Consider the following 103098-nt stretch of genomic DNA (forward strand, 5'->3'; position numbering starts at 1 on the left):
TCGTTGGTCGCCACCATCGGCACCCGCTCCGCCTCCGCCAGCCCGGCGAGCCACGCCAGCCGCCGGGAATCGTCCCCCCGGTAGCGGTGGCTGGCCGCGAGGTGCAGCCGCCGGCCCAGATCGAAGCGCCATGCCCGCAGCTCGTGGACGAAGGACTCGTCGCGCCGGTCGGGCGGGACCAGCAGGAACAGCATTCCCTCCGCATGCTCCAGCACGTCCTGGCGGCCGATGAAGCAGGCCCCCTTGGGTGCCCGCCGCTTGCCCAGCGTCAGCAGGCGCGACAGCCGCGCGTAGGCAGCCCGGTCGGTGGGGTAGGCGAGCAGGCTGGCCGCATCGGTCAGGTCCAGCCGGCAGCCGACCACCAGCCGCAGCCCGTGCTGCTTGGCCGCCTTGTGCGCCTGCACCACCCCGGCCAGCGAGTTGCGGTCGGTCACCGCGATGGCCGCATGGCCGAGCGCTGCGGCGGTCAGCGCCAACTCGTCCGGGTGGGAGGCCCCCTCCAGGAAGGTGAAGCTGGTGGAGACCTGGAGTTCAGCGTAGGGGGTCAAGGCAATGCCCCCTCATCCGAAGAACCCATGCAGGAACCACAGGGCCTTCACGCCGGGCTGATAAAGCCCCTGGCGGAAGACCCAGAAGCGGCGGCCGTCCGCGTCCTCCACGCGGTAATAGTCGCGGGACTCTCCTTCTCGGCGCCACCATTCGGCCTCGATGCGCTCCGGGCCGTCGGCGTGGCTGATGCGGTGGAGGACGCCGCGCCAGCGGAACATGGCCGGCGGGTCGTCGGGGACGGGGGCGACGGCCTCGATGGGCTCCGGCGGGGCGAGCAGCCGCACCGGGCGCGGCCGGTCGGCCGGCCACAGGCGGTCCCCCAGGCGATCCCCCAGGCGATCCCCCAGGCGATCATTGGCGGCGACGCTCGGCAAGGCCGGCGCCGGAGCCACGCTGCGCTCCGGCAGCCAACTGGCGCGCGGGACGAGCCGCAGCACGGCGCGCTCCCCCAGCCGGTTGCCGAGCCGGTCCACCAGCTCCCCCAACTCCGACTCGTCGCCCGCCGAGCCGTCCAAAGCGGCCTGCACGGCGCCCAGCGGCCCGGCCTCGGCGGCGGACAGGACCATGACCTCGATGCCGGGGCCGGGCTCGATGCGCTCCAGCTTCTGCGCGAACAGGCGCATCAGGGCGCCCGCGTCGCGCACCGGGCGGCTGGTGCCGATGGCGAGCGTCTGGGGCGGGTCCTCCAGCCGGCGGTCCACCCGGTGGGTTTCCAGCACCAGCCGGCGCGCGCCCTCCCCGGTCGCCTCCAGCCCGGCGCAGAGTGCGTCCAGCAGGTGCCGCACGGCGCGGGCGATGGCCTCGGCGGTGGAAATCGGCTCGGGCAGGGCGAGGCGGACGCTGTGCGGCGGCACGGGCAGACGCGGCGACACCGGCTCGTCCAGATGCCCCAAGGCTTGGTCGAGCCGCCGAGCGGCCTCCCGCCCGAAGCGGGTGGCGAGCGTGGCGCGGGGGATGGCGTGCAAGTCCCCGATCCGCCGCAGCCCGACCGCAGCCAGACCCTGGACGGTGGCGGTGGGCAGGCGCAGCGCGGCGATGGGGAGGGGGGCGAGGGTGGCTCCTCCTTTCTTTACCCTCTCCCCTCTGGGGAGAGGGGAGGGTGAGGGGGTTGCGCGTGGTGGTACGTCCGGCGAGAGCGCAACCCCCTCACCCCAACCCTCTCCCCAGAGGGGAGAGGGAGAAAACCGCGCCAACCCCCAGGCCGCGGCCGGCGTATCCGCCAGCGCCGCCCGCGACTCGAACCCTCCGGCCCTCAGCCGTGCCGTCAGGTCGGCCACCAGCGCCCGCTCCCCGCCGAACAGGTGGGCGCAGCCGGTGATGTCCAGCACCACGCCGTCGGCGCCGTCCGGGGCTGTCCAGGGGGTGTAGCGCGTGCACCAACCCGCGATCCGCTCCAGCAGCCGGGCGTCCGACTCGGGCTCGGCGTCGAAGACGGTCAGGGCGGGCTCGACGGCGCGGGCGTCGGCCAGGGTCATGCCCGGCAGCACCCCGGCCTCTTCCGCCGCGCGGTTCACGGCCACCACGCCCAACCGCCCGCGCTCGGCCAGAATGGCCGCCAGTGGGCGGTCCCGCAGGTCGGGGCAGCGGCGCGCGCGGGCGTCGGTGGGCAGCCGCGGCAGCCAAAGAGACAGGATTCGCCGCGCCATGCCCATGCCTTCCCTCCGATCCGAACAAATCAGGAACATAATAGCGACAAACAACAGCGGAGGGGAGTCCCAGAGGAGGTGCTTGTCCCGGTGCTTCGGGAGGACGACATTCATAGGATGAAACCGAATCCGATCAGCGTCGCCGCCGCGCTGCTGCTCACCGCCTGCGCGACGGAGTTCCGGGACGAGACGCCCGGCCAAGCCCAGTCCTTGCCGCCGGTCCGCACCCAGACCTACACGCCGGGCGGGGCGCCCCCGTCCGCGTCCGGGGCGGGGCTGAAGACGTGGCGGCAGCTTCAGGAGGAGGCCAACGCCCGGCCGTCCCCCTCGGCACAGGCCCCCTCCCAACGGATGTCGCAGCTTCAGGAGCAGGGCCAAAGGCAGCCGCCGGTGCGGCGCCGGGGCAGTTCGTCCCCGCCGCCCGCGCCTGCCGAGCAGATGGCTGTGCCGTCGCTGCCGCCTCCGCCCTCGACCCAGGCGCAGACCGACCGCTTCAAATACGATCTGATGAGCCCCGAGGTGGACCGCCTGCGCACGGAGGACGCCATGGGCCGGCTCGAACCGCTCCAGCAGCGCGAGTTGTTCCGCAAGGAGCAGGACCTGCGCCAGTACGGCACCGGCCCCCGGGGGTTCTGAAGACGCGTCCCCCGATCAAGGTCACTTGACCCCGCCCGCGCCCTCCCGCCATACCGGGGCGACGGTGCGCGAAAGGGGTACGGGGGCATGGCAGTGTTTGGGGCGGCGTTTCGGGCGGTCCTTCTGGCGGCTCTGATGGTCGGGCTATCGGCGGCGCCCGCGCTGGCGCGGATGACGGTCACCGGGCCGTTCGGCACCGGCCTGACCGAGCCGGTGTGGGTGCTCCAGCATCTTCTGGCCTTCCTCGCCATCGGAATGTGGGCCGGGCAGAACGGCGGTCCCGCCGTGTGGCAGCTTCCGGTCTCCGCCCTGACGGCGGTGCTGGCCGCCGGGCTCGCCGCGCAGCTCGACCTGCGCTTGCCCTACGCGGCCCAGGGGCTGGCGGTGTCGCTGATCGTGGTCGGCGCGCTGGTCGCCACCGCCCTGCGGGCGCCGGTGGCGCTGGCGGTGCTGGTCGTTGCGGCGGCGGCCGTCTTCCACGGCTACATCCACATGGGCGGCGCCCTGTTCTGGGGCGGATTCGCGGCGGGCGTTCTTCTGGTGACCAGCGCGGGGCTTGGCCTGTCGGCGGTGCTGGGGCAGGCGGTGTCGGCGCGCGCGGCCCAGGTGTGTGGCGGTGCGGTAGCACTCGCCGGCGTTCTTGACCTTGCGGGCGTGATTTAACCGCTTGCGCCTTGAAAACGGACAAGTGCAGGTATTCTTGTAGGGATGTTTCCCAAAAAGAAAGGTGGAGCCGCCGGTGCCGCGCGCAGGAGCCAAAGCCCGCCTTGACCACAACCCGCCCGCTTCCAGCCCGCCGGGCTTCAGCCGCCGTCGCCTGCTGGCCGGCGCGGCCGGCGCGGCGCTGCTCGGCGCTGTCCCGCAACGGTTGATTGCGCAGGAGATCCGTTATTTCCGCATCGGCACCGGCACCACGTCCGGCACCTATTTCCCGGTCGGCGGGCTGATCGCCAACGCCATCTCCAACCCGCCGGGCTCGCGCCCCTGCGACCGTGGGGGAAGCTGCGGCGTGCCGGGCCTGATCGCGGTGGCGCAGGCCACGCTCGGCTCCGTGGAGAACATCGAGCTGCTGCGCGCCAACGGGGTGGAAGCCGGGATGGCCCAGGCCGACGTCGCCTACGGCGCCTACACCGGCACCGGCCCCTTCAAGGGCAAGCCGCCCTTCGAGGCGCTGCGCTCCATCGGCATGCTGTACGCGGAGGCGGTCCAACTCGTCGTGCGCGCCGACGGCGACCTGCACACGGTGGCCGACCTGAGGGGCAAGGCGGTGTCGCTGGGCGAGGAGGGCTCCGGCGTGCTCGTCGAGGCGCGGGCGATCCTCGCCGGCTTCGACCTGAAGGAGGAGGAGTTGAAGGCCGTCTACGTCAAGCCCGGCACGGCGGCCGACCGGCTGGCGAAGGGCGAGCTGGACGCCTTCTTCATGGTCGGCGGTTTCCCGGTCTCCGCGGTCAGCGACGTGGCGGGGCGCGTGCCGATCCGACTGCTCCCGCTGGACGGCGCCATGGCCGACCGCCTGCGCGCCCAACAGCGCTTCTACATGACCGAGGTGATCCCGGCGGAGACCTACCCCGGCGTCCCGGAAACCATCACGCTGGCGGTGGGGGCGGAGATGGTGGTCCGCGCCGACCAGGACGCCGAGCTGATCCACGGCGTCACCAAGGCGCTGTGGCACGAGAACACGCGCCGCCTGCTGATCGAGGGCCACCCGAAGGGGCGCAGCTTCGACCCGACGAAGGCGGTCGCCAACGTCTCGGTCCCGCTGCACCCCGGTGCCGAGCGCTACTACCGCGAGGCCGGCCTGATCGGCGACGCCGCCAACGAACCGGCCGCCGGGCAAAATCCTTGAGAATCGCAGGTTGGGTTGCGCTCGCGCTTAACCCAACCTGCGGCTCTCAATCAGAACTCGATGGTCCAGGGCTCCGCCTTGGCGGCGGCGGTCCATTCCTTCATGGGGGCGAGGCCCAGCACCGCCTGCGCATAGGCCTGGCAGACCGGGTCCAGCTCGACGCCATAGGTCATGAGGCGCGTCACCACCGGCGCGTACATGGCGTCGGCGATGGAGAAGCGGCCGAACAGGAAGGGGCCGCCCTGGCCGAACCGCTCGCGCGTCCCGCGCCAGATCGCGGTGACGCGGGCGATGTCGGCCTCGCTGTCCGGGTTGCGGCCCTGGCCGGGGCGCATGGTCTTCAGGTCCATGGACATGTGGGTGCGCAGGCCCATGAAGCCCGAATGCATCTCCGCCGACACGGAGCGCGCGACCGCGCGGGCGTGGGCGTCCTCGGGCCAGAGCGCCGCCTCGGGGAACAGCTCCGCCAGATATTCGCAGATCGCCAGCGAGTCCCAGACCACCCGGTCGCCGTGCCGCAGGACGGGCACCCGGCCCGTCGGCGAATGCTCCAGGATGCGCGTGGCGGTGTCCGGCTGGCGGAGCGGGATCACGACCTCCTCGAACGGCAGGCCGGTGTGCTTCAGCGCGAGCCACGGGCGCAGGGACCAGGACGAATAGGCCTTGTTGCCGAGAACGAGCGTCAAGCCGGTCATGAAATTCCCCCAATGCGAGTAAGGGCGCGAGGATGCCCCCATTTCGTCCAACCGGCAACCTTGCCCTCATTCCCCCTTTTCACGCCCGCCCCGGCGCGCCATCCTCTTGATCCTGTTCCGCTGTCTGACGAAGGACGCCCGTCTTGCTCGCCACCCTGCTCGCCACGGCCGGCGCCGGCACCGTTTCCATTCTCCCGCTGACCAAGGCCGGCCTGTCCGGCTGGCTGGACGCCCAGCCCCCGGCGACCGCCGCCTGGGTGAAGGCTGTGAACTTCACGGCGGAGGCCGGCTCCACCGCCTTCCTTCCGGGGGAGGGCGGGGCCATCGCCCGCGTGCTGGCCGGCGTGTCGGCGCTGGACGACCTGTGGGGCCTCGCCGCCCTGCCGGGCAGCCTGCCGCCGGGCAGCTACCGGCTGGACGAGTCCGTGGACGCGACGCTCGACCGGCGCGCCGCGACCCGCCTCGCGCTGGGCTGGGCGCTCGGCAGCTACCGGTTCGAGCGCTACAAGAAAACCGAGAAGAGCTTCGCCGGCCTCCTCTGGCCGAAGCACGCCGACCAGGGGGAGGTGCAGCGCACCGCGCTTGCCACCACCCTCGTCCGCGACCTCGTCAACACGCCGGCCAACGACCTCGGCCCCGCGGAACTCGCCAACGCGGCGAGCCTGCTGGCGTCGGAGTTCGAGGCGGGGCTGGACGTCATCGTCGGCGACGGTCTGCTCGACCGCGACTACCCGGCCATTCACGCCGTGGGCCGGGCGAGCCCGCGCGCGCCGCGCCTGATCGACCTGCGCTGGGGCAACCCGGAGCACCCGAAGGTCACCATCGTCGGCAAGGGCGTGTGCTTCGACAGCGGCGGCCTGGACATCAAGCCGTCGTCGGGCATGCTGCTGATGAAGAAGGACATGGGCGGGGCGGCGCACGCGCTGGCGCTGGGCCGCATGGTGATGATGGCCGGCCTGCCGGTGCGGCTGCGCGTGCTGGTGCCCGCCGTGGAGAACGTCATCGCCGGCAACGCCTTCAAGCCGCTGGACGTGCTGAACACCCGCAAGGGCCTGACGGTGGAGGTCGGCAACACCGACGCGGAGGGCCGCCTGATCCTGTGCGACGCCCTGGCCGAGGCGGATTCGGAAAAGCCCGACCTGCTGATCGACTTCGCCACCCTGACCGGGGCGGCGCGCGTGGCGCTGGGGCCGGACCTGCCGGCGCTCTTCTCCAACAACGACGCTCTCGCCGACGACCTGCTGGCGGCGGGGGAGGAGCAGGGCGACCCGCTGTGGCGCCTGCCGCTGTGGGCGCCCTACCGCAAGGGACTGGACAGCAAGGTGGCCGACCTGAACAACGTCACCAGCAACGGCATGGCCGGAGCCATCACCGCCGGCCTGTTCCTGCAGGAGTTCGTGTCGAAGGACACCGCCTGGGCGCACCTGGACACCTTCGCCTGGAACAGCACCAATCGTCCCGGCCGTCCGGAAGGCGGCGAGGCGCTGGGCCTGCGCGCCGCCTACGCCGTGATCGCCAAGCGTTTCGGCTGAAGCCTCTCGCATATGGTTAAAATTGTCACCCCCGTGTCATGCGCGGGGGTGGATTGCCGATTCGGAAAGGGTTAGAACCTTTGGGTGAGTGCCGACGGCTTCGGGCGGCCGGGCTGTTGTTGCCAGGGTATTGTTGGAGGCGGAAACATGGCGCTGAAGGTTCGTGAGGATTATCGCACCCTCACCGGTCCGGAGAAGGCGGCCATCCTGATGCTGGCGCTGGGCGACGAGCATTCCTCCCGCCTCTTCGCGATGATGGACGATGAGGAGATCAAGGAGCTGTCCCAGGTGATGGCGAACCTGGGCACCGTCTCCGCCAACATCATCGAACGCCTGTTCGTCGAATTCGCGGAGCAGATGTCGGCCACCGGCTCGCTGGTCGGCTCCTTCGATTCGACCGAACGCCTGCTGCTGAAGACCCTGCCCAAGGACAAGGTCGACTCCATCATGGAGGAGATCCGTGGTCCGGCCGGCCGCACGATGTGGGACAAGCTGGCCAACGTCAACGAGTCGGTGCTGTCCAACTATCTGAAGAACGAATACCCGCAGACCGTGGCGGTGGTGCTGTCCAAAATCCGGCCGGAACACGCCGGCCGCGTGCTGACGCAGTTGCCGGAAAGCTTCGCCATGGAAGTCATCATGCGCATGCTGCGCATGGAGGCCGTGCAGAAGGAGGTTCTGGACGACGTGGAGCGCACGCTGCGCACCGAATTCATGACCAACCTCGCCCGCACCAGCCGCCGCGACAGCCACGAGATGCTGGCGGAAATCTTCAACGGCCTGGACCGCACGACCGAGCACCGCTTCATGGCCGCCCTGGAGGAACGCAACCGCGACAGCGCCGAGCGCATCAAGTCGCTGATGTTCACCTTCGAGGACCTGTCGAAGCTCGACCCGTCCGGCGTCCAGGCCCTGCTGCGCAGCGTCGACAAGCAGAAGCTCGGCACCGCCCTGAAGGGCGCGTCGGAGACGCTGAAGGACCTGTTCTTCTCCAACATGTCCGAACGCGCCGCGAAGATCCTGCGCGAAGACATGGCCGCCATGGGTCCCGTCCGCGTCCGCGAGGTGGACGAATCCCAGATGTACATGGTCCAGCTCGCCAAGGACCTGGCGGCCCGCGGCGAAATCGTCATCTCCGAAGGCGGCGGCGAGAACGAGCTTATTTACTGATGCAAACCTTTCCCCACTCCCGCTTCCAGCGGGAGTGGGAGCGTCAGGGCAAGGTCTGCCCAAGGGTCCTTGAAAGCCCCGTTCGCGGTGCATACCCTTGAGTTGAAGGTGGAAAACAGCGAGGCGTTCCCATGTCAGCAGCGGTGTCCATGACCATCCGCGTGGATGAGAAGATGGCCGAAGCCCTCACCCGCCTTTCCGAAGCGACCGAACACGATCCGGCGTGGCATCTGAAGCGAGCGGTCGAGGCTTATCTCGCCGACCAGTTCGAAGAGTACGAGGATATCCGGCAGGCTGTCGCGGAGGCTGATGCCGGCGACTTTGCCACGGACGAAGAAATGGAAGAAACCTTCGCGTCCTTCGGCAAGCCCCTGAGCGCGCAGTGAAGGTCCGTTACCTTCGTGGAGCCCGCCGGAACCTCGAAGACATTTCAGAATATATTCGCCAACACAATGAAGCCGCAGCACTGCGGGTGGGGCAGCGCATCCGCCATGTGGTGAGCCTGATCGCTGAACGGCCAAGCATCGGGAAGCCGGGCATTTTTCCCGGGACGCGCGAATTCAAAATCCCGGATCTTCCCTATCGAATCGTCTATCGGGTGGTTGCAACGAGCGAACCGGCTGTCGTTCTGGAAATCCTGCGCGTGCATCACATCCGCCGCCGGCCGTTGCCACCCGATTGGGAATGATAACCCCCGCGACGAACTGACCGATCAATCCGGGTGCGAAACGCTTGCCTGTGCGGGCCGGCTTGGGCAACATTCGGGGCCGCGCGCTTCCTGGGGGAATGGTGCGCGCGCGGCTCGCGGGGGTAGGCATGGCACGGAACCTCAAGGCGCTCGGGTTGTGGCGCACGGCTTTGGTCGAGAGCGTTCGGCAGGACGGGCCGGACCTGTCGGCGCGACAGATGGCAATCATGCTCCAGGTCTATCTGACCGATCCGCCGCACACCGTGCGCGGGCTGGCCGCCACGCTGAACATCTCCAAACCGGCGGTGACCCGTGCGCTCGACCGGCTGTCGCTGCTGGGCTTCGTCAAGCGCAAGCGCGACACGGAGGACAAGCGCAGCGTGCTCGTCCAGCGCACCGTGAAGGGCAGCGTCTTTCTGTCGGACTTCGCTGAACTGGTCATCGCCGCCGGGGCCGTGGCTCCGGAAGATATGGCGAAGATCGAGCGGGACGAAGCGATGGCCGCTGCCGCCAAGGCGCGGCTGGAGGCCGAACTGGCCTCCACCCGTACCCCCGCCCCCAGCGAAGCGGCCTGAGCCCTCCTCGATACCCCCGTCAGTAGCCCCCTTTAATAGCCCTGGGTGCGGTCCACCACGTTGGGCAGCGGCCGGCCTTCCCGGAAAGCCCGGATCGCCTCCACCACCACCTCGGCGGAACGCGAGGCGTGGGTGATGGCGGCGACGTGCGGGGTGACGTGGATCTTCGGGTGGCTCCAGAACGGGTGACCCTGCGGCAACGGTTCGTCGGCGAAGACGTCCAGGCTGGCCCCGGCGAGATGGCCGTCCTTCAGCGCGTCCAGCAGGTCGTTTTCCACCAGATGCCCGCCGCGCGCGGCGTTGACGACCACGGCCCCCTGGGGCAGGGCGGCGAACAGATCGCGGTTCAGGATGCCGCGGGTCTCCGCCGTCAGCGGCAGCAGGCAGACCAGAAGGTCGCATCGCCCCAGCATCGCCGCCAACCCGTCGCGGCCGGAAAAGCTCTCCACCCCGTCCAGCGTCTTCGGCGTCCGGCTCCAGCCCAGCACGCGGTAATCCATGCTGAGCAGCGTCTTGGCCGAGGCCATGCCCAGCTCGCCCATGCCCAAAAGGCCGACGGTGACCTCCGACGCCGGGCGGTGGCCCAACGGATTCCAGGTCGCGGCCTTTTGCAGGTCCTTGTACTCGTCCAGCTGCCGGTGCCAGCGCAGCACCTGCAGGGCGACGTAACCGGCCATGTCCACGGTCAGCCCTTCCGACACCATGCGGACCAGAGGGACATCCGGCAGGGTGGGGTCGAGCAGCAGCGATTCCACCCCGGCCCCCAGCGACACGATCAGCTTCAGGTTCGGCAGGCTGGCGAGCAGCCCGTGCGGCGGCTTCCACACCAGGGCCATGTCGATGTCGTCGGTCTTGCCCCCCATGTTTCCGTTCAGGTCCGGCCAGACGCGAACCTCCAGCTCGGGCATGCGGGAGCCCAGCTCCCGAAGCCAACTGTCGGCCCGGTCGGTGGTGGAGCAGAAAAGAAGCGCCACGGTGTGAACCCCTGTGCTGTTATGGTCGTTCGTCTCGAACCCTTTGAGCCAACCGTGCCCCGTCTGATCCTTCTGAACAAGCCCTACGGCGTGCTGCCCCAGTTCACCGATGAGTTGGGGCGCCCGACGCTGGCCGACCATGTGCCGGTGAAGGGCGTCTACGCCGCCGGGCGGCTCGACCGCGACAGCGAAGGACTGTTGGCCCTCAGCGACGACGGCGCGCTGATCGCCCGCATCGCCTCGCCCAAGCACAAGCTGCCCAAGACCTATTGGGTGCAGGTGGAGGGTGTTCCGACGGAGGAGGCCTTGCAGCGGCTGCGCAGTGGCGTGACGCTGAACGACGGCCCGACCCTGCCGGCGGCCGAGGCCCGGATGATGGAGGAGCCCGCCGGCCTCTGGCCACGCGACCCGCCGGTGCGCTACCGCGCGAGTATCCCGACCTCCTGGATCGCGCTGACCCTGCGCGAGGGGCGCAACCGTCAGGTCCGCCGCATGACCGCCGCCGTGGGCTTCCCGACGCTACGCCTGATCCGCTGGTCCATCGGCGACTGGACGCTGGACGGGCTGGCACCGGGGGAATGGCGGGAGGTGCCCCTGGAACGGCCGGCCCCGAAAGCGGCCCCGAAAGCGGCGAAGCCGCCGGTCAGCTCCGCGGGTAGGGATCGGCCGGCGTCACGTCGGCCAGCTCGCGCAGCAGGCGGGCCATCGCGCCGCTCTCGGTGACGAGGTTCGGGTCGAAGCCGGCGGGCATGAATTTGTGGATGATCGCTTCCTGGGCCTCGCCGCCGCCGATGTAGCGCATGTCCCATTCAGCAAACAGACGTTGCGACACGAAGGTGAATTCAACCAATCGGACATTGGCGTGGCGCTTGTCGGCGGCGATCTTCAGAAACAGCTCGGTCAACGGACCGCGCGCGCCTTCCAGGGCCTGGACGAACCAGCTTCCGTTGTAAAACAGGGCGCCTGATATATGCTTCAGGTAATTGTTCGCGCAAGATTTCGTCAGGATGTCGGTAACATCCGCATCGCCCAGACCGACCGGTCGGCTGTAATAGACAAGCCTCGACAGGAACATGAGGCGCCTCCTTGCTTCTCAGGGAGACTACTCCATACGAATGCGCGTTTGAATCCCGATTAAGGTTTCATGTCCGCACGGCTTCCGATTTCACGGCTTCGAGGTTCAGCGCGGCGGCGAGCAGGGCGCGGGTGTAGTCCTGCTGCGGCTCTTCGAAGATGCGGCGGGTGGGGCCTTGCTCAACCACCTTGCCGTCCTTCATGACGATGACGTGGCTCGACAGCGCCCGCACCACCCGCAGGTCGTGGCTGATGAAGAGGTAGGCAAGGTTGTAGCGCGCCTGGATGTCGCGCAGCAGGTCCACGATCTGCGCCTGCACCGACATATCGAGCGCCGAGGTCGGCTCGTCCAGCACCACGAACTTGGGCTTCAGCACCAGCGCGCGGGCGATGGCGATGCGCTGGCGCTGGCCGCCGGAGAACTCGTGCGGGTAGCGGTGGCGGCTGGCGGGGTCGAGCCCCACCTCCTCCAGCGCCTTCGCCACCATCGCGTCGCGCTCCCGGCCGGAGCCGATGCCGTGGATGGTCAGCCCCTCGCCGACGATCTGGCCGACGGACAGGCGCGGCGACAGGCTGCCGTAGGGGTCCTGGAAGACCACCTGCATCTGCCGGCGCAACGGGCGCAGCCGCTTGGCCTGCCAACCCTGAATGTCCTTCCCGTCGAAGCGGATGGCGCCCTCGCTGGCGTGCAGCCGCAGCAGCGCCAGCCCCAGCGTCGTCTTGCCGGAGCCCGACTCGCCCACCACCCCGACCGTGTGCCCCTGCCGCACGTCCACCGACACGCCGTCCACCGCGCGGACGTAATCCACGGTCCGGCGCAGCAGGCCCTTCTTGATGGGGAAATAGACCTTCAGGTTGTCGGCAGCCATCACCTCCGCCGCGTTGTCCGGCGGGGTCAGCGGGTTGCCTTTCGGCTCCGCCGCCAGGAGCTTCTGCGTGTAGGGGTGCTGCGGGCGGCTGAAGATGTCGGCGACGTTGGCCTGCTCGACGATTTCGCCCTGGTTCATGACGCAGACCCGGTCGGCCATCTTGCGCACCACCCCCAGGTCGTGGGTGATCAGCAGCAGCGCCATGCCGAAGCGGCGTTGCAGGTCCTTCAGCAGTTCCAGGATCTGCGCCTGGATGGTGACGTCCAGCGCGGTCGTGGGCTCGTCGGCGATCAGCAGGTCCGGCTCGTTGGCGAGCGCCATGGCGATCATCACGCGCTGGCGTTGGCCGCCCGACAGCTCGTGCGGGTAGGCGTTCAGGCGCTTTTCCGGATTGGGCAGCCCGACCAGCCGCAGCAGCTCCAGCGTGCGCTTGCGCGCGGCGGTCTTGCTCAGCCCCTTGTGCAGGAACAGCGTCTCGTTGATCTGCCGCTCGATGCTGTGGAGCGGGTTCAGCGAGGTCATCGGCTCCTGAAAGATCATGGCGATGCGGTTGCCGCGCACGTCGCGCAGGACCCGCTCCTCTGCCCCCAGAAGCTCCTGCTCGCGGAAGCGGATGGAGCCGGCGGGGTGGCGCGCCATGGGGTAGGGCAGCAGTTGCAGGATCGACAGCGCCGTGACCGACTTGCCCGACCCGGACTCGCCGACCAGCGCCACGGTCTCCCCCCGCGCGATGTCGAAGGACACGCCCTTGACCGCGTGCATCACCCCACCGCCGGAGCGGAACTCCACCTGAAGGCCGCGGACGTGAAGGAGGTCGGTGACGGGGTGGGGGGTGGTCATGGGATTCATCCTGCGCAGCGCTTGATTGTCCGGAAGGCTTTTATCCCGAACGAAGCCGATGAAGGACCGAACGGATATCCCCCCACCTTTCCATCGTCATCCCCGCGAAGGCGGGGATCCAGGGCCACTCGGTCACTGGTCGGAATGTCCTGGATCCCCGCCTTCGCGGGGATGACGGCAAAGGAGAGTGGCCGCACTCCGGAAATCACTCGTCGTAAAGATCGTCGCGACTCCAGCGCGCGCCGACGATCTGGACGGGTTGGGCGCTCAGGCGCACCATCTGGGGCGTTTTGGTCATTGTGTCTGGCGCGGAATCCCGTTTCACGAAGGCGATCAGGTTGGATCCCCGGTTGGCTGCGGATGCCGAGTTGTCCTTGTCCATGCCACCCGCCACAAAGGTCGTGATTCTGCCGACAGCATGGCCTCGGCGCCGTTTTTCCGTCAAGAAAGGCCGTCATTCCGCGGCCTTCTGCTTTTGCTTCTGTGCGATCGCCGCGGCTTCGTTCGCATCCGCCGCCGCCGTGGACAGCTGGCCGATGGTCTTGCGGGGGTCGAAGGCGTCGCGCACCGCTTCGCCGATGAAGATCAGCAGGCTCAGCATGATCGCCAGGACGAAGAAGGCGGTCAGGCCCAGCCAGGGGGCTTGCAGGTTCGCCTTGCCCTGGGCCAGCAGCTCGCCCAGCGAGGGGGAGCCCGGCGGCAGGCCGAAGCCCAGGAAGTCCAGCGCGGTCAGCGTGGTGATGGAGCCGTTCAGGATGAAGGGCAGGAAGGTCAGCGTCGCCACCATGGCGTTGGGCAGCACATGCCGCACCATGATCGTCGCGTCCGTCGCCCCCAGCGCGCGGGCCGAGCGCACGTAATCCAGGTTGCGCGCCCGCAGGAACTCCGCCCGCACCACATGGACCAGCGAGGTCCAGGCGAACAGCAGCAGCAGCCCCAGCAGCCACCAGAAGTTCGGCGTCACCACGCTGGACAGGATGATCAGCAGGAACAGGGTTGGCAGCCCCTGCCAGATCTCGATGAAGCGCTGGAACAGCAGGTCCGTCAGCCCGCCGAAATACCCCTGCACCGCCCCCGCCATGATGCCGACGACCGACGAGAAGGCGGTCAGCACCAGCCCGAACAGGACCGAGATGCGGAAGCCGTAGATCAGCCGCGCCACCACGTCGCGCCCCTGGTCGTCGGTGCCCAGCCAGTTGTCGGTGGACGGCGGGGCGGGGGCGGGGACCGGCAGGTTGTAGTTGATGGTGCGGTAGCTGTAGGGGATCGGCGGCCAGACGATCCAGCCCTTCTCCTCGATCAGTTGGCGCACGAAGGGGTCGCGGTAATCGGTCTCCGTCTCGAACTCGCCGCCAAAGGTGGTCTCCGGATAGGTCTGGAAGACCGGCCAGTAGAGCGTGTTGTCGTACTTGACCAGCAGCGGCTTGTCGTTGGCGATGAACTCCGCGCCCAGCGACAGGGTGAACAGCAGCAGGAAGAGCCAGAAGGACCAGAAGCCCCGCCGGTTCGCCCGGAAGTTCGTCAGCCGGCGCCGCGTGAGCGGCGTCACGCGCATGCCGAGAAAGCGATCCCCGCTCATGCGTGGACCTCCCCGCCGGTATTTTCCCTCTCCCCTCCGGGGAGAGGGGAGGGTGAGGGGGTTGCGCTTGGCGGTACGTCCGGCAAAAGCGCAACCCCCTCACCCCAACCCTCTCCCCGGAGGGGAGAGGGGGAAAATGCGGAAGCTCTGAGGTGCATCACACCCTCCGCGCTTCGAAGTCGATGCGGGGGTCGACGGCGACATAGGTGATGTCGCCGACGAGGTTCATGATCAGGCCCAGCAGCGTGAAGAAGTAGAGCGTGCCGAACATCACCGGGTAGTCGCGGTTGATCGCCGCCTCGAAGCCCAGCAGGCCCAGCCCGTCGAGCGAGAAGATCACCTCGATCAGCAAGGCGCCCGTGAACAGGATGCCGATGAAGGCGCCGGGGAAGCCGGCGATGACGATCAGCATGGCGTTGCGGAAGACGTGGCCATACAGCACCCGCCGCTCGGCAAGGCCCTTGGCGCGGGCGGTGACGACGTACTGCTTGTTGATCTCCTCCAGGAAGGAGTTCTTGGTCAGCATGGTCAGGCCGGCGAAGCCGCCGATCACCATGGACAGCACCGGCAGCACCATATGCCAGAGATAGTCCAGGATCTGCCGCCACCAGGGCAGCTCATGCCAGTTGTCGGACACCAGCCCGCGCAGCGGGAACCAGTCGAAATAGCGCCCGCCGGCGAAGACCACGATCAGCAGCACGGCGAACAGGAAGCTGGGGATGGCGTAGCCGACGATCACCACGCCGGAGGTCCAGACGTCGAAGGGCTGCCCGTCGCGCACCGCCTTGGCGATGCCCAGGGGGATTGAGACCAGATAGACGATCAGCGTCGTCCAGATGCCCAGCGAGATCGACACCGGCATCTTCTCGATCACCAGATCGACCACGCGGCGGTCGCGGAAGTAGCTCTTGCCGAAGTCGAACACGATGTAGTTCGACATCATGTGGATGAAGCGTTCGTGCAGCGGCTTGTCGAAGCCGAATTCCTTCTCAAGCTGCTTGATGAACTCCGGGTCCAGCCCCTGCGCGCCGCGGTAGCGGCTGCCGGTGTCGCCGCCCTGGGTCTGCTGCGCCTGGGCACCAGCCCCGCCGGTGTCGCCGCCGGCCGTGCCGCCGATGCGCGAGGTCGCCTCCACCGCCGTACCCTGCACGCGGGCGATCATCTGCTCGATCGGACCGCCGGGGGCGATCTGCACGATCAGGAAGTTGATGACCATGATCCCGAACAGGGTCGGGATGATCAGCAGCAGGCGGCGGATGATGTAGGCCAACATCGCGCGGGGGTGCCTTTCCTAGCGTCCGGTTTTCGGGTCCGTCCTTACGGGCCGGTGCGGCGTGCGGTCGAGGCGAGCTTCGCGTTCTTCTCCGGATCGACCCACCACGTATCGACGAAGGCGAAGCCGTACTTGGGCGCAACCGCCGGGTGGGAGAAACGGTTCCAATAGGCGACCCGCCGCACGTCGTCATGCCAGTGGGGGATGACGTACCAGCCCCACAGCAGCACGCGGTCCAGCGCCCGGGACGCGGTCACCAGGCCGTCGCGGTCGGGGGCCTGGATCAGCCGGTCGATCAGCGCGTCGACCACCGGGTCCTTGATGCCGGCCAGATTGCGGCTGCCGGGCTGGTCGGCCTTGGCGGACTGCCAGTAGTCGCGCTGCTCGTTGCCGGGCGACAGCGACTGCGGCATGCGCTGGACGATCATGTCGAAGTCGAACTGGTCCAGCCGGTTCTGGTACTGGGCCGTGTCCACCACGCGGATGCCGGCCCCGATGCCCGCGCGCTCCAGGTTGCGGACGAAGGGCTGCACGATGCGCTCCATGTCCGCCTGCACCAGCAGGACTTCGAAGCGCATGGGCTCGCCGGTCTTCGCGTTGACCAGCTTGTTGCCCTTCAGCTCCCACCCCGCCTCCTTCAGCAGGCCGAGTGCCGTGCGCAGGTTCTGGCGGATGTTGCCCGACCCGTCGGTCTTCGGCGGCTCGAAGGGCTTGGTGAAGACCTCCTCCGGCACCTTGCCCTTGAAGGGCTCCAGCAACTTCGCCTCCTCCGGGGAGGGGAGGCCCGTCGCGGCGAGTTCGGAGTTGGAGAAGAAGCTCTTGGAGCGCTGGAACAGCCCGTAGGACAGGTTCGCCCGTGTCCATTCGTAATCGAACAGGTAATTCAGCGCCTCGCGCACCCGGCGGTCGGCGAAAATCGGGCGGCGGCTGTTGAAGACGAAGCCCTGCATCCCCTGCGGGTCCTGGTGCTTGATCTCCTCCCGGACGATGTGGCCGTCGCGGACGGCGGGCACGTCGTAGCCGGTGACCCAGTTCTTCGAGGAATGCTCCTGCCGCACATCCACCGCGCCGGCCTTGAAGGCCTCGAACGCCACGTCCAGGTCGCGGTAATAGTCGAAGCGGATGCGGTCGAAGTTGTAGCGGCCCCGGTTGACCGGCAAATCCTTTCCCCACCAGTCGGTGACGCGCTGGTAGACGACGGAGCGGCCGGGCTGCACCTCCGCGACCTTGTAGGGGCCGCTGCCGACGATGGGCTCCAGCGTCGTGGAGGCGAAGTCCTTGCCGTCGAAGGCGTGTTTGGGCAGCACCGGCAACTGGCCTATGATGACCGGCAGTTCCGGGTTGTCGCCGTTGCGGAAGGTGAAGCGGACGGTGCGCTCCCCCGTCTTCTCGGCCTTGGTCACGTCGGCGTAGTAGCTGCGGTAGACCGGGTGGCCCTTGTCGCGCAGCGTCTCGAAGCTCCAGATCACGTCATCGGCGGTCACCGGCGTGCCGTCGTGGAAGCGCGCCTGCGGGCGCAGGGTGAAGGCGACCCAGCTCCGGTCGTCGGCGACCGTGATGGTCTCGGCCAGAAGGCCGTATTGGGTCAGCACCTCGTCGCTGCTGCCGACGGTCAGCGTCTCGAAGGGCAGGCTGGCCCCGCCGGCCGGGGAGCCGCGCAGGATGAAGGGGTGCAGGCTGTCGAAGCTGCCGTAGGTCGCCAGCTTCACCTCGCCCCCCTTGGGCGCGTCGGGGTTCACGTAGTCGAAATGCTTGAAATCCGGCCCGTATTTCGGCGTCCCGTGCCCCGTGACGGCGTGGCCGGCGGTGTCGGCAAAGGCGGCGGCGGGCGCCAGCAGGGAAAGGCCGAACACGGCTGCCAGCATCGTCGCCCCAAACATCGTCGCCTTAATCCGTCGCATGCGCCCTCAGTTCTCCCCGCTTCGGGGTGTTCCCGTTTCGGGTAAGGTAGGGGGCGACCTGTGGCACAATCAAGGCAGAGGCTTGACCTATACCGTACAATTCCCACGCGGGGCCTGCTCCGGCTCTACCGAATCGCCGTGTTCCGATGCGCGGGGGACGCGTGGCGGGCACCGCGCCTATGCTGGAGGATTCCAGCGGAAAAGGGAGGGGCGGATGAGAACCCTCGCAGCGATGCTCGTCGTCATGGCGCTGTCGCCGTCCGGAGCCTGGGCGGCCGATGCCGTGGCCAATAAGGGAATGGTAGACCCGGGGTTCGGGCCGGCCGTCCACGACGATGACAGCCTCGACGAACAGGTGGCCTTCGTGAACGAAAGGATTATGGACGACGACACCGCCGTCGCCGTGGCGGAGGCCGCGACCGACAACGCGGTGACCGACGCCAGCTTCAACGCGCTGCCGGCGCTCTATCAGGTCGCCGGTCTGCCGGACGAAGAATGACCAACTCAAGAGGGCGGAGTGCCTACTCCGCCCCCGCTCCCCGCCGGGCCAGGAAGCCCCGCGCCGGGTTGTAGCCGTAGATCGCGCCCCCCAGGAACACCGCCAGCGCCAGCACCGTCCAGCCCAGCGCTGGGGCGTTCAGCTTCAGGTACAGGGCGTGGCGGATCAGCTCGACCGCCTGGCTGAAGGGGTTGACCGCGCAGATGGTGTAGAGCAGCTCGCTCGCCTCCTGCATCTTCCACAGCGGGTAGAGGGCGGTGGACAGGAAGAAGGTCGGGAAGATGACGAAGTTCATCACGCCCGCGAAATTCTCCAGCTGCCGGATGGCCGAGGACAGCAGCATCCCCAAGGCACCCAGCATCAGCCCGCTGACCACCAGCGCCGGCAGCACCGTGACATAGCCCAGCGGCGGCGCCTGCACTCCGTACAGCCACGCGATGGCCAGGAACGCGTAGACCTGGAGGATCGACACCGCCGTGCCGGCCAGCAGCTTGGCCGTCAGCAGGAACCAGCGGGGCAGGGGGCTGACCAGCAGCATGCGCATGCTGCCCATCTCCCGGTCGTAGACCATGGAGAGCGAGCTTTGCATCCCGTTGAACAGCTGCACCATGCCGACAAGACCGGGGGCGATGTAGACCTCGTACGGGATGTAGGTCTCGTAGGGCGGGGTGATGGCGATGCCCAGCGCCGCGCGGAAGCCCGCCGCGAAGACGAACAGCCACAGCAGCGGCCGAACCAGCGCGGACAGGAAGCGTTCCCGCTGGTGCACGAAACGCAGCACCTCCCGCCCGACGATGCCGCCCAGCGCGCGGGCGTAGTGCAGGGCGGTGGCGTGGATGGAGGGGGTCATGCCGCCTCCTTCGCGATCAGGCGGTTGAAGCTGTCGGTCAGCGTCTCCGCCCCCGTGTCGCGGTTCACGTCGGCGACTTGGCCGGCCGCGCGGATCTGTCCCCGGTGAATCACCACCACGCGGTCGTCGGGCGCGATCTCGTCGATCAGGTGGGTGGCCCAGAGCACGGCGATGCCGCGCTCCCGGCACAGTTCGTGGACATGCTCCACGATGGCGCGGCGGGCGGGCACGTCCAGGCCGACGGTCGGCTCGTCCAGCACCAGCAGGTCCGGCTCATGCAGCAGGGCGCGGGCCAGCTCCACCCGGCGGCGGTGGCCGCCGTTCAGCTTGCGCACCGTCTCGTCGATGCGCTCCGCCATGCCGAGCTTTTCCAAGGACTCCAGCGCGCGGGCCTGGGCGGTGCGGCGGGGCAGCCCGTGCAAGGCTGCGAAGTACAGCAGGTTCTGCCGCACCGTCAGGTCGAGGTCCAGCGTCGGTTGCTGGAACACCACCCCCATGCGGGCGAGCGCCCTGGTCGGTTCCTTCTTAAGATCGATGCCGCCGATGCGGATGGTGCCGCTGGTCGATTCGAACAGGCGCGTGATCAGCGCGAACAGCGTCGTCTTGCCCGCCCCATTGGGGCCGAGCAGCGCCGTGAAGGACCCCGCCTCGACATCCAGCGACACGTCCTTCAGCGCGAACGTCCCGCGCCCATAGGCGTAGGAGAGGTTTTCGACGGAAAGGGCAGAGCGGTTCATGGCGTGCGCCCTCCATTCCCTCTCCCCTCTGGGGAGAGGGTTAGGGTGAGGGGGTTCTCGGGGGGCCGTGGAGTGCAGAAAATGCAGGCCCCCCTCACCCCGACCCTCTCCCCAGAGGGGAGAGGGAGAAGAACGCCGGCGCTCCAATCCCACATCCGCATCACCCCTTCACCGCCACGCCCCAGGGATAGCGCCCGACCTTCACGGACTTCAGCACCTTCAGGCTGTCCACATCCACCACCGACACGTCGCTGGACACGCCGTTGGTCGTGTAGAGCCGCTTTTCGTCCGGCGACAGGGCCATCTGCCAGACGCGCCGGCCAACCAGCAGGTAGTCCTTCACCTCGAAGGTCTTGGCGTCCACCACCGCGACGTGGTTGGCGGGGCCGAGCGCGATGAAGGCGTAGCGCCCGTCGTTGGTCAGGCGGATGCCCACGGGCTGGATGCGGTCCTGCGGCACGCCCTTGATCTTGAAGCGGACGGTCTGCTTCACCTGCCGGGTCGCGACGTCGATGATCGACAGCGTGCCGCCGACCTCCGACGTCACCCACAGCAGGCTGCCGTCCTTGTTGAAGCGGATGTAGCGCGGGCGGGCGTCCACCAGCGTGTTGTCCACGACCGCCTGCTTCTCGACGTCGATCCAATGGACCATGTTGGTGGTCTCGGACGTGTTGACCGCCCATTTGCCGTCGGGGCTGACGGCCATGCCCTCCGGCTCCACGCCCACGTCCACCTGGAAGGCCACCTTGCGGGTGGACACGTCCACGACGGTGACGGCGTTGTTGTCCTCGTTCGCGATGAACAGCAGCTTGCCGTCCGGCGACAGGGCGAACTGCTCCGGATCCTTGCCCGAGGGCAGGTTGTGGATGATCTGCTTGGTGGCGAGGTCCATCACCTGCACCGCGTCGTCGTCGCTGGCGCAGATGAACAGCTGCGATCCGTCGGCGCTCAGCGTCACGCCGCGCGGGCGGCGGCCGACCTTCACCGTGTCCGTCACCTCCAGCGTCGTGCCGTCGATGATGGACAGGGTGTTGTCCTTCTCGTTCGACACGTAGATCGTGTCGGCCAGCGCGGGGGCCGCGGCGCTCGCCAGCAAGGCGGCGAGAAACAGGGCGCGGGAGGTCTTCATCGGATCGGGCGTCCTTTCAAGGCAGGCGTCTCGGGGCAGGCGTCTCAGGGCATGCGGCTCAACGCAGGCGGCAGCCGGTCTCGGGCTGATCGTAGCCCAGCGTGTCGAGTTCGGTCTTCGGGTGCAGGAAGCCGTCCTGCGGCGAGACGGAGACGAGCGAGCGGTCGGCGGCCAGCAGCACCGGCTGGCGCAGCTGCCCGTCCCAGGGGCGGAAGGACAGCGGCACGCCCTTGAAACCGGCCAGCGTGAAGTCCGGCCCCTTGACGTAGGCGGCAATGGCGGCGGGGTCGGTGGAGCGGGTGCGGGTCGCCCCTTCGCCCACGGCACGGACGGCGGCCCACACGGCGTTGTCGCGCGGCAGCATGGCGCGCCCGAAGGCCGCCTTGAAGCGGGACTGGAGCTGGGCCGCTCCCCAATTCTCGTGCGTGCGGTGCCAGTTGGTGGGGACGAGGCCCTGCGTCCCGGCCACCGGGCGCGGGTCCCAGGTGCGGTACATCAGGTAATCGCCGAAGTCGCCGATCTCGTCCGCCACGATCAGCACGTCGTAGCGCTTGGCCTGCGTGAAGACCGGCACCTCGGCCTGCGCGGTGCGGCGGGCGTCGTGGTCCTCGCTCCAGGTCTTTTCCTCCACCACCTCGGCGCCGAATTTCTTGGCGGCGCGCTTGACGGCGGCGGCGTAGAGCTTGTCCTCCGGCCGGGTCCCGACGATCAGCAGCCACTTGGTCCAGCGCTTCACCACGAAATACTGCGCCAGCGCGTCCGCCAGCATGGCGCGGTTCGGCATGGTGTGCAGCAGGTTCGGCGCGCAGGCCGCGTTGCGCAAGCTGTCGTCGGTGGAGCCCGCGTTGAACAGCAACAGGTTCGCCGCCTCCGGCAAGCGGGCGAGCTTGCCCGGCGCCTCTCCGGGCAGGTCGAGCACGACGAGGCGGTGTCCCTTGGCGGCAAGGTCGCGCAGAGCCTGCGCCGGGTCGCCGTCCTCCGGCACCGTCACCGTCTCCAGCTCGAATTTTTGCTTCAGGAAGCGGCCCGTGGTGTCGTTGTCGGCGATGGCCTGCCGCGCGCCGGCGATGCCTTCGTCGGGCGGCGGGCTGTCCAGGTTCGACAGGGCGGGGGGCTGTTCGACCGCCTGCGTCAGATAGGCGATGCGGACCGTCGCCAAGTCCTGGACCATGCCTTGGGAAAAGGCGGCCGGGGTGGTGGTCAGCCACCCGGCCAGGAGGGAGGAGAACAGGAGGAAAGGACGCATCGCGGGCGCGGGACTCTCCTGGTTACGGGAGCACAGCTTAGCCCCGGCGGCGGGCGGGCCGTAATGCAACTTTGGTACGATGCGGGGCGGAAAAGCGTGGGTTTGCGGGCCTGCGACCGCCCGGACGGGGGCGGTTGCTACCAAAGTCCAATTATTGGTGCGGCGGACCGGCGATATGCTGTCGGCCATCGAACAACACTCGCTCGGTTTGGAAAGAGGACGCCCACCATGAACGCTCGGCTTCTCCGGCTCGCGGCCGCGGGTCTCATTTTCGGCGGTGTTGCGGCCGGTTCGGCGGTGGCCTTCGCCCACGGCGACGTGACGCCCCAGCCCGTGGACACCAGCGGTCTCGACAAGCTCGGCGAAACCTGGCGCGACAGCAACCCCTATCGCGGCAACCCGCGCGCCATCGAGATCGGCGCCTCCGCCTTCAACCAGAACTGCGCCCGCTGCCACGGCCTGGGCGCGGTGTCGGGCGGCATCGCGCCGGACCTGCGCTTCCTGGAGCCGGGCGACGTCGGCGACGAATGGTTCAAGGAGCGCGTCACCAACGGCTCGATCCGCAACGGCGTGACCTACATGCCGAAGTTCGGCGAGGCGCTGGGCCAGGAAGCCCTGTGGGCCATCCGCTCGTGGCTGGAGACGGTGCATCAAGAATGACGGAACTCACACGACGCGGATTTCTCGCCGTCACCACCGCAGCGCTGGCAGCCGGGGTAGCCCCCCGGCTCGCCGGCGCGCGTCCGTTGGACGACGTGATGGCCGCGGGCCGGCTGAGCGTGGCGGTCTACCGCGACAACCCGCCTTTTTCCTTCCGCAAGGACGGCAGGCTGACCGGCATGGACGTGGACCTCGCCCGCGCCATTGCCGAGCGGCTGGGCGTCGGAGTCGAGTTCATGGAACTGACCGCCGGCGAGACGGTCTCCGACGACCTGCGCAACGGCATCTGGCGTGGGCCGGTCGTCGGCGGGGGCGTCGCCGACATCATGATGCACGTCCCCTACGAGAAGGAATTCGGGCTGCGCAACCCGGAAGCCGTGCTGTTCGCCCCCTACCAGCGGGAGCGTTTCGCGCTGGCCCGCAACCCGATGCGCGTCACCCAGCCCATGCTGTCCGCCCTGCCGGACGAGCCGGTGGGGGTGGAGATCGACAGCATCCCCGACTTCTTCCTGCTGGGTGCCTTCGGTGGCCGGCTGCGCGAGCGGGTCGTGCACTTCATGACCATCCCGCAGGCCGTCGCCGCCCTGGAAAAGGGCGAGGTCTCCGCCATCGTCGCGACCCAGAGCCAGATCGAGGCCGCGCTGGGCGAGCGCGCCAAGGACTTCCCCATCACCCCCGTCAGCTTCCCCGGCATGATGGCGTCGAGCTGGGACATCGGCCTGGCCGTGAAGGAGAATTCCCGCGACCTCGCCTACGCGGTCGGCGACCTGATCACCGCCATGCTGGACGATGGCACGGTGGCGAAGGTCTTCCGGAACTATGGAGTGACGCACAACGCGGTGCCGACGGAGTAGGGCGCGGTGCCCCCTCCCTAACCCTCCCCCGCCGATGGCGGTGGAGGGGACTGCCGCCGCGCTGTCCAAGTCCCCTCTCCCGCGCAGCGGGGGAGGGTTAGGGAGGGGGCAAAGGCCGCCAATAATAAGGCCAATAAACAGGGAGGACGAACGATGCTGAGGCTGCTCGCCGTCGCGGGTGTCGCGGTGGCGCTTTCCGGACCGGCGCTCGCCGCCGGCGCGGATCCTGAGGACCCCCTGGCCTCCGTCATGTGGGACGTGCTGCGGCCCGAGCTGTTCGGGAAGGCCCCCATCGTCTTCGACGATCGCGTCACGGTCACCGCCCCCGCCAACGCCGAGGACGCCACCGCCGTGCCGGTCCTGGCCGACGCCTCGGCGCTCGGCGCGGTGGAGGAGATGGTGCTGATCTCCGACCTCAACCCCTTCCCCGTGGTCCTGCGCTTTCACCCCACCGCCGCCAAGCCGGTGGTCGGCGCGCGCATCCGGGTGCAGCAGGCGACCCCCGTCCGCGCCGCCGCGCGCACGCCGGACGGCGTCTGGCACATCGGCGGCAAACTGGTGGACGCGGCCGGCGGCGGCTGCACGGCGCCGCCCGTCACCTACGCCGCCAAGGACTGGGCCGACCATGTGGGCGAGGTGCAGGCCCGCGCCTGGCCGCCCGCCGGAGACGACAAGCTCGCCCGCGTCCGCTTCCGGGTGCGCCACCCCATGGACAACGGCCTGATCGCCGGCATCCCCGCCTACTTCATCGAAAAGCTCAGCCTCCTCGATTCGGACGGCACGGAGCTTAGCCGGCTGGACGTGCTGGAGCCGGTCAGCGAGAACCCCGTCTTCACGCTGGAGGTCAAGCCCGGCGCTGCCTCCCGCGCGCTGAAGCTGGTCGGCCGCGACACCCAGGGCGGCGAAATCAACGCCGCCATCCCGCTCCCCTGGATGCAGGGGGCCGTGCAATGAAGGCGCTGCTGTCCTTTGTGCTGGTGTTCGTGACGGCTTTTGCGGCCCAGGCCGCCGGGCCGCTGACCTACAATCTCAAGCCCGTCCAGATCGCCCGGGACACCTACGTCTTCGAGGGCACGCGCGAGCATTTCACCCGCGCCAACGGCGGCAACATCCTGAACCCCGGCTTCATCGTCACCGACGACGGCGTGATCGTGATCCAGTCCGGCCCGTCGCGCCGCTTCGGCGAGGAGATGCGGGCCGCCATCCGCAGCGTCACCGACAAGCCGCTCGCCAAGGTCTTCATCGGCAACCTGCACCCCGACTATTGGCTGGGCAACCAGGCCTTCGCCGACGTGCCCATCGCCACGCTGCCCGGCACCATCGAGGGCATCAAGGCCGAGGGCAAGGGCATGACCGAGAACATGTACCGCCTTGTCGGCGACTGGATGCGCGGCACCGAACCGGTGGTTCCGACCGAGCCGGTCTACGGCTCCACGGTGGTCTACGGATCGCACCGCCTTCGCCTGATCCCGCTGGAGGGCCACACCGCCGCCGACCTTGCCATCTACGACGAGACGACGGGCGTTCTGTTCGCAGGCGGAGTCGTCTTCTCCGACCGCGTGCCGACCACACCCCACGCCGACCTGGTGAAGTGGCTGAAGGAGCTGGACGAGTTGGACGCCCTGGAGGTGACGGTGCTGGTGCCGAATCACGGACGCATCCGCACCGACAAGGGGGCGATCGCACAGACCCGCGACTGGCTGAGCTGGCTCGACCGCACGCTGCGCGACAAGGTCGAATCCGGCGCCGACATGGCCGAGGCGCTCGACCTGCCGATCCCCGAGCGGTTCAGCGGCCTGAGCGTGCTGCGCGAGGAGTACCAGCGCTCCGTCTCGCACCTCTGGCCGAAGATCGAGCAGGCGGCCCTGCCGCGCGTGAACTGACGGCTGCGCGCCTAAAATCCCCTCGCCCGCCTCCGGCGGGAGAGGGAGGGGCGAGGGGGCTTATACTAGCGCTTATGCGCCTCCGCGGGGATGACGTAATGGGAAAGCGCCGTCCGTCGCTCAAAAGGCAAATGCGGGGAGTCTGATAATAAGCACATTCCCCCATCCTACTATTTGCCAATGGACCCTGTCCGGGCCATCGGTAGACTGCCCTACAGTCGAAAGGATATGGACATCGCAGCGCAGCATAGCGCCGCGACAGGCCCGCGACTTTGCTGAAAAAAGCCGAGGTCAGACGGACAAGATGGGCGGTAGGCCCTTGGTTCGTCTGTCGATTTCCCTGGGAGGTATCCGCACCATGAAGCGTCTCTTCCGCACCTGTCTGCTTGCCAGCGCGATGGCGGTCGGCCTTGGCCTGTCCGCGGCGCACGCCGCCGGAGGCCCGTCCAACGACGACCTTCTGAACGACGCCAAGTCGACGGGCGACGTTCTGACCTACGGCATGGGCCCGCAGGCCCAGCGCTTCAGCCCGCTGAACAAGCTGAACCCCGACACGGTCAAGGGGCTGGTGCCGGTGTGGTCCTTCTCCTTCGGCGGCGAGAAGCAGCGCGGCCAGGAAGCCCAGCCGATCGTCTATGACGGCACGATCTACGTGACCGGCTCCTACTCCCGCGTCTATGCGGTCGACGTGAAGACCGGCCAGAAGAAGTGGCAGTACGACCACCGCCTGCCCGAAGGCATCATGCCCTGCTGCGACGTGGTGAACCGCGGCGCGGCCATCTACAAGGACAAGGTCTACTTCGCCACGCTGGACGCCAAGCTGGTCGCGCTGAACAAGGACACCGGCAAGGTCGTCTGGTCGAAGAAGCTTGCCGACTACCAGGCCGGCTATTCGGCGACGGCCACGCCGCTGATCGTCGACGGCAAGATCATCACCGGCAACTCCGGTGGCGAGTTCGGCATCGTCGGCATGGTCGAGGCGCGCGACGCCGAAACGGGCGAGCTGATCTGGCAGCGTCCGACCATCGAGGGCAACATGGGCACCCTCAATGGCAAGGAATCGACCATGACCGGCAAGCTGAACGCCAGCTGGCCGGGCGACATGTACAAGACCGGCGGCGGCGCCACCTGGCTGGGCGGCACCTACGATCCGGAAACCAAGACGCTGTTCTTCGGCACCGGCAACCCGGCGCCCTGGAACTCGCACCTGCGTCCGGGCGACAATCTCTATTCCTCGTCCACGCTGGCGATCAACCCGGACAACGGCGAGATCAAGTGGCACTACCAGACCACGCCGCACGACGGCTGGGACTTCGACGGCGTGAACGAGTTCGTCTCCTTCGACCTGAAGAAGGACGGGCAGACCATCAAGGCCGGCGCCAAGGCCGACCGCAACGGCTTCTTCTACGTCATCGACCGCACCAACGGTAAGCTGATCAACGCCTCGCCGTTCGTCAGCAAGATCACCTGGGCCAAGGAAATCGACCTGAAGACCGGCCGTCCGGTCTACAACGACGACAACCGTCCGGGCGCTCCGGAAGCGGCCGAGAAGGGCAAGTCGGTCTTCGCCGCCCCGGCCTTCCTGGGTGCGAAGAACTGGATGCCGATGGCCTACAGCCCGTCGACCGACCTGTTCTACGTCCCCGCCAACGAGTGGGGCATGGACATCTGGAACGAGCCGATCACCTACAAGAAGGGTGCGGCTTATCTCGGCGCCGGCTTCACCATCAAGCCGCTCTACAACGACTACATCGGTGCCCTGCGCGCGATCGACCCGAAGACCGGCAAGATCGTGTGGGAGTACAAGAACCCGGCCCCGTTGTGGGGCGGCGTGCTGACCACCGGCGGCAACCTCGTCTTCACCGGGACGCCGGAAGGCTACCTGAAGGCCTTCGACGCCAAGTCGGGCAAGGAAGTCTGGAAGTTCAACACCGGTTCGGGCGTGGTCGGTTCCCCGATCACCTGGGAGCAGGACGGCGAGCAGTATGTGGCCGTCGTGTCCGGCTGGGGCGGTGCGGTCCCGCTGTGGGGCGGCGACGTCGCCAAGCTGGTCAAGGACATCAACCAGGGCGGCTCGCTCTGGGTCTTCAAGCTGCCCAAGGCCTGATCGCCGTGAGGCTGTGACGAAAAAGGGACGGGCGGGCCGAAGCTTTCGGCCCGCCTTTTTCTTGCAGCCGACGCGGGAACTTGTACGGAAGCGAAATTGCGTATGACTTTCTGCATGGGTCCGCTTCGTTCAGATCCTTGCGCATTCTAGAACGGTCCGGCATGATGATGCCCGGAAACGCCCTGAAACACTGAGCGTGGAAACCACGCCATGAGCAGAATTCTGATTGCGGACGATCACCCGATGGTGCGCGATGCCCTGCGCAGCGCCGTCATGTACTCCTGCCAGGCGCAGGAGATCCATGAGGCGGGCTGCCTGGACGAAACGGTCGCCATGCTGGGTGAAAAAGGGGAGCTGGACCTTGTCCTGCTCGACCTGAACATGCCGGGCATGAACGGCCTGACCGGGCTGATCTCGCTCCGCCGGCAGTTCCCCGCCATCCCCATCGCGGTCGTCTCGGCCCACGAGGACCGCAAGATCATGCTGGAGGCGGTGCGCTGCGGGGCCGCCGGTTTCATCCCGAAATCGACGCCGCGCGACGCCATCGCCGGCGCGCTTCGCCAGATCCTGGCCGGGGAGGTCTATCTGCCCCCCTCCGTCGAGGAAGGGGCGGAGGCCGAGGACGAGGAGACGGTGGAGATCGCCCGCCGCCTGTCCACCCTGACGGCGCAGCAGCTCCGCGTGCTGGAGATGCTGGGCACCGGCAAGCTGAACAAGGAAATCGCCTACGAACTGAGCATCACCGAAACCACGGTGAAGGCCCATGTGTCGGCGATCCTGCAGAAGCTGAAGGTCTACAGCCGCACCCAGGCGGTGGTCTTCGCCAACCGCCTGCAACTGGAAAAGGCCCGGTTCGGCATGTGATGCGGGCGTGAGCGTCTAACGTTCCAGCCTCATGCGGCGTGCGTCGGCGGCGGCGCGCGCCGCTTCACGTCCGGGATCGCCCCGGCCGAGCCCGAACGGCACCGTGCGGTCGAGGAACGGCACTCCGTCGATGGACAGCTCGTCCAGGTCCGGCAGATCCTTGCTGCGGCGCTTCACATGCGCCCGGCGCGCCGCGCGCCGCGCCTCCAGGCCGGGGTCGCGCCGGCCAAGCTCCTCCTCGCGCGAGGGGCGCTCGATGATGAACAGGGAATCTCCGGTCAGCGGGTCCTCGATCACCACGCTGTTCCGCACCCGCTTGCCGTGATGGTGTGTGGGGCCGCCGGAATCGAGAATGACGATCTCGCCGGCCATGGCGGATCCGGACAGCAGCGCGGCGCAGGCTGCAAGCAGAAACAGGGAGCGCATGAGTCACCTCCGGTGCGGAGGATGCGCGCGGATGGGTGCGGGCGGGTGTGAGCTGGTTCACAGTTTGAGGCAGTTTTGCCCCCTCCCTAACCCTCCCCCTCTTCGAGGTGGAGGGAACTTTGGCGCAGTGGCGGCAGTCCCCTCCACCGCCAAAGGCGGGGGAGGGTTAGGGAGGGGGCATCAGGCCCTCACGCCAACACCCGGAACACCGGGTCCGACCGCGCCAGCAGCTCCGCCCGGAAGGACTCCACCATGGCATCGTCGCGCAAGGCTCGCGGCAGGCCGACCGGCACCTCCGCCACCACCCGCGTCGGGCTGGGCGCCATCACCAGGATGCGGTCGGCAAGCTGGATCGCCTCGCGCAGGTTGTGGGTCACGAACAGCACTGTCGCGGGGCGCCGCTCCAGCATGTCGGCCAGCAGGGCGCGCATTCGCTGTGCGGTCAGTTCATCCAGCGAGACGAAGGGCTCGTCCATCAGCAGCAGGTCCGGCTGCACGACGAAGGCGCGGGCCAGCGCGACCCGCCGGGCCATGCCGACCGACAGCCGCGTCGGATACTGGTCGGCCACCTCCGCCAGACCCATGGCCGAAAGCCACTCTTCCACCAGCCCGCCGCCGCGCAGCACCTTGGGCAGCACCAGTGCCACGTTCTGCCGCACGGTGCGCCAGGGCAACAGGCGCGGGTTCTGGAAGACGTAGCCCAGGACAGGCTCCCGCCCGCCGAACTCCACGGAGCCCTCGAAGGCGCGGTCCAGCCCGGCGGCGATGTTCAGCGCGGTCGTCTTGCCGCAGCCGCTGGGGCCGACGAGCGCCACGAACTCGGCCGGCGCCGCCTCCAGCGACAGGCCGCGGATGGCGTCCCGGTCGCCGAAGCGCTTGGCGCGGATCTCAAGCTTCAGCGCGCACCGGCCGCCAGCGGGTGAGCCGGCCTTCGACGGGTTGCAGGACGCAAAGCTCAAGGATTTGGACGACGGCCACGAAGGCGACGGTGTACGCAAGAATGCCGGCCACATCGAACATCTGGAAGTACAGGTGGATCTGGAACCCCACCCCGTCGCTGCGGCCCAGCAGCTCGACCACCAGCACGATCTTCCAGATCAGAGCAAGGCCGGACCGCGCCGCCGCGGCGAAGTAGGGGGTGAGCTGGGGCAGCAGCACATGGCGCAGCACGTCGGACCGCGCCATGCGGAAGCTCCGGGCCATCTCGACATACTGTTCGTCGATGGCGCGGGCGCCCTCGCGCAGCACGACGACCACGTTGGGGATCTTGTTCACGGCGACCGCGCCAATGGCCGCCGCCTCCGTCAGGCCGAACCAGACGTAGGCGAGCACGATGACGACCAGCGCCGGGATGTTCAGAAAGACGGTCAGCCACGCCCCGAACAGCCGGTCCGCCCCGCGCGACCGGCCGAGCAGGATGCCCAGCGCGGAGCCGAGCGACATGGCGATCACGAAGGCCGCGGCCATGCGCGCCAGCGTGATGCCCAGATGATGGAACAGCACGCCGCTCGACGCCTCGCGCAGCAGCACGGTCAGCACGGCGGCGGGGCCGGGCAGGGATCGGCTCGCGGCCAGATCGGCAGCCACCGCCCACAGCCCCACCAGCAGAGCCAGCGAGAGGATGGGGACGAGAGGCCGCAAGATCTTCATCAAAGTGCCTTCATCAGAACTGCACCGCCGGCCAGAAAGTGCCGTCCGGCAGCGTCGCCGCGTCGCCGACGAGGTCCCGCCCGCCGAGCTTCGCCATCAGGGCGTAGAGCCCGGCGGCCCCGGCGCGCTCCTCCGCGGTCCAGCGAGTCGGGATGCCGGCGCGGAAATGGTCGCGCAAGGACCTCCAGGTCGCCTCGTCCTCCGCCTGCATCAGCGGGCGCAGACGGTCCCACTCCGCGTCGGAGCGGGCCATGATCTCCTTGGCCTTGGCGGAGGCGGCGACGAAGCCCTCCAGCGCCTTCGGGTTGGCCTTCGCCCACGCCTTATGGAAGACGTAGCCGACCGCCGGGACGGTGGCGGTCAGGCCGAGCTGGCGCATCATGTCCTCCACCGCGATCACCGGGCGCATCCCCTGGGCCTCCAGCCGCGCGGCGTAGGGCCAGAAGTTCAGCACCGCGTCCAGCTCGCCCGCCGCGATCTTCTGGTTCAGCAGGGGCGGGGCGGCGTAGGTCGGCTTCGCCTCCGCGTCCAGGTCGAGCTGGTAGCGGTCGCGGGCCAGCGCCTTCAGCAGCAGCCAGCTCTTGTCGATGGGGGTTCCGGCCACGCCGATGCGCTTGCCCTTGAGGTCGGGGACGGAGCGGATGGGCGAATCCGCCGGCACGACCAGCGCGCCCACGGCGGCGGAATGCGGGATGAAGGTCAGGTCGGCCCCGGCCGCGCGCTGGCGCGCCACCCACAGCCAGTCGCTGGCGATCAGGTCCACCGACCCGCCCTGCAAGGCGATCTGCGTGGCCTGGCTGCTCGCCAGTTCCACCAACTTAAGGTCGAAGCCGGCGGCCTCGTCCAGATGGTGCTGTTTGACGACGTCCAGTTCCCAACTGACCGTGCCGAACTTCAGCACCGCCACGGTGACGGTCGGCCGGTCCGCGGCCTGCGCCGGGGCGATGATGCTCAAGGCCGTAAGGAGGAGTGCTGCGACAAAGCGGGCAAGCACCGTCAGGCGCATGGGCGGTCCCCTGCGGCAAAAATTGCATTTGTATGATGGATGCGCCGCGTCACAGTTGCGCGGTGGACAGGGCGGCGGAATGGCCACCGCCCGTGCCACGCAACAAGGAGATGTCGAGGATGAACAAGATCCTGACGCTCCTGATCCTGCTGCTCCAGGTGGTCAAGGGAATCCTTGATCTCCTGAACCGGTAGGGATCGGGCCTGGAGGGCGGGGTCTAGCCCCCCCGTCCTCCTAAGCCTGATGATGATGTCTTCGTTCATCGTTTGCAAGACCGGTGCGGCGCGCCAACAATCCGGCGGTCCGGATGCGGGGACAACGATAGGACCCGGCCTCGGCGCCCCGGTATTCGACTATCAGGCAACTTGACCGGGTGGAACGCCAACGATTTCGTGGACGCCCAAGAAATAAAGAAGGGAGGAACCAGTGCGCACGCTTCACCGCAGCGCCGCGTTGGCGATTCTGTCGGCGGCGACTCTGCTGGCGGCTGTTCTGTTGTCCGGCCCCGCGCGGGCGGCGGACCCGGTTCCGGTTCCGGACGGCTACCGCATGACCGACTACCGTTCGCCGACGCCGGCTGCTCTGCCGGGGGCGGTGACGGTGGACACCGCTCAGGCCCGTGCCTTGATCGAGTCGGGCGAAGCGGTGCCGATCAATGTCCTGAAGTTGGACCGCAGCACGCTGCCCGGCGGCCCCTGGATCGTGCCGAAGCCCTTCCAGCAGATCCCCGGCAGCGCGTGGCTGCCCAACGTCGGTCTGGGCGCGCTGACGCCGGAGCTGGAAGATTATCTCCGCGGCAATCTGGAACTGCTGACCAAAGGCGACCGCACGCGCGGGATGATGTTCTATTGCCTGGCGGACTGCTGGATGTCGTGGAACGCGGCCAAGCGCGCGCTGGAGATGGGCTACGGCCGGGTCTACTGGTACCGTGACGGCGTGGACGGCTGGGCCGAGGCCGGGCTGCCCACCGAAGAGGCGAAGCCGGTTCCGGTTCGGCCGGTTCCGGTGACCAATCGGTGAGCGTCCCGGAAATCGGGAATTCCCCTGGGGGCGGGTTTACTGCTTCAGCGACTTCAGGAAGGCGATCAGATAGTCCTGCTCGGCCCGGTCGGTGATGGCGACGTGGCGCATGCGGGTGCCCGGCACGAACTTGTCGTTGCCGGCGATCCATTGGCGCAGGTTGTCTTCCGTCCAGGTGATGTTGGACGTCTTCAGCGCCTCCGAATAGTCGAAGCGCGGGATGCTGCCGGCCTTGCGGCCGACGACGTTGTAGAGGCTCGGGCCGAAGGCGTTCTTGCTGCTGTCCAGCGAATGGCAGGCCGCGCACTGGTGGAACACCTGCTTGCCGGCTGCCTCTTCGGCGGTCTTGGGCTGCGGCCCGCCCTGGGCGAGCGCCGCGCCGGACGCGAGCAGCGCGGCGGCGGCGACGATAGCAAATCTGGTGACGGTCATGGAAAAGGATCCCCTTGCCGATGGCCCGCGGCGCCAGCGCTGCGGACGTCGATGCGCCGCATGATAGAAGGGCGCGCTTCCCCGCCTAATTGGACTTTAGAACAAGGCGTTCCGGGGCGGCCGAAGCCGGGGGGATTGGTGCGAGAGAGGGGAATCGAACCCCTAAGACCTTGCGGCCGGTGGATTTTGAGTCCACTGCGTCTACCAGTTCCGCCACTCTCGCAAACCGGTAGGCGCTATATAGAGGGGATTCGCGGTTTCGACAAAGTGTTTTGTGCGGTGGCCGTTTTGTGTCGGGGCGTCTGGTCGAAGGCGCCCGGCCGCGCTAATCTCCCCTCCATGACGAACCGTTTCTCCCTTGATGACCCGCGCTTTCCCGCCGCGTTCCTGGCGATCGCCAGCGCCGGGGTTCTGGCGGCGGCGCTGTTCTTCCAGTTCGCGCTCGGCTACCAGCCCTGCGTTCTGTGCCTGTGGCAGCGGGTGCCCTACGGGGCGGTGATGGCCTTCTCCATCGCCACGCTGCTGTTCCGGCGGTGGACCGGGCTTGGCGACGCGCTGCTGGTCGCCAGCGGCTTCGCGCTGCTCGCCGGGGCCGGCATCGCCGCCTACCATGTGGGGGTTGAGCAGCACTGGTGGGCCGGCACTTCGGCCTGCGGCGCCGCCGGACGCGCGCCCCAGACACTGGAGGAACTGCGCGCCCAGGTGCTGGCCGCGCCGGTGACCCGCTGCGACGAAGTGGCATGGTCCCTGTTCGGCGTCTCCATGGCGGGGTACAACGTGCTCATCTCGCTCGCGCTGTCCGCCTTCGCCTTCCTGGCGGCGCGGGCCGCCTACATCCGGACCTCGGCATCCAGGACCTTCGCATGACCCCGCTCGACGAACGTTCCGAGTCCCCTGACGTGATCATCGCCAAGCCGGCGGCGCCCAAGCGCACCAAAGGACGCCTGCCCGGCGACCCGACGCCGGAGGAGCGGCTGGCGCGCATCGTCCGCGTGGACCACGCCGGCGAATATGGGGCCAAGCGCATCTACGAAGGCCAGCTCTCCGTCATGGGCAAGGGCAGGCACGCCCGCACCCTGCGCCACATGGCCGACCAGGAGCTGGAGCACCTGCGCTATTTCGAAAAGCAGCTGAACGCCCGCAAGGTGCGCCCGACGCTGCTCCAGCCCTTCTGGCACGTCGCGGGCTTCCTGCTGGGCGCCGGCACGGCGATCCTGGGCGAGCGCGCGGCGATGGCCTGCACCGTCGCGGTGGAGGAGGTCATCGACGGCCACTACGAGTCGCAGCTGAAGCACCTCGGCCCCGAGGAGGCGGAACTGAAGGAGTCGATCCTCAAGTTCCAGGCCGAGGAGATGGACCACCGCGACATTGGCTTGGCCAACGGGGCCGAGCAGGCGCCCGGCTACCCGGTCCTGTCCGCCGCCATCAAGGCCGGCACCAAGGCCGCCATCTGGCTGGCCGAGCGGGTGTAAGCCCTTACGCCGGGGGCGCGTCCTCCGGCTCGGGCGACGGGGGCGCACCGTAGATTTCCTCTTCGGTGCGCCCGCAGCCTTCGCATCGGCCGTCGTCGCCGATGATGCAGATGCCCACGCACAGGCTCTCGTCGCCGTCCATCCTGCCGCCTTCCGTCTGTTGCGCCGGCGCTTATATCGGGTCCAGTTCGGTGTCCCAATAAAGAAAATCCCGCCAACTTTCGTGAAGGAAGTTTGGCGGGAATGCACGTCCGTTCTCTTGAAGCTCGTAGGCGCTCGGCTGGAACGGCGGACTGAGGGGGATCATGCCGCAACTGTGCGGCAGCCGGTTCCCCTTCGTCAGATTGCAGGCCGAACAGGAGGTGACGACGTTGTCCCAGGTGGTGCGCCCGCCGCGCGACCGGGGGATGACGTGGTCGAAGGTCAGTTCCTGCGTGGGGAAGGGGCGGCCGCAATACTGACAGGTGAAGCGGTCGCGCAGGAACACGTTGAAGCGCGTGAAGGCCGGCCGCCGCGTCGCCGGAATGAACTCCTTCAGCGAAATGACGCTGGGCAGCCGAACCTCGAAGCTGGGGGATCGGACGACCCGGTCATATTCGGAGACGATGTTCACCCGGTCCAGGAAGACGGCCTTGACCGCTTCCTGCCATGACCAAAGAGACAGCGGAAAGTAGCTGAGCGGGCGGAAGTCCGCGTTCAGCACCAGAGCCGGACAGTGATCGGGTGGTGGAGCCAATGGCCACTCCCTTGTCTGGATGGATCCTGGGTCTGGATCGTTTCTGGCTGTCCCGGACACCGAAACGGTAGGACCGTTCGGTGGGCGGAACACTAGATACATAGATGATCGGTGCCGCAATCTCAACATCTCGGGCCGCCCTGCGGCAATTCTTCACGATCCCGTAACCATTTCGGAAGAGGTGGTGCAGGTTCGCGCCGGCGGCTTGTGACAAACGCCGTCCCGCCCACGGCGCCGCATTTTTGGGCGTCATGGTTACTTCGCGTTAACCATGGTCTGCGATGGTGGCCCCGCATTCAAGGGGGACATCCATGAGCGCCATCATCATCGACCTCGCCGAAAAGCGCGCCGAACGCGACGAGCGTGAACGGCAGCGCCGCATCGACGCCTTCGACCGCGAACTGCGCCGCCGCCTCGCCATGTACCTGGAAGGCGAGGACATCCCGGTCGAGCCCATCAAGGACAACCCGTACATCTGAAGCGAACCTGCGTTCGCTTCAGATGCCTTATCGGCCTCACACGCCGGCCGGGCTTCGGCCGCACGTGTGGCTCTCAGCGGATGCCAAAGCATCCGCCTGCCGCCAGCGGGAACGGAGTTCCCGCGAGAGGCCGGGACCGCGGTCGCGGTCCTGAGTGGATCGAAATCCACTCTCGGAGTTCAGCGTTGAGGGTATAAAGCGGGCATGACCGACGTCGTCACCCGCTTCGCGCCGAGCCCGACCGGCCATCTCCATCTCGGGCACGCCCATTCCGCCCTGTTCGGCTGGCGGGCCGCCATGGACGCCGGCGGTCGGTTCCTGCTGCGCATCGAGGACATCGACCCGCAGCGCTGCCGTCCGGAGTTCGAACGCGACCTGATCGAGGATCTGGCGTGGCTCGGGCTGATCTGGGAACAGCCGATCCGCCGCCAGTCCGACCATCTGGACGATTACCGCGCCGCCCTGGCGCGGCTCCAGGACATGGGCGTCGTCTATCCCTGCTTCTGCACCCGCAAGGACATCGCGGCGGAGATCGCCCGCGCCGGCCATGCGCCACATGGGCCGGACGGGCCGCTCTATCCCGGCACCTGCCGTCACCGCGACGAGGCGGCGCGGCGGGCGCGGATCGAGGCGGGCGCGCCCTACGCGCTGCGCCTGGACGTGGCGAAGGCAACGGGCATAACCGGGCCGTTGCGTTGGCATGACCGCGCGCGCGGCTGGCAGGACGCGATGCCGGAAATCCTCGGCGACGTGGTGCTCGCCCGCAAGGACGCGCCGACCAGCTATCACCTCGCGGTCACGCTGGACGACCATCTCCAGGGCATCACCTTGGTCACCCGTGGCGAGGACTTGTTCTTCGCCACCCATGTGCATCGGCTGCTCCAGGCGCTTTTCCGATTCGAGTCGCCGGATTACCACCACCATTCCCTCTTGCGGAATGAACAGGGCGAGCGGCTGGCGAAGCGCGACGGGGCGAAATCCCTGCGGTCCCTGAGGGAGGCCGGGCTCGATCCCCAGGCCGTGCGCGCATTGGCGAATTTTCCCTAAGACTTATACCTTTCGGCTGAATTCTCGGTCCTCTATGTCCTTATGGTTGACGGAGGCGATTCAAAACAACTTTCCTGGAATCTTTGTCGGACTTTGTTTATCTTTAGTCTGAAGACCTGATTGTTTTTCGCGCTGACCAATCGTCTGTAGTCCGAAGGAGGCCGACGATGCGGATGGTGCAGGGTATGGTGGCGGGGGACCTCTTGCGGAACCCCGAATGCGGTGCGGGCAGCCCGGCCTCGGCCGGCCTGGACCGGAGCTGCGGCCTGGCGCTTCTCATCGACGATGAGGAGCTGATCCTGGAAAGCCTGCGGCTCGTGCTGGAGCAGTGGGGCTGGGGCGTGCTGGCCGCCCCGTCGGGAGAGGACGCGCTGCGCCTGCTGGCGGCAGCGGCGCGGCTGCCCGACGTCATCGTCGCCGACTACCGGCTGAGGCACGACCGCACCGGGGTGGAGGCGATCCGCGACGTCCACGCGCAGGCCGGCGCGCCCATACCGGCCATCCTGCTGACCGGCGACACCAGCCCCGACCGCATCCGCGACGCCCGGTGCAGCGGCTTCGCCGTGCTGCACAAGCCGGTCACGCTGGCGGAGCTGTCCTTGCATCTCGCAGGACTGCGGGGGGCCGGACTGCGTGGGTCCTGACCGCGGGGGTGAGTGATGCCTTCAGCGCCGCAAGCCTGTCACGATCTCCAGATAGTCCGGCTCCTCCGGCTTCAGCCAGCCGTGGCGGACCAGGAAGTCGATCACGACGAGGTTCACGTTGAACTTCCAGTCCGTGGTGGTCCGCACGGATTCGGCAACGCGGTCGAGCGGCCACAGCTCGAAGCACTCGACCTCGCCGTCGGTGTTTTGCGGGACGAAGCCGGGGTCGAGTTCCAGGTCGTAGAGGAACAAAGTGTCGGGCTTCAGCCCGGCCTTCGTCTCCATCCGGTAGGTGACGGCCCCCACCGGCACGGCCTTGGACGCCAGGGCGGCGTCGATGCCGGCCTCCTCCTCCGCCTCCTTGACGAGGTTTTCGGCGAGGGTGAGGCCGATGGGCTGGCCGCCGGCGATGAGGTTGTCGAGCTGGCCGGGGGCGATCTCCCGGTCGCGGGCGCGGCGGCCGATCCACAGGGACAGGCTGCCGTCCGGCTGCCGGACGAAGCCGTTCACGTGCAGCCCGTAAGCGGCGACACCGAACTGGGCGACCACCGCGCGGTCGATGCGCGCCAGCGGCTCCGCCCCCCATCTGGGCAGGACCGGGTAGAACTCGTTGCGCAGGGCCTTGACGGCACCGTCCTCGACCAGGAACTGCGCGGCGTGTTCCAGCGTGGCGGAGCGCGCCTCGAAGTCGCGCAGCTCCGGCGCCAGCGTCACGCGGTCCGCCGTCACGACGAAACCGGGATCGACCTCGGGAAGCCGGTCGGCCAGGGTGTGGCGGATCCAGCCGATGCGGTGCCCCTCCACCTCGAACGGTCGGAAGCCGGAGAGGTCGTGCGCGTTGCACGCGCGGATGCGGTCGAGAAAGCTCATCCTTCCCGTGTAGCCCCCGGGACCGGGGCGCGCAATACCCCTTTCCGCTGCCACCGGTGCCCCTTTCGCGCCATTCGGGGCGGCGAGCGGGTTGCATTGGTAGGCGGTGGAGCGTAAACCTCGCTTAAGAACTTCTTGGGGGCGGACCCATGGTGGCGGCGTTCGGACATTTCACGGTGCTGGTCATCGAGGACGAGAAGTTCACCCGCATGGTGCTGGCGAAAATGCTCGGCAACCTGGGCTTCAAGGCCGTCCACCAGGCCGAGGACGGCGAGACCGGCCTCGCCGCGGTGCGCGCACACAACCCCGACGTGGTCGTCTGCGACGTTGAGATGCAGCCCGTGGACGGGCTGGGATTCCTGAAGGGCCTGCGCGCCGGCGCCGACGAGCGTCACCGGGCGCTGCCGGTGATCTTCATGACCAACCGCGCCGACCAGGACCGCATGGCGGAAGCCGCCGCGCTGGGCGCCGACACCTTCATCGTGAAGCCGGCCACCCCGGAATCGCTGGCGGAGAAGCTGAGCGCCAAGCTCGGCTGAACGGCCGCGTTCCCTTCGATCACGGAATTTTCACGGACCTGTTGCAGGACTGCCAAGGCTTTGATTCGGCCTGCATTCCGGACGCCGTTGCATGACCTCCGCCATGGGGGCACCCCTCAATCATCCAAAATCCGCCTTGTCGATGAAGGGGGTTGAGGATCACCATCTCTCTTTGGAAGAGGTGGATCATGGGCGCCCTCCATGCGTTAATGTCTTTGTAGGCGAGTGTGTTTCGGCCGACAGGGAGTCTTTGACGTTTGGTGGCCGCGCTGACGTTTAACCACAGCGCCTCACTAAGGTAAGGCGCTTGGATGCACTGGAGGTCGATGGCGTGATCGGCATTGTCCAGCGAATCCCCGACAAACGGCCCCCGGACCTGGGTTCGGGCGCCGGCTGGCAAACACGATCCTGTCCAAGGGCACGCCCAAGATCAAGCCTCCGGCCAACAAGCTTCAGGTCACGCCAAGGCTTCGGCCATTCGCATCGGCCTCGCGTTCTAATCCAGATGGCCGATACATCCTGCCGCACGGCTTTTCCGGCTATCAGAACTTCTCTGCTGGAAAGCTCTAGGTCGAGCATTACATTCAGATTTGACCCGTTCGAGTTTGGCGATCCCAAGGGAGCGCTTCCTTTGATGAGCAACCGCATAAAAGGTCTGGCTTTCGACGGTGAGCAAGGTTGCCGCGGCCCCCTTCGGTTCGCGCGGCCAGAAAAGTCGGCGTCTCAAACGCCGGCGTTCCAAACTTCGCGGCGTGTGCCGCCCCCGCCGTCCGGGTCTCCCGGCGGCAGCCCCGACGCATCGGACTAAGAGATACGGAGCGAGGAATGTTCCCGGCCGACGAACTGTTCACGCGCTATACGCAGTCCTACGAGGGGCGCCGTGAGGTCGAGATGAGCCTTACGGAATACCTCCAGGAATGCCGCGACGACCCGATGATGTATGCCTCCGCACCGGAGCGCATCCTCGCCGCCATCGGCGAACCGGAGATCGTCGACACCGCCAAGGATCCGCGCCTTGGCCGCATCTTCATGAACCGGACGATCAAGATCTATCCGGCCTTCGCCGACTTCTACGGCATGGAGGAGACGATCGAGCGCATCGTCGGCTTCTTCCGCCACGCCGCCCAGGGACTGGAGGAGCGCAAGCAGATCCTCTACCTGCTGGGTCCGGTTGGCGGCGGCAAGTCGTCGCTGGCGGAGCGGCTGAAGTCTCTCATGGAGAAGTGCCCGGTCTATGTCCTGAAGGCCGGCAAGGAGATCAGCCCGGTCTTCGAAAGCCCGCTCGGGCTGTTCAACCCGGAGGAGATGGGCGACCTGCTGGAGGATCGCTACGGCATCCCCCGCCGCCGCCTGACCGGCCTGATGAGTCCCTGGGCGGTCAAGCGCCTGGACGAGTTCGGCGGCGACATCTCCCGCTTCCGGGTGGTGAAGCTGCACCCCAGCAAACTGCGCCAGATCTGCGTCACCAAGACGGAGCCCGGCGACGAGAACAACCAGGACATCTCCTCGCTGGTCGGCAAGGTCGACATCCGCAAGCTGGAGATGTACAGCCAGAACGATCCCGACGCCTATTCCTACTCCGGCGGCCTGAACCGGGCCAGCCAGGGCCTGCTGGAATTCGTCGAGATGTTCAAGGCCCCGATCAAGATGCTGCACCCGCTGCTGACCGCGACGCAGGAAGGCAACTACGTCGGGTCGGAGAACATCGGCGCCATCCCGTTCCAGGGCATCATCCTCGCCCACTCCAACGAGGCGGAGTGGCAGACCTTCAAGAACAACAAGAACAACGAAGCCTTCATCGACCGCATCTGCGTGATCAAGGTGCCCTACTGCCTGCGGGTGCACGAGGAGCAGCGGATCTACGAAAAGCTGGTCCAGGGCTCGGACCTCGCCACGGCACCCTGCGCGCCTTCGACGCTGGAGATGCTGGCGAAGTTCTCGGTGCTGTCGCGCATGCGCGAGCATCCGAACTCCAGCCTCTACTCCAAGATGCGCGTCTATGACGGCGAAAGCATGAAGGAGACCGATCCGAAGGCCAAGTCCATGCAGGAATACCGCGACCAGGCGGGCGTGGACGAGGGCATGGACGGCATCTCCACCCGCTTCGCCTTCAAGGTGCTGGCTTCGACCTTCAACTACGACTCGACGGAGATTTCGGCCGATCCCGTGCATCTGATGTATGTGCTGGAACAGTCGATCCGCCGCGAGCAGTTCCCGGACGACACCGAAAAGAAGTACATGGAGTTCATCAAGGCCGAGCTGGCCCCGCGCTATGCGGAGTTCATCGGCAACGAGATCCAGAAGGCCTACCTGGAATCCTACAGCGACTACGGCCAGAACCTGTTCGACCGTTACGTCGACTACGCCGACGCGTGGATCGAGGACCAGGACTTCAAGGATGCGGACACCGGCCAGCTCATGAACCGGGAGCTGCTGAACCAGGAACTGACCAAGATCGAGAAGCCCGCCGGGATCGCCAACCCGAAGGACTTCCGCAACGAGGTCGTGAAGTTCGCCCTGCGCGCGCGGGCCGCGAACGCCGGGCGCAACCCGTCCTGGACGTCCTACGAGAAGATCCGCGAGGTGATCGAGAAGCGCATGTTCTCGCAAGTCGAGGATCTGCTTCCCGTCATCAGCTTCGGGTCGAAGAAGGACAGCGAAACCGAGAAGAAGCACAACGAGTTCGTCTCGCGCATGATGTCGCGCGGCTACACCGAGCGGCAGGTCCGCCGGCTGGTCGAGTGGTACATGCGCGTGAAGCAGGCCGGCTAATGACAAATATGTCTGGCCGGCTCTGCCGAACGAGCTGAACGGGTAGGAGGGGCTCCCCCTTGATGAACATCATCGACCGTCGCCTGAACCCGCAGGGCAAGAGCCTGGCGAACCGCCAGCGCTTTCTGCGGCGTGCCAAGGAGCAGGTTGTCAAGGCGGTGCGGGATGCCTCCGGCAAGCGCGGCATCCAGGACATCGAAAACGGCGAGAAGGTCACCATCTCGACCGGCGGCGTGCGGGAGCCCTCCTTCCACCGCTCCGGGTCCGGCGGCGTGCGCGACTACGTCGTGCCGGGCAACAAGGAGTATGTGGAAGGGGACACCATCGCGCGGCCGGAGGAGCAGGGTGGCGGCCGTGGTTCCGAAGGCAGCCCGGACGGGGAGGGCGAGGACGATTTCCGCTTCGTCCTGTCCCGCGAGGAGTTCCTTGACATCTTCCTGGAAGACCTGGAACTTCCCGATCTGGTGAAGCAGAAGGTCAAGCAGTCGGAATCCTACTCGCTGACGCGGGCGGGCTATTCGGTGACGGGGTCGCCCGCCAACCTGAACCTCGTCCGCACCATGCGCAACAGCCTCAGCCGGCGCATCGCGCTGAAGCGGCCGAAGCCGGCGGAGCTGACCGAGCTTGAGGATCTGCTGCGCGAGGCGGAAGACCGCGGCGACGACCCGGAAAAGCTGCGGGAGATGCGCGACCTGCTGGAGCGGCACTATCTCCGCGCCAAGCGCATCCCCTTCATCGATCCGATCGACGTCCGCTACAACCGCTTCGAGACGGTGCCCAAGCCCATTGCGCAGGCGGTCATGTTCTGCCTGATGGACGTGTCGGGCTCCATGACCGAGCACATGAAGGATCTCGCCAAGCGCTTCTTCATGCTGCTCTACCTGTTCCTGAAGCGCCGCTACCGCTCCGTGGACATCGTCTTCATCCGCCACACCCACGAGGCCAAGGAGGTGGACGAGGAGACCTTCTTCTACTCCACCGAAACCGGCGGCACCGTGGTGTCCACGGCGCTGGAGGAGATGCACCGCGTCGTGAAGGAGCGCTACCCGGAGAACGAGTGGAACATCTACGCGGCCCAGGCGTCGGACGGCGACAACATGTCGTCCGACAACGCCCGCTCCGCGGCCCTGCTGAAGGACACGATCCTGCCGCTCTGCCAGTACTTCGCCTACATCGAGGTGGCGGCCGAGCACAACATGGGCCTGTCGGCGCTGGGCCGCGAGACCGAGCTGTGGCGCACCTACAAGCAAGTCCAGGGACCGGACCTGCCCATCGCCATGCGCCGTGTGCGCTCCCGCCGCGAGATCTTCCCCGTCTTCCGCGACCTGTTCGCGCGGGAAAAGGCCGGGGCGTAGCCTCCGGCCCCCTCCCCAACCCTCCCCCGCTTGCGCGGGAGAGGGGGCTTTGGGGGAAGCGGCGGCAGTTCCCTCCACCGCCGAAGGCGGGGGAGGGGGAGGGAGGGGGCAGATCCCTTCACGAGGCTGTTTCAAGAACAGGGGCGCAACGCCCCACCGAGTTTCGAGAGGACCTGACGCATGGCCGCTGTGATCACCAAGCCCGAGGGTCTGCTCTACGACGGGGCGGACTGGGACTACGACAAGATCAAGCGCGTCTACGACGCCATCGAGGACATCGCCCTGAACGAGATGGGCCTGAGCGTCTATCCGAACCAGATCGAGGTCATCACGGCGGAACAGATGCTCGACGCCTATTCGTCGATCGGCATGCCGTTGATGTACAAGCACTGGTCCTTCGGCAAGCATTTCGCTCGCGACGAGATGCTCTACCGCAAGGGCTACCGCGGCCTCGCCTACGAGATCGTCATCAACTCCAGCCCCTGCATCAGCTACATCATGGAAGAAAACACCATGACGATGCAGACGCTGGTCATCGCCCACGCCGCCTTCGGCCACAACCACTTCTTCAAGAACAACCAGCTCTTCCAGCAGTGGACGGACGCCGAAGGCATCCTCGACTATCTGGAATTCGCCAAGGCCTACATCGGCCAGTGCGAGGACCGTTACGGCCACCACGCGGTGGAGCGGGTGCTGGATGCCGCCCACGCGCTGATGAACCAGGGCGTGCACAAGTACCCGAAGAAGCGCAGCCTCGACCTGCGGCTTGAGCAGAAGCGCGAGCGCGAGCGGCAGGAATACCAGGAGCAGACCTTCAACGACCTGTGGCGCACCGTGCCGAAGCCGATCGCCGGCGGCCACCGTCCGTCCAAGACGGTGTCGGAGCGCAAGAAGCTGCTCGGCCTGCCGGAAGAGAACCTGCTGTACTTCCTGGAGAAGAAGGCGCCGCGGCTGGATCACTGGCAGCGCGAAATCCTGCGCATCGTCCGCCACATCGCCCAGTATTTCTACCCGCAGAAGCAGACGAAGCTGATGAACGAGGGGTGTGCGACCTACACCCACTACACCATCATGAATCAGCTTCACCAGAAGGGGATGATCAGCGAAGGCGCGATGCTGGAGTTCCTGCATTCGCACACCTCGGTGGTCTTCCAGCCGGAATTCGACGACCAGCGCTTCTCGGGCATCAACCCCTACGCGCTGGGCTTCGCGATGATGCAGGACATCCAGCGGATCGCCGAGAACCCGACCGACGAGGACCGCCAGTGGTTCCCGGACCTCGCCGGCCGGGGCGACGGCATGGCGGCGCTGCGCGAGGCCTGGGCCAACTTCCGCGACGAGAGCTTCGTGCTCCAGTACCTCAGCCCGCACCTGATGCGGAAGTTCAAGATGTTCAGCGTGCGCGACGACGCGGAGGATCCGTACCTGCTCGTGGAGAACATCCACAACGAGCGCGGCTACCGCCACATCCGCAAGCTGCTGGCCCGCCAGTACGACTTGGCCTTCCTGGAACCGGACATCCAGATCGTCGACGTCGATCTGGCCGGCGACCGCAAGCTGATCCTGCACCACCGCGTGACCAACGGCGTGCTGCTGGACGAAAGCGACGCCAAGGCGGTGTTGCGCCACATCGCCAACCTCTGGGGCTACGAGGTGCAACTGGTCGAGGTGTCGGCGGTGTCCGAAGCCATCCTGAAGGAACACGCCGTCACCGCGCCGAGCGGGGTGGGGGCGTAAGCCCTCACTCCTCGAACAGGCGGCTGATGTCCCGGGCGGAATGGAGGACGCGGGCAACGATGATCCCGTCTTCCGCCGCCCAATAGAAGATGATGTACCGGTCAAGCGGGCTGCTGCGCAGGCCCGGCTTCAGGTTGAATCGGGGACGGCCGATTTTTGGCCGCTCTGCCAGGAGCGCGCATTTCCTCAGCACACGATCGGTAAAGCGGGTGGCGGCAGCCGGGTCCTCCGCTGCAATGTAAGCGGCGATGCTCTTGACGTCGGCGGCTGCTGCCCGCGCAAACCGGACGCGCGCCATCAATCCTCTGGGGGCTTGCCGTAAAGGGCATAAAGCTCGGCAAAGACCTCTTCGCCGTCAATGACGTTGCCCGCCAGCAGCTCCTGATACGCAACCTCGATGTCCGCCTTGAGCGCGGCGTATTTGGCCTCTTCCTCGGGGGAGAGGGGCGGGTCGAAATCGGGGCGGGGTTGCGGCTTGGCCATGACCTTAACGTAGCACGGGAGAGGGGCGCTTTCCACGCCCTCCCCCGCAGTCACCCGCTATTCCTTCCCGAAGCTCTCCGCGCCGAAGATGGTGGCCTGAAGGCCCGGCACCGGGCGGTCGGGCGCCCAACCGGCCTTGCGCTTCAACTGGGCGACGAACTGGCGCGGGTCGGGCAGCATGTCCCAGACCTTGGGCAGGAACAGCGCGCCGTTGCGCCCGTCGCGCAGGATCAGCCCGTCGATGCCCGGCCGCAGCTTGGCGATCAAATCCTCCTCGTCGCGAAAGGGAAGGGGGCGGTCGTGGCTGAGGATCGAGACGCTGATGTCCACGCGTGGCAGTTCCGCCGCCGTCAGCGGGCCGAAGCGCGGGTCCTGCATGGCCGACTTCACCGTGTTGGTCGCCACGTCCTCGACCAGCGGGTGGGGCGCCTGGACGGTGCCGATGCAGCCGCGCAGGTCGCCGTCCATCATCAGCGTGACGAAGGTGCGGCGGATGGCGCGCAGCGGAAAGGGGAAGTCCTCCGCCCGGATATCGGGGGTGCGCCCGGTCTGCACCGCCTGGGCCAGCGTGCGGTACGCCGTTTCCAGCAGCAGCTCGCGGTGCGCGTCGGACAGGCGGGCCTCCGTCGCCGGCTCCACGCTGTAGGCGCCGTAGCCCACCACCCGGCTGCGGTCGCCGGCCGTGTCGCCGGAGTTGCGCAGGTCGCGCGTGGTGACGCGCAGGTCCAGCGCGCGGGCGCGCATCAGCAGCCCGGCCACCGGCAGATAGCCGCAGGCCCGGTCACCCGACAGCCGCTCCGGCTCCGCCGCCTCGAAGGCTTGCGAGGTCTCCAGGTCCAGCCGGTGGGCGGTCCCGTAGTCATGGAAGTGGCTGAGGTCGGAGCTGATGACGATCAGCGTCTCCGGCCCGCCCCAGAGGCGTTGCAGCACGGCGTCCACCTGCGCCGGCTCGGCGTGGCCGACGATCAGCGGCACGACGGACGCGCGCGGGAACAGCCGTTGGATGAATGGCAGGTGGACCTCCAGCGCGTGTTCCCCGTCGAAGGCGCGGTCGAGTTCCTGAACGCCCGGCAGGTCGTGGATCGCGCCGATGCCTTCCCGGTCCACCCGCACCGCACCCAGCGGTGTCGCCAGCCCGTCGGCCGAGGGGTAGGCGATGCCCCGGAAGCCGTAACGGTGCGCGGGGCCGAGCAGCAGCACGCGCGTCACCCGGTCGCCCAGATGCGCCACGCCCGCGTAGGCGGTGCCGGCGATGGGGCCGGAATAGACATAGCCGGCGTGCGGCGCGATGATCGCCTTGGCCGGCAGGTTGTCCGTGTGGGCCTCGGCCAGACAGTCGGCCACCATGCGGTCGAGGACGGCGGGGTTGGCGGGATAAAAGGCCCCCGCCACGGCCGGAGCGCGCAGGTTCATGGTCCCAGCTTCACAAAATCATCGAAAGGATAGGGGCGGAGAATCGGATTGCCGCAAGGGTCACCCTGTCCCACATGTGGGAACACCGTCCGATGTTTTGCAAGCACACAGCCCGGGAGGCTCTACCGGACGGACAGGTCTTTTTTTAGGAACAGCCTGCCATGTCCCATATCGTCCCCGCCCGTTACTGGCATCAGTTGGACGACGGCCGCCTGCAATGCGACGTCTGTCCCCGTCACTGCAAACTGTCCGACGGCCAGCAGGCGCTGTGTTTCGTGCGCCAGCGCCAGGGCGACCAGATCGTGCTGACCACCTATGGCCGCTCCTCCGGCTTCTGTGTCGATCCGATCGAGAAGAAGCCGCTGAACCACTTCCTGCCGGGAACACCGGTGCTGTCCTTCGGCACGGCGGGCTGCAACCTGACCTGCAAGTTCTGCCAGAACTGGGACATCTCCAAGTCCCGCGAGTTCGACACGCTGGCCGACAGCGCGGCGCCCGAGACCATCGCGCGCGCGGCGAAGGAAACGGGCTGCCGCTCCGTCGCATACACCTACAACGACCCGGTCATCTTCCTGGAATACGCGGTGGACGTGGCGCAGGCCTGCCGCGAGCAGGGGGTGAAGAACGTCGCGGTCACCGCCGGCTACATCTGCCCGGAGCCGCGGACCGAGTTCTACCGCCACATGGACGCCGCCAACGTGGACCTGAAGGCCTTCACGGAAGAGTTCTACCACAAGGTCACCGGCAGCCACCTCGCCCCGGTGCTCGACACGTTGAAGTACCTGAAGCACGAGACCAACGTCTGGTTCGAGATCACCACCCTGCTGATCCCCGGCGAGAACGACAGCGATACCGAACTGGATTCCATGACGGACTGGATCCGCGAAAGCCTTGGCCCCGACGTGCCGATTCACTTCACCGCCTTCCACCCCGACTACAAGATGCGCGACAAGGGCTGGACCCCGCACGCCACCCTGCTGCGCGCCTGGACCATCGCGAAGCGGAACGGGCTCCATCACGTGTATGTCGGCAACGTCGCCGACCTGGACCACTCCAGCACCCGCTGTTCTGGGTGTGGAGAGGTGGTGATCGGCCGCAGCGGCTACACGCTCAGCGCCTGGGGGCTGGACGAGAAAGGTGCCTGCGGCAATTGCGGCACCAAGCTCCCCGGCGTGTTCGAGACCCGGCCGGGCGCCTGGGGCTCGCGCCGCATGCCAGTGCGGCTCAGGGACTACGCGGCGGCGTGAGGCTTGTTCGCCTGCTCTGTTTTCCGTATCTTACGGAAGATAGGGAACATCAGGGGTGAGCCATGCCCATCACCGCTGCCGCGTCCGACGTGCAGAAGAACTTCGGCGCCTTTCACGACCGCGCGCTGGTCGAGCCGGTGCGCGTCACCCGCTATGGCCGTGAGACGGTGTTCATCGTGTCGGCCGAGACCTACCACGCCATGAAGCAGGCGCAAAGGCAGGCCATCGCCTCCGCCGATCTGACGGACGAGGAGATCGGCCTGATCGAGGCCGCCGAGGTGCCGGAGGAACACCGCTACAGCATCGACGACTGACCGCCGATGCCGCTTCCGACGCCCGCCCCCGGCCTTCATCAGCTACGCCTATCTTTGGAATCGCGAGCGGTGGGCCGGCGGCGAGGAAGGGCGCAAGAATCGCCCCTGCGCCATTGTGCTGGCGGTGGCCGATGCGGACGGCGACCGGCTCGTCTACGTCGCCCCGATCACCCACACGCCGCCGGACGATCCGTCAAACGCCGTCGAAGTTCCGGCCAAGGTCAAAGCTCGCCTCAGCTTGGACGCTGAGCGCTCTTGGATTGTCACCGACGAACTGAACAAATTCGTCTGGCCCGGCTACGATCTGCGGCCGGTGTCGAGGGATAAGCCGGACGTGTTCGCCTGGGGCTTCCTGCCAACGGAACTGTTCGATGCGCTGAAACGCAGCATCGTCGCCCACCAGAAGGCGCGTCGTCTGCACGTCGTGACGCGCGCGTAAAGGCAGGGTTGCCTCATCGCCCTCGCGGCTTCGCCCTCGCCGTCGGCTCCGCCTCCAGCGGGTTGTCGGGCCAGTAGTGTTTGGGATACTGCCCTTTCAAATCCGCCTTCACCGCCTTGTAGGCGTTGGCCCAGAAGCTGGCGAGGTCGCGGGTCACCTGCACCGGGCGGCGGGCGGGGGACAGCAGGTGCAGCAGAAGCGGCACGCGCCCGCCGGCGATGCGCGGGGTCTCGGCCAGCCCGAACATTTCCTGCAAGCGCACGGCCAGCACCGGCTCGTCGCCCGCATAGTCGATGGGCACGCGGGAGCCGCTGGGCACCTCCACATGGGTCGGCGCCTCCTTGTCGAGCCGTTGCTGCATCGCCCAGGGCAGCATCCCGCGCAGCGCGTTCGACAGCTCCACCCGGTCCAGATGCGCACGGCGCGAGACGCCGTCGAGGAAGGGCGTCAGCCACTCCTCAAGCCCGGCGAGCAGGGCGGCGTCGGAGACGTCGGGCCACTCCTCCCCCTCCATGCGGCGCAGGAAGGATACGCGGGCCTGCCACTTGCGCAGCTCGTCAGTCCAGGGCAGGGCGGTCAGGCCCATGTCCCGGATGCCCTCCAGCATCGCCGCGGCGATTTTGTCGGCGGGCGGGTTGGACAGGCGTTCGTCCTTCAGCACCAGCGCGAACAGCATCCGGCGGCGGCGGGCCAGCACCGCCTGCTCGCGGCTGTCCCAGGCGACGACGGTCTCCGTGCGGATGTGCTCCGCGAAGGTTTCCTCCAGCGCCGCCAGGGTGACCGGGGCGGCGAGGAAGATGCGGGACTCGCGCGCGGCCCCGTCCAGGTCGGCGACGGCCAGCCAGTCCTCGGCGGTCAGCGGCTCCGCGTCCTGGAAGAAGGCGCCGCGCCCGTTGGACAGGCGATACTGCGCGGCGGCCCCGCCCGTCGTGGTGCCGGGCCGGCGCTGGCCGATGCGGTCGGGGTAGGCGAGCGCCACCAGCAGCCCGGTCTCCCCCAGGTCACCGCCGCCGTCCTTCACGCTCAACTGCCGCTTCCACTGCCGCGCCTGCCTCAGCGCCTGCTGCGCCCCGCCGCGCTCCACCGACAGGCCGCGCCCGGCGCCGCGCATCCGGCCCTCATCGTCCAGCCCGCGCAGCAGCTCCACGCGCAGCCGCAGGTCGGCGTCGCGGAAGCCCGGCTGCGCGCGGATGATGTCGCGCTCGCCCAGCAGCGCCGCCACTTCGCAGGCCAGCCCGCCGAGCCCAAGCTCCTTGCCCTTCAGCATCATGTGGGCGAGGCGTGGGTGCACGCCGAAGCCGGCCATGCGGCGGCCGTGCGCGGTGATCGCGCCATCCCCCGCCAGCGCGCCCAGTTCGCGCAACAGCTCCCGCGCTTGCGCCATGGAGGAGGCGGGAGGCGGGTCGAGCCACGCCAGCGTGTTCGGGTCGGCGACGCCCCACACCGCCAGCTCCAGCGCCAGCGGGGCGAGGTCGGCGTCCATGATCTCCGGCGCGGTGAAGGGGGCCAGCGCCTTGTGCGTCGCCTCCGGCCACAGGCGGTAGCAGACGCCCGGCTCCAGACGGCCGGCGCGGCCCCGGCGCTGTTCGGCCGAGGCCTGGGAAACCTTCACGGTGACCAGCCGCGTCATGCCGCTGCGCGGGTCGAAGCGGGGGACGCGCATCAGGCCGCTGTCCACGACGATGCGGATGCCCTCGATGGTCAGGCTGGTCTCGGCGATGGGGGTGGCCAGCACGACCTTGCGGGTACCCGGCGGGCTGGGCGCGATGGCGCGGTCCTGCGCGTCGGCGGTCAGGTCGCCGTAGAGGGGCGCGATCATCACGTTCGGGCCGAGGTCGGCACCCTCCAGCAGGCTTTGCACGCGGCGGATTTCTCCCGCACCGGGCAGGAAGACCAGCGCGTTGCCGCTCTCCTCGCGCAGGGCGCGGCGGACGGTGGCGGCCACGGCGTCCTCAATTCGGGTGTCGGGCCGGGTGCCGGCGGCGGGGGCGTCGAGGTGGCGCGTCTCCACCGGGAAGGCGCGGCCCTCGCTGGTCACCATCGGCGCCCCGCCCCGATCATCACCCAGCAGCGCCGCGACGGGCGCGCCGTCCAGCGTCGCCGACATGACCACCAGCCGCAGGTCGTCGCGCAGAGCCCCGCGCGCCTCCTGCACCAGGGCCAGCGCCAGATCGCTGTCGATGCCGCGCTCGTGGAACTCGTCGAACAGCACGGCGCCCACGGCCGGAAGCTCCGGATCCTCCTGAAGCTGGCGCAGGAACAGGCCGTCGGTCACCACCTCGATGCGGGTCTTCGGTCCCACCTTGGTGTCCAGCCGCACGCGGTAGCCGACCGTTTCCCCCACCGCTTCGCCCAGCATCGCGGCCATGCGGCGGGCGGCGGCGCGGGCGGCCAGCCGGCGCGGCTCCAGCACGATGACCTTGCGCCCGGCCAGCCAGGGCTGGTCGAGCAGGGCCAGCGGCACGCGCGTGGTCTTGCCGGCGCCGGGCGGCGCCTGCAGCACGGCCACGCCGCGCGCGTCGAGCGCCGCCAGCAGGTCTGGCAGGACGGGATCGATAGGGAGGGCCGGGATGCTCATGAACGGACTTTAAACAGCCGAGGACGGTGGCGGAGGTGCGTTCTTGGCCGCCCGGAGCGCGTCGGTCAAGTCCTCCACCATGCGGGTCAGGCGGGCGATCTCCTGTTCGCGCAGCAGGTCGATCTTCTGGTGCAGCAGTTCGATCTCCAGCTCGGCCTTCAGGTTCACGTCGTAGTCCTGCGTCGCCCGCTCCCGGTCGACATCGGCCTGCCGGTTCTGGCTCATCATGATGATGGGGGCCGTGTAGGCGGCCTGGAAGGACAGGACGAGATTCAGCAGGATGAAGGGATAGGGGTCCCAGGCCCGGACCCAGCCCAGCACGTTGGCCCCGATCCACAGCGCCAGGATCGCCGATTGGACGATGATGAAGCGCCAGGACCCGACCAGGGTCGCCACCCCGTCGGCGATCCGCTGGCCCAGCGTGCGCGGCGCCTTCGCGCCGGCGCGCGCCGTGCGGCGGCGCTGGCGCAGCTGGTGCAGCCGCTCCAACTCCTCGTTCCCGAGGGCGGCCCGCAGGCCGTTCAACGCGTTCATGCCGGAGCCCCCGTGCCGTTCTTGCCCATGCGAGGATCTGTAGGCCCTTCGCGCCTTGCGGCCAAGGGGTGGCTGATCGGTGGGGCGGAGGACGGCGGGTGGGCCAAATTGTCGCAGGCGCCCGCCGATGGTGCGCTGCACAAGGATCCTGCCGTCGCAAGGCGTTATGGTGCGGAAAGACCACAATCCGTTTGTGCCTTAACGAGCGTCAGGACCCTATGGCCAACATCCACGACCCCGCCCTGTTCCTCGCCCACGCCTGCGCGCTGGAGGAGGACGCCGCCACCCGCTTCGCCGACCTGTCGGAGACGATGAAGACCTATGGCAACGCCGAGGTGGCGGGTTTCTTCGGCAAGATGGCCGAATTCTCGCGCCTGCATCTGGCGGAGGCGCGCAAGCGCTCCGGCTTCCGCGACATCCCGGCCCTGGCGCCGGAGGAGTTCCAGTGGCCGGATGGCGAAAGCCCCGAGGCAGCCTCCATGGAAGGCTCGCATTATCTGATGACGGTGGACTATGCGCTGGAGCTTGCGCTCGACAGCGAAAAGCGCGGCCACGCCTTCTACGCCGACGTGGCGGCGACCACGACCGATCCGGAGGTCCGCATGATGGCCGAGGAGTTCGCCTCCGAAGAGGCCGAGCATGTGGCCGAACTGGAGCGCTGGACCGCGCGCTTCCCGAAGAAGACGTAACAAGCTGCCGGTGTTGGGCCGCGCGGCGGCGCGGCCCAACCATAAACCGGCGCCTTACTTGCTCAGGTCGGCGTAGTCGTACTCGTACTTCTTGTCCAACGGCTTGAAGGTCTTGAAGGCGGCGATGACGTCGTCGGCGGTCACGCCCGCCGGGACGTTCAGGATCTCATAGACGACCGAGCTGCCGCTGGTCGGGCCGACGTCGGCGTTGCGGTGCGCCTGGGAAATCAGGCCCTCGCCGGCCTTCTTGATCATGATCGAAGCCATTTCCGTTCCGTCTCCTGATGTTGCATCGCCCGACGCACCATTATCCATAACGCGAATGTGGTCATACGGCCAATGGGTAAATTCGCGAAACGGGTAGGTCAGGACTGTTGACACGCTTTTTTCAGCGCCGGGCGATCCAGACGGCGGTCAGGTCGTCGTGCAGGCGGGCGCCGTAGGCCTCGGTGTAGCGGGCCAGCAGATGGGGCAGGGGGCGTTCGGGATCGGCCACCGCCGCCTGTTCGGCCAGCCGGACCAGCCCCTCTTCCCCCAGCATGGCGCCGGAGGGATCGCGGGACTCGCTCAGCCCGTCGGAATAGAGGAACAGGGAGCAGCCGCGCGCCATGGTCACCCGGTGGTTCTCATAGCCGGAATCGCGGAAGGCCCCCAGGAACAAGCCGGAGGCGTCCAGCCGGCGGAAGCCGTTCCAGTCGCCCAGGATAGGGCTGGGCGCGCCGGCCGCGGCGTAGGTCAACGAATCGTCGGCTCGGTCGATCACCCCGTAGAAGGCCGTGGCGAACTGGCCCAGGGGCAGGATTTCGCACAGGCGGAGGTTCAGTTGTGACAGCAGCCGGGCGGGGTCGCGCAGATCCTCCGCCGGGGTGCGGTTCAGCAGCGTGTGCAGGCGGAAGGCGTTGATCGCCGCCGTGATGCCGTGGCCGGACAGGTCGGCGACGAAGACGCCGACGCGCGTGTCGTCGAACTCGAAGGCGGTCCAGAAATCCCCGCCGATCTCGTCGGAGGTGCGGAAGACCGGCTCGATGCCCAGCCCGTGGCGCGCATCCAGCGCCGCCAGTTCCGCCGGTTCGGGCACGAGGGCGAGCTGCATCGCGCGGGCTTGGTGCAGGTCGCGCTCCACCCGTTCGCGGAAGGCCCGCAGCTCCTGCATCATGGAGCGGCGCTCCAGGTGGTAGCGCACGCGGGCGATGCATTCGCCGGGGTTGATCGGCTTGGCGATCAGGTCGGTGGCCCCGGCGTGGAAGCAGACCGTACGCAACTGGTCGGAGTTGAGCGCGCTCTGCATCAGGATGGGCAGGTCGCGCCAACGCGGGTTACTGCGCAGGGTGCGGCAGACGGCGATGCCGTCCATCTGCGGCATGGCGGTGTCGAGCAGCAGCAGGTCGGGGTCGAAGCTTTCCACCCGCGCCAGCACGTCGGCCCCGCTCTCCGCGAAGGCGACCTGGGTGATGCCGGCCCACTGGAGGAAGCGGGCCAGCGTCTTGCGGTTGAAGGCGCTGTCGTCGGCGATCAGCACCCGGCATTCGTCCAGCGGAATGCCCAGGTCAACGCCGTAGAGCGTCGGGCCGTCCAGAACCGCCGATGTCGCCGGGGTGAAGCCCATCCGTCCTTCTCCCGTCCTCAGGGTGATCGCATATGAAGAATGCGCTCCTCACAAAAGACACCCGTCATCCCCGCCTTCGCGCTACAGGATGCACGGATCTCGCATGCACGGTATCTCGTTGATGCGCATAGTTTTCTCCGTCATTCCCGCGAAGGCGGGAATCCAGCATGAGCCGCGATCAGCGGCGATATGAGTCAAAGATTGACTCATATGACGCCCAGACGGGCGTCTGGATCCCCGCCTTCGCGGGGATGACGAGAATACTGAGTTGCATCAAAAACTTACCGCAAAAGCGAAATGTGTGCATGCCGTAGCGCCTTCGCGGGGATGACGATGCTCCTGCGGAAGGAATCCGGCCTCCATATGTGACCGCCCTTCTTCCGTCCCGGCCGTATCAGTCGTCGATGTTGAACACCTTGTGGAACTTGGCGACGGTGATCAGGCGCCGCACCTCGTTGCGGGCGCCGCGGATCGCGAAGTCCAGGTTCCGCTTGTGCGCGGTGTCGCGGGCGATGATGAACATGCCAAGCCCGGAGGAGTCCACGAAGTCCAGCTTGGACAGGTCGAACACCAGCTTGTGCCCCGGCGGTCGCTCGAACACGCCGATGACCTTGCGGAACGTCTCGTGATCGGCAAAGGTCATGCGGCCGGTCAGGTGAATCTCGGTGTTGCCCGGGGTATCGTGGACTGTGAAATCCATGACGGCACTCATTCGCTGTTCCAATCGATGGAAATATTGCACTTTGATGACAGCCGTATTTCCTTGGAATGACAAGGCCTTCCGCCGCTGTGATCTTGCGGTTTTATCTATGATGTGGGTTCTGGATGCAAGTTTGATTTGCTGCGGCGCAATGCGCGCGCCGCGCCTATTGCAGGGCTGCCTCTTCCACGCGCGGTTGGGACAGCACCTGCGCGATCCCGGCGGCCAGCCAGGCGGAATAGGCCTTGCGCCCCTCCGGCCCCAACGTGCCGTTGCGGCAGTAATGCCCTGATTTCTGAACCGTTTCGGGGAAGTGCCACAGCGGCAGTCCGGGCCGTTCCGACAGGCGCGCCAGCGCGTCGGGAAGATAGCTGTTGCCGGGGCCGTACAGCCGCTCCTCAAAGGATGCAGGGCGGCGCAGGTGCAGCAGCGCCACGCGCGTTCCGCCGGCCCGCGCCTGGTCGGCGAAGCGCCGCACCCGCTCGAAGGCCGGCGACTCGGGGCGCAGGGCGACGGCCTCCCGAACCTCCTCCACCCGGTGGTCCAGTTCCTCCCGCGTCGTGCCGGCGGCGTTCAACGCGCGGCAGGGCTTGTCGTATTGCAGCGCGATCTGGTCGGGCAGGTAGGGCTTGCCGTCCAGCGCCATGCCGGTCAGCACGGTGCCGTAATGGCGCAGGCCGGCCAGCGACGGCCGCTCCGCGAACAGCAGGTCGAGGTCGAGCAGCACCAGCTCCGGCTTCAGCTTCAGGACGGCGCCCAGCATCGGCTCGAAGTCCGCGAACTCCGCGTTGGGGTGGACGATGCGCAGGAACTGGAGGCGCTCCACCCCCTGGCGGGCGGCGAGCTTGGCCATGCCGTCCTCGTCCAGCGTGGCGTTGCGCAGCGCCGCACCGCCCAGCACCACCACCACCGGCGCCGGCGTGTCCCGCGTTCCGGTGCCGCGCGCCGCCCGGTCGGCGACGGCGGCGATGCGGTTGCTGTTGTACCAGACGAAGGGTTGGTCGTAGAGCCGGTAGCCGGTCCAGAAGGCCCCCGCCGTGCCGGTCAGGAACAGCGCGGGGAAGAGGCTCAGCAGAAGGATGCGCCCCCAGCGGCGGCGCTTTCGCGGCGGTTCCGGAGGCGGTTTCGCCGGGGAAGGTGCCGGGCTTTCGTTTTCCGGGCTTGCGCGTTCCTCATCGGCCCTGTGGTCCATGCCCCTGCCCATCGGGTTCCTGCTCCTCCAGCAGCGCGCGGCGCCGCACCATGCCGTTGGCGGCGCGCGGGAAGTCGGCGCGGACGCGGATGTCCAGCGGGGCGGCGCGATGCCCCAGGCACGCCAGCGCCCGGTGCTTCAAACGCTCCACCACCGCCGTTGGGTCCGCGCCTTCCTTCAACAGCACGAAGGCCAGCGCGCGTTCCCCACCTTCCTCGTCGGGGAGCGCGCAGGCGGCGGCCTCGGCTACGGCGGGATCGCGCTCCAGCAGCCGTTCGATTTCCGACAGGTGAAGCCGGTCACCGCGCGCCGTCTTTAGCCGGTCGCGGGGCTGCCCAACCAATTGGATGATGCCGTCCTCGTCGCGGGTGGCGCGGTCGCCGGTGCAGACCCAGCCGTCGCGCAAGGTCCGGGCGTCGAGGTCGGGGCGGCGGTGGTGGCCGATCATGCGGTTGGCGCCGTAGACCCGCAGTTCGCCCACCGCCCCCGGCGGCAGCGGCAGGCCGTCGGGATCGACGATCTGCATTACGGCGTCGGCCGGGCGGCCGATGGTGCCCTCCGCCAGCCCGGCGGCGCCCAGCGCGCAGACCCCGCCGGCCTCCGCTTGCCCGTAGACGGTCATCACCGGCGCCTCGGTCAGCGCGCGCAGCCGCTCCACCGTCGCGGCGGGCAGTTCGGCGCCGTTGGACATCAGCAGCCGGACGGAGGGCATCGCCTCCGGCCCGATGCGCCCGGCGCCGGCGGCCAGCCCCTTCAACGCGGCGGGCATGGCGGACAGCACGGTCACCCGTTCCCGCCCGCACAGGGCGGCCAGCGCCGGGGCGTGGTGGCGCTCTCCGGCGGTGGGCAGCACTGTCGCGGCCCCCGCGACGGCGGCCATGACCAGCGCGTTGCGCAGGCCGCTCACCGCGTGGAACTCCGTCAGGGTCAGCAGATGGTCCTCCGCCGTCAGCGCGCCCACCCCCGCCAGCAGCCGGGCGGAGCGGACGAGCGCCCCGTGCGACAGCGCCACCCCCTTGGGCTCGCCCGTGGTCCCGGCGGTGAAGACGATCACGGCCGCGTCCGTCTCCCGCACCGGTTCGGACGGCGCCTCGCCAGGACCGCCGGAGGCCAGCCAGTCGGCGAAGCCCAGGGCGGGCGGTTCGGCCACGGCGCGCGCCGCACCCTCGACGATCACGGCGGCCCGGCCGCTGGCGCGGGCGGCGGCGGCGCGTCGGGCGTCGGCGAAGACCAGCGCCGGCTCCACGAGGTCCAGCGCCTTGAGGAAGGCCGCCTCGCCCCAGGCGCTGTCCACCGGCGCGACGATCAGCCCCAGCCGCGCGCAGGCCCAGAACAGCAGGGCGGAGTCGCGGTCCGGCTCCCCATACAGCACGACCCGGGCGCCCTTGGGCAGGCGCGCGGCGGCGAGCCGGCGGGCGATCGCGTCAACCCGCCGCCCGGCCTCCCGGTAGGTCAGCGCCGCGCCGCCGCCGGGCGGCAGCAGGCACGGCCGCTCGGCATGGGCCTCCACCGCCGCGTCCCACAGGCCGGGCAGGGTTTCGTCCGCTGTTGAAGCCGCAGGCGCGGAGGGTTGCAGATGCACGGCACCGGCCGCGGCGAGCGGGGCCAGATGTTCCAGCACCTCGCCCTGGTCCAGGCCCATGCGCTCCGCGATGCCGTCCAGCGGCAGGCCGCGTTCGGCCCAATAAAGGATGGCGCACTGCCGCGCCGTCAGGGTCAGCCAGCCCTCCAGCCCCTCCGCCACCGCCAGATGCAGGTCGAACCGGTGGTCCGGGGCCGGCGCGACGGCGTGCCGCGGGCCAGCCCCATCGCCGGAAGGGCGCGGGGCGGTGGGGACGGGATCCGGGCTGACGGGCGGCATGGGCGCAATCCTTCGATGACGTACAATCCCATGCCTGATAACGGCCTCGGCCGCGCTGCCGCCAAGCGGCATCGGGGGTACCCCGCCGCCCGCCCGCCGGGAAGCCCGCGCCGGCTCCGGTGCGGCGGGTTGTTCGCGGTTCTGGCGGTACCCCCTCCGCTTCGTGTACCCTCGCGCGAAAGGCGAGCTATCGACCGAGGACCGGGATGAGCACGGAAATCCGCACCTTCATGATCCCCGACGCGACGGCCGAGGAAGCGCAGGACGCCCTGTCCGCCTTCCTCCGCACGGTCGAGGTGCAGCGCATCGACACCGCCTACGCTGACGGCGCCTGGCGCGTCCTGGTCCTGTACCAGGACCTGAAGCGCAAGGAGGAGTCGCTCCAGATCGAAGCGGCCATCAGCGACGCGCTGAACGGCTGGCGCGACCGCACCGCCGCGCGCGAGGGCGTGCCGCGCGACGCCATCCTGCCCGACGAGCTGGTGCCGGAGATCGCCCGCTTCGCCCCGACGACCGAGCGCGAACTGTCGGTCATCGTCGGCGCCCGCGACCTGGGCGTCGGCCAGCACGGGGCGGAGATCGTGCAGGTCGTCCGCGCGACGCTGGACGAATTGATCGATTGAAGCGCTGGGTTGGGGTCCTATCCCGTTCGGCGGTTGGCCTAGCACGTCACCGCCGAACAGCCGGGACGCTCCGGCCGTAAGCGCAATTTTCTTAGCCTCGGCCTCGTGCCAGCATACCGCCGTATTGTTCGGCAATGCAGCATGGCGAGGCTCCATGAGCAAGCCCCTCGACGCAAGCTCACTTGGATCGGGCTCCACCGGATCGGGGACCGGAGCGCCGGATTACGGCGCGATGGCGCGCCAGCTGGAGGCGTTCGGCCGGCACGCGGCGATTCGCGCGGCGGCCAGCGGCGATCCCAAGCTGGACGCGCTGGCGCAACGGCTGATGCGTCAAGCGGCACAAATCCGCGCCGACCTCGACAGCGCGGCGACGCGGCGGTTCGGCTGGCGCCTAGGCCTTTTCGACCTTGAGCCGGGTTCCGTCCGTGCCGACGACGCGGACGCGGGTGCCGGCGGGCAGGTCCGGCCCTTCCACCGGCCACAAGCCGTCGCCGACCTGGGCCCGGCCGCGCCCGTTGACGATGGGGCTGTCCAGGGTGTGCAGCGTGCCGATGTACTGTTCCGCCCGGCGGTTTAGGCTGGGGCCGCTCGTCGTCGTGGCGGAGCGTTCGGACAGCATCCGGACGCCGACCACCGCGACGATCGCGAGGACCGCGAACAGCAGCCCCTGAAGCTCCCACGACATGGCCGGCCAGGCCAGCAGGGCCAGCCCGACCACCCCCGCGGCACCGCCGAACCACAGGAACGCGGCGCCCGGCGCGACGATCTCCACAGCGCCCAGCAGCGCCGCCAGCACCCACCAGTGCCAGAACTCGATCATGATTGTGGGCGTGCTCACGGCGTCGGCTCCGCGTCGTTGCGGTTCCACGGCCCGCGCGGCGCCGGGGACGGCGCGGTGGCGGGGGCCGGACGGTTGGGGAAGGCTTCGCGGGCAATCTCCGCGATGCCGCCGATGGCGCCGATGACGTTCGCCGCCTCCAGCGGCAGGAACAGCACCTTCTGGTTCGGCGCCGCCGCCATGGCGGTCAGCGCGTCCACGTAGCGCTGGGCGACGAAGTAATTGATCGCCTGCACGTTGCCTCCGGCGATGGCCTCGGACACCAGCCGGGTCGCCTCCGCCTCCGCCTGGGCGGCGCGCTCGCGCGCTTCGGCGTCGCGGAAGGCGGCCTCGCGCCGGCCCTCGGCCTGGAGGATGGCCGCCTGCTTGGCGCCCTCCGCCCGCAGGATGGCGGCCTGACGCTGCCCTTCGGCTTCCAGGATCGAGGCGCGGCGGTCGCGCTCCGCCTTCATCTGGCGGGCCATGCTGTCGACGAGGTCGCGCGGGGGCTGGATGTCGCGGATCTCGATGCGCGTGACCTTCACGCCCCAGGGGTTGGTCGCCTCGTCCACCACGGTCAGCAGGCGCGCGTTGATCCGGTCGCGCTGGGACAGCAGTTCGTCCAGGTCCATGGAGCCCATGACCGTGCGCACGTTGGTCGTCGTCAGGTTCAGGATGGCAAGCTGAAGGTTGTTGACCTCGTAGGACGCCTTGGCCGCGTCGATCACCTGATAGAAGACGACACCATCCACCGTCACCATCGCGTTGTCGCGGGTGATGACCTCCTGCGAGGGGACGTCCAGCACCGTCTCCATCATGCTCTGCTTGCGGCCGATCCGGTCGATCAGCGGGATCAGCAGGTGAAGCCCCGGCAGCAGCGTGCGCGTGTAGCGCCCGAAGCGCTCGACCGTCCATTCCTGCCCCTGCGGCACGGTCCGCACCCCCAGCAGGACCAGCAGCAGCGCGAAGACGAGCAGCGCGATCACGAACAGGGTAAAGCCGCCGACCACCATGCCCCATGCCTCCCGTCACCATCCCCCGGTCTTGGGAAACGATGCCACGGCGCCTGATGCCGGACCAGCCGGCTTTTCCGCCAAAGACGGTCCGCGGAACGGGTTTCTCAACCCAGCAGGGCGCCGATGGGCTTCAGCGGCTCGTGCGCGTCGAACAGGATCTTCAGGATGGCGAGGATCGGCACGGCCAGCAGCGCGCCGGGGATCCCCCACATCCAGCCCCAGAACAGGATGGAGACGAACACGGCGATGGGGTTCAGCGCCAGCCGCCGTCCGACGATCGTCGGCGTCAGGAAGTTGCCTTCCACCGTCGCCAGCATCACGAAGGTCAGAGGCGGTCCCAGGATGTTGAAAAGCCCGTCGAAGGTCAGCGCCGAGACCAGGAACAGGACGGCCGTCATCACCGCCGGGCCGATGAAGGGGATGAAGTTGATCAGGCCGATCAGCGTGCCCCACAACGCCGCGTTGGGCAGCCCCCAGCACCACATGGCTACGGCCGTCGCCACGCCCAGGAAGAAGTTGATGACCGTGATGGTGGCGAGGTAGGCGGCGATGTTCTGCTGCACCGTGGCGGCGACCATGGCGTAGTGGATGCGGTCGTCCACGCTGCGCATGGTGCCGATCAGCGCCTCCAGGCTCTGCCGTCCGCGCGCCAGGAAGAAGTAAAGCAGCACCTGAAGGATGATGACGTTGGCGATCACCGCTTCGGCCTGTTGCAGCACCTGCTCGGCCAGCGACGGGCCGCGCACCACCACCTCGCGCGTGGCGCCGCTCTGGTCGCTGGCGATCTTCTCCAGCTGGCGTGACGCTTCGCGGGCGCGCTCGATCCCCTCGCGGATGTCGCCCAGCTTGAACTCCAGCTCGTGCAAGACGCGCGGCATGCGGTTGACCCACTCCGCCGCCGGGGTCGCCAGCGTGTAGACGGCCATCAGCGCCGCTCCGAACACCAGGATGACCATCACCGCCGCTCCCAACCCCTCCGGCAATCCCAGCCGGTAGAGCCCGCGCACGCAGGGCCGCAGCAGGAAGCTCAGGATCAGCGCCAGCATGATCGGCAGCAGCACGTCCCGCCCGAAGTAGAGCGCGAACAGCAGCGCGATCACGAACAGCCCCATGGTCGCCACCGCCACCGGGTTGCGCGGGTGCTTGGCGGGCGGGACGGGTTCGGTCACCGGCTCCGGAGGGTGAGAGAGGGGCGGGTCGATGGTGCGGTGGCTCATGCGCGGCTGGGGCTCCGGGCGTTCGGCACCGGGCGGGGGCGCTTGACGGGGCAGCGCGCCCACCCGATTTAGGGGTATTCCGGGACCGCCCCCGCGGCCCCCGGTTCGTCCTGTCCGGAGACCCTTGCGATGCGCAGCCCGTTCCCTTCGATAAACATCCGTGGCGGCCTGTTGGTCCTGGCGCTTTCCGTGCTGCCCCCGATGGTGGTCCCCACGGCGGCGTCGGCCGCCGATGCGGTGGTCGGCCGCTTCTCCAACGACTGGACCGGCAACGGGCTGGAGGTGCAGGCGGTGGAGGACCCCAAGGTGAAGGGCGTCACCTGCCATCTGGTGGACTTCGACCGCAGCATGCTCGACCGCCTGACCAAGGGGAACTGGTTCGAGGATCCCTCCAACGCCTCCATCGCCTGCCGGCGCACCGGTCCCGTGGTGATCGGCGACATTGACCTGTCGCAGAAGGGCGAGGAGGTCTTTTCCGAGCGCAAGAGCCTGATCTTCAAGTCCATCGCCATCCGCCGCATCTACGACCGCGCGAACGAGACGCTGGTCTATGTCGTCTACAGCCGGCAGGTGAAGGAGGCGTCCGCCAAGATGTCCATCTCCACCGTGCCGCTGGTGGACACGAACGCCGAATGGACCAAGGGCAAGCCTGGGGTGAAGTGATCGGGGTATCTTGCAATTTGGGGCGCGAGACATCATCATCAGGCTTGGGAGGCAGGGGCGTAGGACCCCCTGCCTCCCGGCCCGATCACTGCCGGTTCAGAAGGTCAAGGATTGCCTTGACGACCTGAAGCAGCAGGATCAGGAGACTGAGGATCTCTTTCATCCTTCATGCCTCCTTCTTGAGCGGCGGGGTGGTGGTGCTCCACCACCCGTCCGCGCCCTCACTTCGCACGGAAAAGACGCAAAGGGCAAGATCGCACGCATGCGCGCGTGTGCAATGTTGCGCGTCTGCTCGCTAAGCGCGATTGTGTCGCGCCGCCCACTTGCGCCATAGCAGGTAGGCGGCGGGGGCGAGCGTGACGATCAGGATGATGCGGACCATGTGATGCGTGGCGACCAGCGCCACGTCGATGTTCAGGGCCAGCGCCACCAACGTCATCTCGGCCAGCCCGCCCGGCGCGAAGGCCAGGATCAGCGCGGCGAGGCCCAGCCCCGTCGCCTCGTCCACCACCCACGCGGAGGCGGTGGTCACCGCCAGCATCAGGCCGGTCAGGCCCAGCGCCATCAGGCTGTCGCGCCAGACGCGCCGCACCTCCAGCCCGGTGAAGCGGCAGCCCAGCCCCGCGCCGATTACCACCTGCGCCCCCGCCACCAGGGCGCCCGGCGGCTTGCCTTCGGTCAGGCCGGCCAGATGGATGGCGGCGGACAGCAGCATCGGCCCGACGATCTGTGACGCCGGGATGCGCAGCAGCTTCGCCAGCGGGTAGCCGGCCGCACAGGCGGACAGCAGGGCGACGTCCGGCAGGCTGAGCGAGGACAGCGACGGCCCCAGCGTTCCGCGCCGCGCCGGGTCGTAGAGCCCCAACGCCTGAAAGGCGAAGGGGATGACGATGACCACCAGCATCACCCGCAGCGCGTGCGCCAGCGCCATGGTGCGGGTGTCGCCGCCCATCTGCGTGCCGACCATCACCATCTCGTTCAGGCCGCCGGGCGTGGCGGTGAAGTAGGCGGTCGCCGGATCGAGCCGGGCGGTGCGGCGGAGATACTGGATACCGGCCGCCGTCGCCACGACCAGATAGACGGCAAGGCCGCTCAGCGACACGGTCCACTCGTCCAGCCGCCCGACGATGGCCGGCGTGAAGCCGCTGCCCAGCATGACGCCGAAGATCATCACCATCGCGTTGCGCAGCGGCCGGGGGATGTGCAGCCGGACGCCGGCGACCGCCGCCACGGTGGTGAACAGCATCGCCCCGATCAGCCAGGCGAGCGGCAGGTTGAAGTGGTTGAACAGCGCGCCGCCGGCCGTTCCGATGAGCAGGGCGAGCGCGAAGGGCAGCAACCCTTCCGACTTTTTTGGGGTCGTCATGCGGAGGCGGTCACGGCACCAGCCGGCCCAGCCGCACCGCGGTCTGCCCGGCCTTCGGACGGCGTGCGGGCATGATCAGCACGCAGTCGTCGTAGGGGGTGACCACCGCCCGCCCGCCGTCCCGGCCCAGCGGGGTTCCGGCGCGCGGAATGATCTCCATGCCCACATAGCCTTCGTTGAAGGTGAAGTCCTCCGTCGCGGCGGTGACGGCCTCGGTCACCTCCACGACGCGCTGCGGTTCGTCGTGCCGGCGCAGGAAGGGTTCGGCTACGGCGGGGGCGATCATCTCCTGCGCCAGCAGGAAGCGCAGGCAGCTTTCCAGCGCGACCGCCGCCGTCTCCGCCAGCCAGTGCTGGCCGCATTCCACCAAAACGGCGGTGCGCTCCCCTTCGGGCGTGGCGAAGGGGCCGTAGTCGATCAGGCGGCGCCCGGCCGCGTGCCCCTCGTCCGCGACGATCCAGGCCGGATGGCCGAGCCGGCGGGCCAGTCCGCGCCCGCGCTCCGTCCGGCCGCACAGGATCAGCGGCGGGGTGTCCGCGGTCATGGAATGAAGGTCGAGGATCGCGTCGGCGGCGTCGAACACCGGCCGCAACTGGCGGGCGCGGCGCAGTTCCACGCTGGTGCGCGGGCCGTCCAGCACCTCCGGCGACCAGACGCGGTTCATGTCCTCGTCCACGAAGCGGGAGGCGAAGGGGCGTTCCGGATCGAAGGCGCGATAGGCGGCCGTGTTGGCGAAGGCCAGGGTCAGCCGGCCCCGGCTGGGCGTGATCCCCCGGCGGAACAGCGTGTCGAGCGCCACCGCCCCGCCGATCTCGTTGCCGTGGACCAGCGCCACGATGACCGCGTGCGGCCCCGGCCGTCCCCCGTCCAGCGTGGTGACGTGGTCGATCCCGGTGTTGCCGTGCCGGTAGGGTTCGATGTCCGGCGGCGTCAATTCGATGCGGGGCAGGGGTTCGGTCACGCGGATCTCGCGATTCGGGCGATTTGTCAGGCGCCTGTCGTCGAGACGGCAGTATGGCGAAGACCGCGACGGCGCGCCAGCCCCGCCGTCGTTCCGACCGGTCTTCTTTGGGCCATCCCACGATCCGTGTTCATGACAGTTGCCTTACCGTTCCGTGACGGTTTTGAATCGACGCCAATTCGACCTTCGTCTATATCCGACCCGTCCGTTGGGGCGCCATCGACGCATTGGGGATACCGGGTTCAGCCATGAGCTTCGTGATCGAGGACGTCCTCGTCCGCAGCGATCCGACCGGCCGGCGCGTGCCGGTGCTGTTCGACTCGCCCCACAGCGGCGCCGTCTATCCGCGCGAATTCGCCTTCGCCTGCCCGCTGCCGATCCTGCGCCAGGCTGAAGACACCCATGTGGACGAGCTGTTCGCCCGCGCGCCGGACCATGGCGCGACGCTGCTCTGCGCCCTGTTCCCGCGCAGCTTCATCGACGCCAACCGCGCTGTCGACGACATCGACCCCGCCCTTCTGAACGGCCCCTGGCCGGAGCCGCTGAACCCCACCGAGAAGAGTGCGGCGGGCATGGGCCTGATCCGCACGCTCTGCCGGCCGGGGATGCCGATGTACGACGGCCGGCTGACGGTGGCGGAGGTGGTGGACCGGATCGAGCGCTACTACCGCCCTTACCATTTCCAGGTCGCCGGCATCCTGGACGGGCTGGCCGCCGATTTCGGCGCGGTGTGGCACGTCGACTGCCACTCCATGCCGTCCGCCGTCGGGCGGGGCTCCGGCCGCAAGTCCGGCCCGGACTTCGTCATCGGCGACCGCGACGGCACCACCAGCGAGCCGGAGTTCGTCGATCTGTTGGTCGAGGTGCTGCGCGGCTTCGGCTACACGGTGGCGGTGAACGATCCCTACAAGGGGGTGGAACTGCTCGCCCGCTACGCCGACCCGGTGCGCGGGCGCCATTCCGTCCAGCTTGAGATCAACCGGCGCCTCTACATGAACGAGGACACGCTGGAGCGCCACGACGGCTTCGCCCGCCTGCGCAACGACCTCGACATCCTGATCCACCGCATCTGCGCCCACGCCGAGGCCAACACCGTCCGCCGTGCGGCGGAGTAAGGCGCTTTTAAGCGGATCTTGATCCGCTTTGGACCGCGACGGCGGGCCCGGACGCCCGTGCGTCCGAAGCCCGGCCTATCGCGGTAACTTCGTTACCGCTGGCGGCAGGCGGATGCCACAGGCATCCGCTGAGAGCCCGCGAGTGAGGCCATTTGAATCTGAAGCGAACAAAAGTTCGCTTCAGGGCGTGAACTGCTCCTTGAGGATGCGTTCCTCGAAGTTCAGTTCCGGATCGAACAGCAGGGTCAGGGAGACGTCGCGGGCCTCCTCCACATCCACGCGGATAACCTCGCGCACCTCGGTGGAGTCCGCCACGGCGCTGACCGGGCGCTTGCCCTCTTCCAGAATGTCGAAGGTGATCTTGGCCGTGTGCGGCAGCAGGGCGCCGCGCCAGCGCCGGGGGCGGAAGGCGCTGATCGGCGTCAGGGCCAGCACGCCGGTGCCCAGCGGAATGATCGGGCCGTGGGCCGACAGGTTGTAGGCGGTGCTGCCGGCCGGCGTCGCCACCAGCACGCCGTCGCAGATCAACTCCGGCAGGCGGACCACGCCGTCCACCGTGATGCGCAGCTTGGACGCCTGCCGCGTCTCGCGCAGCAGCGACACCTCGTTGATGCCCAGTGCCTCAATCCGGTCGCCATTGCACCGGGTCGCCAGCATGCGCAGGGGGTGCAGCGTCACATGCTGGGCGTTCGCCAGCCGCTCCGGCAGGTCGTCCTCGCGGAAGACGTTCAGCAGGAAACCCACCGAGCCCCGGTTCATGCCGTAGACCGGCGGCGGGTTCTTCCCGTCGCGCTTCAGCGCCCGGTGCAGCGTTTCCAGCAGGTGTCCGTCGCCGCCCAGGGCGACGACGATGTCCGCTTCCTCCAGCGGCACGTTGCCGTACCGGTGCACCAGCCGCGTGCGTGCGCGGCGTGCCTCCTCCGTGTCGGCGCAGCAGAAGGAAATGCGGACATCGGCCGGCTTGCCGCTCGACCGGTGCGGGGCCAGCGGATCGGCAAGGGGATGAACAGGCGGGTTGGCGGCGGTTTCGGTCATGGTCCAATGACCATAGCGCAGGACCGGGACCTTAAGAAGCCCGGCGCGGTCATAGCCGGGGTGATTGCGGATCGTGGAAAAAACCTTTTCCCGCCCTTCGGCGGGAAAGGGGGAAACGCTCACCCGCCCGTCACGCTCATGTGGCGGGGCACGGCCGGGCTCTTGTGGCGGCGGTCGATGATGAAGTCGTGGCCCTTGGGCTTGCGCGCGATGGCGTCGCGCACGGCGTTCACCAGCAGATCGTCGTCGTCGCTCATGCGCAGGGGCGTGCGCAGGTCGGCGGCGTCCTCCTGGCCCAGGCACATGTAGAGCGTGCCGGTGCAGGTCAGCCGCACGCGGTTGCAGCTTTCGCAGAAATTGTGGGTCAGCGGCGTGATGAAGCCGATGCGGCAGCCGGTCTCGCCCACGCGCACGTAGCGGGCCGGGCCGCCGGTGCGGTAATCGATCTCCTCCAGCGTCCAGCGCTTGTCCAGCTCCGCCCGCACCATCGACAGCGGCAGATACTGGTCGAGCCGCGCGCTGTCGCCGATCTCGCCCATCGGCATGACCTCGATGAAGGTCAGGTCGAAACCGTGCTCGCCGCACCAGCCGACCAGCCGGTGGAACTCGTCGTCGTTCACACCCTTCAGCGCGACGGTGTTGATCTTGACGGCAAGCCCGGCTTCCTTGGCCGCCATCAGGCCGCCCAGCACCTTGTCCAGCCGGCCCCAGCGGGTGATGGCCTGGAACTTGTGCGGGTCGAGCGTGTCCAGCGACACGTTGATGCGCTTGACGCCGGCCTCCACGAGGTCGCCGGCGTACTTGAACAGCATCGTGCCGTTGGTGGTCAGGGTCAGCTCGTCCAGGTCGCCGGCCTTCACATGGCGGCCCAGGCTGTGGATCAGCTCGTGGATGCCCTTGCGGACCAGCGGTTCGCCGCCGGTCAGGCGCAGCTTGCGGGTGCCGAGTTTCACGAAGGCGGAGCAGACGCGGTCGATCTCCTCCAGCGTCAGCACTTCCGCCTTGGGCAGGAAGCTCATGTCCTCCGCCATGCAGTAGACGCAGCGGAGGTCGCAGCGGTCGGTGACGGAGACGCGCAGATAGCTGACGGTGCGCCCGAACGGGTCCACCAGCGGGGGAAGCGCGGGCGCGGACGCGGTCGGCGGCAGGGTCGTCATCGGCGGGCTCCTCCCCAAAAGCCTGTGGTTCTGTCCGGACAGGCGATTATGCCGCCACGCCCACATTCCGAATATAGGACCTTGGTGCAAGAAATTCGCCCCCAACGTCCGTGTGGTTCAAGACAGCACGGCGCGCGCGGCGGGGTCTTGATGCGGATCAAGCCCCGCCCACGCTGCCCCTGCGGTCAATGGACGCTGCCCGTGCCCTCCGGGTCGGCGCCGCGTGCCAGTTCGCGTTCGCGCAGGTAATCCTCGGTGGTGCGGGGGCCTTGCGGGGCGCCCAGCGCGAAGGGGGCGTCGCCCTGTTCGAACTGGTCCACCACGCGGCAGTCGCCGCACATGCGCATGCGGTTGGCGGCTTCCGGCGTGGCGAACATCGCGTGCTTGCCGGCCAGCGCCGCCACGATCTTGTCGATGGAGGACTTGGTGGCGAAGGGCTTGCCGCACTTCACGCAGCAGAAGGGCTCCTCCTCCTTGATGACCCGGGCGCCCCGCGCGCCGTCGCGGAAGTCGATCTCCGGCACCAGGGAAATGACCTTTTCCGGGCAGGTGTTCTTGCACAGGCCGCACTGCACGCAGGCGTCCTGGGAGAAGGACAGCATCGGCTTGTCGGCGTTGTCGAGCAGCGCGCCCGTCGGGCAGGCGCCGACGCAGGACAGGCAGAGCGTGCAGCCCTCCACCATCACCTGCACGCGGCCGAAGGGCGCGCCGGGCGCCAGCGGCAGCACCTCCACCGGCTCCGGCGCCACCTTGTGCAGATGGCGCAGCGCCAGCATGGTGATCGTCCGCTTGCCGCCCATGGGCAGGAACAGGCCGGGTGCGGCCGCGGGCTGGCGCGGCAGGCTCCACAGCTCCGCCTCCACGGCGTCGGGATCCCGCGCGTCGATGATCGACACGCGGCCGGAGCCGTAGCCGAGCCCCGCCATGGCCGTCTCGATCAGCCCGATCTGGCTGGCGAGCCCCGCCGTCTCGCCCGCGTTGCCCGGCCCGACCAGCACGCGCACCTGCGCGGCGCCGAAGGCCATCGCCGCCGCGAACACGTCGAAGCCGATCTGCGTCACCTCGTTCACCGCGAAGGGCAGCACGCGGGCCGGCAGGCCGCGCCCGTGCCGCGCCATCAGCGAAATGACCTCGTCGCCGTGGCGCGGGTCGTGGACCAGCAGCACCGGCTCGGTCCCGCCCGCCTTGGCGTAGGTGGACAGCAGCGTGCGCAGCCGTTCGTACACCGTCTGAAGGGGCGGCAGGGCGTAGGTGCTGGCCCCGGTCGGGCAGACGGCGGCGCAGGAGCCGCAGCCGGCGCAGATGTGCGGGTCGATGGCGACATGGTCACCGTTCGGCGTGATGGCTCCGGTCGGGCAGACGTCCAGGCATCGGGTGCAGCCGGTCTTGCGGCTGCGCGAATGGGCGCAGAGGTCGGCCTTGAAATCGACGTAGCGCGGCTTCTCGAACTCGCCAACCAGATCGGCGGCCTCGAACAGCGCCTTCGCCACGGCGGCCGGGCTGTTGGGGTCCGGGCGCAGGTAGCCGTCGCGCTTGCCGTGCGCGGGGAACAGCGGCGTGCCGCCGGTCAGGTCCAGGATCACGTCGCAGCGGGACGAGGCCCCCTGCCGGCCCGGCTCGAAACCCAGCGCCGCGCGGGAGAAGGGCAGGGCCGGCGCGTAGTCGTCCACCACAATCTCGAAATTGCCGAGCCAGCCCTTGGCGGCGCGGATCGTGCCCTTGAAGACCGGCACGTCCATGACGCGCGGCGGAGCCACGTCCTTCGGGTTCTTCAGCAGGACCGTCACGTCGAGGCTGGAGGAGAGCTGTCGCGCCGCCTCGATGGCGCGCTCGTCGGTGCCGTAGACGAGGCACGTGCCTTCCGACGTCAGGGTGATCGTGCCGGTCGGCGGGATGTCCATCGCCGCCTCGGCCAGCAGCGCGGCAATTTTCGGCAGGGCCTGCGCGCCCTCGTCCGACCAGCCGGCGCGCTCCCGGATGTTGGTGAAGGCGATGGCGGCATCGGGATTGTCCTCCCCGGCGATTTCCCCGAACAGCGGCGCTTCCTGCGTGCAGGCGACCAGCAGCGGGCCGCTCTCCTTCACGCCCATGTTTTTGATTTGGGCTTCGAACCGGTCGAGCTGCGCCCGGCAGAGCTGCGTGGCGACGGTCGCCTCGCCATCCGCCCCGCAAGCCTTCGCCAGCGCCCTCCCGTCGAGCGCCATCGTGTGCGCGCAGTCGCAGACGAGCACCGTCCGGCCGTTGATCTTCATGGTCAAATCCCTTCGCCACCCACCCAAGCCGGTCGATGCGGATAACCGGCCGCGCGTTCCTTATCTGTACATATCCATGCCGGCGCAGGGTTGCGAACGGAAAATTTCAGCCGGGTGGTGGAGTCGTGCGGGATCCTTGATGGACAACAGGGCTTACACGGATTTCACGGATTTCTTGATGGTTGTCTGGCCCGACGCCTCGGGCGGGACCATAGCTTGGCAAGAGAAATCTCCGTGAAATCCGTGTCTAAATCCGTGAAATCCGTGTGAATTCTGTTGTCCGCCAACGCCGCGATCTCCGCGCCCATACCCTCACACGCCCGCCAACTGCCCCTCCAGCGCCTCCAGCGCGGGGACAAAAGTTGCGTCCAGCGCTTCGCGCAACCCCGCCGGATCGCCGTCGCCTGTCTCCACGGCACGCTCAAGCGCTTGGGCGGCGCGGCGCAGTGCGGTGCAGCCGTAGAGGCCGGACACGCCGGCGATCTTGTGGGCCATGGCGCTCACGGTCGCCATGTCTCCCGCCTCCCAGGCCTCCGCCAGCGTGGCGTGGTACTGGCGCAACGTGGTGACCGTGCCGCCGATCAGCGTGGCGACCCGCTCGGCCGGCAGATGCTCGCGCATCTGGCGGATGGCGCCCTCATCGAAGACTTCGGAAGCGTCGGCGCTGACGGAAGCGGCGGGGGAGGGAGCGATGGCGTACAGCCGCTCCAGCACGGGTTGCAGCGTGTCAAGCCGCAGGGGCTTCTCCACGACCGCGTCGGCCCCGGCCTCCAGGCAGCGTTCCGGGTCGCCGGGCACGGCGCTGGCGGTCAGCATGACGATGCGCATAGCGGAGCGGCCAGACAAAGCGCGGATGCGCCGGGTTGCCTCGATGCCGTCCATTTCCGGCATGCGGAGGTCCATCAGCACGAGGTCGTAGCGTTCCTTCTCCACCGCCTCCAGCGCGGCGCGGCCGTCGCCGGCCAGGGTGACCGTGTGCCCGGCGCGGCGCAGAAGCGCGGTGGCGGCCATCTGGTTCACCGGCTCGTCTTCGGCCAGCAGGATGTGCAGCGGCGGCACTCCGTCCTCGACGCCGGCCTCTTCCGAAGGCTCGTCCGGCGCGTCCATGGTCATGGGGGGCTTTTCCTGGGGGGTGGTGTCCGGGTGGCGCCGGACCAGCCGTAGGAGGCAGCCGCCGACCGCGAAGACGGTCAGCCCGCTCAGCAGCCCGAGAAGGGCCGGCCCGGCGGCCAGTCTGGTCAGCGCCCGGTCGCGGTCGGCCAGCACCGCGTCGCGCCGGTCGCGGGCTCCGCGCTCGGCCTCCGCGGCGATTTCGTCCGCACGCTCGCGCAGGGCGCTGGCCGCGCTGGAGGCGCCAGCGGCAAGGCGCGCCTGCTCCAGCCGCAGCGCGAAGAGGTTGCCGCTGTCCGTTCCCAGGGCCGCCAGTTGGCGGGCGGCCTCGACGCGGCGGGGGCTGAAGGGGTCGATGGGCAGCGCGTCCAGCGCGGCCAGCAGCGCGTCGGCGCCCTTGCGGAAGTCGGCCGCCGCGCCGGCGGACGGCGTGGGCGAGAGCCCGGCAGCGAGCAGCTGCGCAGCCAGCGACCGGCCGTGCGCCTCGATGGCGCTGCGCGCTTCGCCGGCGGGCAGGGACGACAGGGCGGCGGCCAGAGCTCCGCTCCGGGCGGGGATCCGCTCCAGCAGCGCGCGCAGATCGCGCTCCAGCGCCAGCCGGCGGTCCACGGTCTCGTTCAGCTCCTCCACGCCGGCCCGCATCGCCGCGATCGATCCGCGCAGGACCGCGAGGTGCTCTCCGGTCGGGCCTATTCCGTCCGGTTCGCTCGCGCTGCGGATCAGGGCTTCCAGCCCGTCGCCGAGTTGCTGCGCATACCGGTTCAGGGCGGGGTGGATGGCTTGGCGGTGGGGCGCCGTCGGGGCGTTTTCGAGCTGGGTCACGGCGCTGGAGAGCGCGCTTGCCGCGTCGGCCACGCGCATCAGTTCCAGCGTCTCATTCAGGGCGCGCTCGACGCGGTTGCGCAACAAGGCGTCCACCGCGGCTGTGGCGACCCAGGAGGAACCGCCCGCCAGTCCGCCGGCCAAGGCGGCCGCCAGCGCCAGCGCGCCGACCCGCGCCCGCCAGCCCCGGCGCGGCGCCGTCGCGTCCTGTCCGGCGCCCTCCCGGACGTCCACTGCCCCGACGCCTTTCGCGTGCATTGCCGTCCGACCTGTTCCATCCGTCCCGCCCGTTATACCGGCTCGCGACGCGATTTCCACAGCCCTTCGATTTTCACGGCCCTTCGACGGACCAGCCCTTCGGCGGAAGGGAGCGTCAGAGCGGCGAGCGGTCCTGCGAGAAGGCGGGATCCTCGATGCGGTGCAGGCGCGACGCGCCGGTCATGGCCGCCCGCAGGATCAGCGTCTTGCGCCGGGCGGGGGCGAGCCGGCGTTCCGGCGCCTCGCGCAGGATTTCCGCGCCATAGGCGTCGGCGACCATCAGGCCGCAGTCGTCGGGGATCAGTTCGGTGGGAAAGGCGTCGTCCACGGCGAAGTAAAAGGCGTCGCACCATTCCAGATACTCCGGCCATTTCTGGTCGGAGCGGAAGTCGGGCACGCCGCTCTTCACCTCCACGATGACGACGGTCCCGGAATCGTCCACCGCCAGCACGTCGGCCCGGCGCCCGCTGGCCAGCCGGAACTCGGCTAGGCTGACGAAGCCGCGCGCGGCCAGCGCCCGTCGCACCCCGCGGAAGATCGGCGCCGCGCCGCCCTCAAGGCCGGGGGCGTTTGGCGAAGCATCCTCAGGTGTAACGTCGGTCATCGTGATTTGGGTGGAACGCTTCATGAACGAAGGGGCCACCATGAACCGACTTCGCCGCCTTGCCAAGGGGGCAAATCATGGAACCAAGGGACAAGAGGGAGGCTCTGCCGAACGGCCGGCTTGATCCGCGCCGCCGGACTCGTAGCCTAAAGCCCCGAAACACCAAGCATATCGACAACCGAGCATGCCAGGAGATGCGCGGCCCGTGACGAACGAGGAAGAAAACGGCGGCGGGCAGCCGCATCGCCCGGACGGCGGTCCAAGGCGCGACCTGATCCTGGTCTTCGATCCGGCCCGACGGCTGGCGTCCTGGGATCCGGCGGCGGCCACCCTGCCCGGAGCCGAGGGCCGGCTGGTTCGCGGCGCCCGGCCGGAGGAACTGGCGCCGCTGCTCGACGCGCTCGGCGCCGGGGTAACGACGACCGACCGGCCGCTGGCCGATGGCGGATTCGTGCGGCGCCTGTCCTTTGACGGGGAGCCGGGTGCGGGGAATGGGGCGGACCTGTCCGGCCGCCTGTTCGCCGCGGCCAGCCACGAGCTGCGCCAGCCGTTGGCCGCCCTGTCGCTGCTGCTCGGCGCGCTGGAAGGGCGCCTCGGCGTGGGGCGCGGCGGGGCGTCGCCGGACTCCGCCATCGTGGATCTGGTCTCGGCCATGGGGAACGCGATCCAGTCCATGCGCGGCATGGTGGACGGCCACTTCGATCTCGTGCGGCTGGAGGCTGGGCTGGTGCAGCCGGACCTCGGCAGCCCGGTGGTCAACGGCATTCTGACGCGGATCGCCCTGGACGCCGCCCCGCGCCTCGGCGGGCGGGGGCTGCGCTTTTCGGTGCTGCCCTGCTCGGTCCGGGTGCGCACCGACCCGTCGCTGCTGGAGCGCATCCTGCAAGGGTTGATCGCCAACGCGCTGGGCCACGCGGAGCGGGGGCGCGTCGTGCTCGGCTGCCGGCGGCGCGGCCCGGACCTGCGGATCGAGCTGTGGGCCACCGGGCGCGGTCTGGCGCCGGACCAGCTCCACGCCCTGCGCGCGGCGCTGCACAGCGACGGCGGGGAGGCGGAGGCCGGCGGGGCCGTCGACCTCGGCCTGCGGCTGGCGCGCGGTCTGGCGCGGCGGCTCGGCCACCGGCTTGAGATCGAGTCGGTCGCCGGGCGCGGGACGATGGTCGCCGTGGTCGTGCCCCGCGCCGCGGAGGGGGAGGAGGATGCCGCGGAAACCGCCGCCCCGCCCGCCACCCCGCCCGCTGACGGCCCGGCGCCGGGCGACGACGTCAGCCGCGCCCGCGTGCTGGTGATCGAGGACGACTCGATGGTGCTCGACGCGCTGACCGCGCTGCTCGGCCAGTGGGGCTGCGCCGTCGTCGGTGCCGAGTCGGTCGATGCCGCGCTGGCGGCGCTCGGCCCCGACCCGCAAGCGCCCGATCTGGTCATTTCCGACCTGCGCCTGAAGGGAACGGCCAACGGCATCGTCGCGATCCGCCAAGTCGCCAAGGCGCTGGACTCCGAGGTTCCAGGGCTGATCCTGACCGGCGACACCGACCCCATGCGCCTGCGCGAGGCACGCCTTTCGGGCTATCCGCTGCTGCACAAGCCCGTAGCGCCGCTCGCGCTGCGTGCCGCGCTCGCCCGCCTGCTCGGGCGGGAGCGCCTGCGCTCGTAACACGCAATGCCCGGCTGCGCGCGGAAAAGCGACATGATGCATTTCTCACTGTTACAAATCCGTAACCCAGCGGTTAGCAGAGTTGTCCCAATGAAATTCACTTGAGCGGGACTTCGGAGAGTTTTGGATTGCTTCTACCCTTTCGGATGGTCATAGGTCTTTTCCGTTTTCGAATTTTCGCGTGAATCGTTATAATTTGCTGCCCGTATCGATTCCGGCAGGAACAGTGGCATGTGGTCTGGACAACGCAGGGGACGGGGAACTCTGGCCGTACCGGTGCTGATTGCCGCCGGTCTGCTGCTGTCCGCCGGCGCGTTCGTCCAGATGCACAGCGCCAGCCGGGAGGCTGACCACGCCTTGGTCGAACGGCAGTCCATCCAGCTCCGCGACGCGCTGAAGGAGCGGATCGACAGCCAGGCCCTGCTGCTCCGCGCGCTGCGCGCGGCCTTTTCCGGGCCGGTTCCGGTCACCCGCGACGGTTTCGCGACGGCGATCCGCCCGATGCTGCCCCTGTTCCCCAGCCTGGAGGCGGTGGCTTGGGCGCGCCGCGTCGGCGTCCGCGACGTGCCCGCGCTGGAGGCGGAGATGCGGGCCGCGGGCCAGCCGGGCTTCACCGTCCGCAACGCAACCGGGACGCCGCCCACCAATCAGCCACCCGGCGACGACCTGTTTGTCATCACCATGATGGAGCCGGAGCGGATCGGCCCCCTGGACAACGGGCTCTTCGGCGCCGGTCTGGAGATCGCCTCGCTGGCTGGCCGGACGCCGCTGCTGGAGCACGCCTGCGCGACCGGAGAGACGGTCGCGACGGAGGCGGTGGCCCCGCTGGGGCGCGAAGACACGGGGCGCAGCTTCATCCTGTATCTGCCGGTCTATCGTCACGTCGCCGATGCGGTGGATCCCAGCCGCCGTTGCGCGGATCTCGCGGGCTACATGGGCTCCGTCTTCAGCATCGACCGGCTGCTGGACGAGGTGTACGACCGGGTGGATCCCATCCGGGGCGACGTCTACCTGCTGGACCGTTCGGCGCCCGATGGTGGCCGCGTGCTGGCCGCGCTGCACGCCGGCGGTGGACTCCCGGCGAGCCTGCCGCCGTCGACCGAGGCTGAATTCGGTGGCGCGTCCGCCTTCCGCCACGACCTGAGCATCGGCGGGCGGCGCTGGGAACTGGTGATGGCGGTGCCGCCGTCCCCGCTGTTCGCCCGGTCCGACTTCCCGGCCTGGATGGTGCTCGCCATGGGGCTGCTGCTGACCGTGGGGCTGGCCGGCTACACCCGGCGCGAGGCGCAGGCCAAGCGCCTGCTCCAGACCGAAGCGCGCGCCCGCGCCGCCATGGCCCGCGCGCTGCGCGAAAGCGAGGAGCGGTTCCGGCTGGCGTTGCGCCATTCGCGGGTCTCGGTCTTCAGCCAGGACCGCAACCTGCGCTACATCTGGATGTACAACCCGCAGACCGGCCGCCCGGCGGAAACCTACATCGGCCGCGACGACGCCGAACTCCACGCGCCGGAGGACGCTGCCTTTCTGGAGTCGGTGAAGCGCTCCGTGCTGGAAACCGGCATCGGCGCGCGGGAAGAGGTGCACTTGACGTTCGGCGGCCGCGTGCAGGTCTTCGACCTGATCGTGGAACCGCTGCGCGATGACGCGGGCCTCGTGTCCGGCGTGATCTGCGCGGGGATCGACATCACCGAAGGCGTGCAGATCCGCCAGGCGCTGGCCGAGGCGCACGCGGACGCGGAACGCGCCAACCAGGCGAAGACGCGCTTCCTCGCCGCGGCCAGTCACGACCTGCGCCAGCCCTTCCAGGCGATGAGCCTGTTCCACCACATTCTGACGGCCAAGCTGACCGACCCCAAGCAGCGGGAGGTCGCCCACAAGCTGGGCGAGGCGCTGGCCGCCGGAAACACGCTGCTGAACACGCTGCTCGACACCTCCGCCCTGGAGGCCGGCAATGTGAAGCCGCGCCCGGTCGTCCTGCCCGTCCGGGACATCACCGACCGGCTGGCCCGCGAATTCGCGGAGCAGGCCGCCGGCAAGGGGCTGACGCTGCGCGCGGTCCCGTCCTCCGCCTTCGTCCGCAGCGACCCGGTGCTGCTGGAACGCATGGTGCGCAACCTGCTGGTCAACGCCCTGCGCTACACCGGCAGCGGGCGCATCCTGCTGGGCTGCCGGCACCGGGGCGACCGGCTGCTGATCGAGGTGTGGGACACCGGCCCCGGCATCGCGCCGGACCACCAGCAGCGCATCTTCGAGGACTTCTACCGCTGCGGCACCGACCAACGCGACAGCGGCGGCGGGCTGGGGCTCGGCCTGTCCATCGTCCGGCGCACGGCACAGATCCTCGGCCACCGGGTGGAGGTGCGGTCCCGAGTCGGCAAGGGAACGGTCTTTTCCATCGCCGTCCCCCTGATCGGAGACCGGCACCGCCCCGTGCCGGAGGACGCCGAACCTTCCCCGGCCGTCGCGCCGGTGTGATCAAAATCCCAACATTGCCACACACGGCCGCTCCCGCTCCTTGAGAGCGCGGAGGACGTCGCGCGCATTCTGCGTGTGCGCTGCCGCAAGCCCAGATGTGCGCCGCAGCGGAGCCGAGCGCCCGAATCGCCGCTCGTCTGCCCAGTTCCCGGCAAGTTTCCGTCCCCGGACAGGCCTGCTTTTGCACAATTCGGTCGCAGTATGAGATTCTTACTGAAAAGTAAACATGCCGTGGTCTTACATCGGCCTTGATTTAGGTCATTCGACGAGGACTTGGTCTGCTGTATCACCAAGTCCAGGCGAGACTTCCGCCGATGGGCGAAGTTCGCCGGTGCCGGAGACGGTCGGGGTGCCGACGGCGGGGCGACGGGGGTGCGACAATATTGCACCGCAACAACCCGGATAAATTGTCCCAGTCTGTCATAACCGTTTCACGGAGCCGCGTTATCCAAGGCGCCCCACCGGTCCCTCGTGCCGGCCCCATTCCGGGGGCGGCGAGGGGGACCCAAGAATGTCAGGCCACGGCCGTTTCGGAACGCCGTCGGCCGGGAGGATTCGGTCAAGGATCGAGGGATCCCAGCCGTTATCCGTTTAGGAGCTTCTCTATGGACACCGCCACCGACACCAACGACCTGGGCAAGAACGGCGCAGCCGCCATGATCGAGAACGTCACCTTCGAAGAGATCCAGATCGGCCAGCAGGCGAGCCTGTCGCGGCGGCTGACCCAGTCGGACATCGAGCTGTTCGCCACCGTCTCGGGCGACATCAATCCCGCGCACCTGGACGAGGAATACGCGGCGGACAGCCTGTTCCACAAGGTGATCGGCCACGGCATGTGGTCGGGCTCGCTGATCTCGGCCGTGCTGGGCACGCTGCTGCCGGGTCCGGGCACGATCTATCTGGGCCAGGATCTGCGCTTCAAGCGCCCGGTCGGGCTTGGCGACGTCATCACGGTGACGGTCACCGCCAAGGAAAAGCACGACGAGAAGAACATCGTCGTCTTCGACTGCACCGCCCGCAACCAGGACGGCAAGGAGGTCGTCTCCGGCCTCGCCGAGGTGATCGCGCCGACCAAGAAGGTCCGCCGCGCCGCCCACGAGCTGCCGCAGGTGCAGGTGATCCGCCACGACGGCCATGACGACCTGCTGCGCAAGGCGGAGGCTCTGCCCCCCGTCCCGACCGCCGTCGTCCATCCCTGCGACGAAAGCTCGCTGAAGGGCGCGGTCGAAGCGGCCGAGGCCGGCCTGATCGACCCGGTGCTGATCGGCCCGGCGTCCAAGATCCAGCAGGTCGCCGAGAGCCACGGGCTGGACATCGGCCGCTACCGCATCGTGGACGTGCCGCACTCCCACGCCTCCGCCGAGACCGGCGTCCGGCTCGCCCGCGTCGGCGAGTGCGAGGCGGTGATGAAGGGCAGCCTGCACACCGACGAACTGATGGCCGAGGTCGTCCGCAAGGAAACCGGCCTGCGCACCGGCCGTCGGCTCAGCCACGTCTTCGTGATGAACGTGCCGACCTACCCGCGCACGCTGCTGATCACCGACGCCGCGATCAACATCTATCCGACGCTGGAAGACAAGGTCGACATCGTCCAGAACGCCATCGACCTCGCCAAGGTGCTGGGTGTGGAGACGCCGCGCGTCGCCATCCTGTCGGCGGTGGAGACGGTGAACCCGAAGATCGCCTCGACCCTTGAGGCCGCCGCGCTCTGCAAGATGGCCGACCGCGGCCAGATCAAGGGCGGCATCCTCGACGGCCCGCTGGCCTTCGACAACGCCATCAGCGCGGAAGCCGCCAAGACCAAGGGCATCACGTCCGACGTCGCCGGAAAGGCCGACATCCTGCTGGTCCCGGACCTGGAGGCCGGCAACATGCTGGCCAAGCAGCTGTCGTTCCTGGCGAATTCCGACGCCGCCGGCATCGTGCTGGGCGCGCGGGTTCCGATCATCCTGACCAGCCGCGCCGACAACGTCCGCACCCGTCTGGCGAGCTGCGCCGTCGCCGTGCTGTCCGCCGCCGCCCGCCGCCGTGGCGCCGCCACGGCCGCCGAGTAACGGCAAAGCGAAGAGGATCTAGGGATGAGCAAGGGCAACGCCATCCTCGTCATCAACGCCGGCTCCTCCAGCCTGAAGTTCTCGGTCTTCCGGGAAACGGGCAGGGAGTCGGTGGCGGTGGCGATCAACGGCCAGATCTCCGGCATCGGCACCGAGCCGAAGTTCGAGGCCAAGGACACCAACAAGCGCCTTCTCGCCGAACGCGCCTGGACCGCCGGGGAGCCGTCCGACCGCACGGCCCTGCTGCGCTTCCTGCTCGACTGGATCGAGGAGCATCTGGAGGGTGCGAAGCTGGTGGCCGCCGGTCACCGCGTCGTGCACGGTGGCACCCGCTACGCCGCCCCCGTGCTGCTGACGCCGGAGGTGATGGCGGAGCTGGAGGGCTTCGTGCCCCTGGCGCCGCTGCACCAGCCTCACAACCTGGCCGCCATCCGCGCGCTGGGCGAGGCGCATCCGGAGCTGCCGCAGGTCGCCTGCTTCGACACCGCCTTCCACCGGGGCCAGCCCTGGCAGTCGCAGATGTTCGCCATCCCGCGCGAACTGACGGACGAGGGCGTGCGTCGCTACGGCTTCCACGGCCTGTCGTACGAATACATCGCGCGTCGCCTGCCGGAACTGGCGCCGTCGCTGGCCGGTGGCCGGGCCGTCGTCGCCCATCTGGGCAGCGGCGCCAGCATGTGCGCGATCCACGCCGGGCGCAGCATCGACAGCACCATGGGCTTCACCGCGCTCGACGGCCTGCCGATGGGCACCCGCTGCGGCAACATCGACCCCGGCGTGCTGATCTACCTGATGCGCCAGAAAGGCATGGACGCCGGCGCCATCGAGAAGCTGCTCTACAACAAGTCGGGCCTGCTTGGCGTGTCGGGCGTGTCCAACGACATGCGCGCCCTGCTGGAGAGCACGGATCCGAACGCGGCGGAGGCGGTGGAGCTGTTCTGCTTCCGCATCGCCAAGGAAACGGGCGCGCTGGCCTCCTCCATGGGCGGCATCGACGCGCTGGTCTTCACCGCCGGCATCGGCGAGCGCTCCGCCCCCGTGCGGGCGCGGGTGGGCGAGAAGCTGGCCTGGCTCGGCCTGTCCATCGACGCGGCGGCCAACGAGGCGAACAAGCCGCTGATCTCCACCCCGGACAGCCGCATCCCCGTCTACGTCATCCCGACTGACGAGGAGCAGATGATCGCCCTGCACACGCAGGAAGTCCTGGAACAGGCTGCTCTTGCCGTGGCCTGAGCGGAGTCGCAACGAAAAGGCCCGCCGTCGCAGGACGGCGGGCCTTTTTCTTTGTGGAGTCGTAGGTTGGGTTAAGCGCAGCGCAACCCAACATGTCCGCCTTCGCCGTGTTGTTGGGTTGCGCCTGCGGCTTAACCCAACCTACGGCGCGAACCTACGGAATGCCTGTCCTTACAGCCCCTTCCAGAGCCGCAGATAATCGATCAGCTTGCGCTCGTAGAAAGGCTGCGGCGACTGGTAGCGGGCGACGAGGCCCACCTGCTCGTCCATCTTCACGACGACGCCACGGCAGGCGAACTCGACGGGTTCGTTGTCCAGTTCGAAATACATCCGGAAATCGAACTGCTGCTTGGCGATCAGGTCCCCGTCGTAGGGGCGCAGTCGGAACGACCCGAGCGCGAATTCTTCCGGCGTATACTCGTGGCGGTCGATGCGAACGAGAGGCGGATTGGCGGGACGTTCCTTGGGAGGAACCTTGGTGGCGGCGCCGCTCTTGCCACGTCCGCTTATTTTCGACAGCCACGACATGGCGGAGCCCGCCCTTTCCAAACAAACCCGTTACCTGAAACCGAAATCCCGGGAGTTTTCGGATAATTTTCTTTAGCAATGGTTAATGGCTCCGGCGTTCCTGATGCAGGCGCGATTTCCCGTGCCAAGCCTTGCCTTGGCGTCCACTGATGGGCGGATTTGTCGCATGTTGCCAAGGCATGGCAACCATGCCGAAAATTTTCCCCCGCAATGCTCGTCTGTGATAGCGAAAGTGATTACGCTTTCTCTACTTTCAAGCTTCTGCGCACGACAAGACTAGAAACGCGCCGCTTCTTCGCAATTGCAGCAAACCATTGCGCGGTTGCAAAAAGACAAGCAAGGCAAGGGGTTGCGTTCAACGTTCCCAAAGCAGGACCATTCCGATCTCGACTGTTGGAGGAGGGCAGCCATGATGCATCGCAATGTCGGAGAGCTTCTGAGCCAGCGCCGTGTCGTCAGCCTTCCGTCGGGCGCGACGGTCCGCGAGGCCGCGCGCCGGATGAAGGCCGCGCATGTCGCCTCCATCGTCGTGACCGCGCCGGTGGACGAGGAGATCGAGGGCATCTTCACCGAACGCGACCTGACCGACCGGGTCGTCGCCGATGGTCTCGACCCCGACGGCACGCCGCTGTCGATGGTGATGACGCCGTGCCCGATCACCGTGGACGTGGACACCAGCGTGGCCGAGGCGCTGCGCCGGATGGCCGGCAACGGGCTGCGGCACCTGCCCGTCCTGCAGCAGGGCCATGTGGTCGGCGTCGTGTCCATGCGCGACATGATGGGCGAGGAACTGATGGTCCTCGAACGCGAAAAGGACATGATGGACAGCCTGACCGAAGTGATAATGTAGGCTGTCCCGCTTACAAACGCCGCCTCTCGGCCGGGGGAGCGGCGTTTTTTGCGCACCGCAGCGACGGCGTTGCGGCGTACAGTGCCGGATGGGTATGCGCCCCCCTCATGGCCGGAGCAACGCCATGCGCTTGCCGTCCATCCATGACTTCGCTGCCGAGGCGACGGATCCCGACCGCTACGCTGCGCTGGACGCGGACTGGACGCTGGCGGTCGCCGACGTGGTGGCGAGCACGCGGCTCGCTTCCGAGGGGCGGCACCGCGACGTGAACTTCGTGGCCGCCGCCGTGGTCGCCGTGCTGTCGGAAGCGGTGCGGGAAGGTCCGGAGCCCGCCGCCTGCCAGTTCGGCGGCGACGGGGCCATCGCCGCCGTGCCGCCCGGCCGGGAGGCCGCCGCCGCGGAATCGCTGAGCGCGCTCGCCCACTGGGCTGACAAGGACATGGGCGTGCCGCTCCGCGTCGGGCTGGTTCCGGTCCGGGCGCTGTTGGAAGAGGGGCTGGAGGTGCTGGTGGCGCTGCACGACTTCGGCAACGGCAACGCCTTCGGCCTCTTCCTCGGCAGCGGGGTCGCCGCCGCCGATTCTTGGGTGAAAACCGACCCGCGTTGGCGGCTCGAGCCCCGGGCGGGGCATCTGCCGGGGCTGGAGGGCGTGTCCTGCCGCTGGAACCCCGTGACCACGCGGCGCGGGGTAATCCTCTGCGTCATCGTGGATCCCGTGGCCGGCGGGGCGGAGGGGATGGCGACGCTGGCCCGCGTGCAGGCGGCGATCGAGCGCATCGTGCCGACCTCGGCCGCCGCTCCGCTGGGCATGGGGGAACGGCTGACGGCAAACTGGCCGCCCTCCTGGCGGTCCCTGCGGCTGGAAGCGCGCGCCCGGCCGCGCGGCCGGCGGACCGCCTGCCTTATCTCGGCCCTGGCGAAATCGGCGGTGCTCAGCACGGCCCTGACGCTGCGGTTACGGCTGCCGGGGTTCGACCCCGCCCACTACCGCCGCGCCCTGGCGGAGCGGTCCGACTTCCGCAAGTCGGCCGGCGGCCCCCGCTTCGTCCTGGACGTGACGGAGGAGGAGGCCGCCGCCATCGATGCGCTGCTGCGCGACTATGCCGAAGCCGGGCTGATCCGCTACGGCACCGCGCGGGCGCATGCGACGACGGTGACCTGCCTCGTCGGCGACTTCGCCGCCGACCGCCACGTTCATTTCGTCGACGGCTCGGAACTCGGCTTTTGGCGCGCGTCGATCATGCTGAAGGCGATGAAGGCGCGGGTTTAGGCCCGGCCTCCCATCGCCAGCCGCCGCCGGACCTCGGCCTCTTCGGTCGTGACGATCTGCGTGCCGACCGGCCACAGGGCGAGCGCCGCCAGCTTCAGGTGCGCCCAGGCGAAGGGCAGGCCGATGATGGACAGGGCCAGGGGCACCGCGATCACCAGATGGCCCAGCGCCAGCCACCAGCCGGCCAGCACGAACCACACGACGTTGCCCAGCGTGCCGAGCAGGCCGGTGCCGATATCCTCGCGCCCGCGGAACTCATCCCGGCGGACGGCGGTTTGTCCAAATGGCAACAGCGTGTACCAGGCGATCGTGAGCGCCGACCGCGCCCACGGGATGCCGACGATGGTGACGACCATCAGCATGGCCGCGAGGAGCCATCCCGCGGCCATCCAGATGCCGCCGGTCACCACCCACAGGATGTTGAGCAACAGACTGATCAAGGGCATAGGACGGTCCTCTTTCTGCCCGCAGATGTGGGGCCGCCCGCAGATGTGGGGATGCTGGCCGGTCCGTCACAGAGGCCGGGTCGCGGAAAGTGGCGCGTCGAAAGGGTGGCTTGAAGCCCCGGCCCAGGCACCACAGATGGATTGATTGTAGGGCCTTCGAGAAAAATGCGAGTTCGACAAGAATCGGGGTCCGCGCTGCACGCCATCCAGGGTTCCACCGGATTGGAGGCCGCATGAACGAGGTCCAGAACCACGCCGAGTCCACGGATGCCGTGGCCATGGGCGGCGAATCCGCCAGCATGGCGCCCGTGATCAGCGCCATCCTCGGCACCGCCGTGACCGCGGCGGCCAAGCGGGCGTCCGCCGCCGACGTCGCGCACGGCATCATCGCCGGCCTGCGCCTGCTGCGCTCCGCGGCGGAGGACGAGGCCGGCTACACCATGGCGACGGCCATCGACACGGCGATCCGCACGCGCCTGCTGGTGGAGAACCTGTCGTCCCTGCGCACGACCGGGCACGAGCCCGATCCGGTGCCCTTGCCCCCGCCAGGGCCGGGGGTCGCCATCGCCGGGGCCATCTTCGTCAGCGCGGCGGAATCCTGCCTGACCGTGAACGCCCACGCCGACGACAACGAACCGCTGGAACTGGCCGTCTTCGCCTTCGCGAGCCAGCTTCTCCAGCAGCTCGGCGGCTCGCCGGAATGGCGGATCCTGATGCAGGAGCTGCACCGCCCCTCCGAACGGCGCGACGCGGCTCAGGCGGCGGCCCTGCCGGATGGCGGTGGGACGGTGCATTGAGCACTCCCCCGGGGGTGCCCGGTCCGGCCATTAACGACATTTTAAGCATCTTTTCGTAAGGTCCACGACCACCGTTAGCGCCCTTTCGGGCCTTTTTATGGTACGGGACAGCCTGACGCCCCTTCGTTACGCTTGGCACAAAGGCGGGGGTGAGCCTCGCCAGGAGGAAGCCAACCGGGGGCGAGGCATTGACCATTCACAGCAGCGCCGAGGGGCACGCACGTGACACCCTCGGCATCATGACGGCGGGCGACGGCACCGGGCGTTCCGCAGGACGCGACGCGGGGGCCGGCTGCGCCTTGGCGGGCGATCCGGCGGGGCGCCGCATCGTCATCGTCCACGCCAATTCCAGTGAGGCAAGGGCCTGGGGCCGTCTTCTGCGCTCCGTGCCCGCGGGGCAGGAGTGGGTGGCCGTCGCCCGCCCCGAACCCCGCGACCCACGGCCCGATGCCGGCTCGTCCGTTTCGGGATCGGGTTTGCGACCGCTGCTGGCCGTGCGCCGGGCGCGCAAGCCGCTTCTGGTCGGCTGCGGCACCGGCGTGCCGGTCGCCTTGCGCGCCGCCCTCGACTTTCCGGAATTGGTCGGTGGTCTGCTGCTGATCGACCCGACCGTGGCGGAGCCCGCCCGGCCGAACGTCTTGCGCCGCATCGCCGCCCGCCTCCTGGCCCCCGCCATCCGCAGCACGGCGGCCGAACTTCAGGCCATGGGGCCGACGCTCGGCACCATCCGCGTGCCGGTGACGCTGGTGCAGGGCAAGGAGGAGCCGGCGGGATTCCTCGGCACGCCCTTCCTGGAACAGGCGCTGACCGGCTGCCGCACCCTGACCGTGGTGACCGTGGCCGGCGAGCACGTCCTGCCCACCAAGCACGAATCCGCCGTGCGCGGCGCGCTGGCCGCCCTGGTGGCCTCGGTGGAGCGGGGCGGGGCGTAAACGAATACGCGCGGTGCCCCCTCCCTAACCCTCCCCCGCTCGCGCGGTGGAGGGGACTGCCGCCGCTTTGCCTGAAGCCCCCTCCACCGCCAAAGGCGGGGGAGGGTTGGGGAGGGGGCAGGAACCCTTCCTCTACAGCCCGTTCGCCGTAATCGCCGCCTGCGTCCGGTTGCGCACGCCGAGTTGGCGCAGGATGGCGGTGACGTGCACCTTCACCGTGCCCTCGGTCAGGCCCAGCTCGTGGGCGATCTGCTTGTTCGACTTGCCGTCGCGCAGGCGGGTCAGCACGTCGCGCTGGCGGGGCGTCAGCTGATCGCCGCCGCCGAGATGCCCCAGCGCGTCCTCGCCTGTGCCCGCCGCGGCGAATCCCGCCGGGGACGGGTCCAGAATGCGGTCGCCCCGGATGGCCTGTTCCGGCAGATAGACCCCGCCGGCCAGCACCAGATGCAGGGCGCCCAGCAGAACCTTGGCGCTGCTCGACTTCGGGATGAAGCCGACGGCCCCGTTCTCCACCGCGGCCAGCACGTCGCCGTGCTTCTCCGACGCCGACACCACGACCAGCAGCGCGCGGGGAAGCCGCTGATGAATATCCCCCAGCGCTTCGAACCCGGTCCAGCCGGGCATGCTGAGGTCGAGAAGGATCAGGTCGAAATCCGTGCCGCTGTCGCACAGCCGCCGGACCTCGTCGAAGGAACACGCCTCGAAGAACGTCATGTTCTCGTTCGACTGCGCCAGCAGGCGGCGCAGACCATCCCGGAAAAGCAGATGGTCGTCGGCCAGCAGAACGGTCAGAGCGGGTTTCGCCTGGGTGTCGGGAATGGTGTTCATCGTCGCTGCGCCGCACAATCGAAACATTTCGGAACGTCTCGAACAGCTTAGACGAGCCCGCCATAGGGGGAAGAGCGCCTTTGGTCTTATGGCTCCACTCCTATGGGTGCGGCGCACAAAAAAGCAGGACGCCGGTCGCGGGATGGCGCGGCCGGCGTCCTGGATGCCGGTGTCGGAAAGGCGCGGTTTACACCACGCTGGCGCCGACGCCCGCGGCTTCGGCCGGCTGGTCGCCGATGCCGTTGTTCAGCGCCCAGATGGCCGCCTGGGTGCGGTTGGAGGCGTTGATCTTGCGCAGCAGGCTCTTCAGATGGACCTTCACCGTCGCCTCCGTGATGTGGAGGTGGTTGGCGATCATCTTGTTGGAGTTGCCGTTCAGCAGGCAGCGCAGGATCTGGATTTCGCGCTGGGACAGGCCCTTGCGGCGGGCCGGGACCTCGGTAGCCATCTCCTCGGTGCGGCCGTTGACCAGCAGCTCGGCCAGATGGGTCGGGAACACCTTCTCGCCCATCATCACCAGCTTCAGCGACTGCATCAGCGCTTCCGGCGCGATGTCCTTCATCAGATAGCCGTCGGCCCCCGCGCCCAGCGCGCCCGACAGGCGGCGGGTGCACAGGTCGGAGGTCAGGATGACGATGCGGATCTCCGGATGCTCGGCCCGCACCCCACGCATCAGGTCCACCTCCTCGTCACCGCCGCTGGCGAGGTCGATCAGGATCAGATCGGGGCGGGTGCTGGCCGTTTCCACCGCCGGAACGCCATCGCGCAGGCTGCCGGCCTCGCCCATCACCTTGAACGGCGTGCTCTCGAACAGCCGCTTCATGCCTTCGCGGAAGAGCTTGTTCGCATCGATGAGGAAAACGTTCACGGGATCCATTGTCTCTACCCGCCTTCTGTTCGGTTCAAGTCGGTTGCGCGTTAGGCTCCTCCGTGGACCCCCGGTTTGGGGAAGGCCGCTGCTTCGGACCTTTGCCCGTTCGGCTCCGGGGTGCCACGATTTGACGGTACCTTACCCCAGATTTGCGGGATCGAAAATTTCTCCAAAGGAGAAGTTCTGCCCAGCAATGGACATATGCCCTAAGCCAAAATAAGACAAAACGCACGTCGGTTGGTCGCCTCATGCTGATTGTGGAATAACCGCTGAGAATATCTTGTCGGGGTGCCTGTGAAATATTGGTGATGATGACGGATCATCGGGAACGATTCTCGACGGGACTTCTTTCGGCTGGTCTAGGACGGGTACCGAGACATGTGACTTTGGTGAAGAGGGCACAGGCCATTTCTCCGCGCGCCTATGCTCGGCCATTTGGCCGGTTTTGGCTGCCCTTCATCAAGGGAAGGGGTTCGATGCCGCCTCGCGCGTGCTATATACGGGACCGCCCCTGGAAACTGGTGTTGCCTGGAAACTGGTGTTGCCCGGAAATTGGTGCTGAATGTCCGATCCCTACGCCTATGACGACCCGCTGAGCCACGCGTCCGCTCCGGCCCCCACGCCGATGCAGCGCTTCGCCTATCTCGACGGCCTGAACCCGGTCCAGAGGGAGGCGGTGGAGGCTCTGGACGGCCCGGTGCTGGTGCTGGCCGGCGCCGGCACGGGCAAGACGCGGGTGCTGACGACGCGGCTGGCGCATCTGCTGATGACGCGGCGCGCGGCGGCTTTCCAAATCCTGGCGGTGACCTTCACCAACAAGGCCGCCCGCGAGATGCGGGAGCGCGTCGCCCATCTGGTGGGGATCGAGCCGGAGGGCTGGTGGCTCGGCACCTTCCACGCGCTGGCCGCGCGCATCCTGCGTCGCCATGCGGAGCTGGTGGGGCTGAAGTCCAACTTCACCATCCTCGACACCGACGACCAGATCCGCCTGATCAAGCAGCTTCTGGAGGCGGAGAACGTCGATTCGAAGAAGTGGCCGGCCCGTCAGGTGCTGGGCGTGATCGAGCGCTGGAAGGACCGCGGCCTGACCCCGGACCGGCTGGGCGAGGCCGATGGCGGCGACGTGGCCGGCGGGCGCGTGGTGTCGATCTACCGCCAGTACCAGGACCGGCTGCGCACGCTGAACGCCTGCGACTTCGGCGATCTTCTGCTGCACAACATCGAGATCTTTCAGAAGCACCCGGACGTCCTGGCCGAATACCATCGCAAGTTCAAGTACGTGCTGGTGGACGAATACCAGGACACCAACGTCGCGCAATATCTGTGGCTGCGCATCCTCTCCCAGGCGCACAAGAACATCTGCTGCGTGGGCGACGAGGATCAGTCGATCTACGCCTGGCGCGGCGCGGAGATCGGCAACATCCTGCGCTTCGAGGCCGACTTCCCCGGCGCCAAGGTCATCAAGCTGGAGCAGAACTACCGTTCCACCGGGCACATCCTGGCCGCCGCCTCCGGCCTGATCGCCAACAACAAGGGGCGGCTGGGCAAGACGCTGTGGACGCAGGCCGACGGCGGCGAGCCGATCCGCGTGCGCGGCGTCTGGGACGGCGAGGAGGAGGCCCGCTGGATCGGCGACGAGATCGAGGCGTTGCAGCGCCAGGGCGTGCCGCTCTCCCAGATCGCCGTGCTGGTCCGCGCCGGCTTCCAGACCCGCGAGTTCGAAGAGCGCTTCATCACGCTGGGCCTTCCCTACCGCGTGATCGGCGGCCCGCGCTTCTACGAGCGGCAGGAAATCCGCGACGCCATGGCCTATTTCCGCGTCGTGCACTCGCCCGACGACGACCTCGCCTTCGAGCGCATCATCAACGTGCCCAAGCGCGGCATCGGGCCGGCGGCGCTGCAATGCCTCTATCAGGCGGCGCGCACGCGCGGCGTCTCGCTGACCGAGGGCGGCTGGGCACTGACCGAAACCGACGAGCTGAAACCGAAGGTGCGCGGCACCGTCCGCACGCTGCTCCAGGACTTCTTCCGCTGGCGCACGCTGATGGCGACCATGCCGCACACCGATCTGGCGCGCATGATCCTGGACGAGTCCGGCTACACCCGCATGTGGCAGGAGGACAAGACGCCCGAGGCGCCCGGCCGGCTGGAGAACCTGAAGGAACTGATCACCGCCATGGCGGAGTTCGAGAACTTCTCCGGCTTCCTGGAGCATGTCGCGCTGGTGATGGAGAACGCCGAGGCGTCGGGCATCGAGCAGGTCACGGTGATGACGCTGCACGGCGCCAAGGGGCTGGAGTTCGACATGGTCTTCCTGCCCGGCTGGGAGGAGGGCGTGTTCCCCAACCAGCGCGCGCTGGACGAGACCGGCATCGCCGGGCTGGAGGAGGAGCGGCGCCTCGCCTACGTCGGGCTGACCCGCGCCCGCAAGCGCGCCTACATCAGCCATGCGGCCAATCGGCGGCTTTACGGCAACTGGGTCAGCGCCATCCCCTCCCGCTTCGTGGACGAGCTTCCCTCCGACGATGTGGAGGCGGAAGCGGCGAGCGGCCTTTACGCCGGTGGAGGCGGTGGGGCCGGGAGCTTCCGCGACTCGCCGGCCTATTCGGCCTTCCGCAACGCCTCGCGCCAGCAGCCCCCGGCCCCGCGCACCATCACGCTGGACGGCGGCGCCTACCATGTCGAGCAGCGCCCGCGCCCCAACGCGCCCTTCCCCAAGGGGGCGCGGGTGTTCCACCAGAAGTTCGGCTACGGCACCGTCACGGCGGTGGAGCAGGACAAGCTGGAGATCGACTTCGACCACGCGGGCGTGAAGAAGGTCATGGACAGCTTCGTGGTCCCGGCGGACAAGGCGGGGTGAGGCCTTCTGTGACGGCCGTCACAGCGAAAGAGGTTGCCAACACGTAAATTCCAGTTTCAAAGTTGCAAAAATCCGCCGGAAGCCCAACCCGTGTTCGGTACCACCAGCACCCGCTTCGAAGTCCAGGTCCGCCGCGAGGGGCGCTGGGTGATCGAGGGCTCCTTCCAGGAGGAGGGCGCCGCGATGTCCAGCGCGCGCGTCCAGATGACCACCGGCGGGGCGGAGGAGGTGAAGATCACCAAATTCCGGTCCTTGGCGGGCGTCGTTCTGGAACGCATCATCTTCCAGAAGTCGGTTCCGGTGGTGAAGGAAAAGCCGCTCCTCCTCGGCGGCACGGCGGAGGGGGCGCCCTTCTGTCAAGCTCCCGATGACCTGTACGGCTTCGAGGCGCGCGTGGTGATGGGGCGCCTGCTGCGCCATTTTCTCGACAAGTTCCAGATCTCCCCGACCGAGCTTCTGCATTCCTGGAGCTACATCCGAAAGCTGGAGGACCAGGGCACGCTGCTGGGTGCCGCCATCCACGCCGTGGCGCGCCACCACGCCGACGTCCACGGCACGCCGGTTCCGGCGCGGGTGAAGGAACTGCGCGCCCTTGCCGACGTGGTCGCGGCCCGCGCCCGCGATTTCCACGCCGAGCGCAAGCGCCTGCCGGACTTCGACCCCAGGGATCTCCCCGCCTCCAGCCGCGCCATCGACGCGGCGGTGGGGGAGGACGGGCACGACGCGGTCTTCCTGGGCCAGCTTGTGCTGCACCTCGCCAACCGGAACTCGCTGATGGGCAAGCTGGACAGCTTGCTCGACCTGCTTCACGAGGATTCGGAGCCCCGCCATTTCCTGCTGATCGACGGGGTGATGGCGGACGTGCTGGGCTCGGTCGATGTGGTGAAGGACCTGCTGGGGGACCAGCCGAACCTCGCCATGGGGCTGTGCGTGATGGCCGACCATCTGCTCGGCCGCGATCCCACCCCGGACGCCCAGCCGGTCCACCCGATGTTCACCCGCATCGGCGACCTGATCGTGCACGGCCGCGCGCCCGGCTGCCAGGCCGTGCTGGTGGAGCGCATCCGCCGGTCGCTGGACGGCAACCAGCCCCTCGACCGCCGCGACCGCAAGGCGGAGGCCCTGCTGGTGGACCAGCTTTCCACCCGGCTGAAGGACGGGCAGGGCCGGGTGATCGGCGGCCTGGAGTCCGAAAAGGCGCTCGCCCGCCGCCTTGTCCGGCACCGCCAGACCATCCTGCGCGAGCAGGGCATGCACGACATCGCCGACCGCCTGTCGGGCCGGTGAGCGCCTTGTAAAAAAACCCACCAGGCGGACGCCTGTGAAAAACTTTGTGTCTTGATGACCAAGTGGTAAAACCGGGGCCGTAGCGACGATTTTCCCGGAAAGCCGCCCCTCATGTCCCGCACCAAGCTCTGGCGCATCGCCCTTGTCGTTCCCGAGGCCCACGCTCCCGCCTTCGCCGAGGCGGTGGGTGATCAAGCCGACGCGGTTTCGACGTTCGAGCTGGAGGAGGGCGGGGCCTGGCTGGTCGAGGCCACCCTCTACGGGCAGCCGGACGAGGCGCGGCTGAACGCCCGCGTCGCCGTGCTGGCCCAGGCGGTGGACATCCCCGAGCCGAAGCTGATCGTCGAGGAACTGCCCAGCATCGACTGGGTGTCGCACAGCTACCAGGGCTTCCCGCCGATCCAGGCCGGGCGCTTCTTCGTGCACGGCTCGCACCACGAGGGCGTCGTGCCGGCTGGCAGCATCCCGCTGCTGGTCGACGCCGCGACCGCCTTCGGCACGGGGGAGCATGGGTCCACCAACGGGTGCCTGCAGGCGCTCGACCGTCTGGCCCGCCGCCTGCGGCTGCCGCGCAGCGGCCGGGGCGGGGCGCTCGACATGGGCTGCGGCTCCGGCATCCTGGCGCTGGCCGTCGCCAAGCGCTGGGGCATCCCCGTCACCGCCGTGGACATTGACCCGGAGGCGGTGCGCGTCACCCGCGTCAACGCCGCCATCAACGGCGTGAAGTCCCGCATCCGCTCTCAGGGCGGCGACGGCTACCACACCCCCATCGTGGGCAAGCACAAGCCCTACGGCCTGATCACCGCCAACATCCTGGCCCGTCCGCTGGCCCGCATGGCGCCGCAGCTCCGCCGCCACCTGCAGCCGGGCGGGTACACGGTCCTGGCCGGCCTGCTGAACCGGCAGGAACGCCACGTCATCCAGGCCCACCGCACCCAGGGCCTGCACCTCGTCTCCCGCATCCCGGTCGGGGAGTGGACGACGCTGGTGATGAAGCGCCCGAAGCGCACCCCCGCCAAGCGCTGATCCGGGGGCGCTAATCAGGGGCGCTAATCCGGGGCGCTCCCGCCCAGGTCTGGCCTTCCGTTCTCCGCGGTCCATCTTCCTGTGAAATTGGAAGGATTCGCGGAGGACCGATGCTGAACCGGATCAGGGCTCTGTTCCACGAAACCGACCCTGGCGCCGCCGACCGCAACACGCTCCAGGCGGCCGCGGCGGCGCTTCTGGTCGAGGCGGCGCGCACCGACAACACCATTACCGCGCCGGAGCGCGAACGCATCCTCGACGTCACGCGCCGCCACTTCAACCTGACCGAGGAAGAGGCGCAGGACCTGCTGTCCTCCGCCGTGTTCGATACGGAAGGGGCCTCGCCCTACTACCGCTACATCAGCGTCATCAACGACCATTGCCCGCCCGACAAGCGGCTGTGGATCATCGAGATGCTGTGGGAGGTCGCCTACGCGGACGGCGACCTGAACGACCTGGAAGCCAACCTGCTGCGCCGCATCGGCGGCCTGCTGCACGTCTCCGACGTGGAGCGCGGGCAGGCGCGCAAGCGCGTCCTGGAACGGCTCAACCTGCCCCAGGACACCGGCCTGTAGACCGGACAGGATTGTCGGAAGCCGCCGGGCCGGAACGGGACGGGTCGCCCGTTCCGGTGCCTGCGACGCGCGTCCTTTAACCATATCCAACGCCATTAGCCCCACCGGAAACCGGGAATTCTCTTTTTCCGGCGTGGGAACGTGCTATCCTCATACTTTGATATCAAAGCGTTGCGCCGAGGATCCGAAAGGTGGAGGAGGGCAGTCAATTCGTCGCGCCCTGGTCAACGCGAACGTCTTGCCGATTCCGTGTTGCGCGCATTAATCAAAGAGCATGAACGCGCCCGGGCGATCTATTCGGACGCGGTTCCAGGAGAGCCTTCCTTGTCCGACCCGCCTGTCTTGTCCGACCCGATTGCCGAACTGATGCGCGAGCCGTCCCGTTCCTCCGACGAGGCGCGGCTTTACCGGCTTCAGTTCTTCGCGTCGCTATTCCTGGTAGCAATGCTGGGGCTCGGGCTCGGCGCCTATTTCATCTGGCAGCACTGGACCGACTTCGCGGCCGACCTGCGCCAGACCGAGGCGCGCTACATGGATGAGCAGCGCCACACCCTGGAGCAGGAGCTGGAGAACGCGCGCTCCTACCTCGCCTACATGCGCTCGCGCACCGAACCGCTGCTGAAGGAACAGCTGCGCTCCCAGGTGGACGAGGCCTACAGCATCGCCCAATCCCTTTACGAGCGCGAAAAGGACTACCTGCCGGAAGCCGCGATCAAGGAGTCGATCAAGGAAACCCTGCGCCCGCTGCGCTTCTTCGGCGGGCGCGGTTACTACTTCATCGACGACATGAACGGCACCTGCGTGCTGCTGCCCATCGATCCGCACCGGGAAGGCAGCTCACTGCTCGACAACCGGGACGATGCCGGCAACTACGTCATGCGCAGCCTGCTGCGCGCGGCGCAGGACCCCGAAGCCCAGGGCTTCGCCCGCTACCGCTGGTACGCGCCCGGCAGCCCCTACACGATGGCGGAGAAGTTCACCTACGTGCGCCGGTTCGAGCCGTTCGATTGGCTGATCGGCGCCGGGGAATACACCACCGCGCTTCAGGACAAGTTGCAGCGGGAATCGCTGGACCGCCTGCGCGCCCTGCGCTTTGGGGAGACGGGCTACATCTCCGTGCTGCGCCAGGACGGGCAGGTGCTGCTGTCGCCGACCGCGCCGGCGTCGGAGGGGATGAACGCCCGCGACCTGCCCTGGGAGACGGAGCGCGACCTCGTCAGCCACCTTCTGGAGATCGGCCGGCAGGGCGGCGGGGAGCTGCGCTACAGCTGGGTGCACCCGGTCACCGGGCGGCCGACGCCGAAGATCGCCTATGTGTCGGCGCCGGACGTCTGGGGCTGGGTCCTGATCGCCGGCTTCTACATCGACGACATCGGCAAGGTCATGGAGGTGCGCCGGGCCGAGCTGAGCGACGGCATGGCGCGGCGCGTCCTGACCACGGTGGCGGTTGTGGTCATCGCCCTGGCGGCCTCGGCCGCGCTGTCCTGGCTGGTCACCGGCTGGATCCGGCGGATCGTCGGCAAGTACCGGTCCAGCATGCGGCAGAGCGACAGCATGCTGCGCGAGCGAGCGCGGCAGCTCTACCTCGCCAACTTCTTCGTGGACCATGTGTCGGAAATCGTGGTGCTGGCCGACGCCGGCCTGCGCATCGCCTATGTCAACTCCTTCGGCTGCGAGGCGCTGGGCGCCACGCTGGAGGAACTGGCGGGCGGCCATGCCGACCTGCTGGTGGAGTTCCAGGCGCGCGAGGCGGAGGCGTCGGCCCATTACGAGACGGCCTACCGCACCCGCGACGGCCGCCTGCTGGAACTGGAGGTGACGGCCAGCCGCGTGCTTTACGAGGGCGAGGCCTATTACTGCGCCATCGCCCGCGACATCTCGGAGCGCAAGCGGGCGGAATGGGAACTGCGCCTGTCCGCCAAGGTGTTCGACAACGCCGCCGAGGGCATGGTCGTCACCAACGAAAAGAATCGCATCGTCGCCGTGAACGACGCCTTCTGCCGCATCACCGGCTACAGCCGCGAGGAGGTGATCGGCGAGGATCCCGGCAAGCTCGCGTCCGGGGAGCAGGACATCGACTTCTACGGCGAGATGTGGGCGAAGCTGAACGAGGCCGGGCATTGGTCCGGCGAGATCTGGAACAAGCGCAAGTCGGGAGAGGTCTATCCGGAGTGGCTGTCCATCCAGGTCGTGCGCAACGAGGCGGGGGAGGTCGTCAACTACATCGCCGCCTTCTCCGACATCACCGAGAAGCGCGCGCAGGAGGAGCGGATCCGCCACCTCGCCCAGTATGACTTCCTGACCAACCTGCCCAACCGCTTCCTGCTGCGCGACCGGCTGGAACGCGCGATGCTCGTCGCCGACCGGCACGGCAAGAAGGTCGGGCTGCTGTTCGTGGACCTGGACCGCTTCAAGACGATCAACGACAGCCTTGGGCACGGGATCGGCGACAAGCTGCTGCGCGAGGTGGGCGCCCGCCTGACCGAGACGGTGCGGGCCAGCGACACGGTCAGCCGCCAGGGCGGCGACGAGTTCGTCATCATGGTCAGCGACCTGGACAGCGCCGACGCCGCCTGCGCGGTGGCCCGAACGGTGATGCGGGCGATGGCGGAACCCTTCGCCGTGGAGGGGCACGAGCTGCCGATCTCCCCGTCCATCGGCATCGCCATCTATCCGGACGACGGCCACAGCATCGACGCGCTGATGAAGAGCGCGGACATGGCGATGTACGCCGCCAAGGAGGCCGGCCGCGCCAACTACCAGTTCTTCACGCCGGAGCTGAACGAGCGCGCGTCCCAGCGCATGTGGCTGGAAAGCAACCTGCGCCACGCGCTCGCCAACAACGAGATGGAGCTGCATTTCCAGCCGCAGTTCTCGGTGGACGGCCGCCGGTTGGTGGGGGCGGAGGCGCTGGTGCGCTGGCGCCGCCCGGACGGCACGCTGATCCCGCCCGGCCAGTTCATCCCGGTGGCCGAGGACACGGGCCTGATCCTGCCGCTGGGCGACTGGGTGCTGGGCGAGGCCTGCCGCCGCGCGGCCGAGCTGATCGCGCGCAACCACGAGCTGCTGATCGCCATCAACCTGTCCGCGGTGCAGATGCGCCGCCCCGGCCTGGCGGAGCGGGTGGCCTTCTGGATGTCGGCCTACAACGTGCCGGGCCATTGCCTGGAATTGGAGGTGACGGAAAGCGTGCTGATGGACGATTCCGACATGGTCGCCAACACCTTCGCGCGGCTGCGCGAGATGGGCGTGGCGCTGGCCATCGACGATTTCGGCACCGGCTATTCCAGCCTCAGCTACCTGAAGCGCTTCCGCGTGGACAAGCTGAAGATCGACCGCTCCTTCGTGCTGGGCCTGACCGACGGCTCCGACGGCGGCGCGATCACGGAGGCGATCATCGGCATGGCGCGGTCCCTGCGCATGCAGACCATCGCGGAGGGCGTGGAGACGGAGGAGCAGTTCGGCTGCCTCGCCCGGCTCGGCTGCGACCAGATCCAGGGGTTCCTGCTGGCCCGGCCGATGCCCTTCAACGACTTCGCCGCCTTCATCGACCGTCAGGCCGCGATCCTGGAAGCGGTGGAGTAGCCGTCCCGGCCGCAACATCAGCCCGGCTACATCAGTCCTTGGGCCTTGAAGCTGGCGTGCTTGCCCTTGCCGATGATGATGTGGTCGTGGACCATGATGCCCAGGGCGTGGCCGGCGCGCACGATCTCCTTGGTCATCTCGATGTCGGCGCGGCTGGGCGTCGGGTCGCCGGACGGATGGTTGTGCACCAGGATGATGGCCGAGGCCGACAGCTCCAGCGCGCGCTTCACCACCTCGCGCGGGTAGACGGGCGTGTGGTCCACCGTGCCGGTCTGCTGCACCTCGTCGGCGATCAGCTTGTTCTTGCGGTCCAGGAACAGCAGCCGGAACTGCTCCGTCGGCGCGTGCGCCATGGCGGCCGTGCAGTATTCCAACAGCGCCTGCCAGGAGGCCAGCACCGGCCGGTTGATGACCTGCTGCCGCATCCCGCGCAACGCCGCCGCCCCGACCACCCGCACCATGGCGACCGCCTTGTCGGAGGCAAGCGACACCCCATCCACGCTGTAGCCGCGCAGCCGCTCCGGCGGCGCGTTCACCACGCCCCACAGGTCCCCGAACGCCTTGATCAGCGTCTTGGCGAGCGGCTTCACGTCGCGGCGCGGGTTGACCGCGAAAAGGATCATCTCCAGCAGCTCATAGTCCTGGAGCGCGTCCGGCCCACCCTGCAGGAAGCGTGCGTAGAGGCGCGCGCGGTGGCCCTGGTGATGGGCCTCGTCCCCGCCGGGCGGCTCCGCCACCGGTCCCAGGAGATCCGGTGCGAACCCCGCGTCCGCCATGCCCTTTCTGGTTTTGCTCCCCGCCATGCCCAGCGCTGCCCTACATAGGTGTGCGCCGGACTATACCTCTTCCGCGGGAAATTCAAACCGGGCAACGCGCGCCGGGTGGCCGGCGCGCGCCGAGGCCGAACGGGACGGTCAAACCGTCAAACCGCCGCGGCCTCTTCGGCCGGGAGCGCATAGGGCGGCTTGTGGAAGCCGGCGGGGGACAGGGTGAAGATCTCGCAGCCGTCCTTGGTCACGCCGATGGAATGCTCGAACTGGGCGGACAGCGACTTGTCCTTGGTCACGGCGGTCCAGCCGTCGCCCAGGATCTTCACGTCGTAGCGGCCGGCGTTGATCATCGGCTCGATGGTGAAGAACATGCCTTCCTTCAGCACGACGCCGGTGCCGGGGTTGCCGAAATGCAGGACCGACGGCGGCTCGTGGAAGACGCGTCCCAGGCCGTGCCCGCAGAAATCGCGCACGACCGAAAAGCGGTGGCTTTCGGCGTAGGTCTGGATGGCGTGGCCGACGTCGCCCAGCGTGGCGCCGGGCTTCACCTGCCGGATGCCGATCATCAGCGCCTCGTGGGTCACGTCCACCAGCTTCTTCGCCTTCACGCTGACGTCGCCGCACAGGTACATGCGGCTGCTGTCGCCGTACCAGCCGTCCAGGATGGGCGTCACGTCGATGTTCAGGATGTCGCCGTTCATCAGGCGCTTGTCGCCGGGGATGCCGTGGCAGACCACATGGTTGACGGAAATGCAGTTCGCCCGCGGGAAGCCCCGGTAGCCCAGCGGTGCCGGGATGCCGCCGTGGTCGCGGATATACTGTTCCAGCAGCCGGTCCAACTCGCCGGTGCTGACGCCGGGCTGCACATAGGGCGTGATGAAGTCGAGCGTGGCGGCGGCCAGCCGTCCGGCCCGTCGCATGCCCTCGAACTCCTCCGGCCCGTGGATCCGGATGCGATGGGAATCGAGGTCGTTGTGGTCCAAGAGAGTAGCCCCTGTCAAACAATCGGCCTTGCGGCCTTTCCAAGAAAAACGGTTCATTGCACTCAGACTGGGCGCACTCAGACTGGGCGCACTCAGTCCAGGCGGATCGGCAGCGGCCGGTCGAGTTCGATCAGCTCCGGCGTGATCCTACAGGACCAGCACAGGGCTTCCACACCGGATTCGCGCGCCCGGCGCAAGCCGGCGGCGTAGGTCGGGTCGATGTCCGCGGCAACCCGGAAGTAGGCGCAGTCGGTCCGCTGGACAAGATACACCATGACGGCGCGCGCGCCCTGGCGCACCATCTCGCTCATTTCCTCCAGGTGCTTCGCCCCGCGCGCGGTCACGCAGTCCGGGAACTCCGCGCCACACCCGTCGCCGATGTGGGGCCGGCGCAGATGGACGTTCTTCACCTCCACATAGACGGGCGGGCGCCCCCCGTGCTCCGCATCGTCCTCCAGCAGCACGTCGATGCGGGAGTTCTTGCCGTATTTCACCTCGCGCCGCAGGCGGGGGTAGCCGGCCAGCTCCGGGATCGTGCCGGCGGCGATGGCCGCCGCGACCAGCCCGTTGGGGTGCGACGTGTTGACCCCCACCAGGCATTTTCCATGGGGTCCTCCGTCCGCCTCCACCAGCTCCAGCGTGTGGGCCAGCTTGCGGTTCGGGTTGTCGGAGCGCGACAGCCAGACGGCCGATCCCGGCGCGTCCAGCCCCATCATGCTGCCGGAATTGGGCACATGGGCAGTGACGACCGCGCCGTCCAACTCGACGTCGGCGAGGAACCGCTTGTAGCGGCGGACGAGGCGGCCTTGAAGGAGGGGGGTGGGGAAGCGCATCTTGAAGGCTACGTTAAAGGCGTACCCCTCTTTCCGGCAAGCCCGCCGGGCTATCCCCAACGCCACCGCAGAACGGAGCCCACTCCGCATGTCCACCGCCGCGCCCGCCGCCATCACTCCCAATCCGACTGCCCCCAATCCCACGGCCGCCCTCCTGATCATCGGCAACGAGATCCTGTCCGGCCGCACCAAGGACGCCAACCTGCCGCACATCGCGGAAAAGCTTGGCGAGATCGGCGTCCGCCTGCGCGAGGTCCGCGTCGTCCCGGACGTGGAGGAGGAGATCATCGCGGCGCTGGACGCCCTGCGGGGGCGCTACGGCTACGTCTTCACCACGGGCGGCATCGGCCCGACCCACGACGACATCACCTCCGCCTGCATCGCCAAGGCCTTCGGCGTCGCGCTGGAGCGCAACCCGGAGGCCGTCGCGCGGCTGGAGCGGCACTACGAGCCGGGACAGCTCAACGAGGCGCGGCTGCGCATGGCCAACATCCCCGCGGGCGCCACGCTGATCGACAACCCCATCAGCCAGGCCCCGGGCTTCCAGATCGGCAACGTCTTCGTGATGGCCGGCGTGCCCCGGATCATGCAGGCGATGCTGGACACCATCCTGCCGCGCCTGCAGGGCGGTCCGGCCCTGCACGCCCGCACCGTGGCCTGCGAACTGGCCGAGGGCCGCATCGCGGAGGATCTGGGGGCGCTCCAGGACCGCTATCCCGACCTGGAGATCGGCAGCTATCCCTATTTCCGCAACGGCTTCTTCGGCGTCAGCCTCGTCCTGCGCGGCACCGACGAGACCCGCGTGGAGGCGGCGACGGAGGAACTGGCCGGCATCGTCCGCCGGTTGGGCGGTACCCCGAACGTCACGGTCGGTACGAAAGGGTAGGCGGTCAGCGCAGGGGACCTTGGCCGCAAATCAGAGGGTGCGGCATATTGTCGCTACACTGAACAAATCTATGTTGAGGATCTGGGAGAGACGATGTGAAGCGTCGTGTCATGAAGCCTTTCGAAAAAGCCGCAATCCTGTTCCTGCTGAAGCACCTGCTGTCCGGCGTGGCCGGTGCGGTGGTTCTGGGCACGGGTCTCCTGCTGTTCGACGTCGCCAACCTCGCCACGCTGATCTGGACGAGCGACCACGGCCTTGTGGCCGGGGTGATGCTCTATATGGGGCTGATCGTCACCTTCGGCAGCGTGGCGATGGGCATCGGGGTCATGACCCTGAACGAGGACACGCGCCCCTGACCGAGCCTTCCGATCAGAGCGCTAAAACGGCCCGAACGCCTGATAGGCCCAGATCAGCGCCACGATGACGGCCAGCCAAGCCGCCGCGTAGGGCAGCCACGTGCGCCGGTTGCGAGCCAGCGCCGCCGGAACCACCAGCACGGCCACCATCAACAGGCTGACCAGCCCAAGCCAATTGAACGACTCCATGCTCCGCTCCGGTGAACGTTGAGGTTGCGTGGAAAAAACATGGTGATTCCGCCTGAGGCGCGCACGGTCCTTGACCGAACGCCTCCTGATTGTCTAAGTCAGTCCGGCGGAACGGAAGGCTGCATACGATAATATGCAACCAGGGCGAGCGGGGCCTTCCCCATGCTCGAAGCCGGTCCGCCGGCGGTGAGCGGGCGTGGCGGAATTGGCAGACGCAAGGGACTTAAAATCCCTCACCTATTGGTATGCGGGTTCGAGTCCCGCCGCCCGCACCACACTGAAATCTTTACACAATTTCGCTTGTCACCCGGCAGTCACGGAATTTGTGTTCCCCAAGACGCCATCAGCGTAGGGCCGGCTTTCAGAATGCCTTTTTCTGGTTCCCCGAGGCAAAGGGCGATGGCGTCTTCATCGTCGCAAACCGCCTCAATGCGCTCTGAAAACCGGCCTTAAGAGCGTTTCAGCCGAAGTGCTCCCGTCCCGACGGCCAACCCCAGCAGGACGCAGGCCAGCCCGGCCGCGTGGGCCAGTGTGAATGCCTCGCCCAGGAACAGGACGGAGGCCAGCACCCCCGCAGCCGGGATCAGCCCGGTGAACAGCCCGGCGCGGTTGGCGGGGACGTGGGCGATCCCGCGCATCCACAGAACCACGGCCAGCAGCCCGCTGGACAGCCCCGAGACCACGAACAGCGCCCAGACCCACACGGGCACAAGAGCCGGCTCAAACCCACCGAGCGTGGCGAGCGCTCCCGGCGCCATCATCGCCGTGGACAGCGCGTTTGCCAGAAAAGTGAGGGTGAGCGGCGGCACCCGTCCTCCGAGTCGCCGGGCGAAGACGCCGTACAGCGCCTCCGACAGGACTGCCCCCAGCACCAGCGCATTGCCCACCGCCGAGTCGTCGGGACCGGTGCCGTCGCCCGGCCGCAGGTTCAGGGTCGTCATGCCCAGAACCGCAAGGGTGATGGCGGCCATGCTCCCGCCCGACACGCGCTCGCGCAGAATAAGGGCGGCGCTCAGGGCGGTCATCGCCGGGATGGTGCTGGTGATGATGCCCGCCGCAACCGCGCTGGTGGCGCGCAGCCCGTACAGCAAGAACAGGTTGAATAGCACCATGCCGAACAGTGCCAGCAGCGTCAGGCTGGTCCAGTCCCGCGCCGAGGCGGGCAAGGCTCCGCGCCCTCCCCGTAGAGCGAAGGGGGCCAGCAGCAGCGCGACCATGGCGAACCGCAGGTCTGCGGTCACCAGCGGCGGCACATGGGCGACAATCACCTTGGACGCCGGCACCGACAGTCCGACCAGGATCATCGACAGAGAGAGGTTCACATAGGGTGCGTGCATGCGTCGCACTCTACCAGTGTGGCCCCGTCCAGCCGGAAGCGGCATTTTCACGCAATGATTTTGCAAAGAATGCGTGCCAGACTGTCGCGGCACTTCGCGCTATGAGGGACCGGGTATGTCGGACGCGATCCTTGGGATCACCAATTGGATGCACCTCTTTCGCTGGATCGTAAAGCTGATCCGGGACGAGTACGGCGTCGACGAGAAGATTCTCACCCGCAACGCGCTTCTGGACGGGGGAATCGGCCTCAGCACCGAACAGCTCGAACAGGTGCTCGACCACATCGCGGAGACGTTCGAAATCAACTTTCCGGACGACACGCTGCATGAAACCGTGCGCCTGGAAGACCTCTGCACCCTCGCCAGCTGGATGAAGGGCTTGTACAAGAAGCCCGACTTCGTGACGGCCGACTTCGAAGGGCGCTGCCGCGCCCACAACGCCATTCCCGCCTGACGGGCGATCCGGAGCGGGGAGAAGACTCCGCACGCGGAGCGGCTGGAAACGACGTCGGAACATCCCATCTGGGCAGCGGGTCCTCTCCGCTTCCCAACTCCCGAGCCGTCCATGCCCCTGCATCTGATCAAGCTTGCCGTCGGAATCCGTGACCTTGATCATCTGACCGAGGTTCAGGCGCGCCGGGCCGTCCACAGCGACGGGCGTCCGGTCGTGCCCGTCTACACCCGCCGCGTTCCGAAGCGCGGCGAGGAAATTCTGAACGGCGGCTCGATTTACTGGGTGATCCGCGGCAGCGTCACAGCGCGCCAGCGCGTGCTCGCCATCGACATTGGTGTCGACGAGGAAGGGGAGGGTTACTGCACCCTTGGCCTCGATGCGGAACTGGTTCCGATCGTTCCCACCGCTCATCGTCCTTTCCAGGGCTGGCGCTATCTGGACCCTCAGGCGGCGCCCAAGGATCTGGCGGAGGCCGGCGGGCAGGGGGACGAACTGCCAGCGCATCTCGCCGCCGAGCTGCGGTCGCTTGGTTTGCTGTAGGCCCGCGTACGACATACGGCCCGCCAAGCACCTGGAAACGCTGCGGTCCGCAAAATTTTCATCCACTTGTCAAAAAAGCGCTTGCCTGTCCGGCGGGGCCGCGCCTATAACCCGGTCCACCGACGCGGTGGCCGCTGACGAAGCGCCGCCGGGCCGGGAAACAGATGACAATCTGGCCCTGGCGGCTCACTCCTCATACGGGACTGAGCGCGGGGTTTTGCGGTTCCCCAGGTGGCGCCGCGGGTTCTTGGAAATTGTGGATACCGTGTTGTGAGAAGGGATGCGCAGGCGGCGGTGTTTTGGCCGTTGGCCGCGGACCGGTTCTTCGGAAGGGGGATCGGCATCGCGGGTCGTCTGTAGAGCATCCTGGTCAAGCAGTAAGAGACTTCAGTTTCGAAAGCTTGGGTGAGGGCGCTTGAGGCGACCCTGTCAAGTGAGCTTCGGCTCAGCTTGAACCTGAGAGTTTGATCCTGGCTCAGAACGAACGCTGGCGGCATGCCTAACACATGCAAGTCGAACGAAGGCTTCGGCCTTAGTGGCGCACGGGTG

General features: G+C 68.3%; 101 protein-coding genes, 2 tRNA genes and 1 rRNA gene (1 of these 104 running past the window's edge). 52 read left to right on the forward strand and 52 right to left on the reverse strand.

The features are described 5' to 3' along the window. Together ACSVC7_RS01600 and ACSVC7_RS01605 are read right to left on the reverse strand one after the other, a co-directional pair. Positions 1 to 548 carry the start of an error-prone DNA polymerase gene (locus ACSVC7_RS01600; RefSeq protein ID WP_448204087.1) on the reverse strand. Its footprint begins 2752 nt before the window's first position, so the window shows 548 of its 3300 coding nt (coding positions 1-548); it begins with the start codon at positions 546 to 548; the stop codon falls past the left edge of the window. Positions 549 to 560: 12 nt separating this feature from the next. Next, positions 561 to 2195 carry a Y-family DNA polymerase gene (locus ACSVC7_RS01605; protein WP_448204088.1) on the reverse strand — a complete coding sequence of 545 codons (1635 nt, stop codon included), beginning with the start codon at positions 2193 to 2195 and terminating at the stop codon, positions 561 to 563. 117 nt (positions 2196 to 2312) lie between these two features. Here ACSVC7_RS01605 and ACSVC7_RS01610 point away from each other — a divergent pair, with 117 nt between their 5' ends. The 3 genes from ACSVC7_RS01610 to ACSVC7_RS01620 all read left to right on the forward strand — a co-directional run bounded on the left by ACSVC7_RS01610 (position 2313) and on the right by ACSVC7_RS01620 (position 4677). Further along, on the forward strand, positions 2313 to 2831 hold the full coding sequence (locus tag ACSVC7_RS01610) for a hypothetical protein (RefSeq protein ID WP_448204089.1): 519 nt from the start codon (positions 2313 to 2315) through the stop codon (positions 2829 to 2831). Positions 2832 to 2918: 87 nt separating this feature from the next. After that, entirely contained in the window at positions 2919 to 3494 is a 576-nt protein-coding gene (locus ACSVC7_RS01615; protein ID WP_448204090.1) for a HupE/UreJ family protein, read from the forward strand. A gap of 76 nt (positions 3495 to 3570) precedes the next feature. After that, the gene (locus ACSVC7_RS01620) at positions 3571 to 4677 is read left to right on the forward strand and encodes a TAXI family TRAP transporter solute-binding subunit (protein ID WP_448204091.1); all 1107 of its coding nucleotides are present in this window, start codon (positions 3571 to 3573) and stop codon (positions 4675 to 4677) included. A gap of 50 nt (positions 4678 to 4727) precedes the next feature. On the opposite strand, the gene ACSVC7_RS01625 is transcribed toward ACSVC7_RS01620, so the two are convergent. Further along, positions 4728 to 5372, reverse strand: coding sequence for a glutathione S-transferase family protein (locus tag ACSVC7_RS01625; RefSeq protein WP_448204092.1), 645 nt, complete (start codon positions 5370 to 5372; stop codon positions 4728 to 4730). Between the two features lie 143 nt (positions 5373 to 5515). Between ACSVC7_RS01625 and ACSVC7_RS01630 the strand changes: the two genes are divergently transcribed. The 5 genes from ACSVC7_RS01630 (at position 5516) to ACSVC7_RS01650 (ending at position 9337) form a co-directional block, all read left to right on the forward strand. Then, entirely contained in the window at positions 5516 to 6904 is a 1389-nt protein-coding gene (locus ACSVC7_RS01630; RefSeq protein WP_448204093.1) for a leucyl aminopeptidase family protein, read from the forward strand. Between the two features lie 147 nt (positions 6905 to 7051). After that, entirely contained in the window at positions 7052 to 8074 is a 1023-nt protein-coding gene (gene fliG / locus ACSVC7_RS01635) for a flagellar motor switch protein FliG (RefSeq protein ID WP_448204094.1), read from the forward strand. A gap of 149 nt (positions 8075 to 8223) precedes the next feature. Beyond that, positions 8224 to 8460, forward strand: a complete 237-nt coding sequence (locus tag ACSVC7_RS01640; RefSeq protein ID WP_448204095.1) for a CopG family ribbon-helix-helix protein — start codon at positions 8224 to 8226, stop codon at positions 8458 to 8460. Beyond that, the gene (locus ACSVC7_RS01645) at positions 8457 to 8762 is read left to right on the forward strand and encodes a type II toxin-antitoxin system RelE/ParE family toxin (RefSeq protein WP_448204096.1); all 306 of its coding nucleotides are present in this window, start codon (positions 8457 to 8459) and stop codon (positions 8760 to 8762) included. The genes ACSVC7_RS01640 and ACSVC7_RS01645 overlap by 4 nt, the downstream gene beginning before the upstream one ends. A gap of 128 nt (positions 8763 to 8890) precedes the next feature. Beyond that, positions 8891 to 9337, forward strand: a complete 447-nt coding sequence (locus ACSVC7_RS01650; RefSeq protein ID WP_448204097.1) for a MarR family transcriptional regulator — start codon at positions 8891 to 8893, stop codon at positions 9335 to 9337. Between the two features lie 32 nt (positions 9338 to 9369). Here ACSVC7_RS01650 and ACSVC7_RS01655 read toward each other — a convergent pair whose 3' ends face one another. After that, positions 9370 to 10311, reverse strand: a complete 942-nt coding sequence (locus tag ACSVC7_RS01655; protein ID WP_448204098.1) for a 2-hydroxyacid dehydrogenase — start codon at positions 10309 to 10311, stop codon at positions 9370 to 9372. 54 nt (positions 10312 to 10365) lie between these two features. On the opposite strand from ACSVC7_RS01655, the gene ACSVC7_RS01660 reads away from it, so the two are divergent. Then, positions 10366 to 11034 carry a pseudouridine synthase gene (locus tag ACSVC7_RS01660; RefSeq protein WP_448204099.1) on the forward strand — a complete coding sequence of 223 codons (669 nt, stop codon included), beginning with the start codon at positions 10366 to 10368 and terminating at the stop codon, positions 11032 to 11034. Here the strand turns inward: ACSVC7_RS01660 and ACSVC7_RS01665 are convergent. From ACSVC7_RS01665 to ACSVC7_RS01690, 6 genes are all read right to left on the reverse strand, one after another. Further along, positions 10955 to 11386, reverse strand: coding sequence for a BLUF domain-containing protein (locus ACSVC7_RS01665; RefSeq protein WP_448204100.1), 432 nt, complete (start codon positions 11384 to 11386; stop codon positions 10955 to 10957). The genes ACSVC7_RS01660 and ACSVC7_RS01665 overlap by 80 nt on opposite strands. A 67-nt stretch (positions 11387 to 11453) precedes the next feature. Further along, positions 11454 to 13103 (reverse strand): ABC transporter ATP-binding protein, encoded by a 1650-nt coding sequence (locus tag ACSVC7_RS01670; protein ID WP_448204101.1) that lies wholly within the window; start codon positions 13101 to 13103, stop codon positions 11454 to 11456. 196 nt (positions 13104 to 13299) lie between these two features. Continuing rightward, entirely contained in the window at positions 13300 to 13476 is a 177-nt protein-coding gene (locus ACSVC7_RS01675; RefSeq protein WP_448204102.1) for a hypothetical protein, read from the reverse strand. 72 nt (positions 13477 to 13548) lie between these two features. Next, positions 13549 to 14673, reverse strand: a complete 1125-nt coding sequence (locus ACSVC7_RS01680) for an ABC transporter permease (RefSeq protein ID WP_448204103.1) — start codon at positions 14671 to 14673, stop codon at positions 13549 to 13551. Positions 14674 to 14830: 157 nt separating this feature from the next. Continuing rightward, positions 14831 to 15946: a microcin C ABC transporter permease YejB gene (locus ACSVC7_RS01685; RefSeq protein ID WP_448204104.1), complete on the reverse strand. Its 1116-nt coding sequence runs from the start codon at positions 15944 to 15946 to the stop codon at positions 14831 to 14833. Positions 15947 to 15990: 44 nt separating this feature from the next. Then, positions 15991 to 17847, reverse strand: a complete 1857-nt coding sequence (locus ACSVC7_RS01690) for an extracellular solute-binding protein (RefSeq protein ID WP_448204105.1) — start codon at positions 17845 to 17847, stop codon at positions 15991 to 15993. Between the two features lie 214 nt (positions 17848 to 18061). Between ACSVC7_RS01690 and ACSVC7_RS01695 the strand changes: the two genes are divergently transcribed. After that, complete coding sequence (locus ACSVC7_RS01695) at positions 18062 to 18346, forward strand: hypothetical protein (protein WP_448204106.1); 285 nt, start codon at positions 18062 to 18064, stop codon at positions 18344 to 18346. 22 nt (positions 18347 to 18368) lie between these two features. Here the strand turns inward: ACSVC7_RS01695 and pedC are convergent, their stop codons facing one another. The 4 genes from pedC to pedA1 all read right to left on the reverse strand — a co-directional run bounded on the left by pedC (position 18369) and on the right by pedA1 (position 22308). Continuing rightward, entirely contained in the window at positions 18369 to 19196 is an 828-nt protein-coding gene (pedC, locus tag ACSVC7_RS01700) for a lanthanide ABC transporter permease protein PedC (protein WP_448204107.1), read from the reverse strand. After that, on the reverse strand, positions 19193 to 19933 hold the full coding sequence (gene pedB, locus ACSVC7_RS01705; protein WP_448204108.1) for a lanthanide ABC transporter ATP-binding protein PedB/LutE: 741 nt from the start codon (positions 19931 to 19933) through the stop codon (positions 19193 to 19195). The genes pedC and pedB overlap by 4 nt, the downstream gene beginning before the upstream one ends. Before the next feature lie 160 nt (positions 19934 to 20093). Continuing rightward, complete coding sequence (locus tag ACSVC7_RS01710) at positions 20094 to 21062, reverse strand: PQQ-dependent catabolism-associated beta-propeller protein (RefSeq protein ID WP_448204109.1); 969 nt, start codon at positions 21060 to 21062, stop codon at positions 20094 to 20096. Between the two features lie 58 nt (positions 21063 to 21120). After that, complete coding sequence (pedA1, locus tag ACSVC7_RS01715; RefSeq protein WP_448204110.1) at positions 21121 to 22308, reverse strand: lanthanide ABC transporter ABC transporter substrate-binding protein PedA1; 1188 nt, start codon at positions 22306 to 22308, stop codon at positions 21121 to 21123. Positions 22309 to 22536: 228 nt separating this feature from the next. Between pedA1 and pedF the strand changes: the two genes are divergently transcribed. The 6 genes from pedF to ACSVC7_RS01745 all read left to right on the forward strand — a co-directional run bounded on the left by pedF (position 22537) and on the right by ACSVC7_RS01745 (position 28676). After that, the gene (pedF, locus tag ACSVC7_RS01720) at positions 22537 to 22968 is read left to right on the forward strand and encodes a cytochrome c-550 PedF (protein WP_448204111.1); all 432 of its coding nucleotides are present in this window, start codon (positions 22537 to 22539) and stop codon (positions 22966 to 22968) included. Further along, entirely contained in the window at positions 22965 to 23822 is an 858-nt protein-coding gene (locus ACSVC7_RS01725) for a substrate-binding periplasmic protein (RefSeq protein ID WP_448204112.1), read from the forward strand. The genes pedF and ACSVC7_RS01725 overlap by 4 nt, the downstream gene beginning before the upstream one ends. 153 nt (positions 23823 to 23975) lie before the next feature. After that, positions 23976 to 24776 (forward strand): quinoprotein dehydrogenase-associated SoxYZ-like carrier, encoded by an 801-nt coding sequence (locus tag ACSVC7_RS01730; RefSeq protein WP_448204113.1) that lies wholly within the window; start codon positions 23976 to 23978, stop codon positions 24774 to 24776. Further along, positions 24773 to 25705 (forward strand): quinoprotein relay system zinc metallohydrolase 1, encoded by a 933-nt coding sequence (locus ACSVC7_RS01735; RefSeq protein WP_448204114.1) that lies wholly within the window; start codon positions 24773 to 24775, stop codon positions 25703 to 25705. The genes ACSVC7_RS01730 and ACSVC7_RS01735 overlap by 4 nt, the downstream gene beginning before the upstream one ends. A gap of 358 nt (positions 25706 to 26063) precedes the next feature. Then, on the forward strand, positions 26064 to 27812 hold the full coding sequence (locus ACSVC7_RS01740) for a methanol/ethanol family PQQ-dependent dehydrogenase (protein ID WP_448204115.1): 1749 nt from the start codon (positions 26064 to 26066) through the stop codon (positions 27810 to 27812). A gap of 210 nt (positions 27813 to 28022) precedes the next feature. Then, positions 28023 to 28676, forward strand: a complete 654-nt coding sequence (locus tag ACSVC7_RS01745) for a response regulator (protein WP_448204116.1) — start codon at positions 28023 to 28025, stop codon at positions 28674 to 28676. A 15-nt stretch (positions 28677 to 28691) separates the two neighbouring features. Here the strand turns inward: ACSVC7_RS01745 and ACSVC7_RS01750 are convergent, their stop codons facing one another. The 4 genes from ACSVC7_RS01750 to ACSVC7_RS01765 all read right to left on the reverse strand — a co-directional run bounded on the left by ACSVC7_RS01750 (position 28692) and on the right by ACSVC7_RS01765 (position 31758). Then, the gene (locus ACSVC7_RS01750; protein ID WP_448204117.1) at positions 28692 to 29102 is read right to left on the reverse strand and encodes a hypothetical protein; all 411 of its coding nucleotides are present in this window, start codon (positions 29100 to 29102) and stop codon (positions 28692 to 28694) included. Positions 29103 to 29290: 188 nt separating this feature from the next. Next, entirely contained in the window at positions 29291 to 30061 is a 771-nt protein-coding gene (locus tag ACSVC7_RS01755; protein WP_448204118.1) for an ABC transporter ATP-binding protein, read from the reverse strand. Next, positions 29991 to 30752, reverse strand: coding sequence for an ABC transporter permease (locus ACSVC7_RS01760; protein WP_448204119.1), 762 nt, complete (start codon positions 30750 to 30752; stop codon positions 29991 to 29993). Before ACSVC7_RS01760 ends, ACSVC7_RS01755 begins: the two co-directional genes overlap by 71 nt. Before the next feature lie 13 nt (positions 30753 to 30765). Further along, positions 30766 to 31758: an ABC transporter substrate-binding protein gene (locus tag ACSVC7_RS01765; protein ID WP_448204120.1), complete on the reverse strand. Its 993-nt coding sequence runs from the start codon at positions 31756 to 31758 to the stop codon at positions 30766 to 30768. Positions 31759 to 32184: 426 nt separating this feature from the next. On the opposite strand from ACSVC7_RS01765, the gene ACSVC7_RS01770 reads away from it, so the two are divergent. Continuing rightward, positions 32185 to 32778: a PQQ-dependent catabolism-associated CXXCW motif protein gene (locus tag ACSVC7_RS01770; RefSeq protein ID WP_448204121.1), complete on the forward strand. Its 594-nt coding sequence runs from the start codon at positions 32185 to 32187 to the stop codon at positions 32776 to 32778. Between the two features lie 36 nt (positions 32779 to 32814). Here ACSVC7_RS01770 and ACSVC7_RS01775 read toward each other — a convergent pair whose 3' ends face one another. Both ACSVC7_RS01775 and ACSVC7_RS01780 read right to left on the reverse strand, forming a co-directional pair. Further along, positions 32815 to 33210, reverse strand: a complete 396-nt coding sequence (locus ACSVC7_RS01775; protein ID WP_448204122.1) for a c-type cytochrome — start codon at positions 33208 to 33210, stop codon at positions 32815 to 32817. A gap of 136 nt (positions 33211 to 33346) precedes the next feature. Further along, positions 33347 to 33433, reverse strand: a tRNA-Leu gene (locus tag ACSVC7_RS01780). A gap of 116 nt (positions 33434 to 33549) precedes the next feature. On the opposite strand from ACSVC7_RS01780, the gene ACSVC7_RS01785 reads away from it, so the two are divergent. Together ACSVC7_RS01785 and ACSVC7_RS01790 are read left to right on the forward strand one after the other, a co-directional pair. After that, positions 33550 to 34077 carry a disulfide bond formation protein B gene (locus tag ACSVC7_RS01785; RefSeq protein ID WP_448204123.1) on the forward strand — a complete coding sequence of 176 codons (528 nt, stop codon included), beginning with the start codon at positions 33550 to 33552 and terminating at the stop codon, positions 34075 to 34077. Next, entirely contained in the window at positions 34074 to 34682 is a 609-nt protein-coding gene (locus ACSVC7_RS01790; protein ID WP_448204124.1) for a demethoxyubiquinone hydroxylase family protein, read from the forward strand. The genes ACSVC7_RS01785 and ACSVC7_RS01790 overlap by 4 nt, the downstream gene beginning before the upstream one ends. A gap of 4 nt (positions 34683 to 34686) precedes the next feature. Here the strand turns inward: ACSVC7_RS01790 and ACSVC7_RS01795 are convergent, their stop codons facing one another. After that, a complete protein-coding gene (locus ACSVC7_RS01795) occupies positions 34687 to 34824 on the reverse strand; it encodes a DUF1289 domain-containing protein (RefSeq protein WP_448204125.1) in 138 nt (45 codons plus the stop codon). 30 nt (positions 34825 to 34854) lie between these two features. Continuing rightward, positions 34855 to 35418 carry an HNH endonuclease gene (locus ACSVC7_RS01800; RefSeq protein WP_448204126.1) on the reverse strand — a complete coding sequence of 188 codons (564 nt, stop codon included), beginning with the start codon at positions 35416 to 35418 and terminating at the stop codon, positions 34855 to 34857. 311 nt (positions 35419 to 35729) lie between these two features. Here ACSVC7_RS01800 and ACSVC7_RS01805 point away from each other — a divergent pair, with 311 nt between their 5' ends. From ACSVC7_RS01805 to ACSVC7_RS01815, 3 genes are all read left to right on the forward strand, one after another. After that, positions 35730 to 35897 (forward strand): hypothetical protein, encoded by a 168-nt coding sequence (locus ACSVC7_RS01805; RefSeq protein ID WP_448204127.1) that lies wholly within the window; start codon positions 35730 to 35732, stop codon positions 35895 to 35897. Positions 35898 to 36101: 204 nt separating this feature from the next. Further along, positions 36102 to 36944: a tRNA glutamyl-Q(34) synthetase GluQRS gene (gluQRS, locus tag ACSVC7_RS01810; protein WP_448204128.1), complete on the forward strand. Its 843-nt coding sequence runs from the start codon at positions 36102 to 36104 to the stop codon at positions 36942 to 36944. 167 nt (positions 36945 to 37111) lie between these two features. Next, positions 37112 to 37588 carry a response regulator gene (locus ACSVC7_RS01815; protein ID WP_448204129.1) on the forward strand — a complete coding sequence of 159 codons (477 nt, stop codon included), beginning with the start codon at positions 37112 to 37114 and terminating at the stop codon, positions 37586 to 37588. Between the two features lie 21 nt (positions 37589 to 37609). Here ACSVC7_RS01815 and ACSVC7_RS01820 read toward each other — a convergent pair whose 3' ends face one another. After that, positions 37610 to 38458 (reverse strand): DUF4743 domain-containing protein, encoded by an 849-nt coding sequence (locus ACSVC7_RS01820; RefSeq protein WP_448204130.1) that lies wholly within the window; start codon positions 38456 to 38458, stop codon positions 37610 to 37612. Between the two features lie 149 nt (positions 38459 to 38607). Here ACSVC7_RS01820 and ACSVC7_RS01825 point away from each other — a divergent pair, with 149 nt between their 5' ends. From ACSVC7_RS01825 to ACSVC7_RS01840, 4 genes are all read left to right on the forward strand, one after another. Next, the gene (locus tag ACSVC7_RS01825; RefSeq protein ID WP_448204131.1) at positions 38608 to 38997 is read left to right on the forward strand and encodes a response regulator; all 390 of its coding nucleotides are present in this window, start codon (positions 38608 to 38610) and stop codon (positions 38995 to 38997) included. Between the two features lie 825 nt (positions 38998 to 39822). Continuing rightward, positions 39823 to 41769 carry a PrkA family serine protein kinase gene (locus ACSVC7_RS01830; RefSeq protein WP_448204132.1) on the forward strand — a complete coding sequence of 649 codons (1947 nt, stop codon included), beginning with the start codon at positions 39823 to 39825 and terminating at the stop codon, positions 41767 to 41769. A gap of 62 nt (positions 41770 to 41831) precedes the next feature. After that, positions 41832 to 43124, forward strand: a complete 1293-nt coding sequence (locus tag ACSVC7_RS01835) for a YeaH/YhbH family protein (protein WP_448204133.1) — start codon at positions 41832 to 41834, stop codon at positions 43122 to 43124. 180 nt (positions 43125 to 43304) lie between these two features. After that, the gene (locus tag ACSVC7_RS01840) at positions 43305 to 44861 is read left to right on the forward strand and encodes a SpoVR family protein (RefSeq protein WP_448204134.1); all 1557 of its coding nucleotides are present in this window, start codon (positions 43305 to 43307) and stop codon (positions 44859 to 44861) included. 4 nt (positions 44862 to 44865) lie between these two features. On the opposite strand, the gene ACSVC7_RS01845 is transcribed toward ACSVC7_RS01840, so the two are convergent. Genes ACSVC7_RS01845 through amrB form a run of 3 tightly spaced genes read right to left on the reverse strand, consistent with a single transcriptional unit; the run spans position 44866 to position 46757 of the window. Beyond that, positions 44866 to 45159, reverse strand: coding sequence for a type II toxin-antitoxin system RelE/ParE family toxin (locus ACSVC7_RS01845; RefSeq protein ID WP_448204135.1), 294 nt, complete (start codon positions 45157 to 45159; stop codon positions 44866 to 44868). Continuing rightward, the gene (locus tag ACSVC7_RS01850; RefSeq protein ID WP_448204136.1) at positions 45159 to 45344 is read right to left on the reverse strand and encodes a hypothetical protein; all 186 of its coding nucleotides are present in this window, start codon (positions 45342 to 45344) and stop codon (positions 45159 to 45161) included. The genes ACSVC7_RS01845 and ACSVC7_RS01850 overlap by 1 nt, the downstream gene beginning before the upstream one ends. Positions 45345 to 45401: 57 nt before the next feature. Continuing rightward, a complete protein-coding gene (amrB, locus tag ACSVC7_RS01855; protein WP_448204137.1) occupies positions 45402 to 46757 on the reverse strand; it encodes an AmmeMemoRadiSam system protein B in 1356 nt (451 codons plus the stop codon). 161 nt (positions 46758 to 46918) lie between these two features. Between amrB and amrS the strand changes: the two genes are divergently transcribed. The 3 genes from amrS (at position 46919) to ACSVC7_RS01870 (ending at position 48757) form a co-directional block, all read left to right on the forward strand. Next, positions 46919 to 48004, forward strand: a complete 1086-nt coding sequence (gene amrS, locus ACSVC7_RS01860; protein WP_448204138.1) for an AmmeMemoRadiSam system radical SAM enzyme — start codon at positions 46919 to 46921, stop codon at positions 48002 to 48004. Between the two features lie 62 nt (positions 48005 to 48066). Then, a complete protein-coding gene (locus ACSVC7_RS01865) occupies positions 48067 to 48318 on the forward strand; it encodes a type II toxin-antitoxin system Phd/YefM family antitoxin (protein WP_448204139.1) in 252 nt (83 codons plus the stop codon). A gap of 115 nt (positions 48319 to 48433) precedes the next feature. Continuing rightward, positions 48434 to 48757, forward strand: a complete 324-nt coding sequence (locus tag ACSVC7_RS01870) for a hypothetical protein (RefSeq protein ID WP_448204140.1) — start codon at positions 48434 to 48436, stop codon at positions 48755 to 48757. 13 nt (positions 48758 to 48770) lie between these two features. Here ACSVC7_RS01870 and hrpB read toward each other — a convergent pair whose 3' ends face one another. Then, the gene (gene hrpB / locus ACSVC7_RS01875; protein WP_448204141.1) at positions 48771 to 51335 is read right to left on the reverse strand and encodes an ATP-dependent helicase HrpB; all 2565 of its coding nucleotides are present in this window, start codon (positions 51333 to 51335) and stop codon (positions 48771 to 48773) included. Positions 51336 to 51344: 9 nt separating this feature from the next. Continuing rightward, entirely contained in the window at positions 51345 to 51869 is a 525-nt protein-coding gene (locus ACSVC7_RS01880) for a DUF1003 domain-containing protein (protein WP_448204142.1), read from the reverse strand. Between the two features lie 218 nt (positions 51870 to 52087). Between ACSVC7_RS01880 and ACSVC7_RS01885 the strand changes: the two genes are divergently transcribed. Further along, positions 52088 to 52558 (forward strand): ferritin-like domain-containing protein, encoded by a 471-nt coding sequence (locus ACSVC7_RS01885; protein ID WP_448204143.1) that lies wholly within the window; start codon positions 52088 to 52090, stop codon positions 52556 to 52558. Between the two features lie 54 nt (positions 52559 to 52612). On the opposite strand, the gene ACSVC7_RS01890 is transcribed toward ACSVC7_RS01885, so the two are convergent. The 5 genes from ACSVC7_RS01890 to ACSVC7_RS01910 all read right to left on the reverse strand — a co-directional run bounded on the left by ACSVC7_RS01890 (position 52613) and on the right by ACSVC7_RS01910 (position 57917). Beyond that, positions 52613 to 52825 (reverse strand): hypothetical protein, encoded by a 213-nt coding sequence (locus ACSVC7_RS01890; protein WP_448204144.1) that lies wholly within the window; start codon positions 52823 to 52825, stop codon positions 52613 to 52615. A 121-nt stretch (positions 52826 to 52946) separates the two neighbouring features. Further along, positions 52947 to 54164, reverse strand: coding sequence for a PP2C family protein-serine/threonine phosphatase (locus tag ACSVC7_RS01895; protein ID WP_448204145.1), 1218 nt, complete (start codon positions 54162 to 54164; stop codon positions 52947 to 52949). A gap of 394 nt (positions 54165 to 54558) precedes the next feature. Beyond that, complete coding sequence (locus ACSVC7_RS01900) at positions 54559 to 54864, reverse strand: STAS domain-containing protein (protein ID WP_448204146.1); 306 nt, start codon at positions 54862 to 54864, stop codon at positions 54559 to 54561. Positions 54865 to 55030: 166 nt separating this feature from the next. Beyond that, entirely contained in the window at positions 55031 to 56056 is a 1026-nt protein-coding gene (locus tag ACSVC7_RS01905) for a hypothetical protein (protein WP_448204147.1), read from the reverse strand. After that, on the reverse strand, positions 56037 to 57917 hold the full coding sequence (locus tag ACSVC7_RS01910) for a class I adenylate-forming enzyme family protein (protein ID WP_448204148.1): 1881 nt from the start codon (positions 57915 to 57917) through the stop codon (positions 56037 to 56039). The genes ACSVC7_RS01905 and ACSVC7_RS01910 overlap by 20 nt, the downstream gene beginning before the upstream one ends. A 206-nt stretch (positions 57918 to 58123) precedes the next feature. On the opposite strand from ACSVC7_RS01910, the gene ACSVC7_RS01915 reads away from it, so the two are divergent. Continuing rightward, positions 58124 to 58540 (forward strand): HRDC domain-containing protein, encoded by a 417-nt coding sequence (locus ACSVC7_RS01915; RefSeq protein ID WP_448204149.1) that lies wholly within the window; start codon positions 58124 to 58126, stop codon positions 58538 to 58540. Positions 58541 to 58931: 391 nt separating this feature from the next. Here ACSVC7_RS01915 and ACSVC7_RS01920 read toward each other — a convergent pair whose 3' ends face one another. The 3 genes from ACSVC7_RS01920 to ACSVC7_RS01930 form a co-directional block, all read right to left on the reverse strand. Further along, positions 58932 to 59378, reverse strand: coding sequence for an NfeD family protein (locus ACSVC7_RS01920; protein ID WP_448204150.1), 447 nt, complete (start codon positions 59376 to 59378; stop codon positions 58932 to 58934). After that, entirely contained in the window at positions 59375 to 60370 is a 996-nt protein-coding gene (locus tag ACSVC7_RS01925) for an SPFH domain-containing protein (RefSeq protein ID WP_448204151.1), read from the reverse strand. The genes ACSVC7_RS01920 and ACSVC7_RS01925 overlap by 4 nt, the downstream gene beginning before the upstream one ends. Before the next feature lie 107 nt (positions 60371 to 60477). Next, positions 60478 to 61590, reverse strand: a complete 1113-nt coding sequence (locus ACSVC7_RS01930) for an AI-2E family transporter (RefSeq protein WP_448204152.1) — start codon at positions 61588 to 61590, stop codon at positions 60478 to 60480. 129 nt (positions 61591 to 61719) lie between these two features. On the opposite strand from ACSVC7_RS01930, the gene ACSVC7_RS01935 reads away from it, so the two are divergent. Further along, positions 61720 to 62253 carry a CreA family protein gene (locus tag ACSVC7_RS01935; RefSeq protein ID WP_448204153.1) on the forward strand — a complete coding sequence of 178 codons (534 nt, stop codon included), beginning with the start codon at positions 61720 to 61722 and terminating at the stop codon, positions 62251 to 62253. Positions 62254 to 62548: 295 nt separating this feature from the next. Here ACSVC7_RS01935 and ACSVC7_RS01940 read toward each other — a convergent pair whose 3' ends face one another. After that, entirely contained in the window at positions 62549 to 63619 is a 1071-nt protein-coding gene (locus ACSVC7_RS01940; RefSeq protein ID WP_448204154.1) for an AbrB family protein, read from the reverse strand. A 10-nt stretch (positions 63620 to 63629) separates the two neighbouring features. Next, positions 63630 to 64580 carry a M14 family metallopeptidase gene (locus tag ACSVC7_RS01945; protein ID WP_448204155.1) on the reverse strand — a complete coding sequence of 317 codons (951 nt, stop codon included), beginning with the start codon at positions 64578 to 64580 and terminating at the stop codon, positions 63630 to 63632. Positions 64581 to 64828: 248 nt separating this feature from the next. Here ACSVC7_RS01945 and ACSVC7_RS01950 point away from each other — a divergent pair, with 248 nt between their 5' ends. Continuing rightward, a complete protein-coding gene (locus tag ACSVC7_RS01950; RefSeq protein ID WP_448204156.1) occupies positions 64829 to 65695 on the forward strand; it encodes an N-formylglutamate amidohydrolase in 867 nt (288 codons plus the stop codon). A gap of 180 nt (positions 65696 to 65875) precedes the next feature. On the opposite strand, the gene ACSVC7_RS01955 is transcribed toward ACSVC7_RS01950, so the two are convergent. The 5 genes from ACSVC7_RS01955 to ACSVC7_RS01975 form a co-directional block, all read right to left on the reverse strand. After that, positions 65876 to 66730, reverse strand: a complete 855-nt coding sequence (locus tag ACSVC7_RS01955; protein ID WP_448204157.1) for an NAD kinase — start codon at positions 66728 to 66730, stop codon at positions 65876 to 65878. Between the two features lie 119 nt (positions 66731 to 66849). Beyond that, positions 66850 to 67887: a GTP 3',8-cyclase MoaA gene (gene moaA, locus ACSVC7_RS01960; RefSeq protein WP_448204158.1), complete on the reverse strand. Its 1038-nt coding sequence runs from the start codon at positions 67885 to 67887 to the stop codon at positions 66850 to 66852. A gap of 185 nt (positions 67888 to 68072) precedes the next feature. Beyond that, the gene (locus ACSVC7_RS01965) at positions 68073 to 70139 is read right to left on the reverse strand and encodes a 4Fe-4S binding protein (RefSeq protein ID WP_448204159.1); all 2067 of its coding nucleotides are present in this window, start codon (positions 70137 to 70139) and stop codon (positions 68073 to 68075) included. Between the two features lie 312 nt (positions 70140 to 70451). Beyond that, on the reverse strand, positions 70452 to 72329 hold the full coding sequence (locus ACSVC7_RS01970) for a response regulator (RefSeq protein ID WP_448204160.1): 1878 nt from the start codon (positions 72327 to 72329) through the stop codon (positions 70452 to 70454). Positions 72330 to 72444: 115 nt separating this feature from the next. Continuing rightward, positions 72445 to 72957: an MmcB family DNA repair protein gene (locus ACSVC7_RS01975; RefSeq protein WP_448204161.1), complete on the reverse strand. Its 513-nt coding sequence runs from the start codon at positions 72955 to 72957 to the stop codon at positions 72445 to 72447. Positions 72958 to 73138: 181 nt separating this feature from the next. Here ACSVC7_RS01975 and ACSVC7_RS01980 point away from each other — a divergent pair, with 181 nt between their 5' ends. The 4 genes from ACSVC7_RS01980 to ACSVC7_RS01995 all read left to right on the forward strand — a co-directional run bounded on the left by ACSVC7_RS01980 (position 73139) and on the right by ACSVC7_RS01995 (position 80346). Then, complete coding sequence (locus ACSVC7_RS01980; RefSeq protein ID WP_448204162.1) at positions 73139 to 74587, forward strand: ATP-binding response regulator; 1449 nt, start codon at positions 73139 to 73141, stop codon at positions 74585 to 74587. Positions 74588 to 74818: 231 nt separating this feature from the next. Beyond that, complete coding sequence (locus ACSVC7_RS01985; protein ID WP_448204163.1) at positions 74819 to 77059, forward strand: sensor histidine kinase; 2241 nt, start codon at positions 74819 to 74821, stop codon at positions 77057 to 77059. A gap of 656 nt (positions 77060 to 77715) precedes the next feature. Next, positions 77716 to 79113, forward strand: coding sequence for a bifunctional enoyl-CoA hydratase/phosphate acetyltransferase (locus ACSVC7_RS01990; RefSeq protein ID WP_448204189.1), 1398 nt, complete (start codon positions 77716 to 77718; stop codon positions 79111 to 79113). 24 nt (positions 79114 to 79137) lie between these two features. Further along, positions 79138 to 80346 (forward strand): acetate/propionate family kinase, encoded by a 1209-nt coding sequence (locus tag ACSVC7_RS01995; RefSeq protein ID WP_448204164.1) that lies wholly within the window; start codon positions 79138 to 79140, stop codon positions 80344 to 80346. 171 nt (positions 80347 to 80517) lie between these two features. On the opposite strand, the gene ACSVC7_RS02000 is transcribed toward ACSVC7_RS01995, so the two are convergent. Then, positions 80518 to 80874, reverse strand: coding sequence for a hypothetical protein (locus tag ACSVC7_RS02000; protein ID WP_448204165.1), 357 nt, complete (start codon positions 80872 to 80874; stop codon positions 80518 to 80520). 409 nt (positions 80875 to 81283) lie between these two features. Between ACSVC7_RS02000 and ACSVC7_RS02005 the strand changes: the two genes are divergently transcribed. After that, positions 81284 to 81724: a CBS domain-containing protein gene (locus ACSVC7_RS02005; RefSeq protein WP_448204166.1), complete on the forward strand. Its 441-nt coding sequence runs from the start codon at positions 81284 to 81286 to the stop codon at positions 81722 to 81724. Between the two features lie 124 nt (positions 81725 to 81848). After that, the gene (locus tag ACSVC7_RS02010; RefSeq protein WP_448204167.1) at positions 81849 to 82994 is read left to right on the forward strand and encodes a DUF3095 family protein; all 1146 of its coding nucleotides are present in this window, start codon (positions 81849 to 81851) and stop codon (positions 82992 to 82994) included. On the opposite strand, the gene ACSVC7_RS02015 is transcribed toward ACSVC7_RS02010, so the two are convergent. After that, positions 82991 to 83440, reverse strand: a complete 450-nt coding sequence (locus ACSVC7_RS02015; protein WP_448204168.1) for a YccF domain-containing protein — start codon at positions 83438 to 83440, stop codon at positions 82991 to 82993. The genes ACSVC7_RS02010 and ACSVC7_RS02015 overlap by 4 nt on opposite strands. A gap of 233 nt (positions 83441 to 83673) precedes the next feature. Here ACSVC7_RS02015 and ACSVC7_RS02020 point away from each other — a divergent pair, with 233 nt between their 5' ends. Next, complete coding sequence (locus ACSVC7_RS02020) at positions 83674 to 84237, forward strand: hypothetical protein (RefSeq protein WP_448204169.1); 564 nt, start codon at positions 83674 to 83676, stop codon at positions 84235 to 84237. A 188-nt stretch (positions 84238 to 84425) separates the two neighbouring features. Then, positions 84426 to 85169 (forward strand): alpha/beta fold hydrolase, encoded by a 744-nt coding sequence (locus ACSVC7_RS02025; RefSeq protein ID WP_448204170.1) that lies wholly within the window; start codon positions 84426 to 84428, stop codon positions 85167 to 85169. Positions 85170 to 85301: 132 nt separating this feature from the next. Here the strand turns inward: ACSVC7_RS02025 and ACSVC7_RS02030 are convergent, their stop codons facing one another. Together ACSVC7_RS02030 and ACSVC7_RS02035 are read right to left on the reverse strand one after the other, a co-directional pair. Then, complete coding sequence (locus ACSVC7_RS02030) at positions 85302 to 85961, reverse strand: LuxR C-terminal-related transcriptional regulator (RefSeq protein WP_448204190.1); 660 nt, start codon at positions 85959 to 85961, stop codon at positions 85302 to 85304. A gap of 223 nt (positions 85962 to 86184) precedes the next feature. Beyond that, positions 86185 to 86874, reverse strand: coding sequence for a LuxR C-terminal-related transcriptional regulator (locus tag ACSVC7_RS02035; RefSeq protein ID WP_448204171.1), 690 nt, complete (start codon positions 86872 to 86874; stop codon positions 86185 to 86187). Between the two features lie 556 nt (positions 86875 to 87430). On the opposite strand from ACSVC7_RS02035, the gene ACSVC7_RS02040 reads away from it, so the two are divergent. The 5 genes from ACSVC7_RS02040 to ACSVC7_RS02060 all read left to right on the forward strand — a co-directional run bounded on the left by ACSVC7_RS02040 (position 87431) and on the right by ACSVC7_RS02060 (position 96201). Further along, a complete protein-coding gene (locus ACSVC7_RS02040; protein ID WP_448204172.1) occupies positions 87431 to 89728 on the forward strand; it encodes an ATP-dependent helicase in 2298 nt (765 codons plus the stop codon). Positions 89729 to 89818: 90 nt separating this feature from the next. Continuing rightward, positions 89819 to 91015, forward strand: coding sequence for a hypothetical protein (locus ACSVC7_RS02045; protein ID WP_448204173.1), 1197 nt, complete (start codon positions 89819 to 89821; stop codon positions 91013 to 91015). Positions 91016 to 91126: 111 nt separating this feature from the next. Then, positions 91127 to 92041, forward strand: coding sequence for a 50S ribosomal protein L11 methyltransferase (locus ACSVC7_RS02050; RefSeq protein ID WP_448204174.1), 915 nt, complete (start codon positions 91127 to 91129; stop codon positions 92039 to 92041). A gap of 110 nt (positions 92042 to 92151) precedes the next feature. Next, positions 92152 to 92616: a tellurite resistance TerB family protein gene (locus ACSVC7_RS02055; protein WP_448204175.1), complete on the forward strand. Its 465-nt coding sequence runs from the start codon at positions 92152 to 92154 to the stop codon at positions 92614 to 92616. 324 nt (positions 92617 to 92940) lie between these two features. Continuing rightward, a complete protein-coding gene (locus ACSVC7_RS02060; RefSeq protein WP_448204176.1) occupies positions 92941 to 96201 on the forward strand; it encodes a bifunctional diguanylate cyclase/phosphodiesterase in 3261 nt (1086 codons plus the stop codon). A 26-nt stretch (positions 96202 to 96227) separates the two neighbouring features. On the opposite strand, the gene radC is transcribed toward ACSVC7_RS02060, so the two are convergent. The 3 genes from radC to sfsA form a co-directional block, all read right to left on the reverse strand. Beyond that, entirely contained in the window at positions 96228 to 96977 is a 750-nt protein-coding gene (gene radC, locus ACSVC7_RS02065) for a RadC family protein (protein ID WP_448204177.1), read from the reverse strand. Positions 96978 to 97123: 146 nt separating this feature from the next. Beyond that, entirely contained in the window at positions 97124 to 97954 is an 831-nt protein-coding gene (map, locus tag ACSVC7_RS02070) for a type I methionyl aminopeptidase (RefSeq protein ID WP_448204178.1), read from the reverse strand. Positions 97955 to 98046: 92 nt separating this feature from the next. Beyond that, a complete protein-coding gene (gene sfsA / locus ACSVC7_RS02075; RefSeq protein ID WP_448204179.1) occupies positions 98047 to 98787 on the reverse strand; it encodes a DNA/RNA nuclease SfsA in 741 nt (246 codons plus the stop codon). An 88-nt stretch (positions 98788 to 98875) separates the two neighbouring features. On the opposite strand from sfsA, the gene ACSVC7_RS02080 reads away from it, so the two are divergent. Further along, positions 98876 to 99673: a competence/damage-inducible protein A gene (locus ACSVC7_RS02080; RefSeq protein ID WP_448204180.1), complete on the forward strand. Its 798-nt coding sequence runs from the start codon at positions 98876 to 98878 to the stop codon at positions 99671 to 99673. 110 nt (positions 99674 to 99783) lie between these two features. Beyond that, positions 99784 to 100029, forward strand: coding sequence for a hypothetical protein (locus tag ACSVC7_RS02085; RefSeq protein WP_448204181.1), 246 nt, complete (start codon positions 99784 to 99786; stop codon positions 100027 to 100029). Positions 100030 to 100050: 21 nt separating this feature from the next. Here ACSVC7_RS02085 and ACSVC7_RS02090 read toward each other — a convergent pair whose 3' ends face one another. Beyond that, a complete protein-coding gene (locus ACSVC7_RS02090; RefSeq protein WP_448204182.1) occupies positions 100051 to 100218 on the reverse strand; it encodes a hypothetical protein in 168 nt (55 codons plus the stop codon). Between the two features lie 190 nt (positions 100219 to 100408). On the opposite strand from ACSVC7_RS02090, the gene ACSVC7_RS02095 reads away from it, so the two are divergent. Next, positions 100409 to 100493 (forward strand) — tRNA-Leu (locus ACSVC7_RS02095). 174 nt (positions 100494 to 100667) lie between these two features. On the opposite strand, the gene ACSVC7_RS02100 is transcribed toward ACSVC7_RS02095, so the two are convergent. After that, complete coding sequence (locus ACSVC7_RS02100; protein ID WP_448204183.1) at positions 100668 to 101555, reverse strand: DMT family transporter; 888 nt, start codon at positions 101553 to 101555, stop codon at positions 100668 to 100670. Positions 101556 to 101670: 115 nt separating this feature from the next. Between ACSVC7_RS02100 and ACSVC7_RS02105 the strand changes: the two genes are divergently transcribed. The 3 genes from ACSVC7_RS02105 to ACSVC7_RS02115 all read left to right on the forward strand — a co-directional run. Further along, positions 101671 to 102009 carry an acyl carrier protein gene (locus tag ACSVC7_RS02105; protein WP_448204184.1) on the forward strand — a complete coding sequence of 113 codons (339 nt, stop codon included), beginning with the start codon at positions 101671 to 101673 and terminating at the stop codon, positions 102007 to 102009. Positions 102010 to 102120: 111 nt separating this feature from the next. Beyond that, a complete protein-coding gene (locus ACSVC7_RS02110; protein WP_448204185.1) occupies positions 102121 to 102549 on the forward strand; it encodes a DUF1489 family protein in 429 nt (142 codons plus the stop codon). A gap of 452 nt (positions 102550 to 103001) precedes the next feature. Further along, positions 103002 to 103098: ribosomal RNA gene (locus tag ACSVC7_RS02115) — 16S ribosomal RNA — on the forward strand; the annotation flags it as partial.

This window comes from Azospirillum mesophilum (assembly GCF_053470405.2).

Excerpts from the sequence above, each read along its gene's own strand:
- ACSVC7_RS01730 (WP_448204113.1), top strand. The coding sequence starts at position 23,976 with ATGCTGAGGCTGCTCGCCGTCGCGGGTGTCGCGGTGGCGCTTTCCGGA.
- ACSVC7_RS01680 (WP_448204103.1), bottom strand. The coding sequence starts at position 14,673 with ATGAGCGGGGATCGCTTTCTCGGCATGCGCGTGACGCCGCTCACGCGG.
- ACSVC7_RS01970 (WP_448204160.1), bottom strand. The coding sequence starts at position 72,329 with ATGCACGCGAAAGGCGTCGGGGCAGTGGACGTCCGGGAGGGCGCCGGA.
- amrS (WP_448204138.1), top strand. The coding sequence starts at position 46,919 with ATGTCCCATATCGTCCCCGCCCGTTACTGGCATCAGTTGGACGACGGC.
- ACSVC7_RS01740 (WP_448204115.1), top strand. The coding sequence starts at position 26,064 with ATGAAGCGTCTCTTCCGCACCTGTCTGCTTGCCAGCGCGATGGCGGTC.
- ACSVC7_RS01610 (WP_448204089.1), top strand. The coding sequence starts at position 2,313 with ATGAAACCGAATCCGATCAGCGTCGCCGCCGCGCTGCTGCTCACCGCC.
- ACSVC7_RS01845 (WP_448204135.1), bottom strand. The coding sequence starts at position 45,159 with ATGGCGCGCGTCCGGTTTGCGCGGGCAGCAGCCGCCGACGTCAAGAGC.
- ACSVC7_RS01900 (WP_448204146.1), bottom strand. The coding sequence starts at position 54,864 with ATGGATTTCACAGTCCACGATACCCCGGGCAACACCGAGATTCACCTG.
- ACSVC7_RS01790 (WP_448204124.1), top strand. The coding sequence starts at position 34,074 with ATGACCCCGCTCGACGAACGTTCCGAGTCCCCTGACGTGATCATCGCC.
- ACSVC7_RS01685 (WP_448204104.1), bottom strand. The coding sequence starts at position 15,946 with ATGTTGGCCTACATCATCCGCCGCCTGCTGCTGATCATCCCGACCCTG.
- ACSVC7_RS02100 (WP_448204183.1), bottom strand. The coding sequence starts at position 101,555 with ATGCACGCACCCTATGTGAACCTCTCTCTGTCGATGATCCTGGTCGGA.
- ACSVC7_RS01830 (WP_448204132.1), top strand. The coding sequence starts at position 39,823 with ATGTTCCCGGCCGACGAACTGTTCACGCGCTATACGCAGTCCTACGAG.
- ACSVC7_RS01795 (WP_448204125.1), bottom strand. The coding sequence starts at position 34,824 with ATGGACGGCGACGAGAGCCTGTGCGTGGGCATCTGCATCATCGGCGAC.
- ACSVC7_RS01935 (WP_448204153.1), top strand. The coding sequence starts at position 61,720 with ATGCGCAGCCCGTTCCCTTCGATAAACATCCGTGGCGGCCTGTTGGTC.
- ACSVC7_RS01775 (WP_448204122.1), bottom strand. The coding sequence starts at position 33,210 with ATGACCGTCACCAGATTTGCTATCGTCGCCGCCGCCGCGCTGCTCGCG.
- pedB (WP_448204108.1), bottom strand. The coding sequence starts at position 19,933 with ATGAACCGCTCTGCCCTTTCCGTCGAAAACCTCTCCTACGCCTATGGG.
- hrpB (WP_448204141.1), bottom strand. The coding sequence starts at position 51,335 with ATGAGCATCCCGGCCCTCCCTATCGATCCCGTCCTGCCAGACCTGCTG.
- ACSVC7_RS02035 (WP_448204171.1), bottom strand. The coding sequence starts at position 86,874 with ATGGATCCCGTGAACGTTTTCCTCATCGATGCGAACAAGCTCTTCCGC.
- ACSVC7_RS01985 (WP_448204163.1), top strand. The coding sequence starts at position 74,819 with ATGTGGTCTGGACAACGCAGGGGACGGGGAACTCTGGCCGTACCGGTG.
- ACSVC7_RS01735 (WP_448204114.1), top strand. The coding sequence starts at position 24,773 with ATGAAGGCGCTGCTGTCCTTTGTGCTGGTGTTCGTGACGGCTTTTGCG.
- radC (WP_448204177.1), bottom strand. The coding sequence starts at position 96,977 with ATGGCGGACGCGGGGTTCGCACCGGATCTCCTGGGACCGGTGGCGGAG.
- ACSVC7_RS01670 (WP_448204101.1), bottom strand. The coding sequence starts at position 13,103 with ATGAATCCCATGACCACCCCCCACCCCGTCACCGACCTCCTTCACGTC.
- ACSVC7_RS02085 (WP_448204181.1), top strand. The coding sequence starts at position 99,784 with ATGAAGCCTTTCGAAAAAGCCGCAATCCTGTTCCTGCTGAAGCACCTG.
- ACSVC7_RS01975 (WP_448204161.1), bottom strand. The coding sequence starts at position 72,957 with ATGAAGCGTTCCACCCAAATCACGATGACCGACGTTACACCTGAGGAT.
- ACSVC7_RS02110 (WP_448204185.1), top strand. The coding sequence starts at position 102,121 with ATGCCCCTGCATCTGATCAAGCTTGCCGTCGGAATCCGTGACCTTGAT.
- ACSVC7_RS01825 (WP_448204131.1), top strand. The coding sequence starts at position 38,608 with ATGGTGGCGGCGTTCGGACATTTCACGGTGCTGGTCATCGAGGACGAG.
- moaA (WP_448204158.1), bottom strand. The coding sequence starts at position 67,887 with ATGACGACCCTGCCGCCGACCGCGTCCGCGCCCGCGCTTCCCCCGCTG.
- ACSVC7_RS01905 (WP_448204147.1), bottom strand. The coding sequence starts at position 56,056 with ATGGACCACAGGGCCGATGAGGAACGCGCAAGCCCGGAAAACGAAAGC.
- ACSVC7_RS01625 (WP_448204092.1), bottom strand. The coding sequence starts at position 5,372 with ATGACCGGCTTGACGCTCGTTCTCGGCAACAAGGCCTATTCGTCCTGG.
- ACSVC7_RS01895 (WP_448204145.1), bottom strand. The coding sequence starts at position 54,164 with ATGGGCTTCACCCCGGCGACATCGGCGGTTCTGGACGGCCCGACGCTC.
- sfsA (WP_448204179.1), bottom strand. The coding sequence starts at position 98,787 with ATGCGCTTCCCCACCCCCCTCCTTCAAGGCCGCCTCGTCCGCCGCTAC.
- ACSVC7_RS01840 (WP_448204134.1), top strand. The coding sequence starts at position 43,305 with ATGGCCGCTGTGATCACCAAGCCCGAGGGTCTGCTCTACGACGGGGCG.
- gluQRS (WP_448204128.1), top strand. The coding sequence starts at position 36,102 with ATGACCGACGTCGTCACCCGCTTCGCGCCGAGCCCGACCGGCCATCTC.
- ACSVC7_RS02090 (WP_448204182.1), bottom strand. The coding sequence starts at position 100,218 with ATGGAGTCGTTCAATTGGCTTGGGCTGGTCAGCCTGTTGATGGTGGCC.
- ACSVC7_RS01695 (WP_448204106.1), top strand. The coding sequence starts at position 18,062 with ATGAGAACCCTCGCAGCGATGCTCGTCGTCATGGCGCTGTCGCCGTCC.
- ACSVC7_RS02040 (WP_448204172.1), top strand. The coding sequence starts at position 87,431 with ATGTCCGATCCCTACGCCTATGACGACCCGCTGAGCCACGCGTCCGCT.
- ACSVC7_RS02015 (WP_448204168.1), bottom strand. The coding sequence starts at position 83,440 with ATGCCCTTGATCAGTCTGTTGCTCAACATCCTGTGGGTGGTGACCGGC.
- pedA1 (WP_448204110.1), bottom strand. The coding sequence starts at position 22,308 with ATGCGTCCTTTCCTCCTGTTCTCCTCCCTCCTGGCCGGGTGGCTGACC.
- fliG (WP_448204094.1), top strand. The coding sequence starts at position 7,052 with ATGGCGCTGAAGGTTCGTGAGGATTATCGCACCCTCACCGGTCCGGAG.
- ACSVC7_RS02000 (WP_448204165.1), bottom strand. The coding sequence starts at position 80,874 with ATGTCGTGGCTGTCGAAAATAAGCGGACGTGGCAAGAGCGGCGCCGCC.
- ACSVC7_RS01605 (WP_448204088.1), bottom strand. The coding sequence starts at position 2,195 with ATGGCGCGGCGAATCCTGTCTCTTTGGCTGCCGCGGCTGCCCACCGAC.
- ACSVC7_RS01615 (WP_448204090.1), top strand. The coding sequence starts at position 2,919 with ATGGCAGTGTTTGGGGCGGCGTTTCGGGCGGTCCTTCTGGCGGCTCTG.
- ACSVC7_RS01955 (WP_448204157.1), bottom strand. The coding sequence starts at position 66,730 with ATGACCGAAACCGCCGCCAACCCGCCTGTTCATCCCCTTGCCGATCCG.
- ACSVC7_RS01725 (WP_448204112.1), top strand. The coding sequence starts at position 22,965 with ATGACGGAACTCACACGACGCGGATTTCTCGCCGTCACCACCGCAGCG.
- ACSVC7_RS01765 (WP_448204120.1), bottom strand. The coding sequence starts at position 31,758 with ATGCGCCTGACGGTGCTTGCCCGCTTTGTCGCAGCACTCCTCCTTACG.
- ACSVC7_RS01835 (WP_448204133.1), top strand. The coding sequence starts at position 41,832 with ATGAACATCATCGACCGTCGCCTGAACCCGCAGGGCAAGAGCCTGGCG.
- ACSVC7_RS02020 (WP_448204169.1), top strand. The coding sequence starts at position 83,674 with ATGAACGAGGTCCAGAACCACGCCGAGTCCACGGATGCCGTGGCCATG.
- amrB (WP_448204137.1), bottom strand. The coding sequence starts at position 46,757 with ATGAACCTGCGCGCTCCGGCCGTGGCGGGGGCCTTTTATCCCGCCAAC.
- ACSVC7_RS01665 (WP_448204100.1), bottom strand. The coding sequence starts at position 11,386 with ATGTTCCTGTCGAGGCTTGTCTATTACAGCCGACCGGTCGGTCTGGGC.
- ACSVC7_RS01850 (WP_448204136.1), bottom strand. The coding sequence starts at position 45,344 with ATGGCCAAGCCGCAACCCCGCCCCGATTTCGACCCGCCCCTCTCCCCC.
- ACSVC7_RS02055 (WP_448204175.1), top strand. The coding sequence starts at position 92,152 with ATGCTGAACCGGATCAGGGCTCTGTTCCACGAAACCGACCCTGGCGCC.
- ACSVC7_RS01865 (WP_448204139.1), top strand. The coding sequence starts at position 48,067 with ATGCCCATCACCGCTGCCGCGTCCGACGTGCAGAAGAACTTCGGCGCC.
- ACSVC7_RS02050 (WP_448204174.1), top strand. The coding sequence starts at position 91,127 with ATGTCCCGCACCAAGCTCTGGCGCATCGCCCTTGTCGTTCCCGAGGCC.
- ACSVC7_RS01925 (WP_448204151.1), bottom strand. The coding sequence starts at position 60,370 with ATGGTGGTCGGCGGCTTTACCCTGTTCGTGATCGCGCTGCTCGTCTTC.
- ACSVC7_RS01805 (WP_448204127.1), top strand. The coding sequence starts at position 35,730 with ATGAGCGCCATCATCATCGACCTCGCCGAAAAGCGCGCCGAACGCGAC.
- ACSVC7_RS01745 (WP_448204116.1), top strand. The coding sequence starts at position 28,023 with ATGAGCAGAATTCTGATTGCGGACGATCACCCGATGGTGCGCGATGCC.
- ACSVC7_RS01965 (WP_448204159.1), bottom strand. The coding sequence starts at position 70,139 with ATGAAGATCAACGGCCGGACGGTGCTCGTCTGCGACTGCGCGCACACG.
- pedC (WP_448204107.1), bottom strand. The coding sequence starts at position 19,196 with ATGACCCCCTCCATCCACGCCACCGCCCTGCACTACGCCCGCGCGCTG.
- ACSVC7_RS01915 (WP_448204149.1), top strand. The coding sequence starts at position 58,124 with ATGAGCACGGAAATCCGCACCTTCATGATCCCCGACGCGACGGCCGAG.
- ACSVC7_RS01885 (WP_448204143.1), top strand. The coding sequence starts at position 52,088 with ATGGCCAACATCCACGACCCCGCCCTGTTCCTCGCCCACGCCTGCGCG.
- ACSVC7_RS01785 (WP_448204123.1), top strand. The coding sequence starts at position 33,550 with ATGACGAACCGTTTCTCCCTTGATGACCCGCGCTTTCCCGCCGCGTTC.
- ACSVC7_RS02080 (WP_448204180.1), top strand. The coding sequence starts at position 98,876 with ATGTCCACCGCCGCGCCCGCCGCCATCACTCCCAATCCGACTGCCCCC.
- ACSVC7_RS01690 (WP_448204105.1), bottom strand. The coding sequence starts at position 17,847 with ATGCGACGGATTAAGGCGACGATGTTTGGGGCGACGATGCTGGCAGCC.
- ACSVC7_RS01815 (WP_448204129.1), top strand. The coding sequence starts at position 37,112 with ATGCGGATGGTGCAGGGTATGGTGGCGGGGGACCTCTTGCGGAACCCC.
- ACSVC7_RS01995 (WP_448204164.1), top strand. The coding sequence starts at position 79,138 with ATGAGCAAGGGCAACGCCATCCTCGTCATCAACGCCGGCTCCTCCAGC.
- ACSVC7_RS01710 (WP_448204109.1), bottom strand. The coding sequence starts at position 21,062 with ATGAAGACCTCCCGCGCCCTGTTTCTCGCCGCCTTGCTGGCGAGCGCC.
- ACSVC7_RS01880 (WP_448204142.1), bottom strand. The coding sequence starts at position 51,869 with ATGAACGCGTTGAACGGCCTGCGGGCCGCCCTCGGGAACGAGGAGTTG.
- ACSVC7_RS01675 (WP_448204102.1), bottom strand. The coding sequence starts at position 13,476 with ATGGACAAGGACAACTCGGCATCCGCAGCCAACCGGGGATCCAACCTG.
- ACSVC7_RS01930 (WP_448204152.1), bottom strand. The coding sequence starts at position 61,590 with ATGAGCCACCGCACCATCGACCCGCCCCTCTCTCACCCTCCGGAGCCG.
- ACSVC7_RS01890 (WP_448204144.1), bottom strand. The coding sequence starts at position 52,825 with ATGGCTTCGATCATGATCAAGAAGGCCGGCGAGGGCCTGATTTCCCAG.
- ACSVC7_RS02105 (WP_448204184.1), top strand. The coding sequence starts at position 101,671 with ATGTCGGACGCGATCCTTGGGATCACCAATTGGATGCACCTCTTTCGC.
- ACSVC7_RS01940 (WP_448204154.1), bottom strand. The coding sequence starts at position 63,619 with ATGACGACCCCAAAAAAGTCGGAAGGGTTGCTGCCCTTCGCGCTCGCC.
- ACSVC7_RS01910 (WP_448204148.1), bottom strand. The coding sequence starts at position 57,917 with ATGCCGCCCGTCAGCCCGGATCCCGTCCCCACCGCCCCGCGCCCTTCC.
- ACSVC7_RS01820 (WP_448204130.1), bottom strand. The coding sequence starts at position 38,458 with ATGAGCTTTCTCGACCGCATCCGCGCGTGCAACGCGCACGACCTCTCC.
- ACSVC7_RS01750 (WP_448204117.1), bottom strand. The coding sequence starts at position 29,102 with ATGCGCTCCCTGTTTCTGCTTGCAGCCTGCGCCGCGCTGCTGTCCGGA.
- ACSVC7_RS01640 (WP_448204095.1), top strand. The coding sequence starts at position 8,224 with ATGACCATCCGCGTGGATGAGAAGATGGCCGAAGCCCTCACCCGCCTT.
- ACSVC7_RS02005 (WP_448204166.1), top strand. The coding sequence starts at position 81,284 with ATGATGCATCGCAATGTCGGAGAGCTTCTGAGCCAGCGCCGTGTCGTC.
- ACSVC7_RS01990 (WP_448204189.1), top strand. The coding sequence starts at position 77,716 with ATGATCGAGAACGTCACCTTCGAAGAGATCCAGATCGGCCAGCAGGCG.
- ACSVC7_RS01950 (WP_448204156.1), top strand. The coding sequence starts at position 64,829 with ATGAGCTTCGTGATCGAGGACGTCCTCGTCCGCAGCGATCCGACCGGC.
- ACSVC7_RS01650 (WP_448204097.1), top strand. The coding sequence starts at position 8,891 with ATGGCACGGAACCTCAAGGCGCTCGGGTTGTGGCGCACGGCTTTGGTC.
- ACSVC7_RS02010 (WP_448204167.1), top strand. The coding sequence starts at position 81,849 with ATGCGCTTGCCGTCCATCCATGACTTCGCTGCCGAGGCGACGGATCCC.
- ACSVC7_RS01760 (WP_448204119.1), bottom strand. The coding sequence starts at position 30,752 with ATGAAGATCTTGCGGCCTCTCGTCCCCATCCTCTCGCTGGCTCTGCTG.
- pedF (WP_448204111.1), top strand. The coding sequence starts at position 22,537 with ATGAACGCTCGGCTTCTCCGGCTCGCGGCCGCGGGTCTCATTTTCGGC.